Annotated in this window: 105 protein-coding genes, 2 tRNA genes, 14 pseudogenes and 1 CRISPR repeat array (1 of these 122 cut by a window edge); of the genes and pseudogenes, 36 read left to right on the top strand and 85 right to left on the bottom strand. The window is 68.4% G+C overall.

Going from position 1 to position 114,219, the window contains the following annotated elements; genetic code table 11:
* Positions 1–166 precede the first annotated feature (166 nt).
* Positions 167–916: a helix-turn-helix domain-containing protein gene (locus L1066_RS02575; protein ID WP_235734834.1), complete on the top strand. Its 750-nt coding sequence runs from the start codon at positions 167–169 to the stop codon at positions 914–916.
* Positions 917–919: 3 nt separating this feature from the next.
* Here L1066_RS02575 and pyk read toward each other — a convergent pair.
* From pyk to L1066_RS02455, 24 genes and pseudogenes are all read right to left on the bottom strand, one after another.
* Positions 920–2,361, bottom strand: a pseudogene (gene pyk / locus L1066_RS02570) (pyruvate kinase).
* A gap of 160 nt (positions 2,362–2,521) precedes the next feature.
* Positions 2,522–3,982 carry a glutamate synthase subunit beta gene (locus L1066_RS02565; protein ID WP_235734833.1) on the bottom strand — a complete coding sequence of 487 codons (1,461 nt, stop codon included), beginning with the start codon at positions 3,980–3,982 and terminating at the stop codon, positions 2,522–2,524.
* Positions 3,975–8,510: a glutamate synthase large subunit gene (gene gltB, locus L1066_RS02560; RefSeq protein ID WP_235734832.1), complete on the bottom strand. Its 4,536-nt coding sequence runs from the start codon at positions 8,508–8,510 to the stop codon at positions 3,975–3,977. The genes L1066_RS02565 and gltB overlap by 8 nt, the downstream gene beginning before the upstream one ends.
* Positions 8,511–8,689: 179 nt before the next feature.
* A pseudogene (locus tag L1066_RS02555) lies at positions 8,690–9,327 on the bottom strand (VIT1/CCC1 transporter family protein).
* Between the two features lie 70 nt (positions 9,328–9,397).
* Positions 9,398–10,288, bottom strand: a complete 891-nt coding sequence (gene lgt, locus L1066_RS02550) for a prolipoprotein diacylglyceryl transferase (RefSeq protein WP_235734831.1) — start codon at positions 10,286–10,288, stop codon at positions 9,398–9,400.
* The gene (locus L1066_RS02545) at positions 10,285–10,917 is read right to left on the bottom strand and encodes an SCO family protein (protein ID WP_235734830.1); all 633 of its coding nucleotides are present in this window, start codon (positions 10,915–10,917) and stop codon (positions 10,285–10,287) included. Before L1066_RS02545 ends, lgt begins: the two co-directional genes overlap by 4 nt.
* Positions 10,898–11,695, bottom strand: a complete 798-nt coding sequence (trpA, locus tag L1066_RS02540) for a tryptophan synthase subunit alpha (RefSeq protein WP_235734829.1) — start codon at positions 11,693–11,695, stop codon at positions 10,898–10,900. Before trpA ends, L1066_RS02545 begins: the two co-directional genes overlap by 20 nt.
* Positions 11,696–11,705: 10 nt before the next feature.
* Positions 11,706–12,908 (bottom strand): annotated as a pseudogene (trpB, locus tag L1066_RS02535) (tryptophan synthase subunit beta); the annotation flags it as partial.
* Positions 12,905–13,713, bottom strand: a pseudogene (gene trpC, locus L1066_RS02530) (indole-3-glycerol phosphate synthase TrpC). The pseudogenes trpC and trpB, both read right to left, overlap by 4 nt.
* Positions 13,714–13,801: 88 nt before the next feature.
* On the bottom strand, positions 13,802–14,209 hold the full coding sequence (locus L1066_RS02525) for a DUF2752 domain-containing protein (RefSeq protein ID WP_235734828.1): 408 nt from the start codon (positions 14,207–14,209) through the stop codon (positions 13,802–13,804).
* Positions 14,196–14,390, bottom strand: a complete 195-nt coding sequence (locus L1066_RS02520) for an HGxxPAAW family protein (RefSeq protein ID WP_235734827.1) — start codon at positions 14,388–14,390, stop codon at positions 14,196–14,198. Before L1066_RS02520 ends, L1066_RS02525 begins: the two co-directional genes overlap by 14 nt.
* A 105-nt stretch (positions 14,391–14,495) precedes the next feature.
* Entirely contained in the window at positions 14,496–15,155 is a 660-nt protein-coding gene (locus L1066_RS02515; protein WP_235734826.1) for a Trp biosynthesis-associated membrane protein, read from the bottom strand.
* A gap of 4 nt (positions 15,156–15,159) precedes the next feature.
* On the bottom strand, positions 15,160–15,510 hold the full coding sequence (gene hisI, locus L1066_RS02510; RefSeq protein WP_235734825.1) for a phosphoribosyl-AMP cyclohydrolase: 351 nt from the start codon (positions 15,508–15,510) through the stop codon (positions 15,160–15,162).
* Complete coding sequence (locus L1066_RS02505) at positions 15,507–17,324, bottom strand: ABC transporter ATP-binding protein (protein ID WP_235734824.1); 1,818 nt, start codon at positions 17,322–17,324, stop codon at positions 15,507–15,509. The genes hisI and L1066_RS02505 overlap by 4 nt, the downstream gene beginning before the upstream one ends.
* Positions 17,321–19,078: an ABC transporter ATP-binding protein gene (locus tag L1066_RS02500; protein ID WP_235734823.1), complete on the bottom strand. Its 1,758-nt coding sequence runs from the start codon at positions 19,076–19,078 to the stop codon at positions 17,321–17,323. The genes L1066_RS02505 and L1066_RS02500 overlap by 4 nt, the downstream gene beginning before the upstream one ends.
* A gap of 117 nt (positions 19,079–19,195) precedes the next feature.
* A complete protein-coding gene (locus L1066_RS02495) occupies positions 19,196–19,777 on the bottom strand; it encodes a hypothetical protein (protein WP_235734822.1) in 582 nt (193 codons plus the stop codon).
* A gap of 81 nt (positions 19,778–19,858) precedes the next feature.
* Positions 19,859–20,503, bottom strand: a complete 645-nt coding sequence (locus L1066_RS02490) for a hypothetical protein (RefSeq protein WP_235734821.1) — start codon at positions 20,501–20,503, stop codon at positions 19,859–19,861.
* Between the two features lie 84 nt (positions 20,504–20,587).
* The gene (gene hisF / locus L1066_RS02485) at positions 20,588–21,349 is read right to left on the bottom strand and encodes an imidazole glycerol phosphate synthase subunit HisF (protein WP_235734820.1); all 762 of its coding nucleotides are present in this window, start codon (positions 21,347–21,349) and stop codon (positions 20,588–20,590) included.
* On the bottom strand, positions 21,346–22,080 hold the full coding sequence (gene priA, locus L1066_RS02480) for a bifunctional 1-(5-phosphoribosyl)-5-((5-phosphoribosylamino)methylideneamino)imidazole-4-carboxamide isomerase/phosphoribosylanthranilate isomerase PriA (RefSeq protein ID WP_235734819.1): 735 nt from the start codon (positions 22,078–22,080) through the stop codon (positions 21,346–21,348). Before priA ends, hisF begins: the two co-directional genes overlap by 4 nt.
* Before the next feature lie 25 nt (positions 22,081–22,105).
* A pseudogene (gene hisH, locus L1066_RS02475) lies at positions 22,106–22,737 on the bottom strand (imidazole glycerol phosphate synthase subunit HisH).
* Entirely contained in the window at positions 22,734–23,369 is a 636-nt protein-coding gene (gene hisB / locus L1066_RS02470) for an imidazoleglycerol-phosphate dehydratase HisB (RefSeq protein WP_235734817.1), read from the bottom strand. Before hisB ends, hisH begins: the two are co-directional and overlap by 4 nt.
* On the bottom strand, positions 23,366–24,478 hold the full coding sequence (locus L1066_RS02465) for a histidinol-phosphate transaminase (protein ID WP_235734816.1): 1,113 nt from the start codon (positions 24,476–24,478) through the stop codon (positions 23,366–23,368). The genes hisB and L1066_RS02465 overlap by 4 nt, the downstream gene beginning before the upstream one ends.
* Positions 24,475–25,787 (bottom strand): annotated as a pseudogene (gene hisD, locus L1066_RS02460) (histidinol dehydrogenase). Before hisD ends, L1066_RS02465 begins: the two are co-directional and overlap by 4 nt.
* 750 nt (positions 25,788–26,537) lie before the next feature.
* On the bottom strand, positions 26,538–28,109 hold the full coding sequence (locus L1066_RS02455; protein WP_235734815.1) for an HNH endonuclease signature motif containing protein: 1,572 nt from the start codon (positions 28,107–28,109) through the stop codon (positions 26,538–26,540).
* 85 nt (positions 28,110–28,194) lie between these two features.
* Positions 28,195–28,445: a CRISPR direct-repeat array (repeat unit 23 nt; unit sequence GGTCTCGACAAGCTCGACCAACG).
* 50 nt (positions 28,446–28,495) lie between these two features.
* On the opposite strand from L1066_RS02455, the gene L1066_RS02450 reads away from it, so the two are divergent.
* From L1066_RS02450 to L1066_RS27385, 3 genes are read left to right on the top strand one after another with little or no spacing between them, the layout of a single operon-like run.
* A complete protein-coding gene (locus tag L1066_RS02450; RefSeq protein ID WP_235734814.1) occupies positions 28,496–29,254 on the top strand; it encodes an MBL fold metallo-hydrolase in 759 nt (252 codons plus the stop codon).
* 10 nt (positions 29,255–29,264) lie between these two features.
* Entirely contained in the window at positions 29,265–29,861 is a 597-nt protein-coding gene (locus L1066_RS02445; protein ID WP_312006804.1) for a DUF3097 family protein, read from the top strand.
* Positions 29,855–30,115: a DUF3097 family protein gene (locus L1066_RS27385; protein ID WP_312006802.1), complete on the top strand. Its 261-nt coding sequence runs from the start codon at positions 29,855–29,857 to the stop codon at positions 30,113–30,115. The genes L1066_RS02445 and L1066_RS27385 overlap by 7 nt, the downstream gene beginning before the upstream one ends.
* A gap of 17 nt (positions 30,116–30,132) precedes the next feature.
* Here the strand turns inward: L1066_RS27385 and L1066_RS02440 are convergent, their stop codons facing one another.
* The 5 genes and pseudogenes from L1066_RS02440 to L1066_RS02425 all read right to left on the bottom strand — a co-directional run.
* Entirely contained in the window at positions 30,133–30,873 is a 741-nt protein-coding gene (locus L1066_RS02440; RefSeq protein ID WP_235734813.1) for a hypothetical protein, read from the bottom strand.
* Positions 30,870–31,388, bottom strand: a complete 519-nt coding sequence (locus L1066_RS02435) for a hypothetical protein (RefSeq protein WP_235734812.1) — start codon at positions 31,386–31,388, stop codon at positions 30,870–30,872. Before L1066_RS02435 ends, L1066_RS02440 begins: the two co-directional genes overlap by 4 nt.
* A 100-nt stretch (positions 31,389–31,488) precedes the next feature.
* Complete coding sequence (hemW, locus tag L1066_RS02430; protein ID WP_235734811.1) at positions 31,489–32,700, bottom strand: radical SAM family heme chaperone HemW; 1,212 nt, start codon at positions 32,698–32,700, stop codon at positions 31,489–31,491.
* A 64-nt stretch (positions 32,701–32,764) separates the two neighbouring features.
* Positions 32,765–33,301: a hypothetical protein gene (locus L1066_RS29065; protein WP_446499889.1), complete on the bottom strand. Its 537-nt coding sequence runs from the start codon at positions 33,299–33,301 to the stop codon at positions 32,765–32,767.
* A 45-nt stretch (positions 33,302–33,346) separates the two neighbouring features.
* Positions 33,347–34,569 (bottom strand): annotated as a pseudogene (locus L1066_RS02425) (AMP-dependent synthetase/ligase); the annotation flags it as partial.
* Between the two features lie 292 nt (positions 34,570–34,861).
* Here L1066_RS02425 and L1066_RS02420 point away from each other — a divergent pair.
* The 4 genes from L1066_RS02420 (at position 34,862) to L1066_RS02405 (ending at position 41,990) form a co-directional block, all read left to right on the top strand.
* The gene (locus tag L1066_RS02420) at positions 34,862–36,484 is read left to right on the top strand and encodes an ABC transporter substrate-binding protein (protein WP_235734810.1); all 1,623 of its coding nucleotides are present in this window, start codon (positions 34,862–34,864) and stop codon (positions 36,482–36,484) included.
* A 217-nt stretch (positions 36,485–36,701) separates the two neighbouring features.
* Positions 36,702–38,330, top strand: a complete 1,629-nt coding sequence (locus L1066_RS02415; RefSeq protein WP_235734809.1) for an ABC transporter substrate-binding protein — start codon at positions 36,702–36,704, stop codon at positions 38,328–38,330.
* A gap of 213 nt (positions 38,331–38,543) precedes the next feature.
* Positions 38,544–40,175 carry an ABC transporter substrate-binding protein gene (locus L1066_RS02410; RefSeq protein ID WP_235734808.1) on the top strand — a complete coding sequence of 544 codons (1,632 nt, stop codon included), beginning with the start codon at positions 38,544–38,546 and terminating at the stop codon, positions 40,173–40,175.
* 189 nt (positions 40,176–40,364) lie between these two features.
* Positions 40,365–41,990 (top strand): ABC transporter substrate-binding protein, encoded by a 1,626-nt coding sequence (locus tag L1066_RS02405; protein ID WP_235734799.1) that lies wholly within the window; start codon positions 40,365–40,367, stop codon positions 41,988–41,990.
* Between the two features lie 90 nt (positions 41,991–42,080).
* On the opposite strand, the gene L1066_RS02400 is transcribed toward L1066_RS02405, so the two are convergent.
* From L1066_RS02400 to L1066_RS02390, 3 genes are read right to left on the bottom strand one after another with little or no spacing between them, the layout of a single operon-like run.
* Entirely contained in the window at positions 42,081–42,998 is a 918-nt protein-coding gene (locus L1066_RS02400; protein ID WP_235734798.1) for an alkaline phosphatase family protein, read from the bottom strand.
* A gap of 17 nt (positions 42,999–43,015) precedes the next feature.
* Positions 43,016–44,239, bottom strand: coding sequence for an arylsulfatase (locus tag L1066_RS02395; RefSeq protein ID WP_235734797.1), 1,224 nt, complete (start codon positions 44,237–44,239; stop codon positions 43,016–43,018).
* Complete coding sequence (locus tag L1066_RS02390; RefSeq protein ID WP_235734796.1) at positions 44,236–45,525, bottom strand: MBL fold metallo-hydrolase; 1,290 nt, start codon at positions 45,523–45,525, stop codon at positions 44,236–44,238. The genes L1066_RS02395 and L1066_RS02390 overlap by 4 nt, the downstream gene beginning before the upstream one ends.
* A 92-nt stretch (positions 45,526–45,617) precedes the next feature.
* On the opposite strand from L1066_RS02390, the gene L1066_RS02385 reads away from it, so the two are divergent.
* The gene (locus L1066_RS02385) at positions 45,618–46,259 is read left to right on the top strand and encodes a TetR/AcrR family transcriptional regulator (protein WP_235734795.1); all 642 of its coding nucleotides are present in this window, start codon (positions 45,618–45,620) and stop codon (positions 46,257–46,259) included.
* A gap of 28 nt (positions 46,260–46,287) precedes the next feature.
* On the opposite strand, the pseudogene lepA reads toward L1066_RS02385, so the two are convergent.
* Positions 46,288–48,224 (bottom strand): annotated as a pseudogene (gene lepA / locus L1066_RS02380) (translation elongation factor 4).
* Between the two features lie 103 nt (positions 48,225–48,327).
* On the opposite strand from lepA, the gene L1066_RS02375 reads away from it, so the two are divergent.
* From L1066_RS02375 to rpsT, 3 genes are all read left to right on the top strand, one after another.
* Positions 48,328–48,825 carry a DUF4189 domain-containing protein gene (locus tag L1066_RS02375; RefSeq protein WP_235734792.1) on the top strand — a complete coding sequence of 166 codons (498 nt, stop codon included), beginning with the start codon at positions 48,328–48,330 and terminating at the stop codon, positions 48,823–48,825.
* Positions 48,826–49,298: 473 nt separating this feature from the next.
* Complete coding sequence (locus L1066_RS02370; protein WP_235734791.1) at positions 49,299–49,868, top strand: hypothetical protein; 570 nt, start codon at positions 49,299–49,301, stop codon at positions 49,866–49,868.
* Between the two features lie 139 nt (positions 49,869–50,007).
* Positions 50,008–50,268: a 30S ribosomal protein S20 gene (rpsT, locus tag L1066_RS02365; protein WP_235734790.1), complete on the top strand. Its 261-nt coding sequence runs from the start codon at positions 50,008–50,010 to the stop codon at positions 50,266–50,268.
* Positions 50,269–50,322: 54 nt separating this feature from the next.
* On the opposite strand, the gene holA is transcribed toward rpsT, so the two are convergent.
* From holA to L1066_RS26345, 14 genes and pseudogenes are all read right to left on the bottom strand, one after another.
* A complete protein-coding gene (gene holA / locus L1066_RS28330; protein ID WP_376707631.1) occupies positions 50,323–50,877 on the bottom strand; it encodes a DNA polymerase III subunit delta in 555 nt (184 codons plus the stop codon).
* A 143-nt stretch (positions 50,878–51,020) separates the two neighbouring features.
* Positions 51,021–51,332: pseudogene (locus tag L1066_RS28325) on the bottom strand (DNA polymerase III subunit delta); the annotation flags it as partial.
* Positions 51,333–51,431: 99 nt separating this feature from the next.
* Positions 51,432–51,644 (bottom strand): hypothetical protein, encoded by a 213-nt coding sequence (locus L1066_RS02350; protein ID WP_235734787.1) that lies wholly within the window; start codon positions 51,642–51,644, stop codon positions 51,432–51,434.
* Between the two features lie 111 nt (positions 51,645–51,755).
* A pseudogene (gene mutM, locus L1066_RS02345) lies at positions 51,756–52,621 on the bottom strand (bifunctional DNA-formamidopyrimidine glycosylase/DNA-(apurinic or apyrimidinic site) lyase).
* Positions 52,622–52,624: 3 nt separating this feature from the next.
* Positions 52,625–53,389: a ribonuclease III gene (gene rnc / locus L1066_RS02340; protein WP_446499888.1), complete on the bottom strand. Its 765-nt coding sequence runs from the start codon at positions 53,387–53,389 to the stop codon at positions 52,625–52,627.
* A complete protein-coding gene (gene rpmF / locus L1066_RS02335) occupies positions 53,364–53,549 on the bottom strand; it encodes a 50S ribosomal protein L32 (protein WP_082587437.1) in 186 nt (61 codons plus the stop codon). Before rpmF ends, rnc begins: the two co-directional genes overlap by 26 nt.
* Positions 53,550–53,602: 53 nt before the next feature.
* Positions 53,603–53,929, bottom strand: coding sequence for a YceD family protein (locus L1066_RS02330; protein ID WP_446499887.1), 327 nt, complete (start codon positions 53,927–53,929; stop codon positions 53,603–53,605).
* A gap of 351 nt (positions 53,930–54,280) precedes the next feature.
* Positions 54,281–54,778, bottom strand: coding sequence for a pantetheine-phosphate adenylyltransferase (coaD, locus tag L1066_RS02325; RefSeq protein ID WP_235734786.1), 498 nt, complete (start codon positions 54,776–54,778; stop codon positions 54,281–54,283).
* 2 nt (positions 54,779–54,780) lie between these two features.
* Positions 54,781–55,290: pseudogene (gene rsmD / locus L1066_RS02320) on the bottom strand (16S rRNA (guanine(966)-N(2))-methyltransferase RsmD); the annotation flags it as partial.
* A 70-nt stretch (positions 55,291–55,360) separates the two neighbouring features.
* On the bottom strand, positions 55,361–55,861 hold the full coding sequence (locus tag L1066_RS02315; RefSeq protein ID WP_235734785.1) for a helicase-related protein: 501 nt from the start codon (positions 55,859–55,861) through the stop codon (positions 55,361–55,363).
* Positions 55,810–56,763 carry a DEAD/DEAH box helicase gene (locus tag L1066_RS02310; protein ID WP_235734781.1) on the bottom strand — a complete coding sequence of 318 codons (954 nt, stop codon included), beginning with the start codon at positions 56,761–56,763 and terminating at the stop codon, positions 55,810–55,812. Before L1066_RS02310 ends, L1066_RS02315 begins: the two co-directional genes overlap by 52 nt.
* Positions 56,760–57,614: an ATP-dependent DNA helicase RecG gene (locus tag L1066_RS02305; RefSeq protein WP_235734779.1), complete on the bottom strand. Its 855-nt coding sequence runs from the start codon at positions 57,612–57,614 to the stop codon at positions 56,760–56,762. Before L1066_RS02305 ends, L1066_RS02310 begins: the two co-directional genes overlap by 4 nt.
* A 48-nt stretch (positions 57,615–57,662) precedes the next feature.
* Entirely contained in the window at positions 57,663–58,238 is a 576-nt protein-coding gene (locus L1066_RS26350; RefSeq protein ID WP_376707630.1) for a hypothetical protein, read from the bottom strand.
* A gap of 155 nt (positions 58,239–58,393) precedes the next feature.
* Positions 58,394–59,161 (bottom strand): annotated as a pseudogene (locus L1066_RS26345) (DAK2 domain-containing protein); the annotation flags it as partial.
* Between the two features lie 362 nt (positions 59,162–59,523).
* Here L1066_RS26345 and rpmB point away from each other — a divergent pair.
* Positions 59,524–59,709, top strand: a complete 186-nt coding sequence (gene rpmB / locus L1066_RS02295) for a 50S ribosomal protein L28 (protein ID WP_235734778.1) — start codon at positions 59,524–59,526, stop codon at positions 59,707–59,709.
* A gap of 64 nt (positions 59,710–59,773) precedes the next feature.
* On the opposite strand, the gene L1066_RS02290 is transcribed toward rpmB, so the two are convergent.
* A complete protein-coding gene (locus L1066_RS02290) occupies positions 59,774–60,745 on the bottom strand; it encodes a thiamine-phosphate kinase (protein WP_235734776.1) in 972 nt (323 codons plus the stop codon).
* 127 nt (positions 60,746–60,872) lie between these two features.
* On the opposite strand from L1066_RS02290, the gene L1066_RS02285 reads away from it, so the two are divergent.
* On the top strand, positions 60,873–61,109 hold the full coding sequence (locus tag L1066_RS02285) for an Lrp/AsnC family transcriptional regulator (RefSeq protein WP_235734775.1): 237 nt from the start codon (positions 60,873–60,875) through the stop codon (positions 61,107–61,109).
* 77 nt (positions 61,110–61,186) lie between these two features.
* A complete protein-coding gene (locus L1066_RS02280; RefSeq protein ID WP_312006783.1) occupies positions 61,187–61,603 on the top strand; it encodes a DUF3515 domain-containing protein in 417 nt (138 codons plus the stop codon).
* Between the two features lie 18 nt (positions 61,604–61,621).
* On the opposite strand, the gene L1066_RS02275 is transcribed toward L1066_RS02280, so the two are convergent.
* The 5 genes from L1066_RS02275 to L1066_RS02255 form a co-directional block, all read right to left on the bottom strand.
* Positions 61,622–62,743, bottom strand: a complete 1,122-nt coding sequence (locus L1066_RS02275) for a D-alanine--D-alanine ligase family protein (protein ID WP_235734773.1) — start codon at positions 62,741–62,743, stop codon at positions 61,622–61,624.
* A 40-nt stretch (positions 62,744–62,783) separates the two neighbouring features.
* On the bottom strand, positions 62,784–63,332 hold the full coding sequence (gene pyrE, locus L1066_RS02270; RefSeq protein WP_235734772.1) for an orotate phosphoribosyltransferase: 549 nt from the start codon (positions 63,330–63,332) through the stop codon (positions 62,784–62,786).
* 43 nt (positions 63,333–63,375) lie between these two features.
* A complete protein-coding gene (locus L1066_RS02265; RefSeq protein WP_235734771.1) occupies positions 63,376–64,458 on the bottom strand; it encodes a trans-sulfuration enzyme family protein in 1,083 nt (360 codons plus the stop codon).
* A 65-nt stretch (positions 64,459–64,523) separates the two neighbouring features.
* Complete coding sequence (locus tag L1066_RS02260; protein ID WP_235734770.1) at positions 64,524–65,525, bottom strand: NAD(P)H-dependent glycerol-3-phosphate dehydrogenase; 1,002 nt, start codon at positions 65,523–65,525, stop codon at positions 64,524–64,526.
* Positions 65,522–66,301 (bottom strand): lysophospholipid acyltransferase family protein, encoded by a 780-nt coding sequence (locus L1066_RS02255; protein WP_235734769.1) that lies wholly within the window; start codon positions 66,299–66,301, stop codon positions 65,522–65,524. Before L1066_RS02255 ends, L1066_RS02260 begins: the two co-directional genes overlap by 4 nt.
* A gap of 140 nt (positions 66,302–66,441) precedes the next feature.
* On the opposite strand from L1066_RS02255, the gene cofC reads away from it, so the two are divergent.
* Positions 66,442–67,092 (top strand): 2-phospho-L-lactate guanylyltransferase, encoded by a 651-nt coding sequence (gene cofC, locus L1066_RS02250; RefSeq protein WP_235734768.1) that lies wholly within the window; start codon positions 66,442–66,444, stop codon positions 67,090–67,092.
* Positions 67,093–67,129: 37 nt separating this feature from the next.
* Here the strand turns inward: cofC and L1066_RS02245 are convergent, their stop codons facing one another.
* The 3 genes from L1066_RS02245 to leuC form a co-directional block, all read right to left on the bottom strand.
* A complete protein-coding gene (locus L1066_RS02245) occupies positions 67,130–67,819 on the bottom strand; it encodes an HU family DNA-binding protein (RefSeq protein WP_235734767.1) in 690 nt (229 codons plus the stop codon).
* Between the two features lie 225 nt (positions 67,820–68,044).
* The gene (gene leuD, locus L1066_RS02240; RefSeq protein WP_235734766.1) at positions 68,045–68,632 is read right to left on the bottom strand and encodes a 3-isopropylmalate dehydratase small subunit; all 588 of its coding nucleotides are present in this window, start codon (positions 68,630–68,632) and stop codon (positions 68,045–68,047) included.
* Between the two features lie 14 nt (positions 68,633–68,646).
* Positions 68,647–70,059, bottom strand: coding sequence for a 3-isopropylmalate dehydratase large subunit (leuC, locus tag L1066_RS02235; protein ID WP_235734764.1), 1,413 nt, complete (start codon positions 70,057–70,059; stop codon positions 68,647–68,649).
* A gap of 87 nt (positions 70,060–70,146) precedes the next feature.
* On the opposite strand from leuC, the pseudogene L1066_RS02230 reads away from it, so the two are divergent.
* Positions 70,147–70,868, top strand: a pseudogene (locus L1066_RS02230) (IclR family transcriptional regulator).
* Here the strand turns inward: L1066_RS02230 and L1066_RS02225 are convergent.
* The 8 genes and pseudogenes from L1066_RS02225 to L1066_RS02195 all read right to left on the bottom strand — a co-directional run bounded on the left by L1066_RS02225 (position 70,842) and on the right by L1066_RS02195 (position 77,872).
* Positions 70,842–73,268 carry an HNH endonuclease signature motif containing protein gene (locus L1066_RS02225; protein WP_235734763.1) on the bottom strand — a complete coding sequence of 809 codons (2,427 nt, stop codon included), beginning with the start codon at positions 73,266–73,268 and terminating at the stop codon, positions 70,842–70,844. The pseudogene L1066_RS02230 and the gene L1066_RS02225 sit on opposite strands and share 27 nt — an antisense overlap.
* A gap of 266 nt (positions 73,269–73,534) precedes the next feature.
* On the bottom strand, positions 73,535–74,017 hold the full coding sequence (locus tag L1066_RS02220) for a methylated-DNA--[protein]-cysteine S-methyltransferase (RefSeq protein WP_235734762.1): 483 nt from the start codon (positions 74,015–74,017) through the stop codon (positions 73,535–73,537).
* The gene (locus tag L1066_RS02215; protein WP_235734760.1) at positions 74,005–75,225 is read right to left on the bottom strand and encodes a DNA-3-methyladenine glycosylase 2; all 1,221 of its coding nucleotides are present in this window, start codon (positions 75,223–75,225) and stop codon (positions 74,005–74,007) included. The genes L1066_RS02220 and L1066_RS02215 overlap by 13 nt, the downstream gene beginning before the upstream one ends.
* Positions 75,216–75,491 carry an Ada metal-binding domain-containing protein gene (locus L1066_RS02210; protein ID WP_235734758.1) on the bottom strand — a complete coding sequence of 92 codons (276 nt, stop codon included), beginning with the start codon at positions 75,489–75,491 and terminating at the stop codon, positions 75,216–75,218. Before L1066_RS02210 ends, L1066_RS02215 begins: the two co-directional genes overlap by 10 nt.
* A 62-nt stretch (positions 75,492–75,553) precedes the next feature.
* Positions 75,554–75,670 carry a hypothetical protein gene (locus L1066_RS28320; RefSeq protein ID WP_376707632.1) on the bottom strand — a complete coding sequence of 39 codons (117 nt, stop codon included), beginning with the start codon at positions 75,668–75,670 and terminating at the stop codon, positions 75,554–75,556.
* A 272-nt stretch (positions 75,671–75,942) separates the two neighbouring features.
* Positions 75,943–76,155: pseudogene (locus tag L1066_RS28315) on the bottom strand (response regulator); the annotation flags it as partial.
* Between the two features lie 74 nt (positions 76,156–76,229).
* Positions 76,230–76,958: a sensor histidine kinase gene (locus L1066_RS02200; RefSeq protein ID WP_235734756.1), complete on the bottom strand. Its 729-nt coding sequence runs from the start codon at positions 76,956–76,958 to the stop codon at positions 76,230–76,232.
* On the bottom strand, positions 76,907–77,872 hold the full coding sequence (locus L1066_RS02195) for a hypothetical protein (protein WP_235734754.1): 966 nt from the start codon (positions 77,870–77,872) through the stop codon (positions 76,907–76,909). Before L1066_RS02195 ends, L1066_RS02200 begins: the two co-directional genes overlap by 52 nt.
* Positions 77,873–77,964: 92 nt before the next feature.
* On the opposite strand from L1066_RS02195, the gene L1066_RS02190 reads away from it, so the two are divergent.
* Genes L1066_RS02190 through L1066_RS02175 form a run of 4 tightly spaced genes read left to right on the top strand, consistent with a single transcriptional unit; the run spans position 77,965 to position 81,384 of the window.
* Positions 77,965–78,963 (top strand): Bug family tripartite tricarboxylate transporter substrate binding protein, encoded by a 999-nt coding sequence (locus tag L1066_RS02190; RefSeq protein ID WP_235734753.1) that lies wholly within the window; start codon positions 77,965–77,967, stop codon positions 78,961–78,963.
* Positions 78,960–79,487: a tripartite tricarboxylate transporter TctB family protein gene (locus L1066_RS02185; protein WP_235734751.1), complete on the top strand. Its 528-nt coding sequence runs from the start codon at positions 78,960–78,962 to the stop codon at positions 79,485–79,487. The genes L1066_RS02190 and L1066_RS02185 overlap by 4 nt, the downstream gene beginning before the upstream one ends.
* On the top strand, positions 79,487–80,992 hold the full coding sequence (locus L1066_RS02180; protein WP_235734750.1) for a tripartite tricarboxylate transporter permease: 1,506 nt from the start codon (positions 79,487–79,489) through the stop codon (positions 80,990–80,992). Before L1066_RS02185 ends, L1066_RS02180 begins: the two co-directional genes overlap by 1 nt.
* A complete protein-coding gene (locus L1066_RS02175; RefSeq protein WP_235734748.1) occupies positions 80,989–81,384 on the top strand; it encodes a universal stress protein in 396 nt (131 codons plus the stop codon). The genes L1066_RS02180 and L1066_RS02175 overlap by 4 nt, the downstream gene beginning before the upstream one ends.
* A gap of 14 nt (positions 81,385–81,398) precedes the next feature.
* On the opposite strand, the gene L1066_RS02170 is transcribed toward L1066_RS02175, so the two are convergent.
* A complete protein-coding gene (locus L1066_RS02170) occupies positions 81,399–82,310 on the bottom strand; it encodes a hypothetical protein (protein ID WP_235734746.1) in 912 nt (303 codons plus the stop codon).
* 59 nt (positions 82,311–82,369) lie between these two features.
* On the opposite strand from L1066_RS02170, the gene L1066_RS02165 reads away from it, so the two are divergent.
* Positions 82,370–82,558, top strand: a complete 189-nt coding sequence (locus tag L1066_RS02165; protein ID WP_235734745.1) for a hypothetical protein — start codon at positions 82,370–82,372, stop codon at positions 82,556–82,558.
* On the top strand, positions 82,555–82,875 hold the full coding sequence (locus L1066_RS02160) for a hypothetical protein (protein WP_235734744.1): 321 nt from the start codon (positions 82,555–82,557) through the stop codon (positions 82,873–82,875). Before L1066_RS02165 ends, L1066_RS02160 begins: the two co-directional genes overlap by 4 nt.
* On the opposite strand, the gene L1066_RS02155 is transcribed toward L1066_RS02160, so the two are convergent.
* The 6 genes from L1066_RS02155 to L1066_RS02130 all read right to left on the bottom strand — a co-directional run bounded on the left by L1066_RS02155 (position 82,825) and on the right by L1066_RS02130 (position 87,568).
* The gene (locus L1066_RS02155) at positions 82,825–83,832 is read right to left on the bottom strand and encodes an LLM class flavin-dependent oxidoreductase (RefSeq protein WP_235734742.1); all 1,008 of its coding nucleotides are present in this window, start codon (positions 83,830–83,832) and stop codon (positions 82,825–82,827) included. The two genes, L1066_RS02160 and L1066_RS02155, sit on opposite strands and share 51 nt — an antisense overlap.
* A gap of 127 nt (positions 83,833–83,959) precedes the next feature.
* Positions 83,960–84,032, bottom strand: a tRNA-Glu gene (locus L1066_RS02150).
* 99 nt (positions 84,033–84,131) lie between these two features.
* A tRNA-Gln gene (locus L1066_RS02145) sits at positions 84,132–84,203 on the bottom strand.
* 85 nt (positions 84,204–84,288) lie between these two features.
* Positions 84,289–85,284: a CPBP family intramembrane glutamic endopeptidase gene (locus L1066_RS02140; protein ID WP_235734740.1), complete on the bottom strand. Its 996-nt coding sequence runs from the start codon at positions 85,282–85,284 to the stop codon at positions 84,289–84,291.
* Positions 85,281–86,726, bottom strand: coding sequence for a glutamate--tRNA ligase (gltX, locus tag L1066_RS02135; RefSeq protein WP_235734879.1), 1,446 nt, complete (start codon positions 86,724–86,726; stop codon positions 85,281–85,283). The genes L1066_RS02140 and gltX overlap by 4 nt, the downstream gene beginning before the upstream one ends.
* 32 nt (positions 86,727–86,758) lie before the next feature.
* Positions 86,759–87,568, bottom strand: a complete 810-nt coding sequence (locus tag L1066_RS02130) for a fumarylacetoacetate hydrolase family protein (protein ID WP_235734738.1) — start codon at positions 87,566–87,568, stop codon at positions 86,759–86,761.
* Positions 87,569–87,608: 40 nt separating this feature from the next.
* On the opposite strand from L1066_RS02130, the gene L1066_RS02125 reads away from it, so the two are divergent.
* Positions 87,609–88,514, top strand: coding sequence for a 3-methyladenine DNA glycosylase (locus L1066_RS02125; RefSeq protein WP_235734737.1), 906 nt, complete (start codon positions 87,609–87,611; stop codon positions 88,512–88,514).
* A 311-nt stretch (positions 88,515–88,825) separates the two neighbouring features.
* Here the strand turns inward: L1066_RS02125 and L1066_RS02120 are convergent, their stop codons facing one another.
* A complete protein-coding gene (locus L1066_RS02120) occupies positions 88,826–89,125 on the bottom strand; it encodes a hypothetical protein (protein WP_235734735.1) in 300 nt (99 codons plus the stop codon).
* A 242-nt stretch (positions 89,126–89,367) separates the two neighbouring features.
* On the opposite strand from L1066_RS02120, the gene L1066_RS02115 reads away from it, so the two are divergent.
* Positions 89,368–89,892 carry an MFS transporter gene (locus tag L1066_RS02115; protein ID WP_235734734.1) on the top strand — a complete coding sequence of 175 codons (525 nt, stop codon included), beginning with the start codon at positions 89,368–89,370 and terminating at the stop codon, positions 89,890–89,892.
* A 22-nt stretch (positions 89,893–89,914) separates the two neighbouring features.
* On the opposite strand, the gene L1066_RS02110 is transcribed toward L1066_RS02115, so the two are convergent.
* Both L1066_RS02110 and L1066_RS02105 read right to left on the bottom strand, forming a co-directional pair.
* Positions 89,915–90,430 carry a Dps family protein gene (locus L1066_RS02110; protein WP_235734733.1) on the bottom strand — a complete coding sequence of 172 codons (516 nt, stop codon included), beginning with the start codon at positions 90,428–90,430 and terminating at the stop codon, positions 89,915–89,917.
* Between the two features lie 77 nt (positions 90,431–90,507).
* Positions 90,508–91,089, bottom strand: coding sequence for a TetR family transcriptional regulator (locus L1066_RS02105; protein WP_235734732.1), 582 nt, complete (start codon positions 91,087–91,089; stop codon positions 90,508–90,510).
* Positions 91,090–91,205: 116 nt separating this feature from the next.
* On the opposite strand from L1066_RS02105, the gene L1066_RS02100 reads away from it, so the two are divergent.
* The 4 genes from L1066_RS02100 (at position 91,206) to L1066_RS02085 (ending at position 94,189) form a co-directional block, all read left to right on the top strand.
* Positions 91,206–91,841 carry a biotin transporter BioY gene (locus L1066_RS02100; RefSeq protein WP_235734731.1) on the top strand — a complete coding sequence of 212 codons (636 nt, stop codon included), beginning with the start codon at positions 91,206–91,208 and terminating at the stop codon, positions 91,839–91,841.
* Positions 91,842–91,917: 76 nt separating this feature from the next.
* Positions 91,918–92,532, top strand: a complete 615-nt coding sequence (locus tag L1066_RS02095) for an energy-coupling factor ABC transporter ATP-binding protein (RefSeq protein ID WP_235734730.1) — start codon at positions 91,918–91,920, stop codon at positions 92,530–92,532.
* A complete protein-coding gene (locus L1066_RS02090; protein ID WP_235734729.1) occupies positions 92,529–93,146 on the top strand; it encodes an energy-coupling factor transporter transmembrane component T family protein in 618 nt (205 codons plus the stop codon). The genes L1066_RS02095 and L1066_RS02090 overlap by 4 nt, the downstream gene beginning before the upstream one ends.
* A gap of 335 nt (positions 93,147–93,481) precedes the next feature.
* A complete protein-coding gene (locus L1066_RS02085) occupies positions 93,482–94,189 on the top strand; it encodes a hypothetical protein (RefSeq protein ID WP_235734728.1) in 708 nt (235 codons plus the stop codon).
* A 6-nt stretch (positions 94,190–94,195) separates the two neighbouring features.
* On the opposite strand, the gene cimA is transcribed toward L1066_RS02085, so the two are convergent.
* The 4 genes from cimA to L1066_RS02065 all read right to left on the bottom strand — a co-directional run bounded on the left by cimA (position 94,196) and on the right by L1066_RS02065 (position 100,013).
* On the bottom strand, positions 94,196–95,800 hold the full coding sequence (cimA, locus tag L1066_RS02080) for a citramalate synthase (RefSeq protein ID WP_235734727.1): 1,605 nt from the start codon (positions 95,798–95,800) through the stop codon (positions 94,196–94,198).
* A gap of 162 nt (positions 95,801–95,962) precedes the next feature.
* The gene (locus tag L1066_RS02075) at positions 95,963–97,630 is read right to left on the bottom strand and encodes a serine/threonine-protein kinase (RefSeq protein ID WP_235734726.1); all 1,668 of its coding nucleotides are present in this window, start codon (positions 97,628–97,630) and stop codon (positions 95,963–95,965) included.
* Positions 97,631–97,710: 80 nt separating this feature from the next.
* Positions 97,711–98,790, bottom strand: a complete 1,080-nt coding sequence (locus L1066_RS02070) for a branched-chain amino acid aminotransferase (protein ID WP_235734725.1) — start codon at positions 98,788–98,790, stop codon at positions 97,711–97,713.
* A gap of 134 nt (positions 98,791–98,924) precedes the next feature.
* On the bottom strand, positions 98,925–100,013 hold the full coding sequence (locus L1066_RS02065; RefSeq protein ID WP_235734723.1) for a 3-isopropylmalate dehydrogenase: 1,089 nt from the start codon (positions 100,011–100,013) through the stop codon (positions 98,925–98,927).
* A gap of 470 nt (positions 100,014–100,483) precedes the next feature.
* Here L1066_RS02065 and L1066_RS02060 point away from each other — a divergent pair, with 470 nt between their 5' ends.
* The gene (locus L1066_RS02060) at positions 100,484–101,050 is read left to right on the top strand and encodes an O-methyltransferase (RefSeq protein ID WP_235734721.1); all 567 of its coding nucleotides are present in this window, start codon (positions 100,484–100,486) and stop codon (positions 101,048–101,050) included.
* A gap of 6 nt (positions 101,051–101,056) precedes the next feature.
* Here L1066_RS02060 and yczE read toward each other — a convergent pair whose 3' ends face one another.
* The 5 genes from yczE to argG form a co-directional block, all read right to left on the bottom strand.
* Entirely contained in the window at positions 101,057–101,719 is a 663-nt protein-coding gene (yczE, locus tag L1066_RS02055; RefSeq protein WP_235734878.1) for a membrane protein YczE, read from the bottom strand.
* Between the two features lie 326 nt (positions 101,720–102,045).
* Entirely contained in the window at positions 102,046–103,086 is a 1,041-nt protein-coding gene (locus L1066_RS02050) for a glycoside hydrolase family 16 protein (RefSeq protein ID WP_235734719.1), read from the bottom strand.
* Positions 103,083–103,241: a hypothetical protein gene (locus L1066_RS02045; RefSeq protein ID WP_235734717.1), complete on the bottom strand. Its 159-nt coding sequence runs from the start codon at positions 103,239–103,241 to the stop codon at positions 103,083–103,085. Before L1066_RS02045 ends, L1066_RS02050 begins: the two co-directional genes overlap by 4 nt.
* A gap of 229 nt (positions 103,242–103,470) precedes the next feature.
* Positions 103,471–105,000 (bottom strand): phosphoglycerate dehydrogenase, encoded by a 1,530-nt coding sequence (gene serA, locus L1066_RS02040; RefSeq protein ID WP_235734716.1) that lies wholly within the window; start codon positions 104,998–105,000, stop codon positions 103,471–103,473.
* A gap of 149 nt (positions 105,001–105,149) precedes the next feature.
* On the bottom strand, positions 105,150–106,580 hold the full coding sequence (gene argG, locus L1066_RS02035; protein WP_235734714.1) for an argininosuccinate synthase: 1,431 nt from the start codon (positions 106,578–106,580) through the stop codon (positions 105,150–105,152).
* Positions 106,581–107,112: 532 nt separating this feature from the next.
* On the opposite strand from argG, the gene L1066_RS02030 reads away from it, so the two are divergent.
* The 4 genes from L1066_RS02030 to L1066_RS02015 all read left to right on the top strand — a co-directional run bounded on the left by L1066_RS02030 (position 107,113) and on the right by L1066_RS02015 (position 109,729).
* Positions 107,113–107,661 (top strand): hypothetical protein, encoded by a 549-nt coding sequence (locus L1066_RS02030; RefSeq protein WP_235734712.1) that lies wholly within the window; start codon positions 107,113–107,115, stop codon positions 107,659–107,661.
* Between the two features lie 90 nt (positions 107,662–107,751).
* Complete coding sequence (locus L1066_RS02025) at positions 107,752–107,916, top strand: hypothetical protein (protein ID WP_235734710.1); 165 nt, start codon at positions 107,752–107,754, stop codon at positions 107,914–107,916.
* An 81-nt stretch (positions 107,917–107,997) separates the two neighbouring features.
* Positions 107,998–108,918 carry an ABC transporter ATP-binding protein gene (locus L1066_RS02020; RefSeq protein ID WP_235734709.1) on the top strand — a complete coding sequence of 307 codons (921 nt, stop codon included), beginning with the start codon at positions 107,998–108,000 and terminating at the stop codon, positions 108,916–108,918.
* Positions 108,919–108,991: 73 nt separating this feature from the next.
* On the top strand, positions 108,992–109,729 hold the full coding sequence (locus L1066_RS02015; protein WP_235734708.1) for an ABC transporter permease: 738 nt from the start codon (positions 108,992–108,994) through the stop codon (positions 109,727–109,729).
* A gap of 91 nt (positions 109,730–109,820) precedes the next feature.
* Here the strand turns inward: L1066_RS02015 and L1066_RS02010 are convergent, their stop codons facing one another.
* Entirely contained in the window at positions 109,821–110,390 is a 570-nt protein-coding gene (locus L1066_RS02010) for a PepSY domain-containing protein (RefSeq protein ID WP_235734707.1), read from the bottom strand.
* Between the two features lie 287 nt (positions 110,391–110,677).
* Here L1066_RS02010 and L1066_RS02005 point away from each other — a divergent pair, with 287 nt between their 5' ends.
* A complete protein-coding gene (locus tag L1066_RS02005; protein ID WP_235734705.1) occupies positions 110,678–111,649 on the top strand; it encodes a phosphotriesterase family protein in 972 nt (323 codons plus the stop codon).
* A 21-nt stretch (positions 111,650–111,670) separates the two neighbouring features.
* On the opposite strand, the gene L1066_RS02000 is transcribed toward L1066_RS02005, so the two are convergent.
* Positions 111,671–112,381, bottom strand: coding sequence for a DsbA family oxidoreductase (locus L1066_RS02000; RefSeq protein WP_235734704.1), 711 nt, complete (start codon positions 112,379–112,381; stop codon positions 111,671–111,673).
* A 354-nt stretch (positions 112,382–112,735) separates the two neighbouring features.
* Between L1066_RS02000 and L1066_RS01995 the strand changes: the two genes are divergently transcribed.
* A protein-coding gene (locus L1066_RS01995) for an ABC-F family ATP-binding cassette domain-containing protein (protein WP_235734702.1) crosses the window boundary here: on the top strand, positions 112,736–114,219 show its 5' portion. It continues 1 nt past the right edge of the window; the window shows 1,484 of its 1,485 coding nt (coding positions 1–1,484); its start codon is at positions 112,736–112,738; its stop codon straddles the right edge of the window (only 2 of its three bases are visible, at positions 114,218–114,219).

The following is a 114,219-nucleotide window of genomic DNA, read 5'->3' as shown; positions in this document are numbered from 1 at the left end:
CTCGGAGGGTGTGCATACACCCGCTCGTCAGCCCCTCGGTAGGTGGTTCCGCAGTGTCCGGGATGTCCTGAGACATGTGTCCGGGATGTCGTGAACCAGCACACCACCCGGGGCACCACCACCAACGCTCCCTCGGTTGTCGGTGGCCCTTGGCACGCTGTTGCCCATGTACAGCACCGAGGACCATCGGCAAGCTCTGCGGATGCTCGCCGCCGGAGACTCGCTCAGCAAGGTGAGCCGGCAGCTCGGCGTCAGCCGATCGGCGCTGCGCGCCTGGCGCGACGACGGGCCACCGCATCAGCCCCACCGCGGAGAGTGTCCACGGTGCGACTCCGCCCCGCTCGACGAAGGCGCCTACGCGTCCCTGCTCGGCTTCTATCTCGGTGACGGCACGATTGCGAAGGCGGCGACCTATCACTCGCTTCGCGTCTCCTGTGATCGTCAGTACCCCGGCATCGTGGCCGACGTCGAAGGCTCGATCCTCCGCGTACGTCCCAGGTCCTCGATCTTCCACGTCGCCGCACCCGGCGTCGTGATTGTGCACGCGAACTGGACCCACTGGCCCTGCCTTTTCCCGCAGCACGGCCCGGGACGCAAGCACGATCGGCGCATCCTGCTCGAGCCGTGGCAGGAGAGGATCGCCGACCGACATCCCGCCGGGCTGCTCCGTGGCCTGTTCCACTCCGACGGTGCCCGTGTCGCAAACTGGGCGACCCGCGCCGTGGCAGGAGAGCCCAAGCGCTATGACTATCCCCGCTGGCAGTTCAGCAACAGGTCAGACGACATCCACGCCATCTGCCAGCAGGCTCTCGACACTGCCGGCATCCCTTGGCGCCGATCATCAGCCCTCCACACGTCGGTCTCCACCCGCGCGGGCGTGGCTGCACTCGACGAGCTGATCGGCCCGAAGCGCTAGCGCCTACTTCCGATAGGCCGGGACCACGCCGTTGATGGCATCGCCCATCCGGTGGATGTGCACGGCGTTGGTCGACCCCGGGATGCCGGGAGGGGCACCGAAGATGATCACGACCATCTCCCCTCCTTCGCGCGCCCCTGCTGGAGCAGCGCCTCGTCGACCTGGTGCACCATCTGGTCGGTGTGCTCGACCTCCGGGGTCTGGAAGGTCTCCACGCCCCAGGTCATCGCCAGCTGGTTGCGGACCTTCTCCAACGGGGTGAAGGCGAGCACCGGGATCTCGCCGCGGTAGCGCGAGACGCGACGCGCGGAGTCGCCGCTCTGGGTGAAGGCCACCAGGTAGCGAGCCTCGACACGTTCCGCGACCTCGGCAGCAGCCTTGGCGATGATGCCGCCCTTGGTGTGGGGCTGCCAGTCGATCTTCGCAGTGATCTCCAGACCCTGCTCCTCGGCGGATGTGAGGATTCGGGCCATGGTGCGCACGGTCTGCAATGGGTACTTGCCGACGCTGGTCTCCCCCGAGAGCATCACCGCGTCGGCGCCGTCGAGCACCGCGTTGGCTACGTCGGAGGTCTCGGCTCGGGTCGGGGCCGGGGCACCGATCATCGACTCGAGCATCTGGGTGGCCACGATGACCGGCTTGGCCATGCGTCGTGCCTTCTCGATGACCATCTTCTGGATGAACGGCACGTCCTCGAGGGGGCACTCCACGCCCAGGTCACCGCGCGCGACCATGATGGCGTCGAAGCTCTTGATGATCTCGTCGATGTTCTCCACGGCCTGGGGCTTCTCGATCTTGGCGATGACGGGCACCCGGACCCCCACCTCGTCCATGATCCGCCGGACCCCGTCGACGTCGCGGGCGTTGCGCACGAAGGACAGCGCGATGTAGTCGACACCCAGCCCCAACGCGAAGCGCAGGTCGTCGATGTCCTTCTCGGACAGCGCCGGCACGGAGACTGCCACGCCAGGGAGGTTGATCCCCTTGTGATCGCTGATCGGTCCGGCAATCTCCACGCGGGTCTCGACGGTGTCATGGGTGAACCCGGTGACGCGCAGACGCACCTTGCCGTCGTCGATCAGGATCGGGTCACCGACGTGCACGTCGCGCGGCAATCCGGCGTACGTCGTCGAAGCAAGGTGGGCGTCGCCCGGGACGTCGCGGGTGGTGATGGAGAAGAGCTGCCCCGGCTCGAGCACGACAGGGCCGTCGGCGATGTTGCCGAGGCGGATCTTGGGGCCCTGCAGGTCAGCGAAGACACCCACCGCGCGGCCCGAGGCAGCGGCCGCCTCACGGACCCGGTCGTAGTTGACGCGGTGGTCTTCGTGAGTCCCGTGGCTCATGTTCATCCGGGCGACGTCCATGCCGGCGTCAACCAGCGCGCGGATGTCTTCGAGGGCGGAGGACGCAGGTCCCAGGGTGCAGACGATCTTGGCTTTTCGCACGTGCCCAACCCTACTCGGCCGACACCCGGAACCCGCGCCAGGACAGGCGTCCCGGCCGTTAACTCCCGCCGAACCTTCAGTTGGAACACGCGAACCTGCAGTTCCGTGCACGTAGCGTGCGAGAAACTGCAGGTTCGCGTGTTCTGAGTGAAGGTTCGCGTCAGGCGAGGAGCTGGCGCGCGGTCGGCGGGATCGGGGTCGGCAGCGACGTCGATCCGGTCAGGTAGGCATCGACCGCAGCTGCTGCCGAACGTCCCTCCGCGATGGCCCACACGATCAGCGACTGCCCGCGACCGGCGTCACCGGCGCAGAAGACCCCGTCGACGGACGTCGCGTACCGCGAGTCGCGGATGATGTTGCCGCGCTCGTCCAGCTCCACCCCGAGCTGCTCGACGATGCCCTCCTTCTGGGGCCCGACGAAGCCCATGGCGAAGAGCACCAACTCGGCCGGGATCTCGCGCTCGGTGCCCGGCACCGGCTGGAACGAGGCGTCGACCTCGACCAGGCTCAGTGCCCGGACGTTGCCCTCCTCGTCGCCGAGGAACTCCTGGGTGGAGACCGAGTAGACCCGGTCACCGCCCTCCTCGTGCGCGGAGGAGACCCGGAAGAGCATCGGGAAGGTCGGCCACGGCTGACCCTCCGGGCGATCGGTGCCCGGACGGCTCATGATCTCCAGCTGGGTGACCGAGGCCGCCCCCTGTCGCAGCGCAGTGCCGAGGCAGTCGGCACCGGTGTCACCGCCTCCGATGATCACGACGTTCTTGCCGGTCGCCACGATCTGGTCGGCGACCTCCTGGCCAAGGGCGACCCGATTGGCCTGGGGCAGGTAGTCCATGGCTTGGTGTACGCCGCCCAGTTCACGACCGGGCACCGGGAGGTCACGTGGCACCGTCGAGCCGATCGTCAGCACCACGGCGTCGAATCGGTTGCGGAGTTGGTCGCCGGTCACCGACTTGCCAACCTCGACGCCGGCCTTGAAGACCGTTCCCTCGCGGCGCATCTGGTCGAGTCGCCGGTCGATGTGGACCTTCTCCATCTTGAACTCGGGGATCCCGTAACGCAGCAGTCCGCCGATCTCGTCGGCCCGCTCGTAGACGGCCACGGTGTGGCCCGCACGGGTCAACTGCTGCGCAGCCGCCAGGCCGGCGGGACCGGAGCCCACGACCGCGACCGTCTTGCCGGTCAGCCACTCGGGCGCCTGCGGTTCGACGTTGCCCTCGTCCCACGCTCGGTCGATGATCGAGACCTCGACGTTCTTGATGGTCACCGGATCCTGGTTGATGCCCAGGACACAGGCCGCCTCGCACGGCGCCGGACACAACCGACCGGTGAACTCCGGGAAGTTGTTGGTGGCGTGCAGCCGGTCCATCGCGCCAGACCAGTCGTCGCGCCAGACCAGGTCGTTCCACTCGGGGATGATGTTGCCCAACGGGCAACCCTGGTGGCAGAACGGAATGCCGCAGTCCATGCAGCGGCCGGCCTGCTTGCTGATGATCGGCAGCAGCGCGCGACCGATTCCACCGCCCGGGTAGACCTCGTTCCAGTCCTTGACGCGTTCCTCGACGGGACGGCGCTCGGCAACCTGCCGACCGTCCTTGAGGAAACCCTTGGGGTCAGCCATGAAGCACCTCCATGATCCGGGCCTCGGTCTGGGACTCGTCCAGACCCTCCGCCTGGGCTGCCGCACGGGCGTCGAGCACGCGGCGGTAGTCCCGAGGCATGACCTCGGTGAATCGACCGAGCGTGTTCGCCCAGTCGGACAACAGTTCGTCGGCGACCGTCGAACCGGTCTCCTCGTGGTGACGGGTGACGAGCTCGTGGAGCTCCTCAGCCGCCTTGTCGGTCACCGGCCCGAGGTCGACGAGCTCCCGGTTGACGCGAGCCTCGTCGAGGTCGAGCACGTAGGCGTAGCCACCGGACATGCCGGCAGCGAGGTTGCGGCCGGTCGGCCCGAGGATCAGGACGCGACCACCGGTCATGTATTCGAGACCGTGGTCACCCACACCCTCCACGACCGCCGTCGCCCCCGAGTTGCGCACGCAGAACCGCTCCCCCGCCTTGCCACGCAGGAAGATCTCGCCCGACGTGGCGCCGTACCCGATCGTGTTGCCGGCAATGACCTGTTCGCTCGCGTCGAACGTGGCGCTCCGGTCCGGACGGACGACGACCCGTCCACCGGAGAGCCCCTTGCCGACGTAGTCGTTGGCGTCGCCCTCGAGGCGCAGCGTGACACCCGTGGGCAGGAAGGCACCGAAGGACTGGCCCGCCGAGCCGGTGAAGGTGAGGTCGATCGTGCCGTCCGGGAGGCCGGCACCGCGATAGCGCTTGGTCACCTCGTGACCCAGCATCGTGCCGACCGTGCGGTTGACGTTGCGCACCGCGATCTGGGCGCGCACCGGCTCACCACGCTCGAGCGCAGGCTCCGCGATGCGGATGAGCTCCTGGTCGAGCGCCTGGTCGAGGCCGTGGTCCTGGCTGGTCGTACGCCGCAACGCGGCACCCTCCGGGAGTTCCGGCAGGTGCAGCACCGGCGTCAGGTCGAGCCCGGCGGCCTTCCAGTGGTCGACAGCCTTCTCGACGTCGAGGGTGCGGACCTGTCCGACCGCCTCCTCGAGCGAGCGGAAACCGAGCTCGGCGAGGAGCTCGCGGACCTCCTCGGCGATGTAGGTGAAGAAGTTCACCACGAACTCTGCCTTGCCGGAGAAGCGTTCGCGCAGCACTGGGTTCTGCGTGGCGACTCCCACCGGACAGGTGTCGAGGTGGCACACACGCATCATGATGCAGCCGGAGACCACCAGCGGAGCAGTCGCGAAACCGAACTCCTCCGCGCCGAGCAGCGCGGCGATGACCACGTCGCGTCCCGTCTTCAGCTGACCGTCGGTCTGCACGACGATGCGGTCCCGCAGGCCGTTGAGCAGCAGGGTCTGCTGCGTCTCGGCGAGACCCAGCTCCCACGGGCCACCGGCGTGCTTCAACGACGTCAACGGGGAAGCACCGGTGCCGCCGTCGTGGCCGGAGACGAGCACCACGTCCGCATGTGCCTTGGACACGCCCGCGGCGACCGTGCCGACGCCGACCTCGGAGACCAGCTTCACGTGGATCCGCGCAGACGGGTTCGCGTTCTTCAGGTCATGGATCAGCTGAGCCAGGTCCTCGATCGAATAGATGTCGTGGTGGGGCGGCGGGGAGATGAGTCCCACGCCGGGCGTGCTGTGCCGGGTCTTGGCCACCCACGGATAGACCTTGTGACCGGGCAGCTGCCCGCCCTCGCCTGGCTTGGCACCCTGCGCCATCTTGATCTGGATGTCGTCGGCGTTGGTCAGGTATTCGCTGGTCACGCCGAAGCGGCCCGAGGCGACCTGCTTGATCGACGAGCGACGCTCGGGGTCGTAGAGACGCTCAGGGTCCTCGCCGCCCTCACCTGTGTTGGACTTGGCACCCAACCGGTTCATCGCGATGGCCAGGGTCTCGTGCGCCTCGCGGCTGATCGACCCGTAGGACATGGCGCCGGTGGAGAAGCGCTTCACGATCTCGGACGCGGGCTCGACCTCATCGATCGGGATCGGCTGGCGACCGGTCTCGGCGGCATCCTTGAACTTGAAGAGACCCCGCAGGGTCATCAGGCGCTCGGACTGCTCGTCGATGCGCGCCGTGTACTGCTTGAAGACGTCGTAGCGACCGGCGCGGGTGGAGTGCTGGAGGCGGAAGACCGTCTCGGGGTCGAAGAGATGCGGTTCGCCCTCTCGACGCCACTGGTATTCGCCACCGATCTCCAGCTCCCGGTGGGCCGGCACGATGCCGTCGCGCGGGTAGGCGACCGTGTGCCGAGCGGCGACCTCGCTCGCGACGGTGTCGAGACCGATGCCACCGAGCTTCGAGGTGGTGCCGGTGAAGTAGCGGTCGACCAGCTCCTGGGAGAGACCGATCGCCTCGAAGACCTGGGCACCGGTGTAGGACGCGACGGTGGAGATGCCCATCTTGGACATCACCTTGAGGACGCCCTTGCCCAGCGACTTCACCAGGTTGCGCACCGCGACCTGGGGCTCGGTGTGGACGAAGTAGCCCTCACGGGCCAGGTCCTCCACCGACTCCATGGCGAGGTAGGGGTTGACCGCAGCCGCGCCGTAGCCGACCAGCAACGCGACGTGGTGGACCTCGCGGACGTCGCCGGCCTCGACGACCAGACCGACCTGGGTACGGGTCTTCTCCCGCACCAGGTGGTGGTGCACCGCAGCGGTGAGCAACAGCGACGGGATCGGCGCCAGGTCTGCGGTGGAGTGCCGGTCGGAGAGCACGATGATGCGGGCGCCGTCGCCGATGGCCGTGGAGACCTCGGCACAGATCTCGTCGAGGCGAGCGGCCAACGCGTCGCCGCCACCGGCAACCTTGTAGAGACCGCGGGCGACGTGGCAACGCAGGCCGGGGGTGTCACCCTCGCTGTCGGCGTAGCGGATCTTGACGAGGTCGTCGTTGTCGATGACCGGGAAGGGCACCACGATCTGACGGCACGAGTCCGGTCCCGCGCCGAGCAGGTTGTCCTCCGGCCCGATGGTGCCGTTGAGGGAGGTGACGAGCTCTTCACGGATGGCATCCAACGGCGGATTCGTGACCTGGGCGAAGAGCTGGGTGAAGTAGTCGAAGAGCAACCGCGGCTTGGCGGACAGCGCCGCGATCGGCGAGTCGGTACCCATGGAGCCGATCGGCTCGCCCGACGTGTTCGCCATCGGGGCGAGGATGACCCGAAGCTCCTCCTCGGTGTAGCCGAACACCTGCTGGCGGCGGGTGACCGATGCGTGGGTGTGCACGACGTGTTCCCGGTTGGGGATGTCGTTGAGGTTGATCAGTCCACCCTCGAGCCACTCGTCGTACGGCGCGGCCGCGGCGAGCTCGGACTTGATCTCCTCGTCCTCGACGATCCGGTGCTGCTCGGTGTCGACCAGGAACATGCGTCCCGGCTGGAGACGGCCCTTGCGGACGATGCTGGCGGGGTCGAGGTCGAGCACGCCGACCTCGGAGGCCAGCACGACGAGGCCGTCATCGGTGACCCAGTAGCGGGAGGGGCGCAAGCCGTTGCGGTCGAGCACGGCACCCACCTGGGTACCGTCGGTGAAGACGACGCATGCGGGGCCGTCCCACGGCTCCATGAGGGCCGAGTGGAACTCGTAGAAGGCACGGCGGGCCGGATCCATGTCCGGGTTGTTCTCCCACGCCTCCGGGATCATCATCAGCACCGAGTGCGGCAGCGAGCGGCCACCGAGGTGGAGCAGCTCGAGCACCTCGTCGAACGACGCCGAGTCGGACGCGCCGGTGGTGCAGATCGGGAACAGCCGCTTGAGGTCACCGGGGATGACGTCGCTGGCGAGCAGCTCCTCACGGGCACGCATCCAGTTGCGGTTGCCCATGACCGTGTTGATCTCGCCGTTGTGCGCGATGAAGCGGAACGGGTGGGCCAGGGGCCAGCTCGGGAAGGTGTTGGTGGAGAAGCGCGAGTGCACCACGGCGACCGCACTGGCGACCCGCTCGTCGACGAGGTCGGGGAAGACCCGGTCGAGCTGGTCGGTGGTCAGCATGCCCTTGTAGGCGAGCGTGCGCGAGGAGAGCGACGGGAAGTAGACGTCGGTCTCGCGCTCCGCGCGCTTGCGCAGGCAGAAGGCCAGCCGCTCCAGCGCCATCTGGTCGCCGACCGGGCCGGACACGAAGAGCTGGGTGAACGTCGGCATGCAGCCGAGGGCAGCAGCACCCAGCGTGCTGGGGTCGACCGGGACCTCGCGCCAACCGAGGACGGTGAGGCCCTCCTCCTTGGCGATCTCCTCGATCCGCTCCCGGGTGATCGACACGTTGTCGGCGTCACCGGGCAAGAAGGCGGTGCCGACCGCGTACTCCCCCTCTGCGGGGAGCTCGAAGTCGACCACGGCGCGCAGGAACGCGTCGGGCACCTGCATGAGGATGCCGGCGCCGTCGCCGGAGTTGACCTCCGCGCCGGCGGCACCACGGTGCTCGAGGTTGCGGAGGGCGGTCAGGGCCTGCGCCACGATCTTGTGGCTGGCTGCGCCGGTCAGGGTCGCCACGAACGCGACGCCGCAGGCGTCGTGCTCGAAGTTGGCGTCGTACAAACCCTGCGGCGGCGGGAATGCGTGCATCGGAGGCATTCTCCCGTCGTCTGTGACGAGCATGCGGGAGCATGAAAGGATCCCGGGGCTCGTCAGCGTGGAACTGCAATGATCTGCAAGGGACGACATTGGCCCGAGCGGGAGGCACCATGCTAACACCGCCACGGGGTGCGGGCGCCACTTGGGAGTGTGGCGCCGCTCTCGACACCACGGGGACCTCAGCCTAGACCAGCGCCGACCAGGCTGCCGATCCAGAAGGTGACGGCGAAGGCGGCGCTGCCGAGCACCACCTGCCGCAAGCCGCCGAACCACCACGGCCTGCTGGTCACCCGGGTGACCAGCGCCCCACAGACGAACAGGGCGACCAACGTGAGACCGATGGACCAGGCCAGCAGACCCGCACCGCCCACGAGGAACGGCACCACCGGCACCATCGCTCCCAACGAGAAGGACAGGAACGACGAGATCGCGGCCAAACTCGGGGAGGCGAGGTCGTCGGGATCGACACCGAACTCCTCCATCGCGTGAACCGCGACGGCAGCGTCCACGTCCCGGTGCACCTGACTGGCGACCTCCTGCGCCAACTCCGGATCCAGCCCACGTTCGGTGAGCATCGCGGCGAGTTCGGCCCGCTCCCCGTCAGGGTTGTCGATGATCTCCTGACGTTCGAGTGCGATCTCCTTCTCGGCGGCCTCCGACTGGCTGGCCACCGAGGCGTACTCCCCGCCGCCATCGAGAAGGCGCCGGCCGCGAGGCCGGCGAGACCGGCAAGCACGACGGCCTTGTTGTCGCCGGTGTCCTGGGTACCGCCGGCCACGCCCGCGATCAGGGCCGCATTCGAGACCAGACCGTCCATCGCCCCGAACACGGCAGGACGCAGCCAACCACCGGAGACGTCACCGTGCTCGTGCGCAGTGGGACCCGGCTCAGTCGTCGGTGACTTCTCGTCCTGAGGCTGCCGCGGCGTCTGGCTCATGACCCTCACGGTAGACGGATTCCTCGTGGCCCGGCGTGCGCCGCAAGGAAATCACGAAGTAACAGGCTGCGGCGACGAAGAGGATGATCGACGTCCACACGTTCCACCGCAGGCCGAGCACGTTGTCGAGCTGCACGTCATCGATGCGGAGCGTCTCGATCCAGCCACGCCCAGCGGTGTAGGCCATCACGTAGAGCGCGAGCATGCGACCGTGACCGATACGACGGCGCCGGTCGAGCCAGATCAGGAGCGCAAAGGCGGCCAGGTTCCACAGGGCCTCGTAGAGGAAGGTCGGATGGAAGGTGGTGCCGACCGGGAAGCCGGCGTCCAGAGCCGTGTCGGGTGAGACCGACAGCGCCCACGGGAGGTCCGTCGGCTTGCCGAAGAGCTCCTGGTTGAACCAGTTCCCGAACCGGCCCAACGCCTGGGCGACCAGCACGCCGGGAGCCAAGGTGTCGAGCACGGGAAGGAGCTTGAGCCCCATGACCCGGGCACCGATCACGGCGCCCACCGCGCCGAGCGCGATGCCGCCCCAGATCCCGAGGCCGCCGTTCCAGATGTAGAGCGCTTCGATCGGTTCGCGTGGCGCCCCTTCACCGAAGTAGAGCCGCCAGTCGGTGAGCACGTGGTAGAGCCGGGCGCCGACGATGCCGAACGGCACCGCCCACACCGCGATGTCGGTCATCTGACCGGCTTGGCCACCGCGGGCCACCCACCGTCGTTCGCCGATCCAGATCGCCGCGACGATGCCGACGACGATGCACAGCGCATAGGCCCGCAGCGGGAAGGGCCCGAGATGCCAGACGCCCTCCGCAGGGCTGGGAATGGTCCAGAGCGTCACGCGTCCTCCAACCAGAGGGAGATGTCCTGTGCGAGTTGCTGCGGGGTCACGTCCTGCGGCCAGTAGTGGTCGATGTTGCCGTCGGGAGACAGCGCGAACACCTGGGTACCGTGCGTGACGTCGTACCCGCCGGAGGGGAGCTTGTCCTCGACCTCGAACGCGACGTGGAAGGAGCTCGCCGCATCCGAGAGGTCGTCGAGGTCCCCGGTGAGACCAACGAAGCTCGGATCGAAGCGGTCCAGGTAGCGACGCAGCGCCTTCTCGGTGTCGCGTGCCGGGTCGGTGGTCACGAAGACCACGTCGACGTCGGCCACGTCATCACCGATGCGGGTGAGCGCGCTGGTGATGTTGCCCATCACCATCTGGCAGATGTCGGGGCACATGCTGTAGCCGAAGAAGACCAGCGTGAGCGGCTTCGTGGCATCGGCTGCCAAGGAGTACGCCGCACCTGAGGTGTCCGTCAGCGCCACGTCCGAGGCAACCCAAGGGGTCGTCAGCTCGGTGCCACTGAGCTCGCCCTTGTCACTCGTCTCGGCCTTCGCGCATCCGGACAGCACGAGGCCGGCCACGAGCAATGCGGTCGCGGCGCGCCGACGCAGTGTCCCGAGCTCACGCACCGCGCACTCCACGGACCAGCTCCTCGGTGAGATCGCGCAGCTGCTTGTCGGCGACCGTACGGTCGCCGTCGGCGGTCTGGATCGCGCGCACGAAGGCAGAACCGACGATGACCGCGTCGGCGAAGCGGGCCACTTCAGCGGCCTGGGCACCCGTGGACACGCCCACCCCGACGCCCACCGGCAGGTCGGTGGTGGCCTTGGTACGCGCGACGAGGGGCTCGGCCAGGTTGCTCGTGGTCGCCCGGGCGCCGGTGACCCCCATGACGGCGGTGGCGTAGACGAAGCCTCGGCAGTGTGCCGTGGTCATCGCGATGCGCTCGTCGGTCGAGGACGGCGCCACGAGGAACACCTTGTCGAGGTCGCGGGCGTCCGCCGCAGCGATCCACTCGGCACCGTAGTCAGGCGTGATGTCGGGCGTGATCAGCCCAGCGCCGCCCGCACTGGCAAGGTCGGTGGCGAACTTCTCGACGCCGTAGCGCTCGATCGGATTCCAATAGGTCATCACCAGCGTCGGTACGCCGGTTGCCGCCACGGCCTCGACGGTGCGCAGCACGTCGCTCGTGCGGATGCCACCCTCGAGCGCCTGCTGCGCTGCCGCTTGGATCGTGGGTCCGTCCATGACCGGGTCGGAGTAGGGCAGCCCGATCTCGACGATGTCGACACCGGCCTCGACCATCGCCTTGATGGCGTCGATGGCGCCGGGCACGTCGGGGTAGCCGGCAGGCAGGTAGCCGACGAGGGCGGAACGTCCCTCGTCGCGGGCGGTTGCGAAGGCGCGGTCGACGCTCACTGGCCCTCCCCTCTCCGAGGCCGAACCATTCGATGGCCGTACCCATGTCCTTGTCGCCGCGGCCGCTGAGGTTGATCAGCAAGATGGCGTCCTCACCCCGCTCCTCGCGGAGCTTCGGAGCGAGGCGCAGCGCGCCGGCGAGGGCATGCGCCGACTCCACGGCCGGGATGATGCCCTCGGTACGACTCAGCAGGGCCAGCGCCTCCATCGCCTCGGTGTCGGTGACGGCCTCGTAGGTGGCCCGACCGGTCCTGGCGAGGTGGGAGTGCTGCGGACCGACACCCGGGTAGTCCAGGCCCGCGGAGATCGAGTGGGACTCGATCGTCTGGCCGTCGTCGTCCTGCAACACATAGGTGCGGGCGCCGTGGAGGACGCCGCTCTGGCCGGCCACGATCGTGGCCGCGTGGCGCCCGGTCTCCACTCCGTCACCGCCGGCTTCGTAGCCGTGGATGGCGACGTCGGGGTCGTCGAGGAAGGCGGTGAAGAGTCCGATGGCATTGGAACCGCCACCGACGCAGGCGGCGATCGCATCGGGCAACCGACCTTCCTGCTCCAGGCACTGGGCCCGGGCCTCGTCACCGATCCCGCGGCAGAAGTCGCGGACCATGCTCGGGAACGGGTGCGGGCCGGCCGCCGTACCGAAGAGATAGGCGGTGTGGTGGACGGAGGCGACCCAGTCGCGCAGGGCCTCGTTGATGGCGTCCTTGAGCGTCGCCGATCCGGACTCGACGGGGATGACCGTGGCACCGAGCAGTTGCATCCGAGCCACGTTGAGCGCCTGACGGCGGGTGTCGACCGCACCCATGTAGACGGTGCAGTCGAGGCCGAAGTAGGCGGCCGCGGTGGCACTCGCAACACCGTGCTGCCCGGCGCCGGTCTCGGCGATCACCCGGGTCTTGCCCATCCGCTTGGTGAGCATGGCCTGCCCGAGCACGTTGCGGATCTTGTGGGCGCCGGTGTGGTTGAGGTCCTCGCGCTTGAGGAGCACCTTCACTCCAGCCTGCTTCGAGAGCCGCTCCGCGTGGTAGAGCCGGCTGGGCGCACCTGCGTAGTCGCGGATGATCGCGTCGAAGTCGGCAACGAACTGGGGGTCCGCCATCGCGTCACGCCAGGCGACGTCGAGCTCGTCGAGCGCAGCGACCAGGGCTTCCGGCATGAACCGGCCCCCGAAGTCACCGAAGAACCCGCGATCGTCTGCGGCGAACTGACTCACAGCTGTCCTCCCGGAGCAGTGGTGGTGGCGGTGATGCCGGACATGGCTCGGACGGCTCCCTCGGGGTCACCGTCCTTCACCAGGGCTTCACCGACGAGCACGACACGAGCGCCCTGGTCAGCGAAGCGTTGTACGTCGGCGGTGCAGGTGATCCCGGACTCCGCGACGAGCACCCGGTCGTCGGGGACGAGCGGCGCCAGTCGACCGAAGGTGTCGTTGTCGACGGCCAAGGTCTTGAGGTTGCGCGCATTGACGCCGATGAGCTCCGCGCCGAGGTCGACGGCCCGGCGAGTCTCCTCGGCGTCGTGCACCTCGACCAGGGGGTGAGCCCGAGCGAGAGCGCCTCGGCGTGGAGCGACGTGAGCAGCGCATCGTCGAGCGCCGCCACGATCAGCAGGACGAGGTCGGCGCCGGCAGCCCGGGCCTCGTGGATCTGGTAGGCGTCGACGACGAAGTCCTTGCGCAGCAGCGGGGTGTCGACCGCGGCGCGGACGGCGCGCAGATCGGCCAGGCTGCCGCCGAAACGCCGTTCTTCGGTGAGGACGCTGATGGCGCCGGCACCACCACGTGCGTAGGCCCCGGCCAGGACCGCGGGGTCGGGGATGTCGGCCAGCTCGCCCTTGCTGGGGCTGCGACGCTTGACCTCGGAGATCACGCTGATCCCGGCGGCGCGGAAGTGAGGCATCGGATCGCGCGGGGCGGGAGTGGCAGCCGCTGCCTCTCGGACCGCCCGGTCGTCCACCAACTCGCGGCGCGAAGCCATGTCGATCCGGACACCCGCGACGATGTCGTCGAGCACTGTCATGCCCTGCACTCACCTTTCTGAAGGACCGGGACCACCTTCTCACCCCGGGCCAGAACTACTGTCGGCGGACCGTTCCGCGGGCATCCGTTCAGGAGGCGAGCCACGCACCGGCCGGCAGATTGCGGAGCACCGTGAAGATCGCCAGCCCGACGAGCCCTCCTCCCCAGACCCAGCCCGGGACGGTCGGCATCGGCAGACCCGTGCGGGTGCGATGCACCCACAGCAGCCACAGCGCGATCGCGACGGGAGCGAGCAGCACCACGAGCAGGTTGCTCGAGACCGCGGCCAGCACGTCGCCGTGGGTCAGGTCGTTGACGGCACGCAAGCCGCCGCAACCGGGGCAGTCCAGGCCGACGAGCCACTTCCACGGGCAGAAACCCCAGGACCCGGACACGTGCGGGTCGCGGAGACGGAGCGCGACGGCCGTCGCGGCCGCTCCGACGGGCAGGGCCCATCGGAGTGCCGGCGCTTGAGCCTGCGGCTCAGGAGTCGCCAAAGCCCATCTTGTTCATGACCACGAAGACCACCAGCGCGACGGGCACCAGGATGAAGCCGATCCACATGATCGTGAGATTGATCGGGGAGAGCATGAGCGCGATGCTCGCCACGAGGAAGCCGACCATGGCGACCGCCACAGCGGTCCAAGCTGCCGGAGTGTTGCCGTGGTGTGCAGACATGCAGGGATTCTCCTCGTGGAACGGGCCAGAACTGGCTTGAGTCTAGACGAGCGGGGTTGTGCGTCCTCGGTCGGCCTCGCCGGGCACGTCACCAGCAGCCGCTGGTCAGGCGGTCGGGTCCTCGCCCTCGTCGAGCGCCTTCCAGAGGTCGAGGTTGCTCCGCTCCTCGGGGGCTGCCGCGGGAGTCGCCTGTGTGGTCCCCGGCGCGTCGTAGCGACCGCCCATCGTGGGCCAGCTCCGGACGAACCGTAGGGAGAGGCCAGCGACCACGACCGACAGGGTGGCCCCGATGCAGGCAGTCCAGAACCATCCGGTGGGTTCGACGACGATGTGGTCCGTCAAGCCCTCGGAGTTGCCCAGTCGGGAGGCCACTGCCTCGGCATAGGAGTCGGTGCCGGTGAGGTAGCCAGCGACGAGCGCCACCAGGACCCCGAGCGCAGCAACGAGGAGGAGCCCTGCCATGGCGACCCGTACCCGGCCCCGGGTGACCAGCAGCACGCCCCAGCAGGCCAACAGGACCAGGGCCAGTCCAGCAGCCAACGGCAGGTCACCACTCACGGTGGGCAGCCCGGTGCCGAAGAGCGGCAGGTCGGCATGACTGGAGGGATCGACCTGCGACATGAGGTCTTCGGAGACCCCCGCATCGCTGAGCGACTGCGGGTCGACGCGCATCATCTGCTTGGTCGCCGCGACGGCCGTCAGGACTCCGGTGGCGAGACCTGCGAGGACCAGTGGTCCGAAGTGGGTACGACGCTTCTCGGCCACCGGCTCAGCTCCCGGCCGGACCGAGCAGGTCCGCGTCGAAACACGTCCGATCGCCGGTGTGACACGCGGCGCCCTCCTGGTCGACCTTCAGCAACAGGGTGTCACCGTCACAGTCGAGACGGACCTCCTTGACCCACTGCCGGTGGCCCGACGTCTCGCCCTTCACCCAGTACTCCTTGCGCGAGCGCGACCAGTAGGTGGCGCGTCCCGTCGAGAGGGTGCGGGCCAGGGCCTCGTCGTCCATCCAGCCGAGCATCAGCACGTCACCGGTGTCGTGCTGCTGGACGATCGCGGGCACCAGGCCGTCGGCCGTGCGCTTGAGTCGGGCAGCGATGTCGGCGTCGAGTGCAGTCACCCGGACATCATCCCACCTGCTGATCGGCACCTTGTTGGGCCACCCACGACGCGTGCAACGCCGCGTACGGCCCCTGCTCGCGCAGCAGGGCTGCGTGCGGGCCGCGCTGCACCACCCGACCGGCGTCGACCACGATCACCTCGTCGGCGTTCTCCGCGGTGCTCAGGCGGTGGGCGATCGTGACCGAGGTGCGGCCCTGCATGAGAGTCTCGAGGGCTCGACCGATCCGCATCTCCAGGCGCGGGTCGACGGCGCTGGTGGCTTCGTCGAGGACCAGGAGATCGGGGTCGACGAGGTGCGCGCGCAGCAGCGCGACGAGCTGCCGTTCCCCGCCGACAGCGACTCCCGCGCTGCCCGACCCGGGTGTCGAGGCCGGACGGCAAGGTGGCCACCCAGTCGCTGAGCCCGAGGGCGGTCGCCGACGCCCCGATCTCGTCGTCGGTGGCGTCGAGGCGGCCGTAGCGGACGTTCGCCCGCAGCGTGTCGTCGAACAGGAACCCCTCCTGGGGCACGAGCACCACGGACCGTCGCAGCGACGACGCGCGCACCCGACGTACGTCGACGCCGTCGAGCAGCACCTCACCCTGGACCGGGTCCATGAGTCGGGTGAGCAGCTTGGCGAAGGTGGACTTGCCGGAGCCGGTCTCGCCGACGATCGCCACCCGGGTGCCGGCGGCAACGCTGAGGTCGATGTCGCGCAGCACCGGCGGACCGCCCGGGTAGCTGAAACCGACGTCGGCGAACCTGACGTCGATGGGTCCACGCGGCAGCACCTCGCCCGACTCCCCGGGGTCGACCAGGTCAGCTGGGGTGTCGAGGACCGAGATCACCCTGCGCCAGCCGGCGATCGCGCTCTGGGCGTCGGTGAGGATCTGGGTGCCCATCTGGACGGGGCCCACGAAGAGGGTCACGAGGAAGGCGAAGGCCAACACCTCGCCGGCCGTGATGTCGCCCGCGAAACCGAGCAGGATGCCGATGACCAGGACTCCGGCGTTGGCGAGACCGCCGGAGAGCCCGCCGAGCGAGAAGGAGAACGCTGTGAAACCTTGGGCGCGGGTGCTGGCGGCTCGGTATTCGTCGACGGCTCGGTCGATCTTGGCCTGGGTGCGGGCCTCGGCTGCGTAGGAGCGGACGACCTCGGCCCCGACCACCGGCTCGGAGATCGCCGAAAGCATCACGCCCACTTGTTGACGCACGATGCCGTAGGCCAGCGACAGCTTCTGCTGGAAGTAACGCAACGAGAGCAGGAGCGGCAGGAAGCAGAGCCAGACCACGATCGTGAGCTGCCACGAGTAGACGAGCATGATGATCGTCGCGACCAGCACCTGCCCGATGCTGACGATGAAGAGGATCCCGCCGAACACCAGGAACTGGGAGACCTGGTCGACGTCGGAGGTGACCCGCGAGACCAGGGAGCCGCGTCGCTCGGTGTTCTGGGTGAGCACCGGCAGCTCGTGGACGTGACGGAACGCCTTGATCCGCAACGTGGCCAGCCCGCGCTCGCCCTGGCGGAAGAGGCGCACGGTCATCAGATAGGAGGCGACGCCGGTCACGATCACGGCGAGGGCCGCGAGCAACCCCATCCTGACGACGAAGCCGACGTCGACCCCCTCCGGGGCGTTGAGCCCGTTGTCGAGGGTCTGCTGGACCGCGATCGGCACCACGACCTGACCACCAGTGGCCAGCACCGCCAGCAGCAACGTGACACCGATGCCCTGGGTGAGTTCAGGTGAGTGCTGCAGACCTCTCCGGATGGTCTTCATGGCGCGGAGGTCGTCGCCGCCGCCCACGCCTGTCTGCGCACGGCTGCTCATGGTGCTGCCACCTCCTCCTGCTCGTAGGCGTTGACCAGGTCGGCGTAGCGCTCGCTGCGGGCCAGCAGCTCCGTGTGGGTGCCACGGTCGACGATGCGACCGTCTGCGAGGTGGAGCACCTCGTCGGCCAGGCTGATCGTGGCCTTGCGGTAGGCCACCACGAGCAGGCTCCCCGAGGCGTCGCCGTCACGCAGTGCGGCCAGGATCCGAGCCTCGACCTCGGGGTCGACCGCCGAGGTCGCGTCATCGAGCACCAGCAGGCGCGGCCGACGCACGAGCGCTCGGGCCAGGGCGATGCGCTGGCGTTGGCCGCCCGAGAGGGAGGCGCCACGTTCGCCGAGGCGGGTGTGGATGCCGTCGGGAAGCGCCGCGACGAAACCATCGGCCTGGGCCACCCGGAGCGCCTCCCAGACCTGGTCGTCGCTGATGTCCCCGCCCAGGGCGATGTTGTCGCGGACGGTGTCGTCGAAGAGGAACGCGGTTTGGCCGACCAGGGAGACGCCCTTGGCCAGCTCTCCGCGGGCCAAGTCGCGGACATCGACTCCGTCGACGGTGACGGACCCCTGCTGGGGGTCGATGAGTCGGGTGACGAGGGCGGTGAGGGTGGTCTTGCCGGAGGCGGTCTCCCCCACCAGGGCGACGCTGCCTCCCGGAGGCACGGTGAAGCTCACGCCCTCGAGCAGCGGCTGCGCCTCGGCGTGGCGGAACTCCAGTCCGGTGACATCGAGACGGAGCCCGACTCCGGCAGCGGGATCCGCGAGCTGTTGGTCGCCGTACTCGGTGTGCTCGGTGGCGTCGAGCACGGAGCTGACCCGGCGGAACCCGACGACACTGCGGGGGAACTCGCCGAGCAGCCAGCCGATCGAACGGATGGGGAAGGCGACGACCATGAGGAGATAGGCGATGGTGACCACGTCGGCAGGGTTGCTGGCTCCACTCTCGACCCGAGCGACACCGGCTGCGAGCACGGCCAGGACTCCCAGGCTCGGCAGGCCCGCGAGCACGGGATCGAAGGCGGCGCGAACCCGCCCGGCGCGGATGAGGACGTCACGCAGCTCATGGCTACGGGCAGCGAAACGGGCGGTCTCCTCCTCCTCGCGGCCCAAGGTCTTGACCACCATCGCCCCCTCGAAGGATTCGTGGGCGATCTCGCTGACCTCGGCGCGGAGCTGCTGCGCTCTGGTGATCAGGGGCGAGGAGAGCCGCTGGAACACGAGATTGGCCACGATCACGGCAGGGAACACCAAGAGGCCGACACCAGCAAGGACGGCGTCGGTGAGGACCATCTGGGTGACGGCGATGACCATCATGGCGATCGTCCCGACCGCCATGGGCAGGGGCGCGATGGGACCCCAGGCCGCCTCGACGTCGGCATTGGCGTTGGAGAGGAGCTGTCCGGTGGGGTGACGTTGGTGCCAGCTCAACGGCAGCTCGAGGTACTTGCGTGTGACAGCGCGGCGGTAGTGCGCCTGCATCCGGTACTGCATGATGCCGGCGCCGAGGCGTCGCGCCACGATGCCGACCGCGCGGAGGATGGCGACCCCGACGAACAGCCCGACGACCGCCCACAGCAGGCCGGCGCCGATCTCACCGTCACGGAAGGCTGGCAGCACCACGTGCTCGGTCGACCACCCGAGCACCCACGCGTCGGCGACGGTCAGGGCGCCGAAGAGCACACTGCCCACCGTGGAGACGGTGAACACCCATGGTTCACGCCTGATGGCGACGCCGAGTACGGCGAAGCCCTCCCTCATCGTGGAAGCGCGTCTGCTCCCGAGCACCGCCTGCGCCACTGCCACCCTCTCGTCGTCTCGTGGGACCAACCCACCACACGGCGCCGACATTCCCGAGGGTCGGTCAGCCCAACGCAGTCAACACCTTGCCGGCGAGCTCGACGGTCTGCGCCCGGAGCGTCGCCAGGTCGATGTCGCCGAGCGGGCGATCGGCGTCGATGTCGAAGGTGTGGGTGTCGGTGCAGACCCGGAGGGTTCCTCCTCCTCGTTGAAGCCCGACTCGACCCACCATGCCCGGGCCTCGAGGCCGGCCACCGGCTCACCCTCGGTGCCGAGATAGCTCAGCGGTGGGCAGGCCAGTTCGCCGCCCGGGAAGTCGTCGGCCACGGACACGGCAAGGCGTACTTCGATCACGTCGTCGGTCTCCCACGTGCACGTCGTGTACTTCCACACGACGTCGTTCTCGTTGGAACTGCCTGCACCCACCGAGTCCGTGGCGATCTCGACACCGAAGCTGTCGGCGACGTCGCTGATGGCGAGTACGTCGCACAGGCCGTCGTCCGCACCGCCCCCGGTCGCCGCGGATCCAGCGGGGGTGGACGCCGCGGGCGTCGACGACTCCTCGCCTGCCTCCGCCGCATCGTCCCCGCAACCGGCCAGTGCCAGGGTGAGGACGAGCGACGCCGTCGACGACAGGATCACGCTGGCGAATCTGGACACGGGAGCACCTCCGAGACGACGAGACACTCACACCGTAGGGCCGTGGTGAACCTTCTGTCCGGGAAACCCACCAGCGTGGACTCAGTCGCCGAGCGCGCCGACGACCTTCTCGGCGGCCGCCAGCGTCGGCTCCAACAGCTTCGCTCCGGAGACCTGCCCGTTCCGGTCCGCGACGAGATCGATGACGTGGGTGTCGGTGCAGGCCCGGAGGCTTCCCTCCGTGGCGGCGTCGGTGTGCTCGACCCAGGAGGCACGTGCCCCGGACAAACCGACGGGCGCCGCTTCGCGACCGTAGTGGGTCAGTGTTGGGCAACTCAACGCTCCGTCGGAGACGTCCTCGGCGTCGGCGATCTTCAGTTGCAGGTTGATCTGGCCGGCGGTGAACCACGTGCACGAGACGTAGTCCCACTCGAGCTCGCCCTGGTTGACGTGCCCGCTGCCGGTCGTCTGCGTGACGACCTCGACCTCGAAGGTCGCCACGACCTCCGCCTCAGGGAGCAGGAGGCACGCGGTGGCGTCCTCTGGCTCTTCGGGCGTCCCCACCGCGCTGGGGGCCGCAACAGCCGCGGACGGTGCGGACTCGTCCGAGGGAAGTGACCCGAAGGGGGCGTCCGACCCACCGGACGCTCCGGAGTCGCCATCGCTGTTGCAGGCGGTCAGCACCAGCCCGACTGCGATCAGCGCCGTCGAGGCCAGCAGTGTCGCCGGACGGACGAACAAACGCATGGGTACCAACACCTTCGGGTTCGGGTCGTGCCGAGTCAGCAGCGCCGTACCCGGGGCGGAGGTGCTCGAAACCAACGCCCTGCCTCAGCGGACCGGGTGGCCGGCCTCGCTCAGTGCCTGCTTGACCTCTCCGATGCGCAACGTGCCGAAGTGGAAGACCGATGCGGCCAACACGGCGTCGGCACCGGCATCGACCGCGGGAGCGAAGTGTTCCACCGCGCCGGCTCCGCCCGAAGCGATGACCGGGATGGTGACCTCGCGACGTACGGCGCGCAGCAGCTCCAGGTCGAAGCCGTCGCGGGTGCCATCGGCGTCCATGGAGTTGAGCAGGATCTCCCCGGCGCCGAGCTCGGCGGCCCTCACCGCCCAAGCGACGGCGTCGAGGCCGGCCGACTGGCGCCCGCCGTGGGTGGTGACCTCGAAGCCGGAGTCCGTGCCCTCGGCCCGGCGGGCGTCGACGGAGAGCACCAGGACCTGGTTGCCGAAGCGGTCGGCGATCTCCGCGACCAACTCCGGCCGGGTGATGGCGGCGGTGTTGACGCCGACCTTGTCGGCGCCGGCCCGCAGCAGCCGGTCGACGTCAGCGACCTCGCGGACGCCACCGCCGACGGTCAACGGGATGAAGACCTCCTCGGCCGTCCGAGAGACGATCTCCATCGTCGTTGCCCGTCCCTGGTGGGAAGCAGAGATGTCGAGGAACGTGAGTTCGTCGGCACCCTCCGCGTCGTAGGTGCGGGCCAATTCCACCGGGTCACCGGCGTCGCGCAGCTCCTTGAAGTTGACTCCCTTGACCACCCGGCCGGCGTCGACGTCGAGGCACGGGATGACCCGAACAGCAAGGCTCATCGGGCGCCCTTGGTCAGCGCGAGCGCGTCCTCGAGGGTGAAGCGGCCCTCGTAGAGCGCCGTACCGGCTATGGCGCCCTCGACGCCGTCAGGCACGAGCTCCATCAGGGCGCGGACGTCGTCGAGGGTGGTGACGCCCCCGCTGGCCACGACGGGGCGGTCGGTGCGGGAGCAGACGTCGCGCAACAGCTCGACGTTGGGGCCCTGCAGCATGCCGTCCTTGTTGACGTCGGTGATGACGTAACGCGCACATCCCTCGGCGTCGAGGCGGGCGAGGGTCTCGTAGAGGTCGCCGCCCTCGCGGGTCCAACCGCGGGCCGCCAAGGTGGTGCCGCGGACGTCGAGCGCGATGGCGACGCGGTCGCCGTACGTCGCGATCGCCTTCGCGCACCACTCCGGGTTCTCGATGGCCGCGGTGCCGATGTTGACCCGGCGACACCCGGTGGCCAGGGCAGCTTCCAGCGACTCGTCGTCACGGATGCCGCCACTCATCTCGACGTCGATGTCGAGTCGGCCGACGATCTCCGCCTTGGCTTCGGCATTGCTGCCGCTGCCGAAGGCGCCGTCGAGGTCGACCAGGTGGAGCCACTCGGCGCCGGCCGCCTGCCAGCGCAGCGCGGCCTCGACCGGGTTGCCGAAGACCTTCTCGGAGCCGTCGACGCCCTGGACGAGCTGGACGGCACGACCGCCCTTGATGTCCACGGCAGGCAGCAGTTGCAGGTAGTCGCTCATCGGTGTTCTTCCTCGGCAGGTGTGGTCACAGGGAGGCGACCCAGTTGCGCAACAGCTGCGCCCCTGCGTCGCCGGACTTCTCGGGGTGGAACTGGGTGGCGGTCAACGGACCGTTCTCGACGGCCGCGACGAAACGGTCGCCGCCGTGCTCGGCCCAGGTGACCAGGGGGCGCGGGTGCGGTCGTTGGTGACCAGTGTCCAGTCGCGCACGCCGTAGGAGTGGACGAAGTAGAAGCGGTCCTTCTCGGCACCGGCGAAGAGGCGCGACCCGTCGGGAACCTCCACGGTGTTCCATCCCATGTGCGGCACGACGGGCGCCTGGATGCGTTCGACGACGCCGGGCCACTCGTCACAGCCTTCGGTCTCCACGCCGTGCTCGACCCCTCGGGCGAAGAGCACCTGCATGCCGACGCAGATGCCGAGGACCGGTCGTCCCCCGGCGAGGCGGCGTCCGATGATCTCCGGGCCCTTGACCGCACGCAGGCCCGCCATGCAGGCGGCGTATGCCCCGACCCCGGGGACCAGCAGACCGTCTGCCTCCAACGCACGCTGCTTGTCGGCGGTGAGGGTCACCTCCGCTCCGGCTCGCTCGAGTGCGCGTACGGCGGAACGCAGGTTGCCCGACCCGTAGTCGAGCACCACGACGTCCTTCGTCATGAGCTCAGTGTGCCCTTGGTGGAGGGCACCCCGGTCTCCCGCGGGTCGAGGGCGATCGCGTCACGGAAGGCGCGCGCGAACGCCTTGAACTGGGTCTCCACGATGTGGTGCGGTTCCCGCCCGGCGAGCACCCGCACGTGCAGCGCGATGTGGGCGTGGAAGGCGATCGTCTCGAAGACGTGCTTGGTCAGCGATCCGAGGTAGCCGACGCCCCCGGCGCCACCGCCGAGGGTCACGTAGATCTGCCCTTCCGGCTCGCCGGTGTGCACGCAGTAGGGACGGCCCGAAATGTCGACGACCGCCTGGACGAGCGCTTCGTCGAGCGGCACCGTCGCGTCGCCGAACCGGCGGGTGCCCACCTTGTCGCCGAGTGCTTCACGCAGGGCTTCGCCGAGCACGATCGCGGTGTCCTCGACGGTGTGGTGGGCGTCGATGTGGACGTCGCCGTCGGCGTGGACGACGAGGTCGATCAGCGCGTGCCGGGCGAAGGAGTTGAGCATGTGGTCATAGAAACCGACACCCGTGGAGATGTCGGCCCTGCCGGTGCCGTCGAGGTCGACCTCGACGTGGATCTTCGACTCCTTCGTCTCCCGGTCCAACGTCGCAGTACGGCGGACTGTTCGCTCGCTCACGCCGCTCCTCCTTCTTCCTCGGCCCGGACCTCGGTCAGGGCTTGCTTGAACGTCTGCATCTCTTGCGGAGTGCCGATCGACACCCGCAGCCAACCGTCGGGGCCGGTCTCCCGAATGAGTACGCCGCGGTCCACCAGCGCCTGCCAGGTCGCGTGCCGGTCGGCGACGCTGCCGAAGAGCACGAAATTGGCGTCGGAGTCGGCGACCTGGAAGCCCTGGGCACGCAGCCAGGCGACGGTGGCGTCGCGCTCCTCGCGCAGTTCGTCGACCTTGCCCAGCAGCTCCGGCGCGTGGCGCAGCGCAGCGAGCGCGGCGGCCTGGGTGACCGCAGAGAGGTGGTAGGGCAGCCGGACGATGCGCAGCGCATCGACGATCTCCGGCGCCGCCGCCAGGTAGCCGAGACGGGCGCCGGCCAGGGCGAAGGCCTTGCTCATGGTGCGGGTGACGACCAGGTTGCGGTGCTGCGGCAGCACCTCGAGTGCGCTGGGTACGCCGCTGCGGCGGAACTCACCGTAGGCCTCGTCGATGACGACGATGCCGTTGCCCGCTGCCTCGCACAGCACCTGGACGGCCTCGGGCGGAAGGGCGGTGCCGGTCGGGTTGTTGGGACTCGGCAGGAGCACCACGGCCGGCTCCACCTCGAGAACCTTCGCGCGCGCCGCGTCGAGGTCCAGGCTGAAGTCGCCCTCGCGACGTCCGGCCACCCATTCGGTGAGCGAGTCGCGGGCGTACTCCGGATACATGGAGTAGGTGGGCGCGAAGGAGAGCGCGCGTCGACCTGGACCACCGAAGGCCTGCAGGAGCTGCAGCATCACCTCGTTGGATCCGTTGGCAGCCCACAGGTTGGCGAGGGTGAGCCCCTGCCCGCCGTCGCCGTTGAGGTAGGTCGCCAGCGCCTCGCGCAGCGCGACCGCCTCCCGGTCGGGATAACGGTTGAGCGTCAGCGCAGCCTCGCGGACCGCTTCGGCAATGTCTGCTGCCGCGGCTGCCGACGGACCGTAGGGATTCTCGTTGGTGTTGAGCTGCACCGGAACGTCGAGCTGCGGGGCGCCGTACGGCTCCTCCCCCACCAGCGCGTCACGCAGCGGGGGCCAGGGAAGCGCGCTCACCGGCGGCCGCCCTCGTTCCCGAAGCGCACCCGGACGGCAGCTGCGTGACCCGGCAGGTCTTCGGCCTCCGCCAGCGTGGTGACGTGGTCGGCGACCTCGGTGAGCGCGTCGCGGCTGTAGTTCACGACGTGCACGGACTTCAGGAAGGCACGCACCGACAGGCCCGACGAGTGGCAGGCGCAGCCAGCTGTGGGCAGCACGTGGTTGGAGCCGGCGCAGTAGTCACCGAGCGAGACCGGGGCCCAGGGGCCGATGAAGATGGCGCCGGCGTTGATGACGCGGGCGGCCCACTGCTCTGCGTCGACGGTCTGGATCTCGAGGTGCTCGGCAGCGTAGGCGTTGACGATCGCAAGACCCTGCTCGAGGTCGTCGACGAGCACGATGCCCGACTGCTTGCCCGAGAGCGACGCCTTGATGCGCTCGACGTGGCGCGTGACAGCGACCTGTTTGTCGAGTTCGGCCTCGACATCGGCAGCGAGAGTCTCCGAGGGGTGACCAGCACCGCGGAGGCCAAGGGGTCGTGCTCAGCCTGGCTGATCAGGTCTGCCGCAACGAATGCAGCCTCGGCCGTGTCGTCGGCGAGCACCGCGATCTCGGTGGGTCCTGCCTCGGAGTCGATGCCGACCAGGCCCTTGAGGAGACGCTTGGCGGAGACGGTGTAGATGTTGCCCGGGCCGGTGACGAGATCGACCTTCTCGCAGCCGGCAACGCCGTGGGCGAACATCGCGATGGCCTGGGCGCCCCCGACGGCGTAGACCTCGTCGATGCCGAGCAGAGCGCAGGCAGCGAGGATGGTCGGGTGTGGCAGGCCGCCGAACTCCTTCTGGGGCGAGGAGGTGAGGGCGATCGAAGTGACGCCGGCAACCTGCGCCGGGACCACGTTCATGACCACGGAGGAGACGAGGGGTGCCAAGCCCCCGGGCACGTAGAGGCCGACTCGCCGTACGGGCACCATCCGCTGCTCGACGACGGCACCGGGTGCGAGTTCCGTGCGCTTGTCGGACTCGAGCTCCTCGGCACACGTGGCGCGGAGGCGACGGATCGACTCCTCGAGACCGGCGCGGATCGCGGGGTCGAGGACTTCGAGTGCGTGGGTGATGGCTTCCGCTGGGACGCGTACGTCGGTCTGCTCGACGCCGTCGAACTTCGCGGAGTACTCCCGAATCGCCTCGATGCCACGGTCACGCACGTCGTCACAGATGGGCCGCACCACATGAATCGCCGCTTCGACGTCGAAGTCCGAGCGCGGCACGGCGCTGCGGTAGTCGGTGCCGGGGGCGCTTCCCCGAAGGTCGATACGGCGGATCATGGCTCCGAGTCTAGTCGCCAGCGGGCAGTCTCGTTCCCCGCGTCCCCGATGGTCGAGCCTGTACCCGATGGTCGACCCTGTATCTCGTTGGTCGAGCTTGTCGAGACCCCCGCCGCAGCCCCGCTGGTCGAGCCGGTACGTCGTTGGTCGAGCCTGTCGTGACCCTGCCCCGGGCCGTGCCGCCCGGGCAACCTCCCTCGCTGGGGCGGCGCGTCGTGCGCACAGCTCCTCGTGTTGGTTGCGTCGGGCGGGCGCCCGCCGCGGCCAAGCCCCTTGACGCTCCGACGGCAACCCCGGACGTCCCACCCCGCCCCGCGCACCCCGCTGGTCGAGCCGGTCTCCCGTTGGTCGACCTGTACGTCGTTGGTCGAGCTTGTCGAGACCACTGCCGCACCCCGCCGATAGAGCCCATACGCCGTCGGTCGAGCTTGTCGAGACCAGCTCTGATCCGCGGGGCAAGGTCTCGACAGGCTCGACCACCGGGATCCTGTTCTCGAGCCCATGGCATCCCCGCCGGTCGAGCTTGTCGAGACCATTGCCGCACCCCGTTGCTCGAGCCCGTACGCCGTTGCCCGAGTCCCTACGTCGGTGGTCGAGCCCGTACGCCGTTGGTCGAGCTTGTCGAGACCCCGCCCCTCTGGTCGGTGTGGTGGGCGTGCCTGTGCCCCGGGAGAGCGTGTGTTCTCCCGGGGTGGGCGGGTGGTGCTGTTCGGCAGGCGCTGTTTGTGACCCGGTGGTGCTCAGCGGGGCTCAGCGGGTCTCGCTGATGTCGCTGTTGTCGGTGGTGTCGTGGGTGCCTTGGGGTGTGACCAGCCAGGTCCTGCCGTGCTGGCTGGTCCAGATATACGTCCCGTCCCTGGTTCGTCGGTAACGCCAGTGGCCGTGGGTTTTCATCAGGTGGTGACGTCGACACAACGGAGCCAGATTCTCCGGCCGGGTTTGCCCGGGCGGGCCACCCTCACCGGGTGGAAGGTAGGGGTCGATGTGGTCCAGGTCGGCGTCCCAGCTGGAGCGTTCACAGTTGGGATACACACAATGCGGGTCACGCAACCGGACCAAAGTATCCATCCACTCAGGTGGATCATGACGATCCACTGCATCGGTCCTGTTCACATCCACCACCGGGGTCACCGACGCAAGCGAACCGTGACGGGTGATCCAGTCCCGTAGCTGGGTGGTGAGGACCTGCCCCAACCGGTCGGTGGAGGCGATCCCGTCGCCGTCCAACCCCAACTCGTGGGGGTCGAGGCCCAACGCCAACAGGTCCGCAAGGTTCACATGGGCCATCACCCGCAACCCACGCCGACGCCCGAACGGCCCCGGGGCCGTCACCAACCGACCCGGCTTCACCCCAATCACCGGCTCGCCCAGCACCGGGTTGCCCAGCACCGGGTTGCCCAGCACCGGCTCGCCACCCGCCGCCGCAACGGCGGACGAGGCGCTGCCGGCGTCGGTGCCGTCGGTGCTGCTGTCGTCGGTGCTGCTGTCGTCATCAATGAGGGTGGTGTAGGTGAGGGCGGGTTGGTCGGTGTCGTCGGTGAGCCGTCCGATCGCTTTGGCACGGCGTTGGTTCACTGTGTCGGTGTCACCCAGGCGCCGCATCGTCTCGGCCTCGGCGGACAACAAGTCCATGAACCGGGTCAGGTCCAGCGAGTCACCAACAGCTTGCAACTCGGAGGTGCCGGCAACACCGCCGGCTCCTTCTTCGTGTCCGGCGTGGGGGTGGTGCAGCCACACACCCCAATCGGCCTTCCCTTTGGGAGCGGTGGGGTCTTTGATCAGCTCGGGGTGGAACTTGGCGATCGCCATCGCCAACCACTTCTCAATGGTCGGCCAGCCGGTGAGGCCGGTGGCGGCGAGGTGGTCGTCGAACCACCGTGCAGCGGCGTACGACAGTTTCCTGGTGAGGAGGGCGACGCGGCGGGCGTTCCACCCCGGCACCGCGAGGGCTTCGACCTTCGCCCACAACAGCGGGAGCCGGTGGACCAGGTCCAGGGCGTCGGCGACCAACGCGAAACCAGCACCCCGCGAGATCCCAGCCGAGGCGGCGAGCTCCTCCACCGCGAACAACGCGACATCGGGGGTGCCGTCCCCGGAGATCGCCTGTTCACAGTCGGTGGGGAACAGGGTCTCGTCACCCACCACTGCCTTCGGCTTGTCAGGGGACGGTGGGTGCATGATCGCCCACTGATAAGCCAACCGCAGCTTCTTACGGGCCATCTTCAGTTCGACGACCCGGTCCTCGGCCAGGAAACCAAGCAGCGTCCCGCCATCGAGGTCAGAGACCTCGTACGGCTGGTGACGGGCGTCGATTTCGATCATGAAACCAGTCCAACATTTCGCTCCGACACAACCAGCGGCACCGGGACTCAGGCTGTGGACAACCACCACCGCACTGCCGGAACGAGGTCTCGACAAGCTCGACCAACGGCGGCGGGGCAGGCTGGGTCTCGACAAGCTCGACCAACGAAACGGTCTCGACAGGCTCGACCAACGGGGGTGCGACGCGGGGTCTCGACAAGCTCGACCAACGGCGGCGGGCGAGGCGGGTCTCGACAAGCTCGACCTCCGGGGGTGGGCGGCGCGAGGTGGTCTCGACAAGCTCGACCAACGAGCCGGTGGGCGGGCGGCGGGTGGTCTCGACAAGCTCGACCGACGAACGGTCTCGACGGGCTCGACCTCGAACGGGGTGGCTAGGCTCGATGGCCATGGGCTTCACCGAGATCGCCGATCGTGTCTGGGTCGACCGACAGGAGTGGCTCGACCTCAACATCGTGCTCATCGCCGGCGATGCCGGGCTGGTGCTCGTCGACACCACCGGGTCGGCGAGGACCGCGCGCCAACTGCGTGACGAGGTACGACGCATCTCACCCGCTCCGCTGCGTGCGGTCGTGAACACTCACGACCACTGGGACCACGTCGGGGGCAACGGCGTGCTGGCGGGCGAAGCAGCCGAGGTGATCTCCCACGAGAACGCCAAGGTGCCGGCAACGGCAGCATTCTCCTCGGCCAAGGTGATCGATCTCGGGGACCGCACGCTCGAACTGGTTCACCCAGGTCGTGGCCACACGGGCGGCGACCTCGTCGTCCGCGTTCCCGACGTCGACACCCTCATCGCCGGAGACCTCGTCGAGGAATCGGCTCCCCCGGCGTACGGCCCCGACTCCTACCCCCTCGAGTGGGCACAGAGTCTCGACGTCGTCCTCTCCCTGACCACTGCCGGCACCCAGGTCGTTCCTGGGCACGGCGCCCGGGTCGATCGCGACTTCGTCGAGGAGCAGCGGTCGGGCATCGGCATCGTCGCCGAGACCATCCGCGATCTCGCCGGCCGCGGCGTCCCCGCGGACCATGCCCTCGCGACCGGCACGTGGCCGTTTCCTCGAGAATCGCTCACAGACGCCATCGCCCGCGGTTGGTCACACCTCCCACGCGGGTCGCTACGCCTTCCCTTGGTCACCAAGAACTAACGTTGTGCGGGTGACTTCCCCGCACAACCGTTACGGCTCCGACGTCCTCAAGACCGACTGGCGCAAGCCCCCACGCGGCCGCTCCACCGAACTGCCGGCGACGCAGGGCCTGGTCGTCGAGGAGGTCAGCACCGACTGGTGCGGCGAAGTCGTTGCGGTCGATCGCGACCTGCGCACGGTCACCCTGGAGGACCGGCGCAGCAAGCGACGTACCTTCCCGATGGGCCCTGGCTTCCTGGTCGAGGGCAAGCCCGTCGTGCTCGTTCCGCCCATCCGCACGACTGCTCCGGCCGCACCCACGCGTACCGCCTCCGGTTCAGTGGCCGTGCAGGGCACCAAGGCTCGCGTCGCCCGCGCCAGCCGGATCTTCGTCGAAGGCCGACACGACGCCGAGCTCGTCGAGAAGGTCTGGGGTGACGACCTCCGGATCGAGGGCGTCGTCGTCGAGTTCCTTGGCGGAGTCGACGATCTCTCCGAGTCGCTGCGCGACTTCCGTCCGGGTCCCGACCGCAAGGTCGGCGTACTCGTCGACCACCTCGTGCCCGGTTCGAAGGAGAGCAAGATCGCCCAGCGCATCCAGGCCTCTCCCTGGGCCAGCACGTGCTGATCGTCGGCCATCCCTACATCGATGTCTGGGCGGCCGTGAAGCCCGAGCGCATTGGCAAGAAGTCGTGGCCGGACGTGCCCCGCCACCTCGAGTGGAAGAAGGGCGTCTGCCAACAGTTCGGGTGGCCGCACCGCGACCAGACCGACATTGCCCGTGCCTGGCAGCACATCCTGAGCAAGGTGAACTCCTGGAACGACCTCGACCCCGCACTCATCGGACGGGTCGAGGAGCTCATCGACTTCGTGACCTCCTGAGCGCCGGCAGGCAACCGTCAGGTTGGAGACACACCGCGCCGGTCGAAGTCGGCACGGCGCGCCGTTGCAGCAGCGCGCCGTTGCACCGAGTCGACCAGTGGCAACCCAGAGGTCGCCGCTACGTCCTGCACGGCGACGACGCGCACGCCGACGGGCCCCGGCACCACATCTGGCGCCAGCCCCTGCCAGCGCAGGAAGATCAGGCCACGCAGATCGCCCGCGGTGTCGATCCAGTTCGCGACACCCGGGTCCTCGGCCGCGATGACGTAACGCACTCGTCCCGCGTCGACGTGGGCCTGGGTGAGATTCAGGCTGGACGCGTGGTCCCAGTAGTCGGTGGAGACGAAGAGTGCGTCGCCCAGCTGGAGACCCAGGTACGGCGCCCCGCAGTGCTCGACGGTCAGCTCCAGCGCCTCTCCGGGCGCCAGGTCGAAGCGACCATAGGCGCTGACCTGACCGGGGAGCCCGCCGACCGACGGTGCCGGGTCGAGCACTGTCTGCGCCGGCAGCCCGAACAGCCGCGCCGTGTAGCGGTCCCAGAAGACCACCGCGTCCCTCGTCCTCGCCGCCACCTCCTGAGCCAGGTCCTCCGAGGGCAGCTCCCGCGCCGGACCGCTCAACTGGCGCAGGCGCAGCGCAGCAGGCACTTCGTCCGACCAGTCGTTGAGCGTGTCGCGTAAGATCAGCATCGACGGACCGGGCGGAAGCATCAGGTGCGGCCCGCCCACCTGGGCCGCGTCACGCGCATCCAGGGTCACCCGGAAGCATCCCGCCGGATCGAGGTCGAGGTCGTCGCCGCTGAGCAGCCCCAGTGTCTCGTGCAGGCTGTCGCCTTCCCCGGCTGGCCGTCCATGAGTTGCAGATAGAGGTCGTAGGAACTGTTGCGCTCACCTTCCAACACATATCCGAGCGAGCCGTCGAGCCTGGCAGTGCGATAGACGTTGTCGGGGTTGTCGAGTCCCGCCCGCCCGAACGGATAGGGGCTGCGCAGCAGTTGCGGTACCGACTCTCGGTTGGCGAGCGAAGACATCGCCTTCATCACGGCGACGCCGTCGACATAGGCGACGACCCGCTCCCGCGCGATTCCCCTCACGTGAGGGGAATCGGCAAGTTCCGACACGAGCTCAGCCACCGCAGCCCGTACCACCGGGTCCTCCACCACCTCTCGTGCCCGCGGCAGGAGTTCCCGGCAGAGCTCGAGATCCTCGCCCTCGAAGCGTGGGTCGAACCCACTGTCCTCGGGGAGGGAGTGCTCGGGCGGCTGTGGCTGCATGGTGCCTCCTGCAGGACGACGTCGCGCCATCCTGACTGCCCACGCGACCGTCCGCGCCTCAGGTCCCGCTGGTAGGGCCCAGGTCACGGCACGGACCGGGTCAAGGCAGCAGGGCGCGCACCACGGCGTCGGCGAGCAGCCGTCCCTGCTGGGTCAGGAGGATCTGCCCGTCTCCCGGCTCGACCAACCCGCGCGCCCGGAGCTCAGGCAACGCTGCCAATCCGTCGGGCTCCACCAGCTCCGGGTCGAGTCCCTCACGCAACCGCAGCTCCAGGAGCACCCGTTCCACCCGGCGGCTCTCCGGATCCAGCGTCTCGCGCCCGGCAGCCGGGGACTCCCCCGCCGCCAGTCGCTGGGCGTACGCCGTCGGATGCTTCACGTTCCACCACCGCACCCCACCGACGTGGGAGTGGGCACCGGGGCCAATGCCCCACCAGTCTGCGCCACGCCAGTAGTGCAGGTTGTGGCGGCACCGTGCCGCCTCGTCGCGAGACCAGTTGGAGACCTCGTACCAGCCGAGCCCGGCCTCGCCCAGCAGCCTGTCCGCCAGCTCGTACTTGTCGGCGAAGTCGTCGTCATCGGTCATCGGCACCTCACCTCGGCGGACCCGCCGCGCCAACGCGGTGCCCTCCTCCACGATGAGGGAGTACGCCGACACGTGGTCGGGCGCGCAGGCGAGCGCCGTGCGCAACGAGGTCTCCCAGTCACCCATCGACTCCCCGGGCGTCCCGTAGATGAGATCGAGACTGACCTGCTCGAAGCCGGCCTCACGGGCCCACTCCACGACCCGGGGCACTCGCTCGGGATCGTGCGTCCGATCGAGCGTGGCCAGCACGTGGGGCACCGCTGACTGCATGCCGAAGGAGAGCCTGTTGAAGCCTCCCTCTCGCAACTCGGCCAAGCTCTGCGGCGTGACGCTGTCCGGGTTGGCCTCGGTCGTCACTTCCGCGCCGGGGGTCAGCCCGAACCGAGATCGAACGCCCTCCAGCATCTGGACCAGGTCGGCTGACGGCAGGAGTGTCGGCGTACCCCCGCCGAAGAAGACGGTGTCGACGAGCCGTTCGTCCGTGCCGAGCACCCGGCGGGCCAGGTCGATCTCGCTGACCGCCGAGTCCGCGTAGGTCGATCGCGACACGCCCTGCCCCAGCTCCTCGGCCGTGTAGGTGTTGAAGTCGCAGTACCCGCATCGCGTCGTGCAGAAGGGCACGTGCACGTAGAACGCGAGGGGCACGGACCCGCGCTCGTGCAGGGCGGAAGCGGGCAACGCGCCGTCAGCCGGCGCCGGGTCACCGTCAGGCAGGGCGGAGGGCACCCACCCATCAAATCAGAGTTGCCGGGCGCGAGCCCAACGGCCCGCACCCGGCAACTGTCTCGGATCACCCGTAGAGCGAGTCGATCAGGCCTTGGTTGTTGTTCTCGACGACGTTGCGCTTCACCTTGAGGGACGGCGTGAGCTCACCCGACTCGATCGTCAGGTCGTGGTCGAGGATTGCGTGCTTCTTGATCGTCTCCCACCGGTTGAGCTCCTGGTTGAGCTCGTCGATGTAGCCGGCCACCATCGACTTGACCTTGTCGCTGTTGACGATCTCGGTGTAGGTCGCCCCGGACATGCCGTTCTCCTCGGCCCACCCGGCCATGGCCTCCGGGTCCAGCGTGACCAGTGCGACGACATAGTTGCGCTCGGCACCGAACACCATGAACTGACTGGCGTAGGGGCAGATGACCTTGAACTTGGCCTCCAGCGCCGGAGGGGCGATGTACTTGCCACCCGAGGTCTTGAAGAGCTCCTTGATCCGGCCCGTGATCCGCAGGAAGCCGGCGTCGTCGAGCGATCCCTTGTCTCCGGTGCGGAGCCAGCCGTCGGACGTCAGTGCCTTGGCCGTCTCCTCAGGCAGGTTGTGATAGCCCTCCATGACGCCCGGTCCGCGAACCCAGACCTCGCCCTCGGCCGCATCGTTGCCGCTGTCGTCGACGATGCGCACCTCGCTGCCGGTGAAGACCGGGCCGACCGTGCCGAAGCGGTACTCATGGGGGTGGTTGACGAACGCACCTGCTGAGGTCTCCGTGAGCCCGTAGCCCTCGAGGATCACGATGCCTGCGGAGTGGAACCACTCGGCGACGTCCTTGTTGAGGGCAGCAGCTCCGGAGATGAAGAAGCGGACGCGGCCACCGAAGCGATCACGGACCTTCGAGAAGACGAGCTTGTCGAAGAGGCCGTGCTGGACCTTCAGCCCGAGCGGGATGGACTTGCCCTCTCGCTTCAGCTCGTCGACCTTGCGACCGACGGCGAAGGCCTGATTGAAGATCTTCTCCTTGAGGCCGCCCTCGGCCTGCTGCATGGTGATGATCTTGGCGTAGGCCTTCTCGAAGATCCGCGGCGCTGCACCCATGAAGGTCGGCCTCACGACGGCCAGGTTGTCGATGATCTTGTCGATCCGACCGTCGATCGCCGTGGCGAAACCACAGGCCATCTGGGCCGACAGCAGGACCTTGCCGAACGAGTGGGCCATCGGCAGCCACAGGAACTGCAGATCGGTCTCGTCGAGGATGTTCTGGTTGCGGATCGCCTCGCCCTCGTACACCCACGAGCTGTGCTTGAGACGCACCCCTTGGGGCGGCCCGTCGTGCCGGAGGTGTAGATCAAGGTGGCGATCTGGTCGGGACGAATCGCCTCGGCGTGCTCCTCGATGGTGCCGGGATGGCTGCTGAGGAACTCCTCGCCGAGCGCGGCAAGGTCATCGAAACCGATGATCCAGTCCCCGTCGGCGGTGCCGTCGAAGACGACCACCTTGCTCAGGGCGGGCAGCTCGTCGCGGTGCTCGACCAGCTTGGCGACCTGCTCGTCGTCCTCGGCGAAGATCACCCGGCACTCGGCGTCACCGACGATGTAGGCCGAGTCGGCCGCGTGGCTGCTCGGATAGACCGTCGTGGTGGCACCGCCGGAGAGCATCACCGCCAGGTCGGCCAGGATCCACTCGATCCGGGTGTTGGAGAGAATGCCGACCCGCTGCTCGGATTCGATGCCGAGCGCCAGCAGCCCGGCCGCGAGCTTGGTGGCCCGGTCACCGGCCTGCTGCCAGGTGAGCGATTCCCAGCCCTCGCCCCGCGGGAAGCGGAAGGCTTCTGCGGGCCCCGACTTGCGGACCCGGTCGAGGAACTGGACGGCCACGTTCTTGGGCATGGTTTCGATGAAGGAGGCGTCGTAGTTGATCGGCATAAGATCGTGGCTCTCTCGTTCGGCGGTGGGCTCTGACCACTCGGGGCTGACAGTCCTGCAAGTAACCTAGATCACTATCCCTACTGGCGGGTAGGGAAAGGCGAGGATCTTTCCGGAAACCCATGGGCGCACTGCACCGTGCGTTTCCACCCAATGACCGGGACAAGAACTCAAGGAGTGTTCGGCATCTCCATAGCGTGTCCGTCGACACACCGGGCTGATTCCACGTCGACCCGGCCCCGGATCTGGAGGATTGATGCTGAACCGCACTGCGAAGCTCAAGCGCTTTGCCGTTGTCGCCGTCGCCGGAGCGTTGCTGCTCACGGGCTGCGCCAACACCGACGACGAGAAGAAGGACAACGACTCGTCCGACAACGCCGCCCTGTCGAAGGAGGAGATCTACGTCCAGGGTGTCGTCGGCAAGCAGGCCGACGCTGGGGACCCGAAGGACGGCGGCACGCTCGCAGTGGTCGAGTACGCCGAGGCCCGCAGCCTCGATCCCACCAAGACCATCCCCAACGGCGCCGTCGGCGGCAACGCCCTCGCCGCGATCTACGACACGTTGCTTCGTTACGACGTGGCCGAGAACAAGTACGTCCCGCTGCTGGCCGAGTCCCTCGAGACCACCGATGACACGGTCTTCACGCTGAAGCTGCGCGAGGGCGTCAAGTTCACCGACGGCACGCCGCTCAACGCCGAAGCCGTGATCGGCAGCATCGGCTACTTCATGGAGAACCGGGGCTTCAACGTGCTGGTCCTCGGGACCAACATCAAGGACATGTCGGCCGTCGACGACCTCACCGTCGAGTTCACCCTGAACAAGCCCTGGGCGACCTTCCCGATGATGCTCACCTCGGGCGCCGGCATGATCCTCGCCCCGGCCGCGATCAAGGGTGGCCCCGACAACTTCAAGCCGATCGGCGCGGGTCCCTTCAAGTTCGAGTCCTACAAGCCCTCCGAGGAGCTCACCGTTGTCCGCAACGATGACTACTTCGGTGAGAAGGCCCACCTCGACAAGATCCGCTTCACCTGGATCCAGGCCGACCAGGCAAAGTACGACTCCTTCAAGACGGGTGAGGTCGACGTCGTCAGCGTTCGCGCCCCCAAGGTGCTCGAGGAAGCGCGCCAGGCCGGCAACGCCGGCATCATGTACACCGTCGGCGCCGGTGGCACCATCAACATCAACAACCGCGAGGACCGCCCCGGCAACAACCTGAAGATCCGTCAGGCGATCAAGGCTGCCATCGACAACGAGCTCTACCTCGACCGCACCCAGGACGGTGCTGGCCTGCCCACCAACAGCGTCTTCTCCCAGGCCTGGCCCTACTCCACGCCGATCGAGGACGCAGACCACGACCCCGCAGCCGCCAAGCAGCTCGTCGAAGAGGCCAAGGCCGAGGGCGCCGACACCAACCTGACCTACATCGGACAGTCCGACCCCGTGTCGCAGTCGGCTGCGGTGACCATCCAGGCCATGCTGGAGGAAGCTGGCCTCACCATCGAGCTGGACCTGCTGCGCGACGTCGCGGAGCAGACTGCCCGCACCTACGGCACCCACGACTTCGACCTGGCCATGGGCGCGCTGAGCATCGCCGAGGACCCCTACACGTCGTTCATGAGCAACGCCTACAGCACCTCGCCGTCGAACGCGCTGGGCTACGCCAACAAGGACATGGACAAGCTCCTCGATGAACTGCAGGCGAAGCAGCCCATCGAGGCGATGGACATCCTGGCCGAGATCGACGCGCTGTGGCAGGAGACCGTCCCCAACGTGGTCATCTCCGAGGGCGGCTTCTTCTCCCCCTGGCAGAAGAACGTCCACGGCATCATCCCGACCTCGCAGAACATCATGCTCTACCACGACGCCTGGAAGTCCTGACCGACGAGGCCAGCCACCCGGCGCCACCTGCTCCACCCGAAGTGCCCGACCGAGACCGGTCGGGCACTTCGCCCATTTCGAAGGGTTCAAGGATTGAGGGCTGCCCTCTTCCGGTGAATGGGAATCTCCACCGCGCGACTTAAGTCACGTCCTTAGCGTGACGCCCGACACCTGCTGATCCGACTCTGCTCGGACGGCACCAGTACATGGAGGATGCATGCTGAACCGCACCGCGACGCGCAACCGCGTCGCTGTCGCCGTCATGGCCGGAGCCCTGCTGCTCACCGGTTGTGCGGACTCGGGCGATGACAAGGACAACAACTCCAACGCCGGCAACGGCGGCGGGGAGATGAGCAAGGACGAGATCTACACCAGGGGCGTCGTCAACGTCCCCGCCGACGAGGGCACGCCCAAGGACGGCGGCACCCTCGAGGTCGTGGAGTACGCCGAGGCCCGCAGCCTCGACCCGACCAAGACCATCCCGAACGGTGCAGTGGGTGGCAACGTTCTCGCTGCCGTCTACGACACGCTGCTGCGCTACGACAACGACGAGAACACCTACATCCCCCTGCTGGCCGAGTCCCTCGAGACGACCGATGACCAGGTCTTCACGCTGAAGCTGCGTGAGGGCGTGAAGTTCAGCGACGGCACGCCGCTCAACGCCGAGGCCGTGATCGGCAGCATCGGCTACTTCATGGAGAACCGGGGCTTCAACGTCGCGCTGCTCGCCGGCAACATCAAGGAGATGAAGCCGGTCGACGACCTCACCGTCGAGTTCACCCTGAACAAGCCGTGGGCGACCTTCCCGATGATGCTCACGTCGGGCGCCGGCATGATCCTCGCCCCGGCCGCCATCAAGGGTGGCCCGGACAAGTTCACCCCGATCGGCGCGGGTCCCTTCAAGTTCGACGCCTACAAGCCGTCCGAGGAGCTCACCGTTGTCCGCAACGATGACTACTTCGGCGAGAAGCCGCACCTCGACAAGATCCGCTTCACCTGGATCCAGGCCGACCAGGCCAAGTACGAGGCCTTCCAGACCGGCAACGTCGACGTGATCAGCGTCCGCGCGCCCAAGGTGCTCGAAGACGCTCGCGCGGCCGGCCTGCCCGGCATCATGGCACCGGTCGGGCAGGGCAACACGATCTGGATCAACAGCCGTGAGGGCCGTCCGGGCGCGGATCTCAAGATCCGCCAGGCGATCAACGCTGCGATCGACCCCGAGCTCTACCTCGAGCGCACCCAGGACGGAGCAGGTCTGCCCACGCGGAACATCTACTCCAAGGCGTTCCCCTACTACACCGACATCGAGACCGCCGACTTCGACGCCGACCTGGCGAAGAAGCTGGTCGAAGAGGCCAAGGCCGAAGGCGCAGAGACCGCGATGAGCTACGTCGGCCAGTCCGACCCGGCCTCGCAGGCCGGCGCGGTGACCGTCAAGGCCATGCTCGAGGACGCCGGCTTCAAGATCACCCTCGACCTGGTCCGCGACGTCGCCGAGCAGACCGCTCGCCTCTACGTCACCAACGACTTCGACCTGGCACTTGGCTCCATGAGCATCGCCGAGGACCCGTACATGTCGCTGATGAACAACATCTACTCCACGTCGCCTGCCAACCCGGCCGGCTACGCCAACAAGGAGATGGACGCACTCATCGACGAGCTCCAGACCAAGCAGCCCGTCGAGGCGATCGACACCCTCGAGGAGATCAACAAGCTCTGGCAGGAGACGGTCCCGGCGGTGACGCTCGCCAACGGCGGCTTCTTCACCCCGTGGCAGGAGGACATCCACGGCATCATGCCCACGTCGCAGGGCATCATGCTCTACCACGACGCCTGGAAGGCGTGACCTCAAGGGGTTGACCGCCTCGACACCGAGGCACAACGGCCACCCAGGCTGAGAGCATCACCGAAGCGTCCGGTCGATTCAATCGACCGGACGCTTCGCCGTATCCGGTGAGCGGGACTCGTAGGCCATGCGGTCCACGTCACGTACCTAGTGTGACCTCCGACACCCGCCGACCCGGCCCTGGCCGGACTGCACCCAGCCCATGGAGGATTCATGCTGAACCGCACCGCGACGCGCAACCGTGTCGCAGTTGCCGTGATGGCCGGAGCGTTGCTGCTCACCGGCTGCGCCGACTCGGGCGATGACGACAAGGACAACAACTCCAACGCCGGCAACGGCGGCGGGGAGATGACCACGGATGAGATCTATGTCCGCGGTCCCGTGAACGTGCCCGCCGACGAGGGCACGCCCAAGGACGGCGGCACCCTCGAGGTGGTCGACTACTCCGAGGCCCGCAGCCTCGACCCGACCAAGACGATCCCGAGCGGCGCCGTCGGCGGCAACGCCCTCGCCGCCGTCTACGACACGCTGCTGCGCTACGACAACGTCGAGAACACCTATGCGCCCCTCCTCGCGGAGTCGCTGGAGACGGATGACGACACCACCTTCACCCTGAAGCTCCGCGAGGGTGCCACGTTCAGCGATGGCACGCCGCTCAACGCCGAGGCCGTGATCGGCAGCATCGGCTACTTCATGGAGAACCGGGGCTTCAACACGGCGTTGCTCGCGGGCAACATCAAGGAGATGAAGCCGGTCGACGACCTGACGGTCGAGTTCACCCTGAACAAGCCGTGGGCGACCTTCCCGATGATGCTCACCTCGGGGGCCGGCATGATCCTGGCCCCGGCCGCGATCAAGGGCGGTCCGGACAAGTTCACCCCGATCGGCGCGGGTCCCTTCAAGTTCGAGTCCTACAAGCCCGCCGAAGAGCTCACCCTCGTCCGCAACGACGACTACTTCGGTGAGAAGCCGCACCTCGACAAGATCCGCTTCACCTGGATCCAGGCCGACCAGGCCAAGTACGAGGCCTTCCAGACCGGCAACGTCGACGTGATCAGCATCCGCGCCCCCAAGGTGCTCGAAGAGGCCCGCAGGGCTGGCCACCCCGGCTACATGACCCCCGTCGGCAACGGCAACACCATCTGGATCAACAGCCGCGAGGGTCGCCCCGGCGAGAACCTCAAGGTCCGCCAGGCCATCAACGCCGCCATCGACAACGAGCTCTACCTCGAGCGCACGGCCGACGGCGCCGGCCTGCCGTCGCGGAACATCTACTCCAAGGCGTTCCCCTATTACACCGACATCGAGACCGCCGACTACGACGCCGACCTGGCGAAGAAGCTCGTCGAAGAGGCCAAGGCCGAAGGCGCCGTCACCGAGATGCAGTACGTCGGCCAGTCCGACCCGGCCTCCCAGGCCGGCGCGGTGACCGTCAAGGCCATGCTCGAGGACGCCGGCTTCAAGATCGAGCTCGACCTGGTGCGCGACGTGGCTGAGCAGGTTGCTCGCCTCTACGCCACCAACGACTTCGACCTCGCACTCGGCGCCATGAGCATCGCGGAAGACCCCTACATGTCGCTGATGAACAACATCTACTCCGGATCGCCGTCCAACCCGGCCGGCTACGCCAACAAGGAGATGGACGCACTCATCGACGAGCTCCAGACCAAGCAGCCACTTGAGGCGATCGACACCCTCGAGGCGATCAACAAGCTGTGGCAGGAGAGCATCCCGTCCGTGGTACTGGCCGAGGGCGGCTTCTTCAGCCCGTGGCAGGACAACATCCACGGCATCGACAAGTCGTCGAACGACATCCAGCTCTACCACGACGCCTGGAAGGAATGATCCGCACAAGCTGATCAAACAGCCAGCGTCAGCGAGGCGCCCGGTCGAATCATTCGACTGGGCGTCTCGCCATTTCCGGTGAATGGGACCAATCACCGGGATGGCCGGTACGTCGTCACCTAATGTGACGTCCGACACATCCACGACCCGTGCCTCTGGCGCGGACGGATCCCAGCCCATGGAGGATTCATGCTGAACCGCACCGCGACGCGAAACCGCGTTGCTGTCGCCGTCATGGCCGGAGCACTGCTGCTCACCGGCTGTGCCGACTCGGGCGATGACGACAAGAAGGACGACAACAGCACCGGCGGAGGTGCGATGTCGAAGGCGGAGATCTACACCCAGGGCATCGTCGGGGACACCAGCGACCCGGGAGAGCCCAAGGATGGCGGCACCCTCGAGATGGTCGAGTACGGCGAGGCCCGCAGCTTCGACCCGACCAAGACGATCCCCAACGGGGCGGTCGGCGGCAACGTGCTCGCGGCGATCTACGACACGCTGCTGCGCTACGACGTCGAGCAGAACACCTACGTGCCGCTCCTGGCCGAGTCCCTGGAGACCGACGACGACATCACCTTCACCCTGAAGCTCCGCGAGGGCGCCACGTTCAGCGACGGCAGCCCCGTCAACTCGGCAGCGGTCCTGGGCAGCATCGGCTACTTCATGGAGAACCGGGGCTTCAACGTCCTGGTCCTCGCGACCAACATCAAGGACATGAAGCCCGTCGACGACCTGACGGTCGAGTTCACGATGAACCGGCCCTGGGCCACCTTCCCGATGATGCTCACCTCCGGTGCCGGGATGATCCTCGCCCCGGCGGCCATCAAGGACGGCCCCGACAAGTTCACCCCGATCGGCGCCGGTCCCTTCAAGGTCGAGGACTACAAGCCCTCCGAAGAGACCGTCCTGGTCCGCAACGACGACTACTTCGGCGAGAAGCCCCACCTCGACAAGATCCGCTTCAGCTACCTCCAGGCCGACCGGGCCAAGTGGGAGGCCTTCAAGACCGGCAAGATCGACGTTGCCAACTTCCGCGCTCCGGAGGTCCTCGAGGAGGCCCGCCAGGAGGGTGTCTCGGGCATCATGAGCCCCGTTGGCTCCGGCATCAACATCTGGATCAACAACCGCGAGGGTCGCCCCGGCGAGAACCTCAAGGTCCGCCAGGCCATCAACGCAGCCCTCGACGAGGAGCTCTACCTCGACCGCACCGCCAACGGCGCGGGCATGCCGTCGCGCAGCATCTACAGCCAGGCCTTCTCCTACTACCCCGATTCCGAGGTCGGCGGCTTCGATCTCGACAAGGCGAAGAGCCTCGTCGAGGAGGCCAAGGCCGAGGGGGCCAACACCGAGGTCTCCTACATCACCCAGTCCGATCCTGCCTCCCAGGCCGGCGCGGTGACCGTCAAGGCCATGTTGGAGAGTGCTGGTTTCAAGGTCGAGCTCGACCTGCTCCGCGACATCACGGAGCAGACCACGCGCCTCTACGTCGACCACGACTTCGACCTCGCCATGGGCGCGATGTCCATCGCCGAGGACCCCTACACCTCGCTGGCGAACAACATCTACAGCACGTCGCCGTCCAACCCGGCCGGCTACGCCAACAAGGACATGGACAAGCTCATCGACGAGTTGCAGGCAAGCCAGCCCATCGAGGCCATGGACACCCTCAGGGCGATCGACGAGCTCTGGTCGGAGACCGTGCCTGGTGCCTCACTGGGCGAGGGCGGCTTCTTCGCTCCGTGGCAGGACAACATCCACGGCATCATCCCGACGTCGCAGAGCATCATGCTCTTCCACGGCGCCTGGAAGAGCTGACCTGATCCACCAGGGCTGATCAGCCGAACCGAGGACGAACGCCCGGCCGAGTTCACTCGGCCGGGCGTTCGTGGTTGCTGGTGCTGACGATCAGCCGTCCAGCTCGAGGTCGACCCGACGGATCGAGCTACCCCGGAACGGGAAGTTGACCGGGTGCTCCCCCACCGGCGAGCCCGAGGTGGTGCCGATGTCGAAGGTCTCGTCGATCGAGAAGACCGCCGGAGGTGTCGCCCGCACCCGGCCGCTGCCCACGGTCTGGCCGTCCACGACCAGGCTGAGGTCTGCCGGTCGTGCGAAGCCCGGTCCGTCGTACGCCGAGACGATCTCGACCACGTGCTCCCCGGCAGGCAGCGGCTCACCTCGCAGTTCGACGCTGTCGACCTCGAAGGTGCGGTAGCTCAGCACCGGTCGGTGCTCCTCGTCCACCCATAGCGACCAGCCAGCTGCTCGACCGCCCATGGTGGCGATCACACCCTTCACGTCGGACTCGGTGTGGAGCCGGGCAGCCAGGTGCCACGAACGGCCCAGCAGCCGCGGAGCCTGGCCCTCTGGCACTCCCACCATGCCCTCGTGGAAGGTGAAGCTGGTCCGCCCTTCCGACAGGCGGGGCAGTGGCGCACGTCGGACCCGCGCGTCCTGCAACGGCAGGATCCCCGCCCGGGTCGCCTCGACGTCGAAGAGCTCCTTCAGCTCCTCGAGCAGCGCCGGATGCTCCGCTGCCACGTCGTGCGCCTGGCTGAAGTCGGTGCTGAGGTCGTAGAGCTCCCACACGTCCTCCTCGAACGCCCGGGACTTCCCGGGCATCCCGACGGTCCACGGCACCCCACCGTGATGAGCGGAGGCCATCCATCCATCGCGGTAGATCGAGCGATGACCGTTGACCTCGAAGTACTGCACCCGGTGGTGCTCGGTCGCATCTGCGGAGGCGAACGACGGCACCAGGCTGGCGCCGTCCATCGGCAGCTGGGCCACCCCGTCGACCGACGCGGGCGCCTCGACTCCGGCCACCTCGAGGAAGGTCGGGGTCAGGTCGTTGACGTGGCCGAACTGGCTGCGCCACTCCCCGCCCCCTCGATGCCGTCGGGCCAGCTGACCACCATCGGGTTCCGGGTGCCGCCCAGGTGGGAGGCGACCTGCTTCATCCACTGGAACGGCGTGGTCATGGCCCAAGCCCAGCCGGCTGGGTACTGCGCGTAGGAGTCCGCAGTTCCGATGCGGTCCAGCGCGGCCATCCGCAGTTCCGTGGACTCGGCCAGTCCCTGCAACGTGCCCATGTAGTTGAGCGCGCCCACAGGGCCTCCCTCGGCGCTGGAGCCGTTGTCGCCGACCACGTAGCAGAAGAGCGTGTTGTCGAACTGGCCGCTCTCCTCCAGCTCCGCCACCAGACGACCCAGGTGGGTGTCGGTGTGCTCGAGGAACGCGGCGTAGACCTCCATCAGTCGAGCAGCGACCGTGCGCTCGTCGGCGCTGAGGGTCTCCCACGCCGGGATCTCCTCCGGACGTGGGGTCAGCCCGGTGCCCTCGGGAGTGACGCCCTCTGCCAGCTGCTTGGCCCAGGTCTGCTCCCGGACGACGTCCCAGCCCTGGTCGAACGAACCGGCGTACTTCTCGCGCCAGCCCTGCGGCACGTGGAGCGGCGCGTGGGTGGCGCCGGGGGTCAGGTAGAGGAAGAAGGGTCGGTCCGGCGTCATGGCCCGCTGCATCCGGATCCACTCCACCGACTTGTCCACGAGGTCCTCGGTGAGGTGGTAGTCGTCCCCCTCGGGACGGTGGACCGGGCGGGTTCCCTCGTAGAGGGTCGGCTCGAACTGATGGGTCTCGCCGCCCAGGAAGCCGTAGAAGTGGTCGAACCCACGGCCCGTCGGCCACCGGGTGAACGGCCCGACCTGGGAACTCTCCCACGTGGGCGACAGGTGCCACTTGCCGATGCAGGCCGTGCTGTATCCAGCGTCGGAGAGGTGCCGTGGCACCATCGCCGTCTCGTCACGCAGCACGCCACGGTAGGCGGGGTGGTCGAAGGCGGAGTTGAGCACCGTGCCCACCCCCGTCACGTGGGCGTCGCGCCCGGTGAGCAGGGATGCCCTGGTCGGGGAGCAGATCGCCGTGGTGTGGAAGCGGTTGTAACGCAGCCCACGGGCGGCCAGCCGGTCGAGCGTCGGGGTGTGCACGGGACCGCCGAAGGTGGAAGCGGCGCCGAAGCCGACGTCGTCGAGCAGGACGACGACGATGTTGGGGCGGGAGTTGCTCATCGGGTTGCCTCCTGGGCTGCGAGATCTGCGTACTGCTTGCTCCACCGCAGTCCGACCTGGGCCATCAGACCAGACTGCTGTTGCGCACGACGTTCGAGGATGTCGACGTACGCCGCCTGCGCGTCGGCGTCATTGCGATCGGCCCAGAAGGCCCACTCGGCCAGGTGGCCCGCGAGCGCGAGGTCGGTGTCGGCAAGCTCCCGGGCCCGCGCCACGAGTACGTCGACCCCTCCCGCGAGCGCTGCGATCTCGCGGGCCCGATCGGCGTAGGGGGCGGGGAGCAGGTTGGCCGGGTAGCCGTCCCACCACCCGGAGTAGCGCCGGATCACGTTGCGGCAGACGAACTCCGGCTGGTCGTAGACCGCCGGCAGCCGCGGGTGGAGCCGGTACTCGTCCGGGATCTCGAGGCTGTCCACGATCTCGTCGTGCATCAGTCCCTCATTGAGCCCACGCAGGGTGTGGTCGACGATGTGGCGAAGGTAGCCCGACAAGGTGGTGAGCTCGTCCTGCAGCGCCTCCTCACCCGTGGCGAGCTCGCCGTGCCCGGTGATGACCGCGAGCGGTCGGAGCGCAGCCATCTCCTCGGCGGCGTCGGCCCACTCCTCCGCGAAGCGCTGGACCTTGCGGGGATTGCCGGCGTTGGGGAAGTACCCGGTGAGCAGGTCGCCTGCGGCGATCACCCGGCGCTCCGGCGCCCACACCCAGGTCGCGTCGTCGGTCTCGCCCTTGCCGTGACGCAGCACGAAGCGTTCACCGCCCACCGTGATCTCGAGGGTGTCGCGATAGGTGCGCGTGGGCCAGTCGAAGTCGTCCGGCTTCTCCGCCCACCGCTTGCCGTCGGGACCGGGCTGCTGGCGATTGATGTGACCGTTGAGCCCCGCGGTCTTGATGTAGCGCTCGAAGTGGGCGATGACGTTCTCGTGGGCCACGATCTCAGGCTTCTCACCTGCCTCCAGGAAGGCCCACAGCCCGAAGCAGTGGTCGCTGTGGCCGTGGGTGTAGACCACCGTGTGCAGCGGCTTGTCGCTGAGCGAACGCACCGCCGCGAGCAGCGAGGGGCCGTCGCCGGCGCACCCTGCATCGACCATGACGAGCCCCTCATCGGTCTCGAAGAGGCCGACATTGACCATGCCCGGCTGGATGAGCCAGGTGCGCGGAGCCACCTCCACGACGACCGGCTGCTGCTCGGCGCTGTGCGCACGGGAGAAGATGTGCACCCCTTGGGCGGGGTTGAACAGACCGAAGGCGGCGCGGGCCGCCTTCTTCTGGTTCTCGGGGAACGCCACGATGACTCCTCGGTCGGGACTGTGTCACCACCAAGTTAAGATACTTGTCTTAAGTTGGTCAACCGCCCCTTCCACTCGGGTAGCCTCCGGCCGTGACCGAACACCCTCCGAGCCCCCGCCCCACCTCGCCGGCCCGCGTGCGCATGATCGAGGTAGCCGAACAGCTCTTCGCGGAACGGGGCGTCGAGGCCGTCTCCTTGCGCAACGTCGGGCTCGCCGCTGAACAGCGCAACAACTCTGCCGCGCAGTATCACTTCGGATCCCGCGACGGGCTGGTGAGCGCGATCATCGAGCACCGCTCCCGACCCGTCGAGCAACGCCGTACCGAGCTGGCCGCGGCCCTCTTGAGCACCGACGTTCCTCCCGCACTCGACGACTTGGTCCGTTGCTTCGTGCTGCCGCTCGCTGAGATCGTCGAGCGAGGCACCCCGAGCAGTCCGACCTGGTACCTCCGGTTCCTCGCCAAGGTCGTGGAGTTCCGCAGCGGGCACGCGACCAACCGGCTGCCCCCTCGTCCCGCACGGCTCACGGAGGTCGAGACCGCCATGCGTGCGCAGTTGCAGCACGTGGGCGCACACGACTACGCCAGGCGCCAGCGGTGGGTCGCCCAACTCACGTTGCAGGTGTTGGCGGACCAGGAGCACGAACAGGCCCAGGGACGCCGTACGACCCCCATGGCACGCGTCGTGGACGACCTCGTCGCCATGTTGGTGGCTCTCCTTCAGGCGCCCTGAACCGAGCGCCCTCCAAGGCGGTCCGGTACTACTTCTTCCCGCCGGACGTCTTGTCGGCAGTGCCGCCTCCGCTGGTGGAGAGCGCTGCGACGAATGCCTCCTGGGGGACCTCCACGCGGCCGACCATCTTCATCCGCTTCTTGCCCTCCTTCTGCTTCTCGAGCAGCTTGCGCTTGCGGCTGATGTCACCGCCGTAGCACTTGGCGAGCACGTCCTTGCGGATCGCCCGGATGTTCTCCCGCGCGATCACCCGGGCACCGATGGCGGCCTGGATCGGCACCTCGAACTGCTGCCGCGGGATCAGCTCCTTGAGCTTTCCGGCCATCATCACGCCGTATCCGTAGGCGGCGTCACGGTGGACGATCGCCGAGAAGGCGTCGACCGGCTCACCCTGGAGCAGGATGTCGACCTTGACCAGGTCGGCGGCCTGCTCGCCGGAGCGTTCGTAGTCGAGGGACGCATAGCCCTTGGTGCGCGACTTGAGCTGGTCGAAGAAGTCGAACACGATCTCGCCCATGGGCAGGACGTAACGCATCTCGACACGGTCCTCGGAGAGGTAGTCCATCCCCTGCAGGGTGCCGCGCTTCTGCTGGCACAGCTCCATGATCGTGCCGATGTAGTCGGCCGGGCTCAGGATCGTTGCGCGTACGACGGGCTCGCGGACCTCGGCGATCTTGCCTTCCGGGAACTCACTGGGGTTGGTCACGTCGTGCTCGCTGCCGTCCTCCATCACGACCCCGTAGACCACGTTGGGGGCAGTCGAGATCAGGTCGAGGTTGAACTCCCGCTCCAGGCGGTCCCGGGTGATCTCCATGTGGAGCAGGCCCAGGAAGCCACAGCGGAAGCCAAAGCCGAGCGCACCGGAGGTCTCCGGCTCATAGGTGAGAGCCGCATCGTTGAGTTGGAGCTTCTCGAGCGCCTCGCGAAGCTCACCGAACTGGTCACCGTCCATCGGGTAGAGACCCGCATAGACCATCGGGTTGGGGTGCTTGTAGCCCCCAGCGCCTCGGTCGCCCCGCCGTGTTGCGTGGTGACGGTGTCTCCGACGCGGGACTGGCGGACGTCCTTCACTCCGGTGATCAGGTAGCCGACCTCGCCGACACCGATCTCCCCGGCCTTGACCGGCTCGGGGCTGATCACGCCGACCTCGAGCATCTCGTGCACGGCGTTGGTCGACATCATCTTGATCCGGTCGCGGTGGCTCAGCTTGCCGTCGATCACACGCACGTAGGTGACCACGCCACGGTAGGTGTCATAGACCGAGTCGAAGATGAGGGCACGGGCCGGTCCCTGCGTGTCCCCGACGGGCGCCGGGGTCTGCTTGACGATCTCGTTGAGCAGCTCCTCGACACCGATCCCGGACTTCGCGCTCACCCGGAGCACGTCCTCGGGCTCGCAGCCCACGAGGCCCGCGAGCTCGGCGGCGTACTTCTCCGGGTTGGCACTGGGCAGGTCGATCTTGTTGAGCACCGGGATGATGTGCAGGTCGGCACTCATCGCCAGGTAGAGGTTGGCAAGCGTCTGTGCCTCGATGCCCTGAGCAGCGTCGACGAGGAGGATCGCCGCCTCGCACGCCTCCAGGGACCGCGAGACCTCATAGGTGAAGTCGACGTGGCCGGGAGTGTCGATCATGTTGAGCACGTAGGTGCCGGGCTCCGCGCCCTGCTCGTTGCCGTCAGGCACCGTCCACGGCATCCGGACCGCTTGGCTCTTGATGGTGATGCCGCGTTCGCGCTCGATGTCCATGCGGTCGAGGTACTGCGCCCGCGCCGCCCGCGCATCGACCACTCCGGTCAACTGGAGCATGCGGTCGGCAAGGGTGGACTTGCCGTGGTCGATGTGCGCGATGATGCAGAAGTTGCGAAGGATCGCGGCATCGGTCTTGCCGGGCTGGGGAGCGTTGGTCACGTGGCGTTCTTCCAAGGGCGTCAGGCGGTGCAAGGCGTCGAACGCCCATTGTCCCATGCCGGCCACGAAGTCGACGCATCAGTTGGTTTCAGCGTCGTTCAGGTGGGTACGCCGAGTGATGGCCGGCGAACGTCGCCGGCTCCATGAGGGAGAGAACCACATGACCAGGATCGGGACTGGACGTCTCCGCAAACTCGGGCTGCTGCTGACGGCGCTGCTGCTCACCGTCGGTGTACTCGGCGCGCTGTCGCCGGCCAACGCCACCGGGACGGCTGGCGAGAGCGCATCCGAGACCAGCAACTCGGCGGCCCGTACCTCGGCCCGTCGGGTCAACTACGGCGCCATCGCACTCAACACCTCCAACGGGTGGAGCGGCTGGAGCTACGACAAGGCGTCGAAGAAGAAGGCGAAGAAGGCGGCCAAGAAGCACTGCAAGAAGCGTGCGAAGGCATCTGGTGCGTCCGGCTCGGGCTGCAAGCCCGTCGTCTGGGTGCGCAACGGCTGCGCCGCCGTCGCGGTGAAGGTCAAGAACGGTCGGATCGCCAAGGTCGGCTGGGGCGTCGCCTTCAAGAAGGGCAAGGCCAAGAAGCTCGCCAAGAAGAAGGCCGGCAAGAAGGCCAAGGTGCACACCTGGATGTGCACCACGCGCTACCGGTGAGCCGCGCTCGACCTCATTGAGCCAACATTCACCGAAGCGGGGTGGACGACGTTGTCGTCCACCCCGCTTCCGTGGTTCCGCCTCTCCCCTGTTGGATGGTTGCTCGTGACGCACCCCGATCCCGTGCCACACGGCCGCACCGCACGCCGGCTCCCGTGGCCGCACCTGCCGCCGGAGCTCCGGGCCGAGATCGAACGGCGCCTGGGTGGTCCCGTGGTCGACGCCGCCTCGCAGGGCGCGGGATTCACCCCCGGTTTCGCGTCCGTGCTCACGCTGGCCGACGGCAGTCGACACTTCGTGAAGGCGGCCTCGACGAAGGCACAACGCCTCTTCGCCGCCTCCTACCGCGCCGAGGCCCAGCGCCTGGCCTCGCTGCCCGAAGGGCTGCCGGTCCCCCGGCTCCAGTGGCTCATCGACGCGGACTGGGTGGTGCTCGGCATCGAGTACGCCGACAACCAGCTCCCGGCACGTCCGTGGCAGCCCCTGAACTCGACCGGGCACTCGACCTGCTCGAGGAACTCGCCGCCGGGCTCACCCCGAACCCCGTCCACGACGCCGGGCAGCTGGCCGACGACCTCGCCCCGATGGCCAAGCTCTGGCACGGTCGCCTCCTGGTCGGTGACCCCGGACTCCCCCACGGGCTCGATGCCGCCGACCTTGCTGCTCGGGTGGGCGAGCTCACCGGTCACACGCTCGTGCACTCCGACGTGCGCGACGACAACGTGCTGCTCGGCCGCGACGGCCGGGCGCTGCTGTGCGACTGGAACTGGGCCGCGGTGGGCCCCGACTGGTTCGACAGCCTCTGCCTGCTCATCAGCGCGCGAGGGGACGGCGTCGACGTGGAGCAGGTCATCCAGGACCGGCCCCTGCTCCGCAACGCCGATCCGGAGCTGCTGGACGTCGCGCTCGCAGTGCTGACCGGCTACTTCCTCGCGATGGCGAGCGACGCCGTACCCTCGAACTCGCCGTGGCTGCGCGCCGCCCAGGCATGGCAGGGCGAGGTCGCCTGGCAGTGGCTCCGCGAACGGCGCGGCTGGCACTGACCCGGATTTGGGCGGGCACACCGGTCGCGGTAAAGTTGGAGGTCGCGTGTGCCGTGCCTGCCCTCCGGGCGTTGAGCGCGCGCATGCACTAGAACCTTCCAGACACGTCCGACCGACAAGAGAGATCGAGGCGCCACACGTGGCCAACATCAAGTCCCAGATCAAGCGGAACCGCCAGAACGAGGCGGCTCGCGAGCGCAACAAGGCCGTCAAGTCCGGCCTGAAGACCTCCATCCGGAAGTTCCGCGAGGCCCTCGCCGCTGGCGACAAGGACGCCGCTGTGGCTGCCAGCCGCGACGCCAACAAGAAGCTCGACAAGGCTGCGTCCAAGGGCGTCATCCACAAGAACCAGGCTGCCAACCGCAAGTCGTCGATCAGCAAGGCGACCGCCGCGCTCTGATCCGGCCCACTGGCTCACACGTTGGGCGTCACCGTTCTTCGGTGGCGCCCTTCGTCATGTTCGCCCAGTGGCGCAAGCGTCAGCGGCGCTCGCGCAGGCTCGCAATGGTGAGCACCAGGCGCTCGAGGGTGTAGGCGGGATCGTGGGCCGCCCCTTGATGTCGGCATCCGCGCGGGCAACGGCGTTGAGGGCGCTGGCCAGCCCATCCCTGGACCACGACTTCGACTGCTCGCGCAGCGTGCGCAGCTTCCACGGCGGTACGCCGACCTCCCGGGCCAGATCGGCCTCCCGCATGCCGCGGGGCGCGGAGACGAAGCGGGCCAGGCCGCGAGCACCCCCGGCGAAGGCGGAGGTGATCAGCACCGGCGCCGTGCCGCCGTCGAGGGCCCACCGCAGCTCCTCGAGTGCGACGGCGCGTCGGCCGTTGAAGGCAGCATCCGCGACCGCGAACGACTTCGCCTCGGCACGTCCTCCGAAATAGCGCTTGACCCGCTCGGTGTCGAGCGGCTGACCCGGGAAGTCGTTGACGAGTTGGTCGACCGCAGCTGCCAGGGCCCGGAGATCCTGTCCCACGGCCTGGACCAGGAATGAGGACGCCTCGTCGTCCATGCGGGCCCCAGCTGCCGCGCCTCGTTCTGCACGAAGCGCGGGAACTCCGAAGCCCTGAGGGCGGCCGACTTCACCTCATCGACCGTGGCGAGCTTGCGCAGCTTGTTGAGCGTGCCGCTGCCCTTCTGACCACCCGAGTGCATGAGCACGAGTGCCACGTCGTCGGACGGGGCACCGGCATAGGCCAAGAGCCCCTCGACCGCCTCGGAGCCGATGTTCTCCAGCGCCCGGACCACCACGCAACGGGTGGCTGAGAAGAGCGACGGAGCCGACAGCTCACCCATCGACGCGGGACTGAGGTCGCCGCCGACCGTCTCGGAGAACTCAGCCTCCGGGTCCTGCGCGATCGTGGCCTCGCGAACCTGGCGCACGGTGCGTTCATTGAGGTATTCCTCGGGCCCGGTGACCAGGGTGACCCGACCGAGGACCTGTGCCGTGGATCCGCGCGCTGCCATGGAGGAAGCCTACGTGGGCGCGCCGGCACCACTGCTGTCGGCCCACGACGGCCGATCAGCAGGTCTGGGTGGTGCGGAAGGGCGGGAGACCCGGCCGGATCAGACCGGCTGCATCTCCTCGATGGGGTCGAGGAGCGCAGCGGCCTGGGCGCTGGTCAGCTCCTCGTTCTCCACGGACAAACGTTCGACCCGGGCTTCGAGCTCGGCAACGAGCTCACGGAGTCGACGGTTTTCCGCCATCACGCTGTCCACTGTCTGACGAGCGGTGTACCGCAGGTCGCCACTCATGTGACCGAGAAGCGCCTTGGCCATGCAGTTGCCTCCGAGGTGAGGGAGAAGGTGTCGTCGCCGGCGGGAGCCGGACCGCTTTCCAGAGTCCCACGCAAGGATGCTTGCAGTCAATCTGGCGGCGTGGTATCGAGCTTACGCCTTCGATCGGGTGGCGCGGGGCACCGGTTGGCAGGTGGGGCAGAAGTACGAGGAACGATTCATCCAGGCGATGCGGCGAATGGCACTGCCACAGCGCAGGCATGCCTCTCCCTCACGTCCGTAGGCGTTGAGCGAGCGGTCGAAGTAGCCGCTCTCCCCGTTGACGTTGACATACAGCGCATCGAAGGAGGTCCCGCCCTGGTCGAGCGCCGCCAGCATCACCGCACGGGCGTGCTCCAGGAGTTCACGAGCCTGCTTGGCGGTGAGTCGCTCCCCGGGCGATTGCCGTGGATGCCGGCTCGCCACAGTGCCTCGTCCGCATAGATGTTGCCGATCCCGGAGACGACTCCCTGGTCGAGCAGGATGCGCTTCACGCCCGAGCTGCGACGGCGTACGGCGGCCACGAACGCCTCGAGGTCGAACTCCGGATCCAGCGGGTCGCGTCCGATGTGGGCGATCTCCTCGGGCAGCTCGGCGCCACCGCGCGAGATCGACAGACCGCCGAACATCCGCTGGTCGACGAAGCGCAGCTCGCGCGTGGAGGAATCGTCCTTGACCCGGAGACGGACCCGCAGGTGGCGTTCGTCGGGGGCGCCCACGGGCTGCACCAGCAGCTGGCCGCTCATCCCGAGATGACCGAGCAGGGCGTCACCCGAGTCGAGCGGCAGCCAGAGGTACTTCCCGCGACGGCGGGCAGCGTTGATGGTGGTCCCGAGCAGGGACGCGGTGAAACCGGAGGCGCCGGCCGGATCACGTCGTACGGGCCTCGGGTGCAGCACCTCGACGGCATCGACGCGGGCGCCGACAGCGTGGGACTCCAGGCCGCGGCGCACCACCTCGACCTCAGGCAGCTCGGGCACTGCTCACGCCGGCGGTTCGACGGAGGGGTTCTCGGTGGATCGCTCGGCGTCGATCTCACCGTAGGCCGTCTCAGCGGCCTGCTGCTCGGCTTCCTTCTTGGACCGGCCGACGCCGTGACCGTAGAGGCCACTGCCGACACGTACCTGAGCAGTGAAGGACTTCATGTGATCGGGGCCCGACGACTCGATGACGTATTCGGGCACACCGAGTCCGCGTTCAGCCGACAGCTCCTGGAGAGAGGTCTTCCAGTCGAGCCCGGCGCCCATCTTGGCGGCATCCTCCATCAGCTCGTCGAAGAGCAGGTGGACCACCTTGACAGCGTTGTCGAAGCCACCGGTGATGTAGATGGCCCCGATGACCGCCTCCACGGTGTCGGAGAGGATCGATGCCTTCTCGCGGCCCCCGGTGGTCTCCTCGCCTCGGCCGAGCAGGATGTGCTCACCCAGACCGATGGTGCGGGCGACCACAGCGAGCGCGCGCGCGTTGACCACGGCTGCACGCAACTTGGCCAGCCGTCCCTCGGAGAGATCGGGGTGGGTGCGATAGAGCGTCTCGGTCACCACCACGCCGAGGACGGAGTCGCCGAGGAACTCCAACCGCTCGTTGGTGGGGAGCCCGCCGTTCTCGTAGGCATAGGAGCGATGGGTGAGGGCGCGCTCCAGCAGCTCGGGGTCCAGGTCCGGATCCCCGAGCGCTGCGCGCAACCCCTCGTAACCAGTCAGGGTCTTGTTGCCCGTGGGCTCAGAGGACCTGACGACGGTCGGCACGAGCGCCGTACTGACCGCACTGACCGCAGGCGCGGTGGGGCAGGTGCTTGGCACCGCAGGCGGGGTTCGCACAGGTCACCAGGGACGGCGCGACGGCCTTCCACTGCGAGCGACGGTGGCGCGTGTTGCTGCGCGACATCTTCCGCTTCGGGACAGCCACTGTTATCTCCTCTTGGGTTGGTCCGCCACGTTCGTGTGGCGAGCCGTGAAATGTCAGTCTTCGTCTTGCTCGGTGACCAGGCCAGCCAGACCGGCCCAACGCGGGTCGATCGGGTCCTCGTGTGCATGGTCGGGATCGTCCTTGAGTCGGGCACCGCACTCGATGCACAACCCGGGACAGTCCTCCTCACAGAGGGGCTGGAACGGCAGTGCAAGCACCACCGCGTCACGCAAAGCCGGTTCCAGGTCGAGCAGGTCGCCCTCCAGCCGGCTGACACCGCTGTCCTCGTCGTCCTCAGGGTCGTGGTCGCCGTCATCGGCGACGTACAGCTCCTGGAACCGGACCCGGAACTGGTCCGTGATCGGCTCCAGGCACCGCACACACTCCCCGCCAGGTCGGCCGCAGCCTCACCGGTGACGAGCACGCCCTCCATGACCCCTTCGAGTCGCAGGTCGAGTTCGACCGGCTCACCTTCGGGGACAGCAAGGACTTCGATGCCAAGATCTGCCGGCGCGGGCACGGAGAGGTGGTATTCACTCATGGACCCCGAGCGGCGGCCGAGCTCGCGAGTGTCGAGCACGAGCGGCGCTCTCGGGTCCAAATGCGTTTTTGTCACTTCTCCACGTCCACGACGAACAAATCAGAGGGAAGTCTATCCGGGCGGTGACGCCTGCAGCAAAACGCTGTCACCGCGTGGCGGCAAGCAGTTGCCCGAGTGAGAGCAACGCCACTCATGCGTCGCCGGCCCGGCGACGTTCGTCGAGTCGGGTGACGAGGCGTTCGCGCACGAAACCGGGCACCAGCCCCGAGACGTCGCCACCGAAGGTGGCCACCTCCTTGACCAGGCTCGACGCAAGGAAGGAGTATTCCGGGCTGGTCGGCACGAAGACGGTCTCGATGTCGGCGAGTGAAGAATTCATCTGTGCCATCTGCAACTCGTAGTCGAAGTCGGAGACCGCCCGCAGCCCCTTGACGATGGCCTGGACGTCGTTCTCCTCGCAGTAGGCGGTGAGCAGCCCGGAGAAGCCGTCGATGCGCACGTTGGAGAACTCCCGGCACGCTTCGCGAAGCATCTCCATGCGCTCCTCAGCGGTGAAGAGTCGGTTCTTCGACTTGTTGATCCCCACGGCCACGATCACCTCGTCGAAGAGGAACGAGGCTCGGGCGACGATGTCGATGTGTCCGTTGGTGACCGGGTCGAAGGAACCCGGGCAAATCGCTCTGCGCACTGCTACTCCCCTGCATCCGTTTGGTCGGGCGCAGCGTGACCATATCCCAGCAGTGTCTCGCCGTACTTCCGCTCCCTGGCCGGTGAGATGCCCGGTGGCCAAGGTGGCAGTCCGCCTCGCCTGGACCGCTCGACGACGACGAGCGCATCGTCGCCCAGCCATCCGTGCTCCACGAGCAGGACAAGGTCTGTCGCGACGGTCGCGTTGTCGAAGGGGTAGGGCGGGTCGAGGAAGACGACGTCGCTCGGCACCGCAGTGGTCTGGGAGAGGAAGCCGGCCACGGAGGAGCACACCACCTGCGCCTGCCCGAACCCGAGCACCCGCGCGTTGCGCCTGATGAGCTCGGCCGTGGCACGGTCACGTTCGACCAGCACCGCCGACTCCGCTCCTCGTGAGATCGCCTCGAGCCCCACTGCGCCGGTGCCGGCATAGAGGTCGAGCACCCGCAGCCCCTGCCAGGAGCCACACCACGACTCGACGGCGGAGAAGAGTGCCTCACGGACCCGGTCGGAGGTGGGCCGGGTGTCGGTGCCCCTGGGGGCCTCGAGCCGGCGTCCGCCGGCACTCCCCCGATGATGCGCGTCACGATCGCTCCAGGAATTGGCTCTGTTCGGATGTCTCCAGGGCGCGTACGGCGGCCCGCAGCCCCGGCTCCCCGTCGAGCTCGGGGTCGGTGGCGAGGAGGCTGTCTGCGGCCTTGCGCGCGTCGAGGATGGTCTTCTCGTCGCGCAGCACCCGCAGGTGCACCAGGGAGGTACGGAAGCCAGACTGGCCGGCACCCAGCACGTCACCCTCGCGCCGCTGGGCGAGGTCGACCTTCGAGAGCTCGAAGCCGTCGGTGGACGCTTCGACGGCAGCGAGCCGCTCCCGGGCGTCACTGCCCACCTCGGCATGCGTCACCAGCAGGCAGAGGCCGGGGAGGCCACCACGCCCCACCCGGCCTCGCAGCTGGTGGAGCTGGGAGACACCGAAACGATCGGCGTCGAGCAGCACCATCGCCGTGGCGTTGGCGACGTCGACGCCGACCTCGATCACGGTGGTGGAGACCAGGACGTCGACCTCGCCGGCGGCGAAGGCTCGCATGACCCGGTCCTTCTCGTCAGCGGGCAGTCGGCCGTGCATGGCAGCGACCCGGAGTCCGGCGAGCGGGCCCTCGGCCAGCTCCGGGGTGAGGGTGTCGACCGCGGCCAACTCCCCTTCGCGAATACCGGGCACCACCTCCCCGTCTCGTCGAGGTCGACCTGGTCGACCTGCCCCTCCTCCGCGTCGTCGCCTCCGATGCGCGGCACCACGACGTAGACCTGGTGGCCCTTCTCGACCTCCTCGCGCACCCGGGCCCAGACCCGGTTGATCCACTCGGGTCGTTCACGCAACGGCACCACGCTGGTCTGGATGGCGGCCCGGCCCGCGGGCAGTTCACGCAGGGTCGAGATCTCGAGGTCGCCGAAGACCGTCATGGCAACCGTGCGCGGGATCGGGGTGGCGGTCATGACCAGCACGTGCGGCGGTCGGCCGGCCTTGGCGGCGAGGGCGGCACGCTGCTCCACGCCGAAGCGGTGCTGCTCGTCGACGACCACGAGGCCGAGATCGGCGAACTGCACGTTGTCCTCGAGGAGCGCGTGCGTGCCGATGACGATGCCGGCTTCACCGCTCGCCATCGCCGACATCGCCGGGGTGCGCTGCGCCTTCGTCATGGAACCGGTGAGCAGCGTGACCGTGGTGGCGTGCTCGGCGCCCCCGAGCAGCCCGGCCTCGCCGAGATCGCCCATGAGCGCCCGGATCGAGCGGTGGTGCTGTTGGGCGAGCACCTCGGTGGGCGCCAGCAGCACGGCCTGGCCTCCCGAGTCGACCACCCGGAGCATCGCGCGCAGGGCCACGAGCGTCTTGCCCGATCCCACCTCGCCCTGGAGCAGCCGGTTCATCGGATGGGGCTGCGCGAGCTCCTCCTCGAGGAGCGCGCCGATCTCACGCTGCCCCTCGGTCAACTGGAACGGCAGGCGCGCGTCGAACGCCTCCAGCAGTCCCGCTCCCCCGGTCGCGGAGTGGCCCCGAGTGCCCGCGTGAACGCCCGCCGACGCCCCAGCACCAGCTGGGTGGAGAGTGCCTCCTCGAAACGGAAGCGGCGCTGGGCCCGCTTCACCTGTGACCAGTCGTCAGGGGCGTGCAGCCAGCGCAGCGCCGTGGGGAGGTCTGGCAGTTCCCAAGCCGCACGCAGTTCCTCGGAAATGGGGTCCTCGATCTCGTCGACCACCGTGAGGGCGAAGTTGACGACGCGCGTGATGTCCCACGACTCCACCCCGCCGGTCGTGCGATAGACGGGAAACAGCGCGCCGATCGAGTCGGCGAGGTGCAACGCCGACTCCTCGTCGTCCTTCGAACCGTCGGTGATCTTCACCATCTGGGGGTGCGTGAGCTGCCAGGCATTGCGGTAGCGGCTCACCTTGCCGGTGAACACACCCATGGTGCCCGGGCGCCACAGGCTGCTCCAGTAGTTGGCGACATGCTCCCGCGTGGCGAACATGGTGAGGCTCAGCTCGTCGGTGACGGTGCGGATCGTCATCACCAACCGCCAACCCGGTCGGCCCGTCTTGCGGTTCTGGAAACGGCGTACCTCGGATCCGGCCACCTCGGCGACCACGACGATCGGCTGCCCCTCACTCAGGTTTCCCGCGTCGGTGATCTCCCCGGTCTTGAGGTAGGTGCGAGGGAAGTGCCACAGCAGGTCACCGACCGTGTGCATCCCGAGCTTGTCGGCCAGCGCCTCGGTCTTCTTGCGATCCTTGGCACCGCTGCCCAGCACCGTGACGATCGGCGACTCCAGGTTGATCCCGCTCACGTCCGCCCTCTCCTGCAGGTCATGTGGGCCACCCTCACTCGACGGCGATCAGGAGGGGTAGCGCTCCTGCGCTCCGTCGTACACCACGACGTCGACAGCCGCATGGTGCTCTTGCACCCACTCCTCGCAGTGAGCGGCGAGGAGCTGTCCGTCGACGCCGGAAACCAGGGTGACCAGCTCACCACCGCCGCCGAGGAGACGGTCGATGATGCGCGTGGCGACGTCGAGGAGGTCGTTGCCGACGATCACGAAGTCGCCCGCGATGATGCCCAGCACGTCGCCCGGCTCGCACGCACCGGCCATCGTGATCGCCTGCTTGGCGGCGATGGTGACCGCACCGTGACGAGCATGGCTGGCGGTGGCCGTCATGTGCAGCACGTCCTGGTCGAACGACCTCCCCGGCTCGTGCACTGCCAGCGCGGCGAGCCCCTGCACCTGTGCCTGACTGGCGATCACCGCCGCCTTCACCCCAAGCTCGGCCTCAGCACTGCGGACGGCGATCTCCGCCGAGCGCACCGTGTCGTGGTCGTTGGGCAACACGATCGCCTCAGCGGCGCCGCTCTCACGGATGGCGTCCAGCAGCATGCCCGCGCTGGGCCGCCGCCCGGGCCCGCCGGGCACCACGACTGCACCGGCCTCCGCGAAGATGTCGCTGAGGCCGTCTCCCGCCGACACGGCGACCACGACCCGCCCGGAGCGCTGGGAGGGGACGGCGTACGCCGCTCCATCTGATCGGCGAAGTGGGTGACCCGGACCCGGTGCGGACGGCCGCTGTCGATGCCGACCTCGATGGCAGCCCCGACGTCGTCGACATGGACGTGCACGTTCCACAGCCCGTCGCCACCGACCACGACGAGGGAGTCGCCCAGGGCGGCGAGGCGGCGCCGCAGCTCGGGGATCGCGCCGTCCTCGGCATCAAGGAGATACATCACCTCGTAGCTGGGGCCTTCGGCGGTGAGGTCGTGGGCGGGGATCGGCACCGGGATGTGGGGACGCACCGGCTTGCCGGGGTCCGCCAGTGCCCGGCGGCCGTTGAGCGCGGTCTCCAGCGCGTCCAGCAACACGCAGAGGCCTCGTCCGCCGGCATCGACCACTCCGGCGTCGGCCAGCACCTGGAGCTGGGTGGGGGTCCTCGCGAGCGCCTCACGCGCCGCGTCGGCCGCGGCCCCGACGATCGACCCGACGTCGTCGACGTCTGCCGCCATCGCGTCTGCAGCGGCGCGAGCTGCCTCGGCCGCGGCCCGGGAGACGGAGAGGATCGTGCCTTCGACGGGGGTGCCGACCGCCTCGTAGCTTGCCGCCGTGGCGCGGAGCATCGCATCGGCCCAGCGGTCCGCGTGCCGCTCTTCTGCTTCACGGTCGAGCAGGTGCTTGACCATCGCACCGAGCATCTGGGAGAGGATCACGCCGGAATTTCCACGCGCGCCCATGAGAGCACCGCGGGAGAAGCAGGCGACGGCCCGTGGCCAGTCGTCCGAGGTCGGTTCGGCCGACTGGTCGATCGCCTCATGGAGCGCGTCACGGGCGGAGGAGAGCGTGAGGAACATGTTGGTGCCGGTGTCACCGTCAGGCACCGGATAGATGTTGAGCGCGTCGATCTCCTCACGCGCCTCCGCCAGAGCACCGGTGGCCACTTCGACGAAGCGCAGCAGCGTGGTCACATCGGTCGGCGCTTCCTGGTGCACGCTCGTGTCCTCGCTGTCGTCGCTGGGGGTCGGGTCTGTTTCCCCACCTGCCATACCCTAGGAGATGTGCCGGCCCGACCGGGAGGACGTCACCCCTGGGCGATGGCCGATTTCATCTGGCCGCGTTCCATCGGCTACGCTTGTTCGGTTGCCCGAGAGCACCACCATGGTGGTCTGCCTCTGGCTCTCATTTTTCCCAACCTCGATCGTTCCAGGAGTTCACGGTGGCTGCCGTCTGCGACATCTGCGCCAAGAAGCCCGGCTTCGGCAACAACCGCCCGTGGTCGCGCAAGATCACGAAGCGTCGGTTCAACCCCAACATCCAGCGGGTGCGGGCCACCATCAACGGCTCCCCCAAGCGGGTCAACGTCTGCACCGGCTGCCTCAAGGCAGGCAAGGTCAGCCGCTGACACGCAGCTGAAGACCCCTCGTTGGCCCCTGCTCCGGCAGGGGCCTTCGGCATTTGCGCTCGACTCAGAAGTGGGTCCAGCCGGCCGTGCCCTCGTAGGGAGCGCCGTCAACGGTGACCGGAGCAGCCTCAGCATCGGCGGCGAGGACGGCACCGACCGCCGTCCAGCCCTCCGGAAGCGGTACGTCGGCAGGAAAGCAGGCCAGCAGCGGGTGGTCGTCGCCACCCCCGAGCACGAACTGGATGGGGTCGGCACCCAGCGCCGAGCCCACGGCGTGCAGGGGCTCGGCCACGTCGAGCTGCGCGGAGTGGAGGTTGATCCGGACGCCGGAGGCACCGGCGATGTGGGCCGCATCGGCGACGAGACCGTCGGAGACGTCGATCATGGCGGTGGCTCCCGCCTCGGCGGCGACCCTGCCGGCGGCGTACGGCGGCTCGGGCCTGCGGTAGGCCTCGACCAGCACTCGCGGCGAGCGGAACCCACGCCCCAGGATGGCCAGGCCACCGGCGGCCCACCCCTGCCGCCCGCACAGTGCCACGACGTCACCGGGCTCGGCACCGGATCGCAGCACCGGCGAGACCGTGCAGCCCCCCATGACGGTGACCGCGATGACCACCTGGTCGGACCGGGTGATGTCACCGCCCACCACGCTGGCGCCGACCTTGCTGCACTCGGCGGCAAAACCACGAGCGAAGCCGAGCACCCACTCGACGGTGAGGTCTGCCGGCAGGGCCAGTCCGACGGTGAGCGAAGTCGCCGTTCCTCCCATGGCGTTGACGTCGGAGAGGTTCTGCGCCGCCGCACGAGCGCCGATGTCTTCGGCAGGGGCCCACTCCCGACGGAAGTGGCGCCCCTCGACCATGAGATCGGTCGAGACCACGACGTGTCCGTTGCGGATCCGCAGCACGGCCGCATCGTCGCCGGGCCCCACCAGCACCTGCTCTCCCTGGGGGAAGATCGCGGTGATCGCGTCGATCAGCGCGAACTCACCGGTCTCGGCCAGCGTGGACTTCAGGTCGAGTGGAACGGCAGGCATGACTCCATCCCACCAGCCCCCGGTCGGCTCGCTCCTTCCGACACGCGGAGGGCAGCGGGTAGGTTGGTGAGGCCGCCCACCCCGGTGGACGGCGACCGCACCACCCCCACAGATCAAGGAGCCACCCGTGGTTGTCCAGGCATACATCCTGATCCAGACCGACGTGGGCAAGGCCGCCGAGGTCGCTCGCGCGGTCGGCCAGGTCCAGGGGGTCACCCTCGCCGAGGACGTGACCGGCCCCTACGACGTCATCGTGCGCGCCGAGGCGAGCAGTGTCGACGAGCTCGGCCGTATCGTCGTCTCCAACGTGCAGAACCTCGAGGGCATCACCCGCACCTTGACCTGCCCCATCGTCCACATCTGAGCCTTGACCGACTCCGTACGGCGCCGGCTGCTGTCCCGCGCCCTCCTCACGCTGCTCGTGGGCTCGCTCGTCGTGGGGTGCAACGACGACATCACCGTCGACTCCCCGAGCTCAGCCGGGCCGACAGCACCGCGTGCAGCGCCTTGATGAGCCTGCTCCCCGACGAGATGGAGGGACTCGACGAGGTCGAGGTCACGCCTCCGGGCGCTCCGGCCCGCGCGTGGGGCAGCCCGGCTGTGGTCGTGACCTGCGGAGTCACGATGCCCGCCGACTTCAACGAGGCCTCACCGTGCGAGGAGATCAACGGGGTGGGGTGGTTCGTCCGCCCCGACGAGTTCGGTGACAACGAGGCGGACCTCGACATGACCACCATCGGCTTCTCCCCCGCGGTGCGTCTGCAGGTGCCCGGTGAGCACCGGCCGCCGGCGGGCGCCCTGGTCACCGTCTCCGACGCGATCAAGGTGTCGCTCGAGCAGACCAGCACCTGCGCCTGAGCCGGCAGCGGCCCGGACTCAGCGCAGGCCGGTGTCCCGTGCGAGCGCGAGCTGGATCAGACGCTCGACGAGCTGCTGGTAGTCGATCCCCGTGGCGGCCCACATCTGCGGATACATGGACGTCGGCGTGAAGCCGGGCATCGTGTTGATCTCGTTGATGACCAGTTCGCCCGACGGCATCCAGAAGAAGTCGACGCGCGCAAGACCCTCGCAGCCGATGGCTCGGAACGTGTCGGCGGCAAGCCGACGGATCTCGGCAACGACCTCGTCGGGGAGGTCCGCGGGCAGGTCGATCGTGGTGCTCTGCTCGGGCAGGTACTTGGCGTCGAAGTCATAGAACTCGTGGTCGCCGCCAACGTGGATCTCGGCGGGGAGCGAGACCTCCACGCCACCGTCGAGTGAGCCGAGCACTCCGCACTCGATCTCCCGTGCCCCGGCGGCGAACGCCTCGATGAGCACCTTGGGGTCGTGGAGCTGGGCCGCCGCGATCGCGCCGGCCAGCTCGGAGTCGTCGTGCACCTTGGAGATGCCCATGGAGGAGCCGGCGCGGGCTGGCTTCACGAACAGCGGGTGGCCGAGCGCCGCGATGCGCTCACGGCAGCCGGCCTCGTCCTTGCGCCAGTCGTGGGCGGTGACGACCACGGACGGCACCGTCCTCAGCCCGGCGGCGTTGAGCACGACCTTGGTGGCCGCCTTGTCCATGCCGATCGCGGAGGCGAGCACACCCGAGCCGACGTAGCGGACCCCGGCCATCTCGAGCAGTCCCTGAACCGTGCCGTCCTCACCCCACGGCCCGTGGAGCAACGGAAAGACCACGTCGACGCTGCCCAGCACGCTCGGCGGGGCTCCTGCCGCGGAGACGACCAACTCCGCGCCGCCCGCGACCGCGTGGAGCGACACGACGTCACCGGAGCCGTCGACCTCGGGCAACGCGTCGCCGGCAGAGATGCGCAGGAGCTCCGGATCGCCCTCGGCGAGCACCCAGCGACCATCGGTCGTGATACCAACCGGGACGACGTCGTACCTCGAGCGATCGATCATGGCGAGGACGCTCCCGGCCGTCACACACGAGATCACGTGTTCGCTCGAACGACCACCGAAGACGACGGCGATCCTGGGCTTGGGCTGCTGTTCAGTCATGACGGGCACTGACCCTAACGGGTGTGTGCTGCTCCGGCGGTCAGCCGCGCGCAGCGTCGAGGTCGGCCTTCGTCAGCACGGGGCGCACCTCGAGGTCGACGTCGGACAAGGGGTTGGTGCCCTCGGGGCTCCGGTCGATGGCGCACACGACCGTCTCGACGATCGCACCGGCTGCCCGCAATTCACGCGTGGCGTCACGGACGGCGCCACCCGTGGTGATGACGTCCTCGATCAACGTGATGCGGCGCCCGGCCACGTCCGGCCCTTCGGCAAGCTTGCAGGTGCCGTACTCCTTGGCCTTCTTGCGCACGAAGAGTGCGGGCAGTCCGGTCTTGGCGCTGACCATCGTGGCAATCGGCACCCCGCCGAGCTCCAGCCCACCGAGGAGCTCCGTGCCCTCAGGCAGCAGCCCCACCATCTGGGCCGCAACGCGCTCCAGCAGGTCGGGACGGGACTCGAAGAGGTACTTGTCGAAGTACTCGTTCGAGACCTGGCCGGACCTCAGCGTGAAGGTGCCGGAGAGTCGGCAGCAGGCGTCGATGTCGACGGCGAGGGAGGTGTCGGGCTCAGGGGTGGTCTGTGCATTCACGACGCCCATCATTCCGCACCCGACATCCGTGCCTTCGGGCACCTCAGGTCAAGGTGCCGAGCGCGCGCTCGAGGTCCTCCCAGAGGTCTTCCACGTCTTCGATGCCCACCGACATGCGCACGAGGGCGTCAGGGATCGTCGCAGGTTCGGTCTTCCAACGACGACGCCGCTCGAAGGTCGACTCCACTCCGCCGAGGCTCGTCGCATGGACCCACAGCTTCGTCTTGTGAGTGAGCAGATCTGCCGCCAGCGCACCCTGGGCGAGCACGATCGAGATGATCCCACCGAAACCCGGGTAGCGGACCTCTCCGACCGCCGGGTGCTCCCGAAGGCGTGCCACGAGCTCTTGGGCGTTCTCCTGGGCCCTCTCCACCCGGAGGTGGAGGGTGCGAAGGCCGCGCAGCGCCAGGTAGGCCTCGAACGGTCCCGGGATCGCCCCGATGAGGTCACGGCGGCCCTTCAGGACGCCGTACAACTCCTCGTCGTTGGTGAGCACCGCACCCATGAGTACGTCGCTGTGCCCGGCGATGTACTTCGTGGCGGAGTGCACGACGATGTCGACGTCCATCTCGAGCGGGCGCTGGAGCACCGGCGTGGCAAACGTGTTGTCGACGACGAGGTAGGCACCGGCGGCGTGGGCGGCATCGCGAATCGCCGGGATGTCAGCGACCTCGAGGGCCGGGTTGGTCGGGCTCTCCAGCCAGACCAACGCCGCACCGTCGCAGGCCTCGACGACAGCCTGGGTGTCGTTGAGGTCGACCAGACGAGCGTGGATGCGGCCACGCGACTCGAGGTCGGCCAACTGCATGATGGTGCCGTTGTAGGAATGGCGCGCCGCGACGACGGTCTGCCCTTGACCGACGAGGTCGAGCACGGTGGAGACCGCGGCGAGGCCGCTGGCGAAGCTGAGGCACCGGCCGCCCTCCAGCTGGCCGAGCGCGTCCTCGAATGCGGTCCAGGTGGGATTGCCGAACCGGCCGTACTCGGTCGCCCCACCGGCGACGTAGGTCGACGTGAGGGTGACCGGCACGTTCATCGGTGCGTCCGGCTCGACCGGCGGACGGCCGGCGCTGACCGCCACGGTGGCGGGACGGTAGGTGGGCTCCGGGGACTGCGCGTCGCTCATGGTCATCAGGCTATGCCCGCGCTGACAGGGGTCGTCCTGCGGTCCGGGCATCCGGCCGGTGGGCCTCAGTCGAGCTCGGCCTTGGTCTCGCGCATGACGAATGTGTCCATGAGCTCCGGTGCCGTCATCCGGCCGTCGACCACGGCGTCGACGGCCTCCGCGATCGGGGCGTCGATGCCGTGTTGGCGTGCCAGCGCCAACAGGGACTTGCAGGACTTGGCTCCCTCAGCGACCTGGTTGGTGGAGGCGAGGATGTCGGCGACCGTCATGCCGTTGCCGAGCCTCTCGCCGAAGGTGCGGTTGCGCGAGAGCGGTGAGGAGCAGGTGGCCACCAGGTCGCCCAGGCCGGCCAGGCCCATGAGGGTGATCGGATTGGCGCCGAGTGCGACCGCGAGCCGGGCGGTCTCGGCAAGACCACGCGTGATCAGCGATGCCGTGGTGTTGTCGCCGAACCCCAGTCCCACCGCCATGCCGACGCCGAGTGCGACGACGTTCTTGTAGGCGCCGCCGAGCTCACACCCGACGACGTCGTCAGAGGTGTAGGGGCGGAAGGCCTTGCTGTGCACGAGACCCTGCAGCTGCTTGGCGACGTCGTGATCAGCGCACGCAACCACGGAGGCAGCAGGCTCGCGACGGGCGATCTCACGCGCCAGGTTGGGGCCGCTGACGACGGCGATGCGCTCCGGCGACATGTCGCCCACCTCGGAGATCACCTCACTCATGCGCTTGAGGGTGCCGAGTTCGACGCCCTTCATCAGCGAGACCACCGTCGCATTGCGGGGCACCAGAGCAGCCCAGTCGGCGAGATTGGCACGCAGCGTCTGCGACGGCACGGTGAGCACCACGACCTCGGCGCCGGCCATCGCCTCCTCCGGGTCGACGGTCGCCCGGATGGTGGGCGGCAACTCGATCCCGGAGAGGTAGTCGGAGTTCTGGTGCCTCTCGTTGATGTCGGCGCACACCTCGGGGCGACGTGCCCACATGTGCACGTCGCAGCCGGCGTCGGCCATCACCATGGAGAACGCCGTGCCCCAGGAGCCGCCTCCCAGCACCGCCACGTTGGTCATTGCGCACTCCTGCCGTCGCCTGGTCGTTTCTTCTTGCGGGGGTTGCCGATCTGGCTGACTCCCTGGGTGCGGGGGTCGAACCTCACAGCCGGCGCCACCTCGTCACGCAGGTCGGCCAACTGTTCGGTGATCGCCTGCATGATGCGCTCCGTGGCGACCTTGATGTCTGCCGCGGACGGAGGGGAGCTGACGAGATCGGAGAGGTCGACGGGCTCCCCGGCCTTGTAGCGGATCGCCTTGCGGGGAAACAGGTGCGGGCGGGTGCTGTAGGGCTCCAGCATCTTCTGCACGCCCCAGTGGGCCACCGGGATCACCGGACACCCCGTCTCCAGGGCGATCCTCGCCGCGCCGGTCTTGCCCGTCATCGGCCACAGGCCGGGGTCACGGGTGAGGGTTCCCTCGGGATAGACGACGATGCACTCGCCTGCCAGCACGGCAGCGACGGCCGCGTCGTAGGCGCCCAGGGCCTCAGACGTCTGGCGCTGGACCGGGATCTGGCCCGCCGCGCGCAGGAAGAACCCCAGCCCCCTGTTCCGGAACAGCCCCGCCTTGGCCAGGTAGCGCGGGAGCCGACCGTGGTCATAGACGAAGTGGGCGGTGGTGAGCGGGTCGAGGTGTGACATGTGATTGACAGCCACGATGCAGCCACCGGTCGCGGGGATCCTGGTGCCGTCGATCCAGGTGGGCTTGGTGGTGGCGAAGAGGACCGGCTTGAGGATGCTGGCAGCGAAGACGAAGCTCCAGCCTCGGGGACGGTCGAGCTTGCGAACCCTCACCGAGCCTCCTCCTCTTCGTCTCGCGGCGCCCCGGTGCGCGGGGCACCGAGCGGCAACCGGCGCCAATGCAGGCTACTCGCTCTCCGTCCGGACCGCCCTCGGGCACGCGGATCACTCCGCGGGATGCCACAATCTCGGTCGTGAGCACGTCCCCGGTCGTCGTCATCATCCCCGTGAAGCCCCCGTCCGTGGGCAAGTCGCGACTGGGCATGAGCAACACCCGCCGAACGGCGCTTGCCACCGGCTTCGCGCTCGACACCATCGCCGCCGTGCTGGCCACGCCCGCGGTTGCCCATGCGCTGGTGGTCACCGACGACTTCCGCTTCGCTTCCACCGCACGCGACCTCGGCTCCGCCGTGATTCCGGACGGAGTCGCCGGCGACCTCAACGCCAGCCTCGTCCAGGCTGCGTTGGAAGCCGCCCGCCGCTGGCCGGCACACCGGGTCGCGGCGCTGTGTGCCGACGTACCCGCCCTGACGCCGGACGACCTGGACGCCGCGCTCGCCGCGGCCGAGGGATCCGCCACGGCCTTCGTGCGCGACACGGCGGGCACCGGCACGAGCCTCTATGTCGCGACCCGGGTCGACGACTTCGAGCCGCAGTTCGGCAACCAGTCGGCCGAGCTCCACCTGCGCGGTGGTGCACACGAGCTCATGGGCGGACTCCCACCCTGCGCCAGGACGTCGACGACGCCGGTGACCTCGGCAAGGCGCTGGCGCTGGGCGTCGGCAGCCACACCGCGCAGGCGCTGCTCTCGAACTGAACACACGACGAACGGCGCCCACCCCTGAGGGCGGACGCCGTTGCGGAGCGTAGGGCCGGAGCTGCCTACTTTGTCGCCTTCTTGGCCGTCGTCTTCTTGGCAGGTGCCTTCTTGGCAGCAGCCTTGGTTGCCGGGGCCTTCTTGGCGGGTGCCTTCTTTGCGGTCGTCTTCTTGGCAGCAGCCTTCGTCGCGGGTGCCTTCTTGGCAGCAGCCTTCGTCGCGGGTGCCTTCTTGGCCGTCGTCTTCTTGGCAGGTGCCTTCTTGGCAGGTGCCTTCTTGGCAGCAGCCTTCGTGGCGGGTGCCTTCTTGGCGGTGGTGGCCGCAGCGGTCTTCTTCGCTGGTGCCTTCTTGGCGGTCGTCTTCTTGGCAGCAGCCTTGGCCGGGGTGGCCTTCTTGGCCGCAGCCTTGGCGGGTGCGGCCTTGGCCGGGGCAGCCTTCTTGGCCGTCGCCTTGGGGACGACGAGCTTCGGCAGCTTCTTCGCACCCGAGACGATGTTCTTGAGGTCGGCCCCCGGGGTGAACTTCGGGACCGCCTTCTTCTTCGCCTTCATCCGCTCGCCGGTGCGCGGATTGCGCACCCACCGGGCGTCACGCACACGCTTCTCGAAGGAGCCGAAACCGGTGATCGCCACCTTCTCGCCCCGCGCAACCTCACGCGTGATGGTGTCGAGGACTTTGTCGAGCGCATCTGCGGCTGCCTTGCGGTTCCCCTCGAATCGCGCTGCAAGCGCGTCGATGAGTTCAGTCTTGTTCACTGTCTTCCCTTCCAATGAACTGGCGGAGTCGGGCTCGTGCCCGGCTTCTTGCCAATGCACGCTAGGTTCTGGTGAGTCACATCACAATGACCACGCCGGGAAGTTGTCCGGAAATTTCTTGGGCCCAGAACGACGAAGAGCGGCGCCCTCCCCTCGGGAGGACGCCGCCCAAACGTCTCTGCTTGCTCAATCTCCAACCAGGGTTGGAGATTCTCTCTGTTCAGCTCAGAGGGTTGCGGCCTTCCACGACGGACGATGCGCTTCGTAGGCAGCGATGTCGTCATCGTGCGACAAAGTGATGCCGATGTCGTCGAGGCCCTCCATCAGCCGCCATCGCACGTATTCGTCGGTCTCGAAGGGCGCCGAGAGATCGCCCGCGGTGACGACGCGGTTCTCCAGGTCGACGGTGATGCTCGCACCCGGATCGGCCTCGAGGTACTCCCAGATCTGCACCACGACCGACTCGTCGAGCTGCACGGTGAGCAGACCCGCCTTGCCCGAGTTGCCACGGAAGATGTCACCGAAGCGCGGCGAGATCACTGCCTTGAAACCATAGTTCTGCAGCGCCCACACAGCATGCTCGCGTGAAGACCCGGTGCCGAAGTTGGGGCCCGCGACGAGCACGGTCCCCGCGGCGTACGGCGCCTGGTTGAGCACGAAGTCCGGGTCGTTGCGCCAGGCCGAGAAGAGGCCGTCCTCGAACCCCGAACGCGTGACCCGCTTGAGGTACTCGGCGGGGATGATCTGATCGGTGTCGACGTCACTGCGGCGCAGCGGGACACCGACACCGGCGTGGGTGATGAACTTCTCCATGATCAAGTCTCCGTTCAGACCGTGGCCGGCACGAGGTCGGCAGGGGACGACAGCGTGCCGCGGACAGCGGTGGCGGCGGCCACGGGGACCGACACCAGGTGGGTGCGACCGCCCTTGCCCTGGCGACCCTCGAAGTTGCGGTTGGAGGTCGACGCACTGCGCTCGCCGGGCGCAAGCTGATCGGGATTCATGCCCAGGCACATGGAGCAGCCCGCGCCACGCCATTCAGCACCTGCGGCGATGAAGATCTCGTCCAGCCCCTCTGCCTCGGCCTCGAGGCGCACCCGCGCCGAGCCGGGGACGACCAGCATGCGAGTGCCGTCGGCCACCTTGTGGCCCTTGATGACCTCCGCTGCGGCACGCAGGTCCTCGAGGCGGCCGTTGGTGCAGGAGCCGACGAAGACCGTGTCGATCGCGACCTCGCGCAACGGGGTCCCGGCCTCCAAGGCCATGTACTTCAACGCGTTCTCGGCCGCGACCCGCTCGATGTTGTCGTCGAAGTCGCTCGGCGCCGGGACGGTGCCACCCAGCGGAGCGCCCTGTCCGGGGTTGGTGCCCCAGGTGACCCAGGGAGTGACGTCAGCAGCATCGATGACGACCTCCTTGTCGAACACGGCGTCGTCGTCGGTGACGTAGGTCTTCCAGTGCTCGAGCGCAGCGTCCCATTCAGCGCCCTTGGGCGACTCGGGCTTGTCCTTGAGATAGGCGAAAGTGGTCTCGTCGGGCGCGATCATGCCGGCCTTGGCGCCCCACTCGATGCTCATGTTGCAGACCGTCATGCGAGCTTCCATGGAGAGCTCACGGATCGCCTGACCGCGGTACTCCACGATGTAGCCCATGCCGGCGCCGGTGCCGACCTTGGTGATGATGTGGAGGATCAGATCCTTGGAGGTGACTCCGGCGGGAAGCGATCCGTTGACCGTCACTGCGAAGGTCTTCGGCTTGTCCTGCGGCAACGTCTGGGTGGCGAGCACGTGCTCGACCTCCGAGGTGCCGATCCCGTGCGCGATCGCACCGAAGGCACCGTGGGTGGCGGTGTGGGAGTCACCACACACGATGGTCATGCCGGGCTGGGTCAGACCCAGCTGCGGTCCGACGACGTGCACGATGCCCTGCTCGATGTCGCCGAGCGGGTGCAACCGGACGCCGAACTCTTCGCAGTTCTTGCGCAGTGTCTCGATCTGGGTGCGCGAGATGGGGTCGACGATCGGCTTGTCCCAGTCGAGTGTCGGGACGTTGTGGTCCTCGGTCGCGAGGGTCAGGTCAGGGCGACGTACCGGGCGGCCGGCCAGGCGCAGGCCGTCGAAGGCTTGGGGTGAAGTGACCTCGTGGACCAAGTGGAGGTCGATGTAGAGGAGGTCCGGCTCTCCCTCAGCGCTACGGACGACATGCTCGTCCCACACTTTCTCGGCCAGGGTCTTGCCCATGTCCTACCTCCCACGCAACACGTTCGATTCGACTGAGATCCCAGACTACCTCTTGCATCCCATGATCTGAGATGAGAGTATCGCCATATGGACAACTCTAGTGGAGTCGGAGTTCTCGACAAAGCCGCTCTGGTGCTTGCCGCACTCGAGGCCGGCCCTGCCACCCTCGCTGGCCTGGTGGCCGGCACCGGGCTGGCCCGACCGACCGCGCACCGCCTTGCGGTAGCCCTCGAACACCACCGCCTCGTGGCCCGCGACATGCAGGGCCGCTTCGTGCTCGGTCCGCGTCTCTCCGAGCTCTCTGCCGCAGCAGGCGAGGACCGCCTGCTCGCTGCGGCAGGGCCCGTCCTGGCACGTCTGCGAGACATCACCGGCGAGTCCGCCCAGTTGTGGCGTCGTCAGGGCGAGCACCGTGTGTGTGTCGCCGCTGCGGAACGTCCCAGCGGCCTGCGCGACACGATCCCGGTCGGCTCGCAGTTGACCATGCGTGCCGGGTCCGCCGCCCAGGTCCTCCTCGCTTGGGAGGACCCGGAGCGCATGCACCGCGGCCTCCAGAACGCAGCCTTCTCCGCCACCGCGCTGTCCGGCATCCGCCGTCGCGGCTGGGCACAGTCGATCGGCGAACGTGAGCAGGGCGTTGCCTCGGTCTCCGCCCCGGTCCGCTCCCCAGCGGAAAGATCATCGCTGCCGTCTCGGTCTCAGGCCCCTTGGAGCGTCTGTCTCGTCAGCCCGGCCGGATGCACGCCCCCGCTGTCATGGCTGCGGCCGAGCGGCTCTCGGAGTCACTGCGGCGCGCAGCCGCTGAGTAGCGCCGCCGCCCCTGGCCCCTGATCGACCCGTGCCCGTCGGTCGAACTTGTACCCGCCGTTCGAGCCCGTACGTCGTTGGTCGAGCCTGTATCTCGTTGGTCGAGCTTGTCGAGACCCTCGCCGCAGCCCCGCTAGTCGAACCTGTACCTCGTTGGTCGAGCCTGTACCTCGTTGGTCGAGCCTGTCGAGACCCTCGCCACAGCCCCGCTCGTCGAACCTGTACCTCGTTGGTCGAGCCTGTCGAGACCTTGCACGTGGGTGTCGAGACCCCGCCCCGGGCCGTGCCGTCCGGGGCAACCTCCTCGCTGGGGCGGCGCGTCGTGCGCACGGCTCCTCGTGTGGGTTGCGTCGGGTGGGCGCCCGCCGCGGCCAAGCCCCTTGACGCTCCGTCGGCAACCCCGGACGTCCCACCCCGCCCCTGTGCACCGTTGGCCGAACCTGTACCCCGTTGGTCGGTCTGTACGTCGTCGGTCGAGCTTGTCGAGACTTTTCCCCGCGGGGCAGAGCTGGTCTCGACAGGCTCGACCATCGGGATCCTGTTCTCGAACCCATGGCATCCCCGCCGGTCGAGCTTGTCGAGACCATTGCCGCACCCCGTTGCTCGAGCCCGTACGCCGTTGCCCGAGTCCCTACGTCGGTGGTCGAGTCTGTACGTCGTTGGTCGAGCTTGTCGAGACCCTGGTCAGTGTGGGCGTGCCTGTGCCCCGGGGAGAGCGTGGTTCTCCCCGGGGTGGGCGGGTGGTGCGTGTTCGGCAGGCGCTGTTTGTGACCGGTGCTGTTGTCCCGTGGCCGGTGGCCGGTGGCCGGTGATGCTCGGCTGGACTCAGCGGGTGTCGGTGGTGTCGTGGGTGCCTTGGGGGTGACCAGCCAGGTCCTGCCGTGCTGGCTGGTCCAGATATACGTCCCGTCCCTGGTTCGTCGGTATCGCCAGTGGCCGTGGGTTTTCATCAGGTGATGACGTCGACACAACGGAGCCAGATTCTCCGGGCGAGTTTGTCCGGGCGGACCACCCTCACCAAGTGGAAGGTAGGGGTCGATGTGGTCCAGGTCGGCGTCCCAGCTGGAGCGTTCACAGTTGGGATACACACAATGCGGGTCACGCAACCGGACCAGCGTGTCCATCCACTCAGGTGGATCATGACGATCCACCGCATCGGTCCTGTTCAAATCCACCACCGGGGTCACCGACGCAAGCGAACCGTGACGGGTGATCCAGTCTCGTAGCTGGGTGGTGAGGACCTGCCCCAACCGGTCGGTGGAGGCGATCCCGTCGCCGTCCAACCCCAACTCGTGGGGGTCGAGGCCCAACGCCAACAGGTCCGCAAGGTTCACATGGGCCATCACCCGCAACCCACGCCGACGCCCGAACGGCCCCGGGGCCGTCACCAACCGACCCGGCTTCACCCCGATCCCCGGCTCACCACCCGCTGCCGCAACGGCGGACGGGGTGCCGGCGCTGTTGGTCGGAGCGGGAGCGTCGACCAAGCCTGCGGCCGCGCCGTCCGTACTGCCACTGCTCGCGTCGGTGCCGTCGGTGCTGCTGCCGGTGCCGTTCTCGCTGTCGCCGACGATGGTGGCGTTGGTGTAGTCGAGGGTGGGTTGGTCGGTGTCGTCGGTGAGCCGCCCGATCGCCTTCGCACGCCGCTGGTTCACGTCGTCGGTGTCACCCAGACGCCGCATCGTCTCGGCTTCGTGGTTGAGGAGATCCATGAACCGGGTCAGGTCCAACGAGTCACCGACAGCTTGGAGTTCGGAGGTGCCGGCAACACCGCCGGCTCCTTCTTCGTGTCCGGCGTGGGGGTGGTGCAGCCACACTCCCCAATCAGCCTTGCCCTTCGCCGCGGTGGGGTCTTTGACCAGGTCGGGGTGGAATTTGGCGATCGCCATCGCCAACCACTTCTCAATCGTCGGCCAACCCGACAGACCAGTGGCCGCGAGGTGCTCGTCGAACCACCGTGCCGCCTCATAGGACAGTTTCCTCGTGAGGAGTGCGACACGGCGGGCGTTCCACCCCGGCACCTCCAGGGCCTCGACCTTCGCCCACAACAGCGGGAGCCGGTGCACCAGATCCAGAGCGTCCGCGATCAACGCGAAACCGGCACCCCGCGAGATCCCGGCCGAGGCGGCGAGCTCCTCCACCGCAAACAACGCGACATCAGGAGTGCCGTCACCCGAGATCCTGTCTTCACAGTCGGTGGGAAACAGGGTCTCGTCACCCACCACAGCTTTCGGCTTGTCCGGGGACGGTGGGTGCATGATCGCCCACTGGTAAGCCAACCGGAGCTTCTTGCGGGTCATCTTCAACTCGACGACGCGGTCTTCGGCGAGGAAGCCGAGCAGGGTCCCGCCATCGAGGTCAGAGACCTCGTACGGCTGGTGGCGGGCGTCGATTTCGATCATGGAACCAGTCCAACATTTCGCTCCGACACAACACGACGATCACGAACCCAACCTGTGGACAACCACCACCGCGCGCCGTCAGGACGAGGTCTCGACAGGCTCGACCGACGAAACGGTCTCAACGGGCTCGACCAACGAGGTGGGCGGCGTGGGTCTCGACGGGCTCGACCAACGAAACGGTCTCGACAGGCTCGACCTCCGGGTGGGGCTGCGGGTGGTCTCGACAAGCTCGACCAACGGGGGCGGGCTCGGTCACCGGGGTGGGTTCAGAAGAGGGAGTCGCTTTCGAGGTCGAGCAGCACCTGCTTGCGACCCATGCCACCTGCGTAGCCGGTCAACGTGCCATCGGCGCCGATGACCCGGTGGCAGGGCACGACGATGGGGATGGGGTTGCGTCCGTTGGCCAGACCCACGGCGCGCGACGCCATGTTGGTACGTCCGAGGCGGTGGGCGACCTGGCCATAGGTGGCTGTCTCACCCCACGCGATCCTGCGCAACTCTGCCCACACCTGGTGCTGGAAGTCGGTGCCGACCGGGGCGAGCGGAAGGTCGAAGTCCTTGAGCTCACGAGCGAAGTACGCCGCCAGCTGCGTCCGCGCCTCGACCAGCAAGGGCGCATCGTCTTGACGTTCGCCCACCGGTCGCTTCCCGTCCCACGCATCATGGGGGTGGAAGTCGATCTGGGTGATCGCGCCGTCGTGCGCCACGATGCGCAGGTCGTCGATGGGTGTCTCGATCACGGTCCACATGAGGTGTCCCCTTCGTTGAGTGACTGCCACAGGTGCAGCTGGGCATAGGAGCGCCACGGGCGCCAGTCCTGACCCACCACGGCAGCATCGGCTCCCGAGTCGATCAGGGCGAGTGCGTGTCGGGTGCCGACATCGGTGGGCAGGAGCACGTCGGGATGGGCCAGCGCCCGCATCAGGATGTAGTCGGCCGTCCACGGGCCGATGCCCCTCAGCTCCAGCAACCTGGCACGCACCTCGTCGCGGTCGAGGGCATGGTCGAGCCGGACGCGACCGGCGGCGAGTGCCGCCGCGAGCCCCACCAGTGCCGCGGCCCGGCTGCGGGGCATCGCGAGGTGGTCCGGATCGGATGCGGCAAGCACCTCCGAGTTCGGGAAGAGATGGGTGAGGCCGTCCTGCGTGGGCTCCGTCAGCGGTTGCCCCCAGGCAGACACGAGGCGACCAGCCAGCGTGCGTGCGGCGGCCACCGTCACCTGTTGGCCGAGCACGGCCCGCACCGCAACCTCCGTCCCGGAGACATGGCCTGGGACGCGTAGTCCGGGACGCCGGCGTACCAAGGGAGCGAGTCTCGGGTCAGCTCCCAGCTCATCGTCGACGGCGACCGGATCGCAATCGGCGTCGAGAAGGCGTCGGACCCGTTCGACCGCGGCACTGAGATCACGCAGGTCGGTGAACCCGAACCGCGCCTCGACCTGCGCCACGCTGCCCGCCTCAAGGTGGTCGACGAGTTCGAGGCGCACCGTGCCCGGCCCGTGCGGGAGGTCAAGGGTGCGGGCATACCAACCGGGCCCGGTAGCCTCCACCCCCGGGACCGCACGGGCGGCAAGGAAATCGAGCAGCGCCCGGCCTGCGAAAGGGGTGCGCACAGCCAGCCGGTGGTGCACCTCGAGCATGCCACTCGACGACGTTGACGCCTGGGCGCGCCCACGGCGCAACTGGCTCGGTGCCGTCGCATAGACCTCCGCGAACGTCTCGTTGAACTGGCGGACGCTGGAGAAGCCAGCGGCGAAGGCGATGTCGGCCAGCCCGAGATCGGTGGTCTCCACCAGGACGCGCGCCGTCTGGGCACGTCGGGCCCTGGCCAGGGCCAACGGCCCGGCCCCGAACTGGCTGGTGAGAACACGGCCGAGGTGGCGCGGCGTGTAGCCGAGCCGCTGCGCGAGACCCGGCACGCCTTCCCTGTCCACGGTGCCGTCGGCGATCAAACGCATCGCCCGCCCTGCGACATCGGCAGCGAGATCCCACTCCGGATCACCGGGGTGGCATCGGGAAGGCACCGCTTGCACGCTCGGAATCCGGCTGCCTGCGCCGCAGCTGCGGTCGGCAGGAAGCTCACGTTGGCGAGTGCCGGCGTACGGGCCGGGCAGGAAGGGCGGCAGTAGATCCCCGTCGTGTGCACTGCGGTGATGAAGCGGCCGTCGAACCTGCGGTCCCGACTCTTCACGGCCCGGTAGCAGGCCTCCCGATCTGTGTGCATGACTCCATGGTGCCGCATCACCGAGCGAAGCACTCGCGGAAATCGGACACGGCCGTCCGAGGTCAGACCGGGTGGTAGCGCCGCTCGGGCCTTCCTGCGCCGCCGTACTTCAGTCGCACCTCCGCAGCGTCGGCCTCGACGCAGTACTCGAGGTAGCGGCGCGCGGAGACCCGGGAGATGCCGACCTGCTCCGCACATTCGGCAGCCGAGACGTCCGCCCCTCCGGCAGCGTGCCGAGCACCTCCCGAACGGCTGCCAAGGTGGGTTCGCTCAGGCCCTTGGGCAACGCTGGTCTGCTCCCCCGCCGCCCCGCTGAGAAGACCGCGTCGATCGCGCCTTGCCCGGTCTCCGCCTGCGCCAGCGCACGCATCTGCTCCGCGAAGGCCTCCATGCGCACCCGGAGATCCTCGAACGCGAACGGCTTCACCAGGTAGTGGCTCGCCCCTGCCGCAGCTGCCGCACGAACCGTTTCCGCCTCGCGTGCCGCGGTCACCATCAACACTCCGACGTCGTTGCCGGCGCCCCGCAACCGGCGCAGCACCTCGATGCCCGTGAGATCAGGAAGATGTACGTCGAGCAGCACCAGATCGGGCCGCAGCCGGTCGATCTCGGTGAGGGCGGTCGCGCCCGTCGCCGCCTGTCCCACCACCTCGAAACCCTCCATCCGCTCCACGAACCTGGTGTGGATCGAGGCCACCATGAAGTCGTCGTCGACGACGAGCACCCGCACCGGGTCGGTCATGCGCCAGCACTCCTCGGGGTCATCGGCAGCACGGCAGTGAAGACCGCGCCCTGCTGATTGTGCACCGAGACATGGCCCCCGCGCCGCGCACACACGACCTGGACCAGCGCTAGGCCCACACCTCGTCCACTGGCATCGCTGGGCTTGCTGCTCCAGCCCTTGCGGAAGATCTCGGCCACCGAGTCGTCCGGAACACCCGGGCCCGTGTCGAAGACCTGCACCGCGACGGCTTCCTCCTCCTGCGCAAGCCGTACGTCGATCCGGTCGCCACCGGCCGCAACCGTCGCGTCGACGGCGTTGTCGACGAGATTGCCGAGCACGGTGCCGACGTCGGCGGAGAGGTCGGGATCGAGCCTGGGCAGGCCGGTGTCACCGGAGAGGGCAATGTCGATGCCGCGTTCGGCCGCCAAGCTGACCTTCGCCACCAGGAGTGCCGCGACCGCCGGGTCGTGGACCTTGGCCACCACCGCGTCACTGATCTCCGCCCGACGACGGGCGAGGGTGCCGATCAACGCGGACGCCTCGTCATACTCCTCCAGTTGCAGGAGCCCGGAGATCATGTGGAGCTGGTTGTTGAACTCGTGGGTCTGCGCACGCAGGGTCTCGGTGATGCTCTCGCGTGCGGTGAGCTCGCTCTGCATCGCCAGCAGCTCGGTGCGGTCGCGCAGGGTGGTCACCGCCCCGACGTCGCGGCCACCCTCGCGGACCTCGTTGCGGTTCGCCACGAGCACCCGCTCCCCGACGACAAGCACCCGGTCGTGCTGCTCCCCTCCCCGGTGAGCAGGTCGAGCACCTCGTCCCCGACGGGAAGATCCTGCACCCGGCTACCTTCGCTCCCCATGTCCGGAGCGAGATCCAGCAGGTCCCGGGCGCTGTCGTTGATCATCGTGACCACGCCGTCGGCACCGACGGCGACAACACCTTCACGCACCGACCGCAACAGTGCCTCTCGATGGTCTGCGAGAGCGGCGATCTCCACCGGCTCCAGTCCCCGGGTCCGTCGCTTGATCAGGCGTGACAACAGCCAGGCGCCGGCGAGCCCGAGCGCCAGGCCGAGTCCGAGGAATCGCAACATGTCGGGCAGCACTTCGCCGGCCCGGTCGGTGACCGACGGATAGTCGTCGGTGACCGCCACGATGCCCACCATCGCCGGTGCCCGCGGTCCGCCCGGCTGCCCGGCCGGGATCCCCTGGTCGAAGACGGGCACGTGTGCGGCGAGCGCCCTGCTGCCGTCGTCATGGACGTCGCCGGTCCAGGTGCTCGCGCCACGCACCTCGCTCTCGGAGAGGTCGAGCCGGTGGCCCACCTCGTGAGCGTCGGTGCTGACGAGCACCACGCCCTCTGGGTCGGCAAGATGTATCTCCGAGGCACCGCTGCGCCCGCGGAACTGCTCGGCGTACGACGTGAGGGAGGCCAGCACGGGCCGGTTGCTGATCTCGGCACGGACCACGTCGAGGTTGGCGAGGTCCTGCGCCGTCACACGCAAGGGGATCGCGCGCTGCGCCCGGAAGTCGGCCTCGCTCTGGCGCACGGACGCGATGCTCGCCACCGCCAGTGCCACCAGCAACACCGTCAGTTGGAGCAGCAGGAACTGCCCCGCCATCGTGATGCGCGGGGTCCCGGCCGGCCGTGACCACAAGTTCCACAACCTCCATTGGTTTCCGAATCGTGACGCCAACCACATCATCGCCGCAGGATCACCACATCCGCACTCCGACCCGAGGAGGAACCATGACCGACCCCGGTCGCAGCCGGCGCCGGCTCATCGCCGTGGCGCTCGGCATCACCCTGGCGATCTTCAGCACCGCCGGCTGCGGGGTGACCCGCGGTGACCCGTCGAAGGACATGGTCATGCTCATTCCGAACAGCGCTGGGGGCGGCTACGACCAGACCGGTCGCGCCGCAGTCGCAGTCCTGGAGTCAGCAGACATCACCGGCGGCACGTTCGAGGTCACCAACATCATGGGAGCCGGTGGCTCCGTCGCCCTGACCCGGTTGATGAACGCCGAGGGAGACAACAACGTCATGATGACGGTCGGTCTCGGCATCGTCGGCTCGTCCTACTCCTTCGGGCTCGATCACCGGCTCAAGGACGCCACTCCCCTGGCCCAACTGATCGAGGACCAGGAGGGCGTGTTGGTCCCCGCCGACTCGCCCTACAAGACCATCGACGACTTCATCGCGGACTGGAAGAAGCGGCCGGGCAAGATCGCCGTGGGCGGCGGCTCGTCGGCAGGCGGCCCCGACCACCTCTTCCCGATGCAGTTGGCCAGCACGGTGGGGATCGACCCCCGCGACGTGCGCTACGTGCCCTATGACGGCGGCGGCCCCCTCACGAGCGCCCTGCTCGGCCACAAGATCGCCGTCGGCTTCAGCGGGCTGGGCGAGTTCGAGGGCCAGATCACCGCCGGCGAGCTCCGGGTCCTCGCCGTCTCCGGGGAGGAGCGCCTGGACGGTTTCGCCGAAGGGTTCCCCACCCTGACCGAATCGGGCATCGACCTGGTGTTCACCAACTGGCGTGGGGTGTTGGCTCCGCCCGGGATCTCTGCGGAACGGCGCGAGGAGCTCATTGCCTTCCTTGAGGAGATGCACCGGAGCCCTGAGTGGAAGCAGGCGCTCAAGGACAACAAGTGGACGGACGAGTTCAAGACCGGCGACGACTTCACTGCCTTCCTCGAGGAACAGGACGAACGCGTCGCCGAAACCCTCGAGGAGTTGGGACTGCTATGAGTGAGATCTCGGAGGTCGGCGTGGCCGAACTCGGCCCGCAGGAGAGGACCAGCGACCGGGCACAGTACGGCTTGGCGGCACTGCTGGCCGCCGTCGGCGGCTACACCATCTATGACGCAACCGGCCTGACCGTCGGCTTCGGCGACCCGGTCGGCCCGAAGGCCTTCCCCTACCTCATCGGCAGCGTGATGCTGCTGCTCGCCGTACTCCTCGCGGTCGCCACCGCACGCGGCGACCGGGGCACGGCGGAGGCAGGTGAGGACGTGGACCTCTCCCAGGGCGCCGACTGGATCACCGTCCTCAAGCTGGTCGGAGTCCTGGTCTTCACGATCGCCACCATCGACTGGCTCGGCTGGGCCATCACCGGTGCGATCCTCTTCGCCGGCAGTGCCTGGTCACTTGGCAGCCGCACCGTCATCCGCGACCTCATCATCGGCGGGGTGCTGTCGGTCGGCAGCTGGTATGCCTTCTACTCCGGGTTGGGCATCGCGCTGTCTCCCGGCATCCTGGACGGGATTCTCTGATGGACAGCCTCGACCTCCTGCTCGGCGGCCTGGGCGCCGCGCTGACTCCCGAGAACCTGCTCTATGCCGCCATCGGTGTCATCCTCGGCACATTCGTCGGGGTGCTGCCCGGCATCGGCCCGGCCATGGCCGTCGCCCTGCTGCTGCCTGTCACCTTCGGGCTCGGCGCCACGCAGTCCTTCATCATGTTCGCTGGCATCTACTACGGCGGCATGTACGGCGGTTCGACGACCTCGATCCTGCTCAACACGCCAGGTGAGTCCTCGTCGGTGATGACCGCGATCGAGGGCAACAAGATGGCGAAGAAGGGCCGAGCCGCGCAGGCCCTGGCTACCGCGGCGATCGGCTCGTTCATCGCGGGCACGATCGGCACGCTGCTGGTCGCCTTCTTCGCACCTGCTCTGGCCGACATCGGCGTGGAGATCGGGGCACCGTCCTACTTCGCCATCGTCGTGCTGGCGATGGTGCTGGTGACCAGCGTGCTCGGAGACTCCAAGCTGCGCGGCTTCATCTCGCTCTTCCTCGGCCTGACCATCGGCCTGGTCGGCCTGGACCTCAACACCGGTCAGGCACGACTGAGCTTCGACCAACCGCTCCTCGCGGACCGGCTCGACATCGTCGTCGTCGCCGTCGGCATCTTCGCCCTCGGCGAGGCGCTGTGGGTCGCCGCGCACCTGCGCCGCAAGCCGCTCGCCGTGATCCCGGTGGGACAACCGTGGATGGGCAAGGACGACTGGCGACGCAGCTGGAAACCATGGCTCCGTGGCACCGCACTCGGTTTCCCCTTCGGCGCCGTCCCCGCAGGAGGCGCGGAGACGCCGACCTTCCTCTCCTACGTGCTCGAGCGCAAGCTGGCCAAGGGCAAGGAATTCGGCGAGGGTGCGATCGAGGGTGTGGCCGGCCCCGAGGCCGCCAACAACGCATCTGCTGCCGGCACCTTCGTGCCGCTGCTCGCCATGGGCATCCCGGTGACGGCGACCTCCGCGGTGATGCTGGCCGCCTTCACCAGCTACGGCATCCAGCCGGGCCCCCAGCTCATGAGCACCGAGTCCGACCTGGTCTGGACGTTGCTGGCGAGCCTACTCATCGGCAACGCCCTGCTGCTCGTGCTCAACCTGCCGCTGGCACCGTTGTGGGCCAAGTTGTTGATGATCCCCCGGCCGCAGCTCTACGCAGGCATCCTCTTCTTCGCCTCCCTCGGTGCCTACGCCGCCAACCTCCAGTCGTTCGACGTGTTCTTGTTGTTGGTCTTCGGCCTGCTCGGCCTGGTGATGCGGCGTTTCGGCCTGCCGGTGCTGCCGCTGATCCTCGGCGTGATCCTCGGACCACTGGGCGAGACCCGCTTCAGGGAGGCGCTCACGATCTCGGGAGGCGAGGTCTCCGGCCTGTTCAACGAGGTCCTGGCCGTCGTGCTCTATGCGATCGCCGTCCTGGCCATCGTGGCACCCTTCATCATCGGCGCCGTCCGGCGCCGCAACCCGACCAAGCAGGAGGTGTCCCCATGAGCGGCACGATCGTCGTGGCCTACAGCCCAGACGCGTTCGGCGAAGCAGCCCTCACCACCGGCATTGACGAAGCCCGGCTCCGTGGCGGGGACCTACTGGTCGTCAACGGCACCCGCGGGGACGCCCTCGTCGACGAAGGTTTCGCCACCCGCGACCAGGTGGAGGCCTTGGACCGCCGGCTCGCGGAGACCGGCGTCGCCCACGAGGTACGCCAGACGCTGGGCGCGGACGTCGGCGACCTGGTGGTCGAGGCAGCACGAGAGCGTCAGGCGTCGCTGGTGGTGGTCGGCGTACGCCGACGCAGCCCGGTCGGGAAGCTGCTCATGGGCAGCGTCGCGCAACGGGTCCTGCTCACTGCCGACTGTCCGGTTCTCGCCGTCAAGCCCGACTGAGGCACGCCGCCGGGTCAGCGCTGGCGCGGCAGGAGCGCGCCTGCTCCGCTGCTGCGACCGGGGCCGTCCAGGAACGGCGCCACCGCGTCGGTGAGAGCGGCGAGACGTTGCCAGAGCCTGGGTACGGCGAGCGGCCATGATCCGTGGCGCAACACGAACAGCTCGTTGCCGACGATCTGGATCTTGGTGAGGCGGCCGAGCTTCATCGAGCGCTCGACGACTCCGCTGGCCAGCAAGCGCTGCAACAACGGATGGTCGGGCTTGGCCGACCACAGGTGGAGCCCGTCACCGAGTTCGATCGGGGTCACATAGCGCAATCCTCTCACTGGAGACCGCTGGTCACGCGAGACGAATGTCCTCGGATAGGACTCACGCAGCCGGAAGATCACATAGGCACCGTCGAAGCCGTCGGTGTCCGGGTTGTCGGGCCACTCCTCCTCGTAGTTGGCGACCACGAAGCCCTGCGGCCCCGGTGCCTCGAACCGGTCCAGGTGTCGACGCTCAGGCGCTGAACCGAAGATGTAGGCGACCGGCTTGGTCACCGTCGGCGCCGGGTCGTACCTCAAGGAGTTGGCGCGAGCGAACTCCGTGAGCCGGTAGCGCTGGCGGGTGCGTGGTCCCCAGAACTCCTGACGGGGCAGGTGGATCGCCACCGTGTGGAAGAGCATCCCGCAGACAACCCATCCCAGCGACACCAGCACGGTGGTCTGCGTCGCCCCCTGCGTGGTCATCAAGGCCACAGGGACGATGACGATGACCGCCATCGACAGCATAGTGGCGATGGCCCACCCGAACCGGCGCCACCATCGCGGCCTGGCGAGATCCTCCCCGTGACGTCCTGCGATCGCCTCCGCGCGGAACTCGTGCCACCGGACTCCGCGGGCAGGCCCCGTCAGCGGCGTGACGTCGAACCGGGGCCGGCCCATCAACTGCTCCTCGACGGATGGTGAAGGTCACCGCATCCTCGCATCTCCGGTGTCCGACCGTGCCTGTCGCGTCCGACACCGTCGTGGGATCATCAGCAGGTGATGGCTCCCCGACGCGACCGACGGGCGACGCACAGCGTGGTCGTGGCTGGCTCCGCACCTGGATCGCCGCTCATCCGGCAGACGTCGTCGACCTCTTCGTCTACGTCGTCGTGCTCAACCTGGCGATCGAGCACCTCCCCAGGTGATCAGCGAGGGCTTCACGCTCTCGCTGCTCACCGCGCTCCTGCTCAAGGTCGCGCTCGAGGTGGTGCTCGTGCTGAAGGGCGCCGCCGCGGCGAGGTTCCGTCGCGCACCGACGCGGCAAGCCAAGGTCACGGGCGCCCTGATGCTGTGGGCCATTGCCGTGGGGAGCAAGCTGGTGGTGCTCGCCCTGATCGACATCGTCTTCGGTGGCGCCGTCAGCCTGGGTGGTTTCGTCCCGGTGACGCTGCTCGTGCTCGTCCTGCTCTTCTCACGAAGCTGCGTCAGACGTCTCCTGTTCGGCACGGGAGTCGGCCAGTAGCTCGAAGGAGCGCAGCGTCGCCTCGGTGCTGCGCGCCATCGACGCGAGGATCAACTCGTCGGCGTCCGCGTGCGCGACGAAGTCGTCGAGGTAGTCGCGCACCTCGCTGGGCGTGCCCACGCCGGAGTAGTGGCTCATCTGCTTGATCTGCTGCCCGGACGGCGAGTCGAGGACCGCGTCAGCCTCGGCCTCGCTGAAGGTGCGGCCGCGGCCGACGAGCTGGTTGACCCGGAGCCGCTGGGACTCCCGGAGCAACGCTTGCGCCTCGTCTGTCGTGGGGGCAGCGACCACGTTGACGCCCGCCATGACCCAAGGTTCCGTGAGCTGCGCCGAGGGCTGGAACTCACGGCGGTAGAGCGCGACGGCATCGACCAGGGCTTGGGGCGCGAAGTGGGAGGCGAACGCGTAGGGAAGGCCGAGCGCAGCAGCCAGCTTCGCTCCGAAGAGCGACGACCCGAGGATGTAGAGAGGCACCTGGGTGCCCTTGCCGGGCACGGCGTCGACGCCGGGGATGAGCGATCGGCCGGCGAGGTAGCCCTGCAACTCCTGGACGTCGCGCGGGAATGCCTCGGCCGACATCGCGTCACGCCGCAGCGCCCGCATGGTGTTCTGGTCACTGCCGGGTGCCCGCCCGAGGCCGAGATCGATGCGGCCCGGATGGAGCGTCTCCAGGGTGCCGAACTGTTCGGCGATCACCAGTGGGGAGTGGTTCGGAAGCATCACTCCACCTGCACCGAGGCGGATCTTCTGCGTGTGAGCGGCCACATGGGCGATCAGGACACTGGTCGCCGACGAGGCGATGGTGGACATGTTGTGGTGCTCGGCATACCAGACCCGGCTGTAGCCACGGCGCTCCGCGAGTTGCGCAAGGGCGACGCTGGCGCGGAAGCTGTCGGCGGCACTCCCACCGGTCCCGATCTGTGCGAGGTCAAGGATGGAGAGGGGGATCGCAGGCATGTCGGCCTCAACCCCCGGGTCCTCCGGGCTATTCCTGGGACGAGCCTGCACAGGTGCGGAGCACCTGAGCGGACCACGCGAAATGCAGAAGGAGCCCCGGCCAACTGGTCGGGGCTCCTTCGCTCTGTACCCCCGACCGGATTCGAACCGGCGCTACCGCCTTGAGAGGGCGGCGTGCTAGGCCACTACACAACGGGGGCTTTGCTGCTTCAGCAGCGAGTGAAACCTTATAGGTTTCCGTCCCTTCGCTCCAAATCGGCTGGCGGTGAGCCTGCCCACTCGACATCGCGAGGGAATCGCTGGGATACAAGGACTCGAACCTTGACTAACTGAACCAGAATCAGTCGTGCTGCCAATTACACCATATCCCACAGTGCTACTTCTTGCGCAGTGCTATTCCTTGCGCAGTGCTGCTTTGTTGCGGTGTTTCCGGCTGAGCCGGCAACGGGGAAAACCTTACACGTGACCTCGAGGGGCCGCCAAAACGGCTCCCTCGGTGTGCCGTCGGACACTCATCCGGCGGCCCAACCAGAGCACGACGGCGAGATAGACCAGCGACTGCGTGAGGGTCACCGGCAGGCTCCACCAACTGCCGCCAGTCGGCGTCAGGACGTCGTCCATGTGGCCGAAGGCCAGCGCCAGCGTGAAGGCGAACCAGTTGTTGAGCACGTGCATCGCGATCGCCGCTTCGAGGCCGCCCGTACGGAGCACGAGGATTCCCGCGACGATGCCGAACGCGAGCCTGTCGACGAAGACCGGCGCGTCCTGGGCTCCGTGTGCGAGGGCGAAGAGGAGGGCCGGAGCCAGCACCGCCACGGCCGGGCCCAGCCAGCCACCGAAGACCTGGGTGAGGTAGCCACGGAACGCATACTCCTCCCCCGCCGCCTGGAACGGGATCAACAGCACGATCACGGCCAGGAACCACCAGGTGCGTTCGTCCACCGCAGCAACGCTCCCTGAGACCGAACCGGCGGTGTCGTCACTGGGGACGAACGCGCTCACGACGATCGTGGCAAGGAGCGCCACCACGGCGAGGCCGCAACAGGCGAAGAACCACGTCCACCGAATCCGACCGACGACGGACACCAGGGACCCCGGAGACAGTCCGTGCAGCAGGCGCTGGATGAGGATCGTCACCGGCACGAGGACGGCCAAGGAGAGCGCGAGATAGGCAAGTCCCCAGGGGCTCATCGGCTGGTCCGTGTCGAGCAGCACCCAGTCGTAGGCGTCGGCGAACGACCCGCCACGTGCCGCGTCGACCCCGGCACGGAGCAGCCTGATGGTGAGCACCAGCACGGCTCCAGCCGTGTAGAAGAGCGTCAGCAGCAGGACGACCCCGACCAGGGGCCGCCACCAACCGGGCGTTCCCAACCGGTGGATGCCGTCGTAGCCGAGGCCCGGCGTACCCCTCCTGCCGTGGGGGTACGCCGGAGCCCCGGTCGGGCGCGTCATCTCGCGAGAGCGCTGCGCAGCCGCGCGAGCGAGCGCTCGCGGCCGATGATCTCCATCGACTCGAACAGCGGCGGTGAGACGCGACGGCCGCTGATCGCCACGCGCACCGGTCCGAACGCGTTGCGCGGCTTGAGCCCGAGCTCCTCCACGAGCTTGGCGCGCAGGGCGGCCTCGATGTCGGCCGTCGACCAGGTCGACAACGCCTCGAGTGCGTCGAGACTGGCCTGCACGACACCGAGACCGTCCTCGTTGAGGACCTTCTCGACGTCGGCGGGATCACGGGTGAAGCTCTGCTCGTCGGCGAAGAGGAAGCCAAGCATCGGGGCCGCCTCGGTGAGCTTGTTCATGCGCTCGGCCACGAGCGGCATGGCCATCTCGAGAAGCTGGGCGTCGGCATCGGAGACCGGGTCGGAGACGACACCTTCGGCCTTGAGCAGCGGCAGCACCCGGTGGGTGAGCTCGTCGAGCGAGAGCATCCGCATGTGGTCGGCGTTGATCGCCTCCGCCTTCTTGAGGTCGAAGCGCGCCGGGTTGGGATTGACGTCAGCGATGTCGAATTTCTCGACCATCTCCTCGAGGGTGAAGACGTCGCGGTCCGCGGCAATCGCCCATCCGAGCAGGGCCAGGTAGTTGAGCAGGCCCTCGGGCAGGAAGCCCTGCTCGCGGTAGAGCGCCATGTGGGCCTGCGGATCCCGCTTCGAGAGCTTCTTGTTGCCCTCACCCATGACGTAGGGCAGGTGGCCGAACTCGGGGGTCTCCTTCGCGACGCCGATCTCCTTGAGCGCATCGAAGAGCGCGATCTGACGCGGCGTGCTGGAGAGCAGGTCCTCCCCGCGCAGCACGTGCGTGATCTCCATGGTGGCGTCGTCGACCGGAGCGGTCAGCGTGTAGAGCGGATCGCCGTTGGCACGGCACAGCGCGAAGTCGGGCACGAACTCGGTCTGGAACGAGATCTCGCCCCGGACCAGGTCGTTGAAGCCGATCTCGCCGTCGGGCATCCGGAACCGCACGACCGGCTTGCGGCCGTCAGCGACGAAGGCGTCCCGCTGCTCGTCGGTGAGCTCGCGGCAGAAACCGTCGTAGCCCATCACCTTGGAGCCGGCCTCCTTGCGGCGGGCACTGGCCTCGTCGGTGGTGCAGTAGCAGTCGTAGGTGTAGGAGGAGGCACGCAACTTCGCCAGCACATCGGCGTAGATGTCGGTGCGCTCGCTCTGGCGGTAGGGCCCGTAGGGCCCGCCCACGACGACGCCCTCGTCCCATTGCAGCCCGAGCCAGCCCATCAGGTCGATGAGGGAGTCGTAGGACTCCTGGGTGTTGCGCTCCTTGTCGGTGTCCTCGATGCGGAACACGAAGGTTCCACCGTGGTGGCGCGCGAACGCCCAGTTGTAGAGGGCGGTGCGAGCCAGACCGACATGCGGGCTGCCGGTGGGCGACGGCGCCATGCGCACGCGCACCAACTTGTTGGACGTGCTGGTCAACGTGATGCCACCTTGTTCGTGAGAGAGCCGATGCCGGCGATCGAGACCTCGACCTCGTCGCCGATCTCCATGGGACCGACGCCCTCGGGGGTGCCGGTGAGGATGACGTCTCCGGGAAGGAGGGTCATCACGCTGCTGACGTGGGCGATCAGCGTGGGGATGTCGAAGACCATGTCGGCCGTCGTACCGTCCTGGACGACCTCACCGTTGAGGTGGGTCTGGATCTTCACCCCGTCGATGAAGGCCTGCGGGTCGAGGTCGGTCTCGATCCACGGGCCGAGCGGACAGAAGGTGTCGAACGACTTCGACCGGGTGAACTGCACGTCGCTGCGCTGCAGGTCACGGGCGGTGACGTCGTTGGCGATCGTGTAGCCGTGGATCACGTCCGTCGCCTGTTCGGCAGGCACGTCGCGGCAGATGCGGCCGATCACGACGGCGAGCTCGCCCTCGTAGTGCACCTCATTGCTCTGCGCCGGGTAGCGGATCAGGTCATCGGGGCCGACGACAGAGGTGTTGGGCTTGATGAACATCAGCGGTTCCGCCGGTACCTCGCCACCCATCTCGCTGGCGTGGGCGGCGTAGTTCTTGCCGATCGCCACCACCTTGCTGCGAGGCAGCACCGGGGCAAGCAGCCGGACATCGTCGAGCCGGTATTCCTGCTCCAGGAGCTTGATGCCCACGTAGAGCGGGTCCCCAGCGAGGCCGACGATGACCGCGCCTTCCTCCGGCTGGCCGTACTGGTCGAGTTCCCCGGTCAGGACGCCATAGAGCGGCTCGTCCCCGGTGGTGAATCTGCAGATGCGCACGGGTTCCAGCCTATCGTCCCCACTCTCCTACCCTTGACCCGTGGAGTGGGCACGGCTGACCGAGGAGACATGGCGCGCGAACGCGAGCGCACACGGGGCCCGCGTGGACGGTTTCGTCTCCTCCCACCTGGCCCGGCGCAAGGACCACGTGAAGCACCCGGTGCACGACTTCCTCTTCGTCTACTACAACCACCGGCCCGCCCAGCTCCGCCGCTGGCACCCCGGCCCGGGTGTGGTCCTCGAGGGCGGTGCCGAGCACTACCGCGACCTCAAGGGCTACACGACGGAAGGCGACGACGCGAGGCTCGATCCGGCGTACGTCGCGGCGCAGCTCGGCAGGGTCCGGACAACGCGGGCCCTGCTCGCCGCGACGGCCTCCCGCACGCCGAACCTCGGATGCTTCGGGCTGCACGAGTGGGCAATGGTGCACCGACTTTCCGAGGACGAGACCCGCCATGCCGACTGGCCGCTGCGACTCGGTGCAACGGGCACCGATGAAGTCGTCGAGTCACACCGGATCGCCTGTTCCCACTTCGACGCCTATCGCTTCTTCACACCGACGGCGGTGGAGCTCAACACCCTGCGTCCGCGCAGCGAGGACCGTGTCGACTTCGAGCAGCCGGCCTGCCTGCATGCCAACATGGATCTCTACAAGGTCGCCTTCCGGCTCAGCCCGATGGTGCCGAGCGACCTGGTCGCCGACTGCTTCGAACTCGCCCGCGACATCCGCACCCTCGACATGCGCGCCGCGCCCTACGACCTGAGCGGGCTCACCGACCACGACGGGCAAACCTTCACTCCGGTGAAGATCGAGACGCCCGAGGGCAAGCGGGAGTACGCCGAGCACCAGCGCCGGTTCGCCGCCCGCTCGGCGCCGGTCCGCCAGCGCCTGATCGACGAGTGCGACCGACTCCTCACTGTGGCGCCCCGGAGTGGGAACGTCTGATGTGACCTGGGGGCTTGGGTCAGGCGCGGACACGAACCCCTGGCTCACATCAGAGCTTTGCCCGCTCGAGGATGCCGGCGCCCCCTGTCCTCAGGTGTAGATTCTCCTCTGCACAGGGCTCTGAGCGTGTCTGTTGGGTGGGAAGACACGCGCCCCCGCGACCCCGGAGGTCCTGTGTCTGCTGTTGCCAGCTATCGCGCCCTGATCGCCCTGACGGGCCCGGGCTACGTGATCGGCGCCTTCTTGGCCCGACTGCCGTTGGCCATGAGCCAGCTCGGCGTGCTGCTGCTGGTCAGCGACACCACCGGAAGCTATGGCGCCGGCGGAGCAAGCGCCGGCGCGCTCGCGGTCGCCAACGGGCTCACCGCTCCCGCTTGGGGAGCGGTCGCCGACCGGGTCGGCCAACGCCCGGTGCTGGTGGTGCAGTCGTTGGGTGGCGCAGCCGGGTTCGCGGGCATCCTCGCGCTCATCCACGCCGACGTCCCGTGGGGCTGGGTGGCCGCCGCGAGCGCTGCTGCCGGCGTGATGCTGCCGCAGGTCGGGCCGATGTCGCGGGTGCGGTGGCGACCGATCACGGACGGGCAGCCGCAGCAGGAGCGCTTGGTGAGCACCGCCTTCTCCTACGAGGGCGCGGCCGACGAGGCGGCATTCGTGGTGGGACCGGCGCTGGTGGGCATCGGCGTCTCGCTGGTCTCCCCGACAGCGGCGATCGCCAGTGCAGGCGCCGTGCTCGCGCTCTTCGGCACCTGGTTCGCCCTGCACCCGACCGCTCCCCGCCCCACGACGGGCCGACCGGCGGCGAGGCCGCCGGAGCGCGCTGGTCGCTCCCCTCGCGTCGCTGTGCCTGAGCCAGTTGGCCATCGGCGCGATCTTCGGCTCCGTGCAGACGGGTACGTCGGTGCTCGCCACCGACGCCGGCCAGCCCGGCCTGACCGGGTTCCTGCACGCGTTGCTGGGAGTGGGCAGCGTCATCGCCGGACTCTCGGTCGCCGCGTTGCCGGAGCGCTTCGGCCTGCCCGACCGGCTGCGCTGGTTCGCCCTCGGCCTGCTCGTCCTCGCGTTGCCGCTGCTCCTGGTCGGCTCGGTCGCAACCCTCGTGCCGGCGTTGCTGGTGCTGGGCATCAGCGTTGCCCCCTACATGATCACGACCTTCACCCTGGGAGAGCGGATCACACCCCCGTGGCGGCTTGCTTCAGTCATGACACAGCTCGCTGCCGCCACGGTGCTGGGCTATGCGCTGGGCGCCAGTGTCGCGGGTCAGATGGCAGACCTCGGAGGCCACCGACCGGCGTACGCGGTCACCGTCGGCGCGGCAGCCCTGGCGGTGCTGGTCTCCTGGACGGGCCGGCGCGCCCTGGAGCACGCCGGCCGTCCGTGAGCACCACCGGAAAGGGGAAGCGTCAGGGCCGGACCTGACGCGGGCTGCCGCTGTTGGCGACGCGGTTCTCGGAGTCGATGAGCCACGCAAGCTGCTCGATCCGCTCCAGGATCGCGTGCAACATGTCGGCGCTGGTCGGGTCCTCGGCGTCGACGTCGTCATGGATCCGGCGAGCGGTGCCGGCGACGGCGTAGAGCGAGGCGACGATCGCGTCGACGGTGTCGGCAGTGTCGATCTCGTAGGCGGTCACGTCGGGCAGGCTCGACTGCGCAACGACGGTGGCGGCGCGGCCGTCCGGGATGGCGTAGACCGCCCGCATGCGCTCGGCAATGTCGTCGGCGAACCCGCGGGCCGCATCGACGACCTCGTCGAGCACCAAGTGGGTGTCGCGGAAGTTCTTGCCGACCACGTTCCAGTGCAGCTGCTTGCCCTGCAGGTGCAGGTCGGTGAGGTCGACCAGCATCTGCTGGAGGTGGCTCGCCAACTGCTTCGAACCCTGGAATGCCGGGTGGGAGGTGTGCTTCAACGTCTGGGTCATCAAACCTGTCCTTCTCTCTCGGTGATGACCACATCTTCCCCTCTTTTTGGAATCGTTCAAGAAAGGAAAGGCAAGCCTCAGCGGCCTGACCAGAGTGTGAGCCAGCGCATCTCAAGCCAGCTGTGCGCGGATCCCGTCGACCACCAGATCCAGCCCGATCCCGAAGTCCTCGGGCAATGCCTCCGCGGGAATCGCTCCCAGCCGAGCAGCCTGCTCATGGGCCTGCTGCGCCACCGCGTGGCCGTAGACATAGTGCAGGAGGGTGCGCGCCGCGGGTTCGACGACGACATCGGCCAGACCCGACTTCCCCAGGATCTCCACGAGCTCCCGGAACGGCTCCGCACCCCCAGCCCGAAGGCGAACATCGAGGCCACCACGTCAGCACCGTCGGGATAGGCCAACACCGCGCCACGCAGGTCGGCACACCGCTCCCGGACCAGGTCGGCCCAGTCGTCGAGTCCCTCCCCCGACGGACGTGGTCCACGCGCGACGATCTCGTCGGCAACCGCCCCCAACAGCGCCTGCTTGTTGGCGAAGTGGTGGTAGAGCGCGCTCTGCTGCACTCCGAGCTCAGCACCCAGTCGACGCATCGTCAGGTCGGGCAGCCCGACCACCGACAACACCTCCAGCGCCTTGTCGACCACGTCGCGACGATCCACGCGCCCTCCTCCACCTTCGTGTGACCCGAGTCTCGGTTGACCGGATCGCACTCCTGACCCTACCCTGAACACCGTTCACTGAACACCGTTCAGACGCTCCCGTGAGGCAGGATCACATGACCAGCACCAGCAACCCGGCCGAGGCCGGCACCGTCGAGACGAAGGTCGCACCGATGCGCAGCACGCGTTCGTCCGGCACCGACATCGCCCTGATCGCGGCCTTCGCGGCACTCATCTCGGCGTGCGCCTACATCGGTGCCGTGCCCGTGGGCGGTGGCGGAGTGCCGATCACCCTGCAGACCTTCGCGGTGATGCTCACCGGCTGCCTTCTCGGCCCCCTTCGCGGCTTCCTCGCCGTGGCGCTCTACCTGGGCCTGGGTGCCATCGGCCTGCCGGTCTTCGCCGAGCACTCGTCCGGCCTCGGCACCTTCACCGGCGCCAGTGCCGGCTACCTCTACGCCTTCCCCCTCGCCGCGGCACTCGCGGGATTCCTGGTCAAGTACGTCGCGGGGTCGCGACGCACCAGCGCCCTCATCGTGTTCGCGTGCTCACTCACCGCCAGCATCCTGGTGATTCACCCACTGGGCATCGCAGGCATGAAGCTCTACTTCGACGTCTCGTGGCACCAGGCCCTCACCTGGGACACGCCGTTCTGGATCGGAGACCTCGTGAAGACCACCTTCACCGCACTGATCGCGGCCGAGGTGCACCGCGCCTTCCCGCGCCTGCTGGAGCGTGAACGCAGCAAGTGATCGAGTTCAACGCTGCCGCGGTCGTCGTCCCCGATTCCTCCGGGGCAGGCGACCGCACGCTGCTCTCCCCACGACCGTGACCCTCGGTGACCAGCGGGTCGCCGTGATCGGCTCCAACGGCTCCGGCAAGTCCACCCTTGCGAGAATGGTCAACGGACTGGTCGGTGCCAGCTCCGGCACCGTCAGCGTCAACGGCCTCGACGTGCGAAGTGATGCGGCCGCTGTGCGCAGGACCGTCGGCTTCTGCTTCACCGATCCCGCGGCCCAGCTCGTCATGCCCACCTGTGTGGAGGACGTGGAGCTGTCGCTGCGTCGTACCGTCCGCTCGGCCGCCGCGCGACGCGACAAGGCGATGGACATCCTCGCCGAGTTCGGCCTCGCCGACCATGCCCACAACTCCGTGCACTCACTGTCGGGCGGCCAGAAGCAGATGCTCGCCCTGGCTGGGGTACTCGCGGTGGAGCCGAGCGTGCTGGTCGCCGACGAACCCACCACGCTGCTCGACCTCGCCAACACCCGCCGCGTCGGTGACCTCCTGCTCGGACTGTCCCAGCAACTGCTGTTGGTCACCCACGACCTCGAGCTCGCGGCACGCTGCGACCGGGCGCTGGTGGTCGACCACGCAGAGGTCGTCTTCGACGGGGACGCGGACGAAGCCGTCGCGCACTACCGCGGCCTGGTGGCGCAGTGAGCCAGGTCCTGATCGGGCTGCACCGCCCCGGCAACACCCTTCTTCACCGGCTCCCCGTCGGGTTCAAGGTGGTGGCGCTGGGCGTCTTCAGCCTCACCGTGGTGCTGGTGCGCGACGCGCGCGCCTCGTTCCTCTTCCTCGCCTTCGCACTGACGCTGGCCGCGATCGCCCGAGTGCCGCTGCGCCACCTCTGGCGGGCGGCCCGGGCGATCCTTCTCCTGGCCGTCTTCGTCGCTGCCTTCCAATGGTGGTGGTACGGCGCAGAGAAGGCCGTCGAGACCCTCGTCGACCTCGTCGCCCTGGCTCTTGCTGCCGTGGTGGTGACCTCCACGACGGCCGTCAACGCGATGCTGGACGCAATCGTCCGGTGGCTGCAGCCGTTCCGTCGCATCGGCGTGGATCCGGAGAAGGTCGCGCTCGCCTTCTCCCTCGCGATCGGCGCCCTCCCCGGCACGGTCACACTGGCGCTGGAGACCCGCGACGCCGCACGGGCGCGGGGACTGAGCAAGCATCCGCGTGCCTATCTCACGCCCTTCGTGGTGCGCGTGGTCGCCCGGGCACTCGAGACCGGCGACGCGCTGCACGCACGCGGCATCACCGACCGGGAGGCATGAACCACCGTTGCGGGTGGTAGAAGGTGCATCGTCCCCTCCCACCGAACCGGAGTCCCACGTATGTCGTCCGAGGAACCGCCTGCCGGTCAGCAACCGAACCCCTACGGTCCTCCCCCGGCCAACAACCTTGGCAGGGCGGTCCACCGCCCACCGGCTGGGGACCGCCCGGTCAGCAACCGCCCACCGGCTGGGGCCCTCCGTCGGGCCAACGGCCCGGGACCTCGCCCTACGGCAACTCCCCCTACGGCCCTCCCAGCGGCGATCCCACGCAGGCCCCCTGGCAGCCGACGCCGCCGACCGGGGGCGGCCGACGCAGCGGCATCATCGCCTTGGTCGTGGTGCTGGTGCTCCTCGTGGCCGGTGGTGGCACCGCCATCGCCCTGACCCGAGGCGACGGTGACGGCGATGCGAAGAAGGAGGAGAAGACCTCCGAGCCGTCCGGGGACCAGTCGGCCACCGACCCCGCACCACCCTCCGACTCGGGAAACATCGAGCCGACCGACCCGCTCTCCTCCTCCGACGCGGGCCCGGACGGCCCCGCAGCGCCGGGGGACGGCGTACCCACGGAGAAGTGGCGCGGCTCTCCGCGGGCGTCCGAGTACCGCGACGACTGGGAGTTCAAATGGGAGGGCAACGTCTACAACGCACGCGCCGTGGTGGCGCGCGACCATGCCGACTGCGCTGAGATCGCCACCGACACCCAGCTCGACGACATCGGCTGCGCACGCGCCGTCACCGCCACCTACGTCAACGAGCGCGACAAGGTGACGATCACCCACTTCTTCCTGCGGATGGACACCCGGGCAGCCGCACGCAAGGTGGAGAAGCGGAAGGACGCAGACACCCTGCTCACGATCGACGGGGACGCCGTCTGGCAGGACTGGGAGAAGGGTGGCTGGCGGATCTCCCGGGTCAAGCGCATTGTCGTCCTCACCGCGGTCACGGCTCCCAAGAACGCCGACGAGGACAAGGTGCAGGACTACCTGCGCTGGGCCCACCAGGACTTTGCACTGGCCATGAGGATCAGGAAGAACGACTTCTGATCCTCCTCACCCCTGGCGGTGACGCAGTCCGAAGGTGAAGCCGTCGACGAGTGCCTCCCACGAGGCCTCGATGACGTTGTGCCCGACGCCCACGGTCACCCACGAGGTGGTGCCGTCGGTCGTCTCGATGAGCACCCGGGTGATCGCATCAGTGCCGTGGCCCTGGTCGAGGATCCGCACCTTGTAGTCGATCAGCTCGAACTTCGCGACCTCGGGATAGGCCTGACCGATCGCCTGCCGCAGTGCGTGGTCGAGCGCGTTGACGGGACCGTTGCCCTCACTCGTGCTGATGATCCGGGACCCGGCGGCATGCAGCTTCACGGTGGCCTCGGAGACGGCCTCCTCGTCGGGTACGACGCGGTCGACCGTCTCGGTGATGACCCGCCACGACTCGACGTCGAAGAAGCTCACTGGGTGCCCCTCGACCTCCTCCACCAGAAGCAGCTCGAAGGACGCGTCCGCTGCCTCGAAGGTGTAGCCGCGCGCCTCCTTCTCCTTGACGCTGTCGGTGACGCGAGTGATGACCGCTCTGCCCTCGTCGGTCTCGCTGGAGAGGTCGAAGCCCAGTTGGCGGGCCTTGAGCTCGATGGACGCCCGGCCCGCCATGTCGGAGACCAGCAACCTCATGTCGTTGCCGACCTCCATCGGGTCGAGATGCTGGTAGAGGAACGGATCGACCTTGATCGCCGAGGCGTGCAGCCCCGCCTTGTGGGCGAATGCCGACGTGCCGACGTACGGCTGACGCGAGGCCGGTGGCACATTCGTGACGTCGGCGACGGCATGGGCGATGCGTGTCGCGTCTGCCAGGAGTCCCTCGGGGAGCACCTGCCGGTCGAGCTTGAGCTGCAGGTTGGCGACGACCGTGACGAGGTCGGCGTTGCCGGTGCGCTCGCCGTAGCCGTTGACGGTGCCCTGCACGTGGCTCGCACCCGCGTCGACCGCCGCCAGACTGTTGGCGACCGCGCAGCCGGTGTCGTTGTGACAGTGGATGCCGACCCGAACCCCCGTGGTGTCGATGACGTCGTGCACCACATCAGCAACCCACGGAGGCAGCATTCCGCCGTTGGTGTCGCACAGGGCGACGACCTCGGTGCCTGCTTCGGCGGCCGTGCGGAGCACCTCGAGGGCGTAGGCACGGTTCTCCCGATAGCCGTCGAAGAAGTGTTCCGCGTCGAGGAAGACCCGCTGGCCCTCGGCGCGCAGGTGGGAGACCGTGTCGCGGACCATGGCCAGGTTCTCCTGGAGCGTGGTGCGCAGGGCCATCTGGACGTGTCGGTCGTGCGACTTCGCCACGAGGGTGACCACGGGTGCCCCGCTGTCACGCAAGGCAGCGACCTGGGGATCGTCGGCCGCCGCGACACCGGCCTTGCGCGTCGAGCCGAAGGCGGCGAGCAGTGCGTGCTCCAGGTGGAGCTCGCCGGCCGCACGGCGGAAGAACTCGGTGTCCTTCGGATTCGCCCCCGGCCAACCACCCTCGATGAACCCGACGCCGAGCCCGTCCAAGTGCCGCGCAATCGTCAGCTTGTCGGCGACGGAGAGGTTCAGCCCCTCCTGCTGGGCGCCGTCGCGGAGCGTGGTGTCGTAGACGTGGAAGGAGCCGTGCAGATCCATCGGTGGTCTCGTTTCGGGTGTCGGTGCAGTGCCTGGAAATCAAAAAACCTCTCGAGAACGAGAGGTTGCGCGTCGGGCTGTGCCTGACGCGCTAGGAAATGATGATCGTGGTGCTCACGACACTGAGTCTGCCATGGACCCGGCCCACTTGTCTCCGGGGGCTCAGAGCCAGCGACCGAGCCACGTTCCTTCCGCCCACGGCGACTCCGGCGCCGGCGCCCAGTTGATCTCGCCGATGGCGCCGGCAAAGGCGCCCGCCGCCACCAGCAGCAGCACGGCGCTCCAGAGTGCCCACGGCAGAGGCTGACGTGCCATCACGACGCCGACCCGGCGCAACGGCGCGCTGACTCGTGATGACCCCGGCCCGGTCCACAACGAGCCGACGAACACCACGCCCGAGACCCCGAGTGCCACGTGATCGGCGGCGCCGAGCGCGAGCATGGTCAGCAGCGCGCAGGCCGCCAGGAGCGCAGCCCACACCAGCAGCGCACCGGTCCCGAGCAGGGAGACCGCGAAGTGCCATGGCGCCGTCATCGTCGCGACCGTGCCGTCGTACCACTTGCGGCCGCGGAGCCGGCGTTTCTCGGCCAAGGTCGAGCCGGCCAACGATCCCGCGCGTAGCAGGCACACCCCTGCCACCAGGACCACCGTCATCACCCACGGCGCCCAGGCAATGGCAGCTGCCGTCGCGAGGACGGCCCCACCTCCGAGGACACCGCGGCGCAGTCGCTCCGCCAACCCCACTCGGGTCGGTCCGGGCTGCGTCTGCGGATACGCCGTCTGCTGGGGAGGGCGCGAAGGCTGCGAGACCTGCGGCGGCTGCTGATAGGGCTGGCGCGTGGGCGCCGCCATCGGAGCCGCCGGAGGTTGCTGGCGGTCGGGATCGACGAGGGTCTGGGGATCGACAAGGGTCGGAGGGGCGAGGGGGCCCGCTGCCGCCGCCGTAGCCGGGCCCTGCGGCGCGATCGTCGGCACCGCGGCGAACGGCAGCGTGAAGGGGATGTCGTGGGCGGGCGCCGGATCGGCACCGAGCGCACGCAGGACCGAGGCCAGATCGGGACGCCGCACCGGATCGGGGTCGAGCGAGGCGAGCAGCAACGCACCGATGTCACCGTCGAGTCCGTCGAGGTCGTGCTGGCCGTTGCGGACCCGGTCCATCACGAGCAGCGCGTGGCCCGACCCGAAGGGCGGACGCGCCAGGCCAGCGAACGCCACGGTCGCTGCCCACGAGTGCACGTCGGAGGCCGGGGTGGGCTTCTCCCCGAAGAGGATCTCCGGCGCCAGGTAGCCGGGGGTGCCGAGGAGGTAGCCGGTGCGGGTCACGGAGATGTCGTCATCGAGGCGGGCCAGTCCGAAGTCGATGAGCACCGGGTTGCGGCCCTCCATGAGGACGTTGGACGGCTTGATGTCGCGGTGCAGTACCCCGACCTCGTGCACGGCCTGGACCGCTTCGGCCAATGCGGCCGCGAAGCGCCCCAGGTCGGCGCCGCCCAAGGCGCCCTCCTCCTGCACGTGGCGGTGGAGTGGCAGGCCCGGCACGTAGCGCGTGGCGACGTACGGGATCGGACCCCACGGGTCGGCATCGAGGACCTCGGCCACCCGCGGGCTGCGGACCAGGCCGAGGGAGTTGACCTCACGCGCGAGACGGGCGCGTGCCTCGTCGTCGGGAACCACGTGGGGGCGCAGCACCTTGATCGCGGCCCGTTCGCCGGTGGCGCGCTGTCCGAGGTGCACCACGCCCATGCCGCCCTCACCGATGCGGGTGAGCAGCCGGTAGGGACCGACCCACAGCTCGCTCGGCGGAGCGTGGTCGTCAGGGGCGGCAGTCACGCCCAAACGTTACCCGGCCGCCCCATCTCGTGGAGACGGAGCGGCCGGGTGTCGCGAAGTCGACGGGCGCTGACGACCGGTCAGAGGATGCGGTGCATCCAACCCGCGAAGTCCTCGGCACGGCCGAACTGGATGTCGACCAGGCCTTCGCGGATCCTGCCGGTGAGCTCACCGGTGCCCTCCGTGACGGCCGGCACCTCTCCCCCGTCCCACATCAGGCGTCCGACCGGCGTGATGACCGCCGCGGTGCCGCAGGCGAAGATCTCCTTGATGGAGCCGTCGCGCACACCCTCGCGCCACTCGTCGATGGGGATCTTCCGCTCCTCCACCGGGTGGCCGAGGCGGCCGGCCAGCTCGATGATGCTGGCACGGGTGATCCCCTCGAGGATCGTCCCGGTCTCCGGCGTGACGATCCTGCCGTCCGCGTAGAGGAAGTACATGTTCATGCCGCCGAGCTCCTCGACGTACTTGCCCTCCTGGGCGTCGAGGAAGACCACCTGGTCGCACCCCTGGGCCGTGGCCTGCTGCTGGGCGACGAGGGAGCTCGCGTAGTTGCCGCCGGTCTTGGCCGCGCCCATCCCGCCGCGGCCGGCACGGGTGTAGTCCTCGGTCAGCCACAGCGACACCGGCTTCACGCCGCCCTTGAAGTAGGAGCCGGCGGGTGAGGCGATGACCATGAAGGTGACGTGCTGGCTGGGCCGGACTCCCAGGAACTTCTCACTCGCGAACATGAAGGGCCGCAGATAGAGGCTCTTCTCTCCTGCACCGTCGGGCACCCAGCGCTCGTCGATCTCGACGAGCGCGTCGACGGCCCGGACGAAGTCCTCGACCGGCAGCTCGGGAAGGGCCAGGCGCTGGCTCGAACGGAGCATCCGCTCGGCGTTGGCCTCGGGACGGAACGACCAGATCGAGCCGTCCTCGTGTCGATAGGCCTTCATGCCCTCGAAGGTCTCCTGCGCGTAGTGCAGGACGGCGGTGGCCGGGTCCAGGGTGAGCGGACCGTAGGGGGTGATCCGGGCGTCGTACCAGCCGCGCTCCGGCGTCCATTCCACGGTGAACATGTGGTCGGTGAAGTGCACCCCGAAGCCTGGCTCGGCCAGGATCTCCGCCAAGCGGGCGTCGTCGACCGGGTGGGGGTTGCGGGTGATGCTGATCTCCATGGACATCAAACTATCCGACCTTCGTTGAGGACTTTGTGGCGGAACTGGGAGCTTGTGGGCCGTAGCTACGGCCCACAAGCTCCCAGTTACCCGCCCGGGCGGGGAATCTTGACTACTCCAGTGGCTGGTGGGACTCAGCCGGCGGCGACGATCTTGGCGATCGAGTCGCCCACCTGGGAGGTGGAGCGCTGCTGACCGGCGTCGCGGGCAGCGAGGTCTGCGAGCACGGCGTCCTCGACGCGCTTCGCCGCCTCGGGGTGACCGAGGTGGTCCAGCAGGAGACCGGCGGACAGGATGGCCGCGGTGGGGTCTGCGATCTGCTGGCCGGCGATGTCGGGAGCCGAGCCGTGCACGGGCTCGAACATGGACGGGGCGGTCCGGTCGGGGTTCACGTTGCCGGACGCGGCCAGGCCGATGCCACCGGTGACGGCAGCGGCCAGGTCGGTGATGATGTCGCCGAAGAGGTTGTCGGTGACGATCACGTCGAACCGCTGTGGGTTCGTGGTCATGTGGATCATGGCCGCGTCGATGTGCATGTAGTCGCACGTGACGTCGGGGTGCTCCTGGCCGATCTCCTCGAACAGACGCCACCAGACCGAGCCGGCGTTGACCAGCACATTGGTCTTGTGCACCAGGGTGAGGTGCTTGCGGGGGCGACGCTCGGCACGGGCGTAGGCGTCGCGGATGACCCGCTCGACGCCGTAGGCCGTGTTGACCGAGACCTCGGTGGCGACCTCGGCGGGCGTGCCCACCCGCAGTGCGCCACCGTTGCCGGTGTAGGGCCCCTCGGTGCCTTCACGGACCACGACGAAGTCGACGGGACCCTGGCCGAGAACGGCCTCTGACAGGGGCGGTACGGAGCCGGGGTAGATCCGCGACGGCCGCAGGTTCACGTAGTGGTCGAGCTCGAAGCGGATCCGCAGCAGCAGACCACGCTCGAGGATGCCCGGCGGCAGGTTCGGGTCGTTGGGCTTGCCGCCCACGGCTCCCAGCAGGATCGCGTCGTGCCCACGGATCTCCTCGAGGACGGAGTCCGGCAGCACCTCGCCCGTGGCCAGGTAGCGCTCAGCACCCAGGTCGTAGCGGGTCTGCGCGAAGGTCACATCGGTGGGCGCGGCCACGTCGAGCACCTTGAGTGCTTCGACGGTGACCTCTTGGCCGATGCCGTCGCCCGGGATGACGGCGAGCTGCACCTGGCCGGTGCTGGGAGTTGAGTTCGTCATGGTCTCAGAGCCTAGTTGTCGTCCGGCCTCTGAGCGCCGTTGTCTCGCAGGTCAAGAGCGGCTTGGACCGCCTCGTGGCTCCGCGGGTTCTCCGGGTTGTGCATGGCCGGGCCCCACTCTGGATACATGTCATACATCGCACTTCACTCCTCAAGGTTTCGGGTTGGGCGACCCGAGGTCGAGGAGCACCCTGCGATGCCCAGCGGGAGCGGGCACGGTCAGGTGTGCGATGCGGTCGCGGTGCGTCCTCGACGTCGGATCAGATGGCTGATCAACAACGGATGGAAGGCCCGCAACGCCGAACACCGCGGCGAGGTGGCCTTCCTCAGGCCTCGCCGCGGCAGTCGATGAATACGTTGACGCTCCGCATGATGCGACGAGGTTAGGCCACGTTCACCCGCCGTGTCCGCAGGTTCCCCGAAACCGTCCGGATGGCAAGACGGCTTTCGGCGGGCTGGGAGACTCGGACCATGAGTGCGCCCCCCGACCTGCCAGAGATCGTCTCCCGCGCATTCGACGTCTCGCGGCGCTCCGGTTACGTGTCCTTCTGCCGCAACGAGACCGGACGACTGCTGGCCACCCTGGCCGCCACCCGTGGGGGCACCCTGGCCGAGTTCGGCACTGGTGCCGGCGTCGGGACCGCCTGGCTGCGTTCGGGTGTGCGCGACGGCGCGCGGATCATCTCTGCGGAGCTCGACCAGTTGCTGGCAGGAGCCGCTGCCGACATCTTCGTCGACGATCCCCAGGTCGAGGTACTGGCCGCCGACTGGTCCAACCTCGCCGACCACGCGCCGTTCTCGTTGCTCTTCATCGACTCGGGCATCCCCTCGGAGGTGACGGTCGACAAGATCGCCGATCTCGTCGAGCCCGGGGGCATCGTGGTGCTCGACGACTTCGTGCCCTGCGAGATGTGGCCACCGATCTCCGGCGGTCGCGTGGACACGCTGCGCGAGGAGTGGCTGACCGACGAGCGGTTCACTGCGGTCGAGCTGATGATCGCCCCCGACGCCTCGGTGGTCGTCGCCACCAGGCGCTGAACCCGATCAGGGATCGAGCTCCGGCGTACGGACGTCGAGCACCAACGGCACCACGAAGACCGGCAGCATCCACTGCGTCAGGGGCCCCAGCGCAAAGGCGTAGAGGACGGTGCCCACGCCCAGGGCTCCGCCCAGCGCCACTCCGAGGACGACGACACTCAGCTCGATGCCGGTCCGCACCGGAGCGATCCGCCAGCCGGTACGACGTACGAGGCCGGTCATCAAGCCGTCTCGCGGACCGCGGCCGAACTGGGAACCGATGTAGAGCGCAGTGGCGACGCCGTTGAGGAAGACGCCGAGCAGCATCAGGGACACGCGGGCAGCCATGTCGTCGGGGCGGTCCAGCAGCGACAAGGTGACGTCGGCGGAGATGCCGACGAGGAGCGCGTTGGCCACCGTGCCGATCCCCGGCTTCTCCCGGAGCGGGATCCACAGCAGCAGCACGACGATGCTGGCGATGATCACCATCTGCCCGAGCGTCACGGGGAGATGGCGGATCAGTCCGCTGTGGAGCACGTCCCACGGAGCCAGGCCGAGGTCTCCACGGACCATGAGCGCGAGTGAGGCGCCGTAGAGCCACAGGCCGACCAGGAGTTGCGGAAGGCGGCGCGCCAGACGGCCCGCGCGCAACTGCGCGATCGGAGACAGGTCGACGAGCAGGGGCGGCATGGTCACCCGAACAGGTCTACACCAAGAAGCACACCGCCGTCCGACCGCCACATCTCGTCCGGGGCGATCCCGCTCCCTCCGCGGGACCGAACCGGAACACGAGTGCCTCGGAGCCCGACCCCTCGGCCGATCCCAGGTCGCCTCGGTGCAGCTGGTCAGGACGACGGTGTCCTCAGGATGCCTCCGGCATCCTGAGGACAGTTCTATCGTCCGGCCCCGCAGCACGGCGACCCGGCACCGCCCATTTGGCCCGAGCCGGTCACCCTGCCCTGTCCGATCGGTCAGACTTGCTTGCCTCGAGCGGTACCCGTCCGATCACACACGGTTCACTTCCAGACCCTGACGTAGTCGACCTCATAGGTGCCCGGCAGCGGAGTCGCCGCGGTGTACCTGTTCTGGTCGCCACCGATACCCTGCGTGAGCGCGATGATGTAGGGCTCCTGGAAGGCACTGTCCCCAGCGATGTTGCGCAGGCAGAGTTTGCCGTTGACGAAGATTTCGATCTTCTTGGCCGACCACTCCACCGCGTAGGTGTTCCACACGCCGCGCTGCGCCCGGCAGGTCCAGGCTGTGTTGCTGGTGGCGAGGTGGCCCAGCTCCCACGGAATCAGGCCCAGGATCCGATCCCAGGACGTGTGCAGGAAAGGGATCGCCAGGTTGGCGTGGCTGGAATAGGTCTCCGCGATGTCGATCTCACCGGAGTCGGGCCACTTGCTCACGTCCACCACGCGGTCGTCGGGCCAGAGCCAGAATGCCTCGTGCAGGCCGCTGACATTCGCGGCCGTGTTGCGGGTGCGGGCCTCGAATCGGCCGTACTTCTGAGAGAAGAGACGGTAGGTGGAGACCGATCCGGAGGAGAAACCAGTGGCCCGTCCCTTGAGGCCGGGACAGGGCTCGACGGGCCCCTTGGTGAGCCGGAGCTTCAAGGAGCCGGCAGCAACCGAGACGTTGGCAGGGTCGTCCTTGTAGCAGGCGAAGTTGGTGTCGTCACCGGTGGTGTAGCCCGTCGTCTGGGGCATCCACTTGGTGCGGTCGAGCCCGCTGCCCTCGAACTCGTCGGAGAAGGTGCACGTCCACAACGTGCCATCGCTCTTCTCCAGACGGCTTCCACAGTCGTCGGAGGGCGTGACCGCGGGCGTCACCGGCACCCTGCGCACCTTCTGGTTGCGCGGCTTCACCTTGAGCGGCCGGTTGCCCACTCCTTGGAGGGACACTCTCGTCTTGAACTTGTGCTTCTTGCTTCGGACCTTCTTGAGCAGTACCCATTTCGCACGTTTGGGTTTCCATCCCTTGATCCGCACCACTGCGCGCTTCTGCTTGGTGCGCCCCTTGACCACCATGGAGCGTGAAGACTTCGCGGCAGTCACGCCCGCACTCTCGGGGGCGGACCGACGACACCGCTCCCGGTGGGCGCCTGGACGCTGTTGCGTGGCGAATCGGCAAAGGCCGTCATCGTGCTCACGCCCAGCACGGCGAGCGCGATCAGCACGCTGCCCGTCATCCGTCTACGTCTCGCGGTCATCTCGTCTCCTTGTGGCTCCCGGTAACCAGCATGTGCCGAATCAGACCCGCGGCGGTCGACTCAACCCTCTCGTGCTCGAGGTTCGGAGCGCAACCAGCACGAGACGGAAGAGGGGATCGGAGGGCGGTCTCCCGCCGCTCCGATCCCCTCTTCCGGGCCACCTGTCCGGTGGGTCAGACCAGGTTCACGCCACGCACGCTCGAGGCGTCGATCGCCGCCTCGATGGCGGTCAGGGTCTCCCCGGGATCTCGGAGTCGACGGCAAGCACCACCAGTGCCTGGCCACCCTTCGCGTCCCGGGAGACCTGCATGCCGGCAATGTTGACGCCCGACTCACCGAGCACGCCACCGAAGGTGCCGACGACGCCGGGGCGATCCTCGTAGCGGAGGAAGGCCAGGTGGTCGGTGAGCTCGAGGTCGAGGTCGAAGCCGTTGACCTCGACGAGGCGCTCCTTCTGGGCGAGGCCGGCCAAGGTGCCGGAGACCGACACCTGCGAACCGTCGGCCAGCGCACCGCGCAGCGTGATCAGGTTGCGGTGGTCGGGGCTCTGGCTCTCGACCACGAGCCGTACGTCGATGCCCCGGTCGGTGGCGAGCAACGGCGCGTTGACGTAGGAGACGGCGTCCTCGATGACATCGGTGAAGACACCCTTGAGGGCAGCCAGCTCGAGCACCTTGACGTCGTACTCGGCGATCTCGCCACGCACCTCGACGTCAATGCTCTGGGCGACCTCACCGGCCAGCGCGGTGAAGACCCGACCGAGCTTCTCGGTGAGCGGAATCCCGGGACGGACGTCTTCGGCGATGACGCCGCCCTGGACGTTGACCGCGTCAGGAACGAGCTCGCCGGCGAGCGCCAGACGGACCGACTTCGCGACCGCGATGCCTGCCTTCTCCTGCGCCTCGTCGGTCGAAGCACCGAGGTGCGGAGTGGCAACGACGTTCTCGAGCTCGAAGAGCGGCGAGTCGGTGCAGGGTTCCTTGGCGAACACGTCGAGGCCGGCACCGGCGATGCGGCCCTCCTTGAGCGCGTCGTAGAGGGCGACCTCGTCGACGATGCCGCCTCGGGCAGCGTTCACAAGCACCAGGCTCGACTTGGCCTTGGCGAGCTGCTCGGCACCGATGAGGCCGACGGTCTCGGGGGTCTTCGGGAGGTGCACGCTCATGAAGTCGGCCTCGGCGAGCAGGGTGTCGAGGTCGACGAGACGCACACCCATCTGGGCGGCGCGGCCGGCCTGCACGTAGGGGTCGTAGGCCACGACCTTCATGCCGAAGGCACTGAGGCGCTGGGCGACGAGCACGCCGATCCGGCCGAGGCCGACGATGCCGACGGTCTTCTCGTAGAGCTCGATGCCGGAGTACTTGCTGCGCTTCCACTGGCCATCGCGCAGTGCGGCGTGCGCGGGACTCACGTTGCGGGCTGCGGCGAGCATGAGCGCAACGGCGAGCTCGGCCGCAGACACGATGTTGGAGGTGGGCGCATTGACCACCATGACTCCGGCCTGGGTGGCGGCCGGGACGTCGACGTTGTCGAGGCCAACGCCGGCACGGGCAACGACCTTGAGCTTCTTGGCCGCGGCCAGCGCCTCGGCGTCGACCTTGGTCGCGGAGCGGACCAGGATCGCGTCGACGTCTGCGATGGCCGGGAGCAGCTCGGAGCGGTCGGCACCGTTGCAGTTGCGGATCTCGAAGTCCGGCCCCAGCGCCTCGACAGTGGCGGGGCTCAACTCTTCGGCAATGAGAACGACGGGCTTGCTCACGGGCGGTTTCCTCGCTGAACGGTCGTGGATTGAGATGCTGTAGACACTAACGCCCGGGCCTTCTCGGCCCGGGCGCGGTCCACCCCTTGGTGCGCGCTCGCGCGCCTCCGGGGGCGGGAGCCGAGACGGATCTCAGCCTGGATCGGGACTCAGTCGGTGCCGAACTCCATCGCGGCGTTGTCGAGCGCCGCTTCCTCGTCGCCCTCGACAGCCGGGTTGGCGGTGATCTTGTCGGCGCCACCTGCAGGGAGCTCACCGAGCAGGACGCCGTGCTCGACGAGCACCTGGCCCTGGTTGAGCGGCTGCTCGGCGTACTGCTCGAGCTTCTCGCGGGAGTCGGCGATGTCGAGGTTGCGCATGGTCAGCTGGCCGATGCGGTCGGTGGGGCCGAAGGCGGCGTTCTCGGTGCGCTCCATCGACAGCTTGTCGGGGTGGTAGGAGAAGTTGGAGCCGGAGGTGCGGAGCACCGTGTAGTCCTCGCCACGACGCAACCGCAGGGTCACCTCACCGGTGACCAGCGACGCGATCCAGCGCTGGATCGACTCGCGGATCATCAACGACTGCGGGTCGAGCCAACGACCTTCATAGAGGAGCCGGCCGAGTTTGCGGCCCTCGTTGTGGTACTGCGCGACCGTGTCCTCGTTGTGGACGGCATTGATCAGGCGCTCGTAGGCGATCCACAGCAGCGCCATGCCCGGCGCCTCGTAGATGCCGCGCGACTTCGCCTCGATGATCCGGTTCTCGATCTGGTCGGACATGCCCAGTCCGTGGCGACCACCGATGGTGTTGGCCTCGTGGACGAGTGCGACCGCGTCGTCGTAGCGCTGGCCGTTGATCGCGACCGGACGGCCCCGCTCGAAGGAGATCGCGACGTCCTCGGTCTCGATCTGGACCGACGGATCCCAGAACTTGACTCCCATGATCGGCTCGACGGTCTCCAGGGAGACGTCGAGGTGCTCGAGGGTCTTGGCCTCGTGGGTCGCACCCCAGATGTTGGCGTCCGTGGAGTAGGCCTTCTCCTTGGAGTCGCGGTAGGGCAGGTCGTGCTCCACCAGCCACTGGCTCATCTCGGCACGGCCACCGAGCTCGGTCACGAAGGCGTCGTCAAGCCACGGCTTGTAGATGCGGAGGTCCGGGTTGGCAAGCAGCCCGTAGCGGTAGAACCGCTCGATGTCGTTGCCCTTGAACGTCGAGCCGTCGCCCCAGATGTCGACGCCGTCCTCGTGCATCGCTCGCACCAGCATCGTGCCGGTGACCGCGCGACCGAGCGGCGTGGTGTTGAAGTAGGCACGACCGCCGGAGCGGATGTGGAAGGCACCGCAGGCCAGGGCTGCGAGCCCCTCCTCGACCAGGGCGGCCTTGCAGTCGACGTGACGGGCGATCTCGGCGCCGTACGCCGTCGCACGCTCCGGCACCGAGGCGATGTCGGGCTCGTCGTACTGCCCGATGTCTGCGGTGTAGGTGCACGGGACGGCGCCCTTGTCGCGCATCCAGGCAACGGCGACGGAGGTGTCGAGACCTCCGGAGAAGGCGATGCCGACGCGCTCGCCGACGGGCAGTGAAGTGAGAACCTTGGACACGCCTCAACTATATACATGACCATGCATAACCATGCAATCGGCGGTGGGGTTCTGGTCCCCTCGCAGGCTGGCCCGCTTCGGACGTGACTCAGGAAGCCTGCGGCCATCACCCGGTGTCACGAGGTTTCAGCGAGTCTTTCCCATGGCACGCTTGGGTCATGACCCAGGAAACCTGCCCCCGCTGCGGCGCTCCTCGCGCCGGTGCCACCCCGTTCTGCACCAATTGTGGCAATCCCTTCGCCGCCGCAGCACCTCCCGCGGGTGACGCACCCACCATGGTGTCCGGCAGCAACCCGACGCCCGGTCAGGGCCAGCCCGCCTGGGGGCCGCCGCCGGGCGCCCCCAACAGCAGTGGCAGCAACCGCCCGCCGGTGACCAGGGCGGCCAGTGGGGTCCGCCTCCCGGTGGGCAGGGCGGCCAGTGGGGTCCACCTCCCGGCGGGCCGGGCGGTCCCGACCAGCCGTGGGGCCCCCTCCCCCAGAACGGCGGCGGGGGTGGCTTCAACGCCAAGGTCGCGATCATCATCGGCGTGGTGGTGCTCCTGCTCGTCGGCGGAGGCATTGCCGCCGCACTCGTGCTCGGTGGCGACGACGACGACAAGAAGTCGGCCGACGGCTCCCCCACGAGCGCCTCCGTCGAGGAGTTCTGCAACAAGTGGAGCGCGATCGAGAATCTCGACGAGGAGGACGAAAAGGAGTTCAAGCAGGCGAAGGAGTTGATCGAGGAGATCAAGGACGTGGGTACCCCTGAGGACATCCCGACCGAGGCCCGGAAGGGTTTCGAGATCTACATCGAGCTGATCGACTCAGTGGACTCCCCGACGATCTTGAGGGCACAGAGTTCCAAGACATTCCTCGCGAGGACCAGGAAGCGATCCAGGCGTTCTTCACCTACCAGTACGAGGCCTGCAGCGGCTCGGCGACCACGCCCTCGACGGACGCCGATCCCAGCGAGGTCCCCTCGTCGTTCGACCCCAGCGACCTCCCGAGCGTCGACCCGAGCGACTTCCCGTCCTTCGACCCCAGTGACTTCCCGACCGACTTCGACCCCAGTGACTTCGGTCTCGACGAGGACACCCTGAAGCAGCTCGAGGAGCTGGAGTCGATGCTCTCGGACCTGCCGTCCCCGCAGTGATCACCCCTCGGTGATCGAGCCCGCTCGGTGATCGAGCTTGTCGAGATCACAGCACAAGCAGGTCTCGACAAGCTCGACCTCCGCAAGACAGCTCGACACCCGGGAGCAGCCCCACCCCCGCAACTCGGTGATCGAGCTTGTCGAGATCACAGCACGAGCAGGTCTCGACAAGCTCGACCCCCGGGAGCAGCTCGACCCCTGAGGGACCCCGGGGGGATCTCAGGGTTGTTGCCAGCAGTTCCCCCGATGCGCCCGACCTCCGAACTCCAGGAGGCTGATGGCCATGATCACCATCGAATCCCTCACCAGGACCTACGGCGACTTCACCGCCGTCGACGACGTGTCCTTCACCGCCGAAGCGGGCCGGGTCACCGGCTTCCTCGGCCCCAACGGGGCTGGGAAGTCGACCACGATGCGCGTGCTGGTCGGCCTGACGCCGCCCACCCGCGGCTCGGCCACCATCTTGGGCCGACGCTTCGCAGAGCTCCCCAACCCCGGCCGCGAGGTCGGGGTGCTCCTCGACGCCTCCGCCCAGCACGCCGGGCGTACCGGACGCGAGATCCTCACCATCGCCCAGCGCACCATGGGCCTCCCGAAGTCGGCCGTCGAGGAGACGCTGGCCAAGGTCAGCCTCACCGCGACCGAGGCGGACCGCCGAGTGCGCAACTACTCGCTGGGCATGCGGCAGCGGTTGGGCATCGGCACCGCTCTGATCGGTGACCCCGAGGTGCTCATCCTCGACGAGCCGGCCAACGGTCTCGACCCGGCCGGGATCCGCTGGATGCGCGACCTGCTGCGCGGCTTCGCCGACCAGGGCGGCACCGTGCTGCTCTCCTCGCACCTCCTCCACGAGATCGAGGTGATCGCCGACGACCTCGTGGTGATCGGACAGGGACGCATCGTCGCCCAGGGCAGCAAGCAGGAACTGCTGGCCGCGGCCGGCACCCTCGCCCGCGCCGACGAGGCGAGCGCACTGCACGGCGCGCTCGCCGACAAGGGCATCGCCGCCACCGTCTCCATCGACGGCGCAGTGCGCACCGACGCCGACCCCGCCGCCGTCGGACAGATCGCACTGGCCGCCGGCATCGCCCTCACCGAACTCCGCCCCGCCGACGGCGCCGGCCTCGAGGAGATGTTCCTCGAGCTCACGGCCGCCTCCCAGCGCGAGGGACACACCGACACGACCGAAGGAGCCGCAGCATGAGCACCGTCGCCACCGCAGCCGCCCGGCGCACCGCAGGGAACGGCGTACGCCGCGAGCCCCCGCTCCCATCCCCATGACCAGGCTGCTCGACACCGAGCTGCGCAAGATGTTCGACACCCGTGCCGGATTCTGGTTGATGGCCAGCATCGGCATCGCTGCAGTCCTGGCCAGCCTGGCGACCATCCTGTTCGCGCCGGACAGCGCCCAGAACTACGAGAGCTACTCCACGGCCATCGGCTTCCCGATCGCCGTGATCCTCCCCATCGTGGCGATCCTGTCGGTCACCGGTGAGTGGAGCCAGCGCACCGGACTGACCACCTTCACCCTCGTCCCCAGCCGCGGTCGCGTGATCGCCGCCAAGCTGATCGTGATCCTCGGGGTGGGGATCGCCTCCATGTTCGTCGCGATGACCATCGGCGCCCTCGGCAACGTACTCGGGGCCACCCTCAACGGTGTCGACATCGTCTGGGACATCAGCGTGGGCCAACTCGGCCTGATCGTCCTCGCCAACGTCCTCGGCATGCTCATCGGCTTCATGCTCGGCGTGCTGATGCGCAACTCGGCCGGCGCGATCGTGGGCTACTTCGTCTACAGCTTCATGCTCCCGACGATCTTCGGCATCCTGTGGGCCTTCCAGGACTGGTTCCACGACATCCACGGGTGGATCGACTTCCAGTCCGCCCAGATGGTGCTCTTCGACGAGACGCCCACGGGAGAGCAGTGGGCGCAGCTCGGGGTCACCGGGCTCGTCTGGTTGGTCATCCCCACTCTCATCGGACTGCGCCTGGTCATGCGCAGCGAGGTCAAGTAACCCCGGTGACACCACTGCGGCCCCACCGTCGAGGAGACTGGCGGTGGGGCCGCGCCGTTCCTGGACCCGTGGCGCCCTGCGCCACTGCCGCTCAGTCGTCGACGCCGGTGCGGACCACTTCGCCGGTGACCACATCGACATGGATCTCGTTGTCGACGTTGCCGTCGTCGAAGGTGACCTCCCAGACGTGACCGTTCCGTTCACGCTCCAGGCTCACGTCGTCGAGGCGGCCAGCGGGTTCGGTGCCGACCGCGGCTTCGATGGCGTCCACGATGCTGATCCGTGCCGCCGCCAGACCCTCTCGATCGTCACGGTCGAGGTTGCCGTCGTCATCGGAGCTGATCACTGCGCCGTCCGCACCCAGGCGAACCTCGTGGCTGCGGTCTCCGACGGCCACGTCGATCTCCCAGCCGCCGTCCTCCTCGGAGATCTCGTAGGCCGTTCCTCCTGTCGCTTCCTCCGCTGCCGAGATCGCCGCCAGGGCGCTGTCCACGGCACCGGCTTCGGTGCTCGCGTCGGTGGCGGTGTCGGTGACGCTGGACGGATCGCCGGTCGACTGCCGTCCGTCCGTGTCACCGTCATCGTCGCCGCAGGCAGCCAGGGCGAGCACCAGCACCGCGGCTGTGGCAGGCGCAATCAGGAACTTCGTGTGGGTCCTCATGGTTCGAGCCTGCCCGATCAGCGCTGCGGAATCACGCCGAACCGGGCTACATGACAACTTCCTCATCTGGCTCCCACCCCTTCTCATGCGCCAGCAGGTCGAAGGACGCCAGCACGTCGCCGACGTGGTCGACTTCCGTACCACCGTGCGGCGCCACCCGCGCCACCGACGCCGGCCGAGTTCCGCTGGACTGGAATCCCACAGATCGACCGATCCCGCCCGGCTAGCCTGACGCGCGTCACACGGGCCGACGAGCGGTCCAGTCCCCTGCAGCCAAGGAGTTCCCCATGAAGGTGCACGGAGTCCTCGGAGAACTCGATGTCGCTGAGCTGGGACAGACCCTCGTCCACGAGCACATCGTCACGGCGGACTGGTCGCTGCGGATGGCGTTCGGAGAGCGCTTCTACCAGCACGACCTCGTCGCCGACCGAGCCGTCGAACACTTCCTGAAGGCGCGAGACCACGGGGTTCGCACGATCGTTGACGGCACCCCGGTGAACATGGGCCGCGACGTACGGCTGGTTCGTGAGGTGGCCGAACGCACCGGGCTCAACTTCATCGTCTCCAGTGGCTTCTACTTCCAGGACGAGGTCTATCTCACCTATCGCAGCCCTGACGAGATCCACGAGTGGCTGAGCACCGAGTGCCGAGACGGGATCGCGGGCACCGACATCCGTCCCGGCATCATGAAGGTGGCCTGCGCCGACAACGCGATCACACCGGTCCAGGAGAAGGTGTTACGAGCCGTCGGTCGTGTCGCTGCCGAGCAGGGCCTGCCGATCTTCGCCCACCACCACACCTCCGCGGCCAACGGAGAAGGGATCCTGGACCTCCTCGAGGAGGCTGGTGCTGCCGCCTCCCAGGTGGTCCTCGGTCACAGCGGTGACACCAACGACCTCGACTACCTCGAACGCCTGCTGCGGCGGGGGTGCTACCTCGGCATGGATCGCTTCGGGCACTGTGCGGTGAGCAACAGCCTCACGGACCGGGTGGCGACGATCGCCGAGCTGTGCGCACGCGGCCATGCTGATCGGCTGCTGCTCTCCCACGACCTGGCCACCTACTGGGGCGTGTTCGGGACCTGGCAGGACTTCGTGTCCCACGACCCGCTGGCCGACGGGGTCGACTTCAGCTTCATCCACCGTGAGGTGCTGCCCGCGCTGGACGCTGCCGGCGTGGAGCCGGGCCGGGCGCTGGCCCTGCTGGAGCAGAACCCGGCCGAGCTGTTCACGATCAAGACAGCGTCGCTCCCGAGCTGAGGGGATGAACGCAGCGGCCGATCAGATCGCGCAGCCGTCAGGACCACATGCGTCGGCGTCATCGGAGCCGAGCACCTGGATGGTCGGATGCTTCTCGTCCCACGCCTTGGCGAGTGCTTGGCCAAAGAGCTCTGCCGGCTGGGCACCAGAGACGCCGTACTTCTCGTCGATCACGAAGAACGGCACGCCGGTGGAGCCGAAGGCCTGTGCCTGAGCGATGTCGGCATGGACGTCGTCGACGTGTTCGGTGCCGGTGAGCACCGCAGTGACTCGGTCTGCGGGCAGGCCCGACGCGGTCGCGATGTCGGTCAGCACCGCATGGTCGGCGACGTTGCGCGCCTCGAGGAAGTACGCCGCCAGCAGCGCCTCCTTGAGCGCTCCTTGCAACTCGCTCCCGCCCACCTCGAGTGCCAGGTGCAGCAGGCGATGGGCGTCGAGAGTGTTGACGTGCAGGGTCTCGCCCAGCCGGTAGAGGAGTCCCTCCTCCGCAGCGGCCGCCTCGACCCGGTCCTGCATCTGCCGGATCGCGTCGGGACCGCCGCCGTACTTGCGGGCGAGCATGTCGGAACTGCGCTCAGCACCTTCGGTCGGTGCGCCCGGGTCGAGCTGGTAGGAGTGCCACACGACCTCCACCTCAGCGGCGTGCGGGAAGCTCTCGAGAGCCTTCTCGAGACGACGCTTCCCGATGTAGCACCACGGACACACCACGTCTGACCACACATCGATCCTCATGGTGGGCCCAACGCCTGCCTTCGCCGCCTTGTTCCCACCTGCCGTCGGGCGGGGGACGCCGAAAACCGGTTGTCACGCCCTGTGGGGCGGCGTTAGCCTCGTCGCTGTCCCATTGCCGACGGAAGGTGCAGGTTTGCTCGGTTGAGTCGTGCCCCGATCCTCGGCCACGCGTCTCGTGGCCCCTCTCGCACGCTCAGGAGCGACCATGACCCAACCCGCCCTCACCCTTCACGGCATCACCTGGAACTGGCCCGACGGCAGTCCGCTCTTCGACGAACTCGACCTCCAGGTCCCCCGGGTCGGACCGGACTCGTCGGCGCCAACGGGACCGGCAAGACCACCTTGCTGCGCCTCATGGCTGGCGACCTCACCCCCACCCGGGGCACCGTCCAGATGTCGGGGGCCGTCGGCTGGCTGCGCCAGGACCTCCCCCTGCACGCCTCCACCCCGGTCGACGAGCACCTCGGCATCGCCTCCGTGCGCGCCGCGATCAGGTCAGTCGAGTCGGGTGACGCCGACCCTGCTCACTTCGACGTGATCGGGGACGACTGGGACATCGACGAACGAGCGGTGGCTGAGCTCGCCCGCGTCGGTCTCCCGGACGACGTGCTCGATCGGCGCATCGGCGACCTCTCCGGCGGGGAGGCCATGCAACTCAGCATGGCCGCGCTGCTGCTGTCGCGTCCCGACGTCCTGCTCCTCGACGAGCCCACCAACAACCTCGACCGCGCCGCCCGGATCCGCGTGCATGACCTGGTTGCCGGTTTCCGCGGCACCCTCGTCGTGGTGAGTCATGACCGCGAGCTGCTCGAGCACGTCGACCGGATCGCCGAGGTGCGCCCTGGTGCCGACGGCGCGGGCGTACGGAGCGTCGCTTGGTACGGCGGCGGCTGGAGCGCCTACGAGGCGCAGGTTGCGGCCGAGCAGGCGGCGGCCGAGCAAGCGGTGGTGGAGGCCAGGGCCCAGGTCCGCAAGCAGCACCAGCAGCTCATGGGCGCCCAGACCGCCATCGCTCGACGGGCCAAGCAAGGACGCAAGGTGCAGGAGAGCGGCTCGCTCCCCAAGATCCTTGCCGGAGCACGCAAGCGGTCCGCCGAGGAGTCGGCCGGACGCATCCGCGGCGTGCACGAGCAGCGGCTCGACGAGGCCCGCAGCCGTCTCGACGAGGCGCGCGACGGCGTACGCACCGACCGCGAGATCTCCGTCGCGCTGCCGGCCACCACCGTCCACCGAGGGCAGCATGTCGTCACCCTGGACGAGGTCGAGATCCGCACCGGAGCCACCTTCACCTTCTCGGTCTCCGGCCCCGAGCGCATCGCGGTGGTGGGCAGCAACGGCAGTGGCAAGACCACGCTGCTGCAGACCCTGGTCGGCGACCTCTCGCCGATCTCAGGTTCGGTACGCCGGACCGTGCCGACCCGCTTCGTCCCCCAGCGTCTCGACGTGCTCGACCCCGAGCTCTCGGTGATCGAGAACGCCCGGATGCTGGCGCCGGAGTCCACCCATCAGGAGGTCCGGGCCCAGCTCGCGCGATTCCTCTTCCGGGGTCGTGATGCCGATCGGAGTGTCGGTGTCCTGTCCGGTGGAGAACTGCTGCGTGCCACCTTGGCCTGTGTCCTGCTCGCCCAACCCGCGCCGAGGTTGCTGGTGCTCGATGAGCCGACCAACAACCTCGACCTCGCGAGCGTGCGGCAGTTGGTCGAGGCGCTCGAGTCCTACGAGGGCGCTCTCCTCGTGGTCTCCCACGACGAGAGCTTCCTCGCGGATCTCGCGATCACCCGCCGGATCGACCTCGACGAGCGTGAGGACGAGGGCGACCGGGCTCCAGGCGTCGGCTA

This window comes from Nocardioides alcanivorans, from assembly GCF_021555175.1.
GTDB lineage: Bacteria > Actinomycetota > Actinomycetes > Propionibacteriales > Nocardioidaceae > Nocardioides > Nocardioides alcanivorans.
This window is presented reverse-complemented; position numbering and strand designations above follow the sequence as displayed.

What these genes read in the sequence shown, in the direction of transcription:
- L1066_RS02350 (WP_235734787.1), bottom strand. Translation starts at nt 51,644, where the DNA reads ATGGCCAAGGCGCTTCTCGGTCACATGAGTGGCGACCTGCGGTACACC.
- L1066_RS02415 (WP_235734809.1), top strand. Translation starts at nt 36,702, where the DNA reads ATGCTGAACCGCACCGCGACGCGCAACCGCGTCGCTGTCGCCGTCATG.
- L1066_RS02275 (WP_235734773.1), bottom strand. Translation starts at nt 62,743, where the DNA reads ATGACTGAACAGCAGCCCAAGCCCAGGATCGCCGTCGTCTTCGGTGGT.
- L1066_RS02265 (WP_235734771.1), bottom strand. Translation starts at nt 64,458, where the DNA reads ATGAGCGACGCGCAGTCCCCGGAGCCCACCTACCGTCCCGCCACCGTG.
- L1066_RS02520 (WP_235734827.1), bottom strand. Translation starts at nt 14,390, where the DNA reads ATGTCTGCACACCACGGCAACACTCCGGCAGCTTGGACCGCTGTGGCG.
- L1066_RS02015 (WP_235734708.1), top strand. Translation starts at nt 108,992, where the DNA reads ATGACCAGGCTGCTCGACACCGAGCTGCGCAAGATGTTCGACACCCGT.
- L1066_RS02220 (WP_235734762.1), bottom strand. Translation starts at nt 74,017, where the DNA reads ATGTGGACCGTGATCGAGACACCCATCGACGACCTGCGCATCGTGGCG.
- L1066_RS02410 (WP_235734808.1), top strand. Translation starts at nt 38,544, where the DNA reads ATGCTGAACCGCACCGCGACGCGCAACCGTGTCGCAGTTGCCGTGATG.
- L1066_RS02005 (WP_235734705.1), top strand. Translation starts at nt 110,678, where the DNA reads ATGAAGGTGCACGGAGTCCTCGGAGAACTCGATGTCGCTGAGCTGGGA.
- L1066_RS02435 (WP_235734812.1), bottom strand. Translation starts at nt 31,388, where the DNA reads ATGCAGCCACAGCCGCCCGAGCACTCCCTCCCCGAGGACAGTGGGTTC.
- L1066_RS02190 (WP_235734753.1), top strand. Translation starts at nt 77,965, where the DNA reads ATGACCGACCCCGGTCGCAGCCGGCGCCGGCTCATCGCCGTGGCGCTC.
- L1066_RS02395 (WP_235734797.1), bottom strand. Translation starts at nt 44,239, where the DNA reads ATGAGCAACTCCCGCCCCAACATCGTCGTCGTCCTGCTCGACGACGTC.
- L1066_RS02225 (WP_235734763.1), bottom strand. Translation starts at nt 73,268, where the DNA reads ATGATCGAAATCGACGCCCGCCACCAGCCGTACGAGGTCTCTGACCTC.
- L1066_RS02180 (WP_235734750.1), top strand. Translation starts at nt 79,487, where the DNA reads ATGGACAGCCTCGACCTCCTGCTCGGCGGCCTGGGCGCCGCGCTGACT.
- L1066_RS02210 (WP_235734758.1), bottom strand. Translation starts at nt 75,491, where the DNA reads ATGCACACAGATCGGGAGGCCTGCTACCGGGCCGTGAAGAGTCGGGAC.
- L1066_RS02010 (WP_235734707.1), bottom strand. Translation starts at nt 110,390, where the DNA reads ATGAGGACCCACACGAAGTTCCTGATTGCGCCTGCCACAGCCGCGGTG.
- L1066_RS02315 (WP_235734785.1), bottom strand. Translation starts at nt 55,861, where the DNA reads ATGCGAGCCTTCGCCGCCGGCGAGGTCGACGTCCTGGTCTCCACCACC.
- L1066_RS02290 (WP_235734776.1), bottom strand. Translation starts at nt 60,745, where the DNA reads ATGCCTGCCGTTCCACTCGACCTGAAGTCCACGCTGGCCGAGACCGGT.
- L1066_RS02215 (WP_235734760.1), bottom strand. Translation starts at nt 75,225, where the DNA reads ATGCGTTTGATCGCCGACGGCACCGTGGACAGGGAAGGCGTGCCGGGT.
- hisF (WP_235734820.1), bottom strand. Translation starts at nt 21,349, where the DNA reads ATGAGCCTTGCTGTTCGGGTCATCCCGTGCCTCGACGTCGACGCCGGC.
- priA (WP_235734819.1), bottom strand. Translation starts at nt 22,080, where the DNA reads ATGAGCGACTACCTGCAACTGCTGCCTGCCGTGGACATCAAGGGCGGT.
- gltX (WP_235734879.1), bottom strand. Translation starts at nt 86,726, where the DNA reads ATGGCGCCGTCGCCCACCGGCAGCCCGCATGTCGGTCTGGCTCGCACC.
- L1066_RS02185 (WP_235734751.1), top strand. Translation starts at nt 78,960, where the DNA reads ATGAGTGAGATCTCGGAGGTCGGCGTGGCCGAACTCGGCCCGCAGGAG.
- L1066_RS02000 (WP_235734704.1), bottom strand. Translation starts at nt 112,381, where the DNA reads ATGAGGATCGATGTGTGGTCAGACGTGGTGTGTCCGTGGTGCTACATC.
- L1066_RS02020 (WP_235734709.1), top strand. Translation starts at nt 107,998, where the DNA reads ATGATCACCATCGAATCCCTCACCAGGACCTACGGCGACTTCACCGCC.
- L1066_RS02505 (WP_235734824.1), bottom strand. Translation starts at nt 17,324, where the DNA reads ATGAGCAGCCGTGCGCAGACAGGCGTGGGCGGCGGCGACGACCTCCGC.
- L1066_RS02500 (WP_235734823.1), bottom strand. Translation starts at nt 19,078, where the DNA reads ATGAGGGAGGGCTTCGCCGTACTCGGCGTCGCCATCAGGCGTGAACCA.
- L1066_RS02450 (WP_235734814.1), top strand. Translation starts at nt 28,496, where the DNA reads ATGGGCTTCACCGAGATCGCCGATCGTGTCTGGGTCGACCGACAGGAG.
- L1066_RS02155 (WP_235734742.1), bottom strand. Translation starts at nt 83,832, where the DNA reads ATGCCTGCGATCCCCCTCTCCATCCTTGACCTCGCACAGATCGGGACC.
- L1066_RS02065 (WP_235734723.1), bottom strand. Translation starts at nt 100,013, where the DNA reads ATGACGAACTCAACTCCCAGCACCGGCCAGGTGCAGCTCGCCGTCATC.
- L1066_RS02045 (WP_235734717.1), bottom strand. Translation starts at nt 103,241, where the DNA reads ATGACCGCGAGACGTAGACGGATGACGGGCAGCGTGCTGATCGCGCTC.
- yczE (WP_235734878.1), bottom strand. Translation starts at nt 101,719, where the DNA reads ATGCCGCCCCTGCTCGTCGACCTGTCTCCGATCGCGCAGTTGCGCGCG.
- L1066_RS02405 (WP_235734799.1), top strand. Translation starts at nt 40,365, where the DNA reads ATGCTGAACCGCACCGCGACGCGAAACCGCGTTGCTGTCGCCGTCATG.
- L1066_RS02375 (WP_235734792.1), top strand. Translation starts at nt 48,328, where the DNA reads ATGACCAGGATCGGGACTGGACGTCTCCGCAAACTCGGGCTGCTGCTG.
- L1066_RS02175 (WP_235734748.1), top strand. Translation starts at nt 80,989, where the DNA reads ATGAGCGGCACGATCGTCGTGGCCTACAGCCCAGACGCGTTCGGCGAA.
- holA (WP_376707631.1), bottom strand. Translation starts at nt 50,877, where the DNA reads ATGGACGACGAGGCGTCCTCATTCCTGGTCCAGGCCGTGGGACAGGAT.
- L1066_RS02070 (WP_235734725.1), bottom strand. Translation starts at nt 98,790, where the DNA reads ATGGAGATCAGCATCACCCGCAACCCCCACCCGGTCGACGACGCCCGC.
- L1066_RS02060 (WP_235734721.1), top strand. Translation starts at nt 100,484, where the DNA reads ATGAGTGCGCCCCCCGACCTGCCAGAGATCGTCTCCCGCGCATTCGAC.
- L1066_RS29065 (WP_446499889.1), bottom strand. Translation starts at nt 33,301, where the DNA reads ATGGAGGGCTATCACAACCTGCCTGAGGAGACGGCCAAGGCACTGACG.
- leuD (WP_235734766.1), bottom strand. Translation starts at nt 68,632, where the DNA reads ATGGAGAAGTTCATCACCCACGCCGGTGTCGGTGTCCCGCTGCGCCGC.
- L1066_RS02565 (WP_235734833.1), bottom strand. Translation starts at nt 3,982, where the DNA reads ATGGCTGACCCCAAGGGTTTCCTCAAGGACGGTCGGCAGGTTGCCGAG.
- L1066_RS02260 (WP_235734770.1), bottom strand. Translation starts at nt 65,525, where the DNA reads ATGACCAACGTGGCGGTGCTGGGAGGCGGCTCCTGGGGCACGGCGTTC.
- L1066_RS02575 (WP_235734834.1), top strand. Translation starts at nt 167, where the DNA reads ATGTACAGCACCGAGGACCATCGGCAAGCTCTGCGGATGCTCGCCGCC.
- L1066_RS02140 (WP_235734740.1), bottom strand. Translation starts at nt 85,284, where the DNA reads ATGACGCGCCCGACCGGGGCTCCGGCGTACCCCCACGGCAGGAGGGGT.
- gltB (WP_235734832.1), bottom strand. Translation starts at nt 8,510, where the DNA reads ATGCCTCCGATGCACGCATTCCCGCCGCCGCAGGGTTTGTACGACGCC.
- L1066_RS02490 (WP_235734821.1), bottom strand. Translation starts at nt 20,503, where the DNA reads ATGCGTTTGTTCGTCCGTCCGGCGACACTGCTGGCCTCGACGGCGCTG.
- cimA (WP_235734727.1), bottom strand. Translation starts at nt 95,800, where the DNA reads ATGGATCTGCACGGCTCCTTCCACGTCTACGACACCACGCTCCGCGAC.
- L1066_RS02100 (WP_235734731.1), top strand. Translation starts at nt 91,206, where the DNA reads ATGACCAGCACCAGCAACCCGGCCGAGGCCGGCACCGTCGAGACGAAG.
- L1066_RS02455 (WP_235734815.1), bottom strand. Translation starts at nt 28,109, where the DNA reads ATGATCGAAATCGACGCCCGTCACCAGCCGTACGAGGTCTCTGACCTC.
- leuC (WP_235734764.1), bottom strand. Translation starts at nt 70,059, where the DNA reads ATGGGCAAGACCCTGGCCGAGAAAGTGTGGGACGAGCATGTCGTCCGT.
- L1066_RS02170 (WP_235734746.1), bottom strand. Translation starts at nt 82,310, where the DNA reads ATGGGCCGGCCCCGGTTCGACGTCACGCCGCTGACGGGGCCTGCCCGC.
- L1066_RS02420 (WP_235734810.1), top strand. Translation starts at nt 34,862, where the DNA reads ATGCTGAACCGCACTGCGAAGCTCAAGCGCTTTGCCGTTGTCGCCGTC.
- L1066_RS02110 (WP_235734733.1), bottom strand. Translation starts at nt 90,430, where the DNA reads ATGACCCAGACGTTGAAGCACACCTCCCACCCGGCATTCCAGGGTTCG.